Origin of the sequence: Lentzea sp. NPDC051838 (assembly GCF_040681245.1) — a bacterium.
Taxonomy (GTDB): Bacteria; Actinomycetota; Actinomycetes; order Mycobacteriales; family Pseudonocardiaceae; genus Lentzea.
This window is the reverse complement of the sequence record NZ_JBFAYI010000009.1, coordinates 110,406-225,126: the sequence shown is the minus strand read 5'-3', so window position 1 is coordinate 225,126 and position 114,721 is coordinate 110,406. Positions and strand designations below refer to the sequence as shown.

The following is a 114,721-nucleotide window of genomic DNA, read 5'->3' as shown; positions in this document are numbered from 1 at the left end:
TGGGGCACGTCGAACTGCCCAAGCCGCGCTGCGTGCTGGAGTCGTACGCTTCGTACGCGGCCGAGCAGCCAGGACCGGCGTGCGCCGCCGGCACCGGCAGGAGCGTCGCGCCTGCCGCCACGACCGCGATCATCAACTTCCGCAAGACAAAACCCCCAGGTCTTCCATTCGATTGCTCCTGAATGGAAGCGGGTCCGGCGGACGGTGCGGGGCCGAACGATGATCTTTGTCCGAAACCGGACAGAGGTCAGCCCTTGCTGGGGCGGCGCTGCGGCTTCGGTGCCGTCACGCCGTCCGCGAGCTTGCGCGTGGTCAGCAGGAACGCCGTGTGCGCGATCATCCGGTGCTCCGGCCGCACCGCGAGACCCACGACGTGCCACGGGCGGACGAGCGTCTCCCACGCGTGCGGCTCGGTCCAGCACGTCATCTCCCGCAGCGCCTCGGTGACCGTGGACAGCTGCGTGGTGGTGGCGACGTACACGACGAGCACGCCGCCGGGGATGAGGTTCTTCGCGATCGTGGGCAGCACGTCCCACGGCGAGAGCATGTCGAGGATGACGCGGTCGACCTCGCCCTCGTGGTTCTTCACGTCGTCGACCGTGATCGACCAGTTGCCGGGGCGCTCGCCGAAGAACTGCTCGACGTTGCGGATCGCGTGGACCGCGTGGTCGTCGCGCACCTCGTAGGACTGGACGCTGCCCTTCTCCCCCACCGCGCGCAGCAGTGAGCAGGACAACGCGCCAGAGCCCGCGCCGGCTTCCAGAACGCGCGCGCCCGGGAAGATGTCGCCGTACATGACGATCTGCGCGGCGTCCTTCGGGTAGATCACCTGCGCGCCACGCGGCATCGAGAGCACGTAGTCCGGCAGCAGCGGGCGCAGTGCCAGGAAGTTCGTGCCGCCGACGGACTGCACGACGGAGCCTTCCGGCTGCCCGATGAGCAGGTCGTGCGGGATGGCGCCGCGGTGGGTGTGGTACTCCTTGCCGGACTCGAGAACGACCGTGTAGTGCCGGCCCTTGGGGTCGGTCAGCTGAACCCGGTCACCCGGCTGGAACGGTCCACTTGCGCTAATCACCGCGCAATGGTGTCAAACACCCTTCTCAATGGCCGCACGCAGGTCCTCCCTGCGCAGCACACCCGCCGGACGGCCTTCCAGATCCACGACGAGGAACTGCCACGCGGCGGTGCCCTGGACCCGTTCGACGATCTCCTCGCCGGGCTCGTCGGCGAGGAGCACGGTCTCGGGCAGGATCGGCTCCGCGGCCTGTTCTGCGGGGGCGAAGGGGCTTGCTGCGGCGAGCTTGCGCGCCGCTTCCGTGTCGAGCAGTCCGGCCGCGACACCGTCCGCGCGCACCAGGACCACGCCACGCCCCGCCGAGGTGCTCAGGGCGTCCGCCACGGGGCTTTCCGCCGGTAGCTGGAGCACCGGCAGGATCAGGTCGTTGAGAGTGACACCGGCGGGCCAGGTGCGGCGGCGTTCGCTGGCCAGTTCGCTTCGAGCACCGGCGATGACAACCCACGCCGTGAGCACGCACACGCCGAAGCGCAGCCAACGGTCATCCGCGCCTTCCGCGACGCCGTACAGCGCCCACGCGACCAGTGCGATGGCCACGGCGAAACCGCCGACCACGGCGACACGCGTGCCCATCGCTCGTTGGCCGGTCGCGGCCCACACCCCTGCCCGCACGATCCTGCCGCCGTCGAGCGGCAGGCCGGGCAGGAGGTTGAAGACGGCGACGGCGACGTTGGCCGCGGCGACCTGGAAGACCAGCACCCACACGACGTCGCCGGGTTCCATCACGAACGCGCCGATGCCGAAGATGACCGCCAGTGCCACGGACACGATCGGTCCGGCGCCCGCGACCAGGCCTTCGTGGCTGGGTTTGCCGGGGGTGCGCATGATCTCGGACAAGCCGCCCAGCAGGTACAGCCGCAGTCGTCTGACCGGCAGCCCGAGTCTCAACGCCGCGACGCAGTGGCCCAGTTCGTGGGCGAGCACCGAGAGACCCAGGAAGACCGCGAAGAGCGCGGCGAGCAGGAGGCCGATGCCGGGCGGGGTGCCTGGCGCGAGGTCGTCGACCAGAGGTGCGTAGAACGCGACCACGATCGCCGACCCGATCCACCACGACGGCGCGAGCAGCACGGGGATGCCCGCCACCCGGAACAGCAGCAGGCCGCCCTCTCGCTCACTGATCCGCGCGGCCACGGGTGCACTGTAGAGCGGCGGGTGTGATCTCGCGGTGTACCACGCTCACCCGGCGTCGCAGACGGCCTCGATCTCGACCAGCAGATCGGCGCGGCACAGGTCGACGTTCAGGAACGCGAGGTCCGCGCCGTGGAACGCCTCCGAGCACATCCCGCGCACGACGTCGAGGTCGGCTTCCCGGCGCACGTACACCTTGGCGGTCCGTACCACGACGCTCGACTCGACGCCGTTGCGCGCCAGGTTCTCCCGGCTGGTGAGCACGTCCAGGTTCGACAGCGTCGTGCGGCACTGCGCCTCGACGTCGCCGGGATGCACGGTCCGGTGCCCGAGAATCGCCGCCGTGCCCGAGACGAACAACTGACCGCTGTCCGGCAGCCAGGCCGCGCGGGCGAAGGACGGCGAACGCGGACCGTACCGCCGCGGATACCGGTACGCCGGGACCTGCAGATGGTTCTCCACCGGGACGTGCCGCGCGCCGCGCCGAGCCAGCAGGTAGACCGTGACGTCGTCGCCGGGCGCGCCGACGCCTGTACCCGCGGGCAGGTCGCCGGGGAACAGGTCGAACGCCTGAGCCCGGCCCGCGCAGAAGTCCTGATAGGTCTCGAGCCCGTCGGCGTTGGGCTCGTTGATGCGGCCGATGAGGTTCCACATCCGGAAGATCGACGGATACCCTAGGTCGGTCAGCAGCTTGAACACGCGCAGGTACGCGTCCCGCACGCCAGGAGCGCATCTCTCGGTCAGAGGGACCCGCACGGCTGCGAAGGCGTACTCGCCGTCGTGTCCGCACACGACTCCTTCCGCCTGGTCCACGACGACCGGGCGGCCGGTCGTCCACACCTCGGTGAACCCGTGATCTCCGAACCGGACAGTCCCGAGTGGATGCTCGACGGGGCCACCGGGGACGCAGGTCAGCCGGCCGTCCATCCCAGCCCGTCCTTGGCCACCGGGAGCTCGCCTTCTCCCGCATCGCGCACGTTGCCGAACAACGCCTCTTCCTGGAGGTTCTTGCCCTCGCGGAACGTGTCGCCGACGACCTGCGCGTCGAACAGCGGGTTGTGCCGGTCGTCGGCGGTGGCGAGCGCGCCGACGGCTCGATCGAGGTCCACGGCGGCGCTCACCACCCCGTAGTCGCGTGACGCCAGCCCGCCGACCAGTTCGGCGAACGCGGCCGTCTCGCTCTCGTCCACGTTCGTGAGCTTCTTCGCGGTCCAGAAGTACGAGCTCTCGTCGCTGTGCATCTCGTAGAAGGAGATCAGGAAGCGGTAGAAGAGGGCGTACTCACTGCGGTAGCGGTTCTCGAACTCGCGGAAGCTGCGCTGTTCGTCCACCTCGCCGCCGAGACAGGCGTTGATCGACCGTGCGGCGAGCAGCGCGCCGTAAGTCGCCAGGTGCACGCCCGACGAGAGCACCGGGTCGACGAAGCACGCGGCGTCCCCGACGAGCACCATCCCGGGCCGGTGGAACGCCTTCTTCCAGTACGAGTAGTCCTTGCGCACCCGGACCTGGTCGTACGGCGGCTCCGTCGCGAGCGGCACGCCGTCGAGCTTCTCCGCGACCTCGGGACAGGCCGCGACCAGGTCGAGCCAGGCCGTCTTCGGGTCGCCCTGGATCAGCGCCTTGTGCTCCGGCGAGACGACCGCGCCGACGCTGGTCAGGTCGTCGCGCAACGGGATGTACCAGAGCCAGCCCGCGTCGAACGCCGCGCAGAAGATGTTGCCCGCGTTCGGTTCCGGCAGCCGCGCGCCACCGGCGAAGTACCCGAAGACGGCGAGGTTGCGGAAGAAGTCGGAGTGCACGCGTTCGCCGGTGCTGCGGTGGATGCGGCTGGTGTTGCCGGACGCGTCCACCACGTACTCCGCGAACACGGTCTGGTCCCCTGCGCCGTCCCGGTAGCGCACGCCACGCACCCGTCCGCCGCTCTCGACGACCTCGCGCACCTGGCAGCCTTCCCGCACCTCAACGCCGTTGCGGGTGGCGTTGCGCAGCAGGATCTCGTCGAACCGCTGCCGTTCCACCTGGAACGCGGTCGACATCGGCTCCGGCAGGCGAGGCGACATCGCGAAGCTGAACTGCCACGGCGCAGGGTTGCGGCCCCACCGAAACGTCCCACCCCGCTTCAGGGTGAAGCCCGCGGCCTCGACCTCGTCCGCGACACCGAGCAGGCGGCAGATGCCGTGGATGGTGGACGGCAGCAGCGACTCGCCGATCTGGTACCGCGGGAACGCCGACTGCTCCAGCAGCAGCACGCGATGGCCGCGCATCGCGACCAACGTGGCCACCGTCGAGCCCGCAGGCCCGCCACCCACCACCACAACGTCGTACGAGTCCCCGGCCATTCGCTCCCCTTCGCGCCGTCTGATCACCAATCTAGCCACGCGTTCCGGTACCTGGCCCGGTCGCTGGCAACACGGACCGAATCCGGGTAGGGATGGTTTGGTGAACATCGCGCACCTGCTGGGGGAGAACGCGAGGCTGCACGGCTCGAAGGAGGCGTTCTCCGACGATGTCCGAACGGTCACGTGGAGCGCTCTCACCGATCGGACGGCCGCGCTGGCGGCAGGACTCGGGGTCGAGCGCGGCGCACGGGTGGCGTTCCTGCTGGACGACAGCGTGGAGCTCGTGGAGAGCGTTCTCGCGGTCGCCAGGGCCGCGGCGGTCGGCGTCCTGTTCAGTCCACAGTGCACGGACGCCGAGCTCGCGCACCTGCTGGCCGACAGCGAGCCCGCTCTGCTGATCACCGACCGCCGGCACCTGCCCCAGGTGACGAAGACGAGCGCACCTCGGGTGCTCGTCGTCGGCGAGGACTTCGAAGAGCTGACTCGGGGACACGGGCGGCCACGGGACGATCTGGGTCCGGACGAGCCCGCGTGGATGATCTACACGTCCGGCACCACCGGATCGCCCAAGGCGGTGGTCTCCTCGCAGCGCGCGGCACTGTGGTCGCCGACCGAGGTCTACGGACCGTTGCTCGGGCTCACCGCGGACGACCGGCTGCTGTGGCCGTTGCCGATGTCGCACAGCTTCGCGCATTCGTTGTGCGTGCTGGGAGTGCTCGTCGCCGGCGCCAGTGCGCGCATCTGCGTGACCAGGGACCCGGTCGCGGTGACGCGGCAGGCAGAGGAGTACGCGCCGACCTTCGTCGCGGGCGTACCGACCACCTACCGCCAGCTGCTGGCGGCCGGGCTCACCCGACTGCCGTCGCTGCGCACGTGCCTCACCGCGGGCGCGCCGTGCGACGAGAAGCTGCGGTCCGATGTGGAAGATGCGCTCGGTGTCGCGCTGCTCGACTGCTACGGCAGCACCGAGACCTGCGGCATGATCGCCGTCGAACGCGCCGGCACTGCGGTGCGCGGGACGAACGGGCCTCCTGTCACCGGGGTAAGCGTCCGCGTGGTCGACCCAGGTGAGATCTGGGTGCGCAGCCCAGGACTGATGACGGGCTACTACGGCAAGCCCGCAGCGACGAACCGGGCTCTGGTGTCCGGCTGGTACCGCACCGGCGACCTCGGCCGCCTGGACGAGCACGGGAACGTCGTCGTCGCGGGCCGCGTCGACGACCTGATCATCCGGGGCGGGCACAACATCGACCCCGCCGAGGTCGAGTCCGTGCTGACCAGGCAGCCCGGTGTCGTGGACGCGGTGGTCGTCGCGCGCGAGCATCCGTTGCTGGGCGAGACACCGGTGGCGTTCGTCGTGTCCGAGACGATCGACGCCACCGCGCTGCTCACGGCTTGCGCGGCCGACCTGTCGGCGTACAAGGTGCCGGAAGAGATCGTGTTCGTGCCGTCGATCCCGCGCACCCCGTCCGGCAAACCACGACGCAACGTGCTGCGTGAACAACTGGCCTCGCCCGTCAGGGGTGTCACCGACTTCTCGCTCGACGCGCTGACAAAGCTGGTGCTCGACGAGGTCGGGGCGATCCGCGGCGAGGTGACCGATCCGCGTCTCCCGTTCGCCGGATCCGGGCTGAACTCCCTGCAGGCCACCACCCTGTGGCAACGGCTGCGGTCCCTGACCGGGCTGCCGCTGTCCCCCACCCTGGTCTGGGACCACCCGACCCCCGCGGCGATCGCGCACCACCTGGATTCGTTGCTGCGCGGGGAAACGCGCGCGGTGCAGGCCATGCCTTCCGGGGAGCACAACGACGACGTGGCGATCGTCGCGGTCGGGTGCAGGTTCCCCGGTGGGGTCCGGTCGCCGGAGGACCTGTGGCGGCTGGTGCTCGACGGAGTGGACGCGACCGGCGAGTTCCCGGTCGATCGCGGGTGGGACGTCGACGCGTTGTACGACCCCGATCCGGCTCGGGTGGGCACGACCTACGTCCGGCGGGGCGGGTTCCTGTACGACGCGGCGGACTTCGACCCCGGTGTCTTCGGCATCTCGCCCCGCGAGGCGGTCACGATGGACCCGCAGCAACGTCTGCTGCTGGAGGTCGCGTGGGAGACCGTCGAACGGGCGGGCATCGCGCCGTCGTCGTTGCGCGGCAGCGACACCGGCGTGTTCGTCGGCCACATGCACTCCGACTACGCGGACGTGCACAAGGCCGACCATCCCGACCTGAGCGCCCAGCTCGTGCTCGGCTCGGCGAGCAGCGTCACGTCCGGCCGCCTCTCCTACACCCTCGGGCTGAACGGACCATCGCTGACGATCGACACGGCGTGCTCGTCGTCGTTGGTGGCGCTGCATCTCGCCGCTCAGGCACTGCGCGCGGGTGAGTGCTCGCTGGCGCTGGCTGGTGGCGTGACGGTGATGACGACGCCGCTGTCGTTCGTCGCCTTCAGCCAGCAGCAGGCCCTGTCACCGGACGGCCGGTGCCGGTCCTACGCCGAGGGCGCGGACGGCACCGGCTGGTCGGAGGGCGTGGGTCTGCTCCTGGTCGAACGGCTGGCCGACGCCCGGCGCCTCGGTCACCCCGTGCTCGCGGTGCTGCGCGGCTCGGCGGTCAACTCCGACGGGGCGTCGAACGGGCTGACCGCGCCCAACGGTTCGGCTCAGCAGGAGGTGATCCGGCGCGCGCTGGCCGGCGCGGGGCTGGCCGCGTCCGACGTGGACGTGGTCGAAGGTCATGGCACCGCGACGAAACTGGGCGATCCGATCGAGGTCGGCGCGCTGCAGGCGGCCTACGGTCAGCGGCGCGACCGTCCGTTGCTGCTCGGGTCGGTGAAGTCGAACATCGGGCACACGCAGGCGGCCGCGGGCATCGCCGGGCTGATCAAGGTGATGTGGGCGATGCGCGACGACGTCATCCCCCGGTCGCTGCACGCGGACCAGCCGACGTCCCAAGTGGACTGGACGGCGATCCGGCTCGTCGACCGGCACACGCCGTGGCCACGCGGTGAACGTCCTAGGCGCGCTGGCGTTTCGTCGTTCGGCATCAGCGGGACCAACGCCCACGTGATCATCGAGGAGCCGCCGCCGTTCTCCGTTCCTGACGCCGAGCCCGCGCTGACATCGGCGCCGTGGCTGGTTTCCGGCGACGGTGAAGCGGGTCTGCGCGCTCACGCGGAAGCCCTCCACGCGACCTTGACCGATGAGTCCACTGTGGACATCGCGTTCTCGCTCGCCACGAGCAGGGCGACGCACGGCCATCGCGCCGCCGTGCTCAGCTCGGACCGGATGCTGGAGGGCCTGCGCGATCTCGCCGACGGCGTCGAAAACCCCGCTGTGGTCAAGGCGAGCACGCGACGAGGTGTGCGTCCGGCGTTCCTGTTCACCGGACAGGGCGCGCAACGGGCTCGCATGGGTCTTGAGCTCTCCCAGGCGTTCCCGGTGTTCGGGGAGACGTTCCTCGGGCTGTGCGCGGAGTTCGACGGACTGCTTTCGGTGATCGAGTCGGGTGAGCTGCTCGACCGCACGGACCACGCGCAGGCCGCGCTCTTCGCCTACGAGGTGGCGATGTGCGCGTTGCTCGACTCGTTCGGCGTGCGCCCCGGTCTCGTGGTGGGCCACTCGATCGGCGAACTGGCCGCCGCACACGTCGCCGGGGTGTTCTCCCGCGCCGACGCCGTCCGGCTGGTCGCGGCACGAGGGCAGGCGATGGCTTCGATGCCGCCGGGTGTGATGGTCGCCGTGCGCGCGCCCGCCCACGCGGTCACGGCAACGGACGAGGTGTCGATCGCCGCGATCAACGGCCGCCAGTCGATCGTCCTGTCGGGCGCGGAGAAGGCGGTCATGGCCGAGGTCGAGCGCATCGGGGCCGGGCACACCCGGCTGCGCGGCGACTACGCGTTCCACTCGGCGATGGTCGAGCCGTGTCTCGCACAGTTCCGCGAGGTCGCGGAGTCGGTCACCTACCAGCGTCCGGTCGTGCCGATCGTGTCGACGTTGACGGGCAGGCACGAGACGGACGCGTTCACGACAGCTGACTACTGGGTTCGGCAAGCGCGCGAGACCGTGCTCTTCAGCGACGCCGTCGAGGCTGCGGGTGAGGTCGTTTTCGCCGAGGTCGGTCCAGCGGCGACGTTGAGCGCTCTGGTTCCGGACGCTGTCCCTGTCGCGGAGCGGTTGCTGGACGCGTTGGCCGAACTGCACGTGCACGGCGTGGAAGTCGACTGGGCGGCGGTGTACGCGGGCAGCGGTGCTCGACGCCGCGACCTGCCGACGTACCCGTTCCAGCGGGAACGCTTCTGGCTGGAGCCCGCTTCGAGGTCAGCCGCACTGCTCGGGGAACCACAACCGGCGGCCGATCGTCCGGAAGTCCGCTACACCAGCGTGTTGTCCGTGGAAGGCCAGCCGTGGCTCGCGGATCACCGGATCGGCGACGACGTCGTGGTGCCCGCGACCGTGTTCGCGGAGCTGGCCTTCCAGACCACGCCGCCGGGACCAGTTCGGCTCGACGAGCTGACCGTGCACGCGCCGTTGGTCCTCACGACCGAGGCTCAGGTCCAGGTCGTGGTGACGGACGACCGCGAGGTCACCATCTGGTCGCGTTCGGGCTCGGGGACGTGGACGCAGCACGCCACCGTCGTGATCTCGGCTGCCGCGCCTGCCGTGCCCGTCGCGCCGACCTCGTGGCCACCTGTTGGCGCGCAACGGGTTCCGGTCAGCTACGGCAGGCTCGCGGTGCGCGGCTACCGCTACGGCCCGGCGTTTCGCGGCGTGGCGACGCTGTGGCGGCGCGGCGACGACCTGTTCGCCGACGTCGAGCTGCCCCGCGCCGCGCGGTCGTTGCGTCCCTGCCTGCTCGATGCCGCTCTGCACGCCTCGCTGTTCGCGGACCCCGCGGACGAGGACACCGTGCGGGTGCCCTACTCGTTCACCGGATTCACGCTGCACCAACCAGAAGCGACCGCGGCGCGGGTCCGGATCACGCGCACCGGCGAGGACTCCGTCCAGGTCGCCCTGAGCGACCCCGACGGACGTCCGGTCGCCACGATCGAGTCCTTGGTGATGCGGCGGCTCTCCGGGCAGTCCACCGCCGAAGCCGCTGCGGCACAAGCACTTCACCGCGTCGAGTGGAGGCAGGTCGAGCCTGGTGCTGCGCCGGAGCACCGGATCTTCGACACCGGACCCCCCGCTGGGACACCGCCGGAGCGTGCCCGCGCGTTGATCGGCGCGACGCTCACCCACCTGCAGAAGTGGTTCACGGAACAGCGTGACGAGCTGCTGGTCGTGGTGACGCACAACGCCACCGGCGACGATCCGGATCCCGCCGCCGCGGCGGTGTGGGGGTTGGTGAGCAGCGTGCAGGCCGAGCATCCCGGCAGCGTCGCGCTGGTCGACCTCGACGAGCACTCCGAACCAGCGGTCGTCGACCACCCTCGAATCGCTATCCGGGGCGGGCGTCTCTTCGCTCCCCAGCTGAGCGCCGCCCCCGCTCCCCAGGACGCCGCCATCGACGTTGCGGGCACGCTGTTGATCACCGGCGGTACCGGTGCTCTTGCTGCCGTGCTCGCCCGGCACCTCGTGGCCACACACGGCGCCAAGCACATCGTTCTGGCGAGCAGGAGCGGCGAACTGCCCGGCTGGGCGCACGATCTGCCCGCGGAGATCACAACGGTCGCGTGCGACGTCGGCGATCAAGCCGCGGTGCAGCGCTTGGTGGCGGACTGCTCCCCTACCGGCATCTACCACCTTGCAGGTGTGCTCGACGACGGCGTGCTGTCCTCCATGACGCCCCAGCGCGTCGACGCCGTTCTCGCGCCCAAGGCCGACGCGGCCTGGTACCTGCACGAAGCCACCCGGCACCTGGACCTGTCGGCGTTCGTGCTGTTCTCGTCCGCCGCGGGTGCGCTGGGCAGGCCGGGGCAGTCGAACTACGCGGCCGCCAACAGCTTCCTGGACGCGCTGGCTCGGCACCGCACGGCTCAGGGACTTCCCGCGCAGTCACTCGCGTGGGGCCCGTGGGAGAACGGAATGGCCGCGGGGATCTCCGGTGGCGCGCTCCCGCTCTCCGCCGACGTGGGCATGGCGGCGTTCGATCGCGCTCGTCGCACCTCGGAGCCGGTCCTGGTGCCGATTCTGCTCGAGGTCACCGAGACCACCGAGGCCCCGCGAACCCAGCCGGCCACCTGGACGGACGCGCTCGCGGCCGTTCCCGCGGCCGAACGGGAAGCGGCGCTCGGCGAGCTGATCCGCGGCGAGCTCGCGCTGGCCCTGGGTTTCACCGACGCGAACTCGTTGCCCGACAAGAGTTTCCTCGAGCTCGGCTTCGACTCGCTCAGCGCGTTGCAGCTGCGCAACCGCATCCGTGCCTTCACGGGCCTGCGGCTGAGCCCGGCGGTCGTGTTCGACCACCCGTCGTTGCCCCAGCTCACCGCCCACGTCCACGAACAGCTCACCGAAGGGGCGGCCACCGAACCGGAGCCGCTGGGGTTCGCGGCGCTGTACCACAAGCTGCTGCGCGACCAGGGCCCGTTCGAGGCCATGAAACTGCGGCTCCTCGGCTCCCACGCGCTGCCGACCTTCCGCAGCGGTCACCCGATCGTGCCGACGCAGCTGGCTCGGGGCAGCGGGCCGGTGCTGTTCTACCTGCCGAGCTACCTGACCGCGGGAGACCCGGTGCCCGCGGCGCTGGCCAGGCAGTTCGACGGCATCCACGACCTCTTCGGGCTGCGCTACCCCGGTTTCGGCGACTCGCGGGCCCTCCCCGAGGACGTGGACGTACTGCTGCGCACCCTGGCGGACGCGGTCACGGCGGACCGGCCGACCGTGCTGCTCGGGCACTGTCTCGGCGGAGTGGTCGCCCACGCGTTGGGCGCGCACCTCGCTGCCCAAGGCCGCGCTCCGGCCGGAGTGGTTCTCATCGAGACCGATGCCGGTCTCGGCGACCGCGACGATCGGGCGCTGTCACTGCTGGCGGACGAGCAGGACCTGCCGGGTGAGCTGTACGACGGGGCCGCCATGGACGGCCGGATCCTCGCGGGCGGTGGCTACCAGCGCATGTTCGGAGGCCGTCTCCTCGATCCGTCGCCGGTGCCGACCTTGCTGCTGCGCGCGGGCCCGACCCCCCGGATGCGCCGGATCGACCCGGACCGCGACTGGTCGGCGCGCTGGCCGCTGCCGCACCAGGCCGTCGACGTGCCCGGCGACCACGACACCGTGCTCACCACTCAGGCGGACACGACCGCTTCCGCGATCCGCGCGTGGGTCGCCACGCTGGCTTGACACGGGCTCGAACGGAATTGTCAGACCCCTGTCCTAAGGTTCGAAGCATGAGCACCACGTTGCGCAGGCCGGCCCTGTCCCCGTCGCGAGCCGGGGACTTCAAGCAGTGCCCGCTGCTCTACCGGTTCCGCGCGGTCGACCGGCTGCCGGAGAAGCCGACGAAGGCCCAGGTGCGCGGCACGGTGGTGCACGCCGTGCTCGAAGATCTCTTCGCCCTGCCCGCTGCGGAGCGCGTGCCGGACCGCGCCCGCTCGATGATCGTGCCCGCCTGGGAGCGCGTGAAGGCAGAGCGCCCGGAGTTCTCGACGCTGTTCGACTCCGAGGGCAGCGACGAAGAGGCGCAGTGGCTCGAGTCCGCCACCAAGCTGCTGGACGGCTACTTCGGCCTGGAGGACCCGCGCCGCCTGGAGCCGGAGTCGCGCGAGCTGCTGGTCGAGTCGGAGCTCCCGTCCGGCGTCCTGCTGCGCGGCTACATCGACCGCGTGGACGTAGCCCCGACGGGTGAGATCCGCGTCGTCGACTACAAGACGGGCGCCGCCCCGCGCGAGGTCGGCGAGGCGAAAGCCCTGTTCCAGATGAAGTTCTACGCGCTGGTCCTGTGGAAGCTGCGCGGCGTGGTCCCGCGCCAGCTGCGCCTGATGTACCTGGCCGACCGCCAGGCCCTCGCCTACACGCCGGACGAGTCCGAGCTCTCCCGCTTCGAACGCACCCTCGAAGCCATCTGGCAGGCCATCATGCGCGCGGCCCCGACGGGCGACTTCCGCCCGTCCCCGAGCCGCCTGTGCGACTACTGCGACCACAAGGCGTTCTGCCCGGCGTTCGACGGCACCCCGCCCCCGTACCCCGGCTGGCCGGAGCCGGACGACACCGAACCTCTCCAGGACCGCGACTGATGGACGCCTTCTACCTCCCCGTGTCCGACGGGGTCTACCGGTCCACACCACACACCGTCGGCCCGTGGGGCCCGGACAGCCAGCACCTGGGCCCGCCCTCCGCTCTGCTGGTGCGCTCGCTGCTCGCGTTGCGCCCGACGCTGTCCCGCGTCACGTTCGAAGTGCTCGGCCCGGTGCCGGTGGCGGACCTCTCCGTGTCCACTTCGGTCGAACGCCCAGGCCGCTCGGTGGAACTGCTAGCTGCTTCTCTTTTGTTCGAGGGCCGCGTGGTGCTGACCGCGCGCGCCTGGCACATCGTCGGCTCGGACACGACCGCGGTGGCAGGCGGCGCGGCCGCGGCGATGGCACCACCCGCCTCCGCGGTCCCGATGGAGATCCCGGACTTCTGGTCCGGCGGCTACCTCGCGGCCGTCGAGTGGCTTTCGGTGTCAGGCGGAATCTTCACGCCGGGCGACGCTCAGGTCTGGGCCCGCCCGCGTGTCGCCGTGGTGGAAGGCTTCGAGCCCACACCGCTGGAGCGCCTGTTCTCCGTCGTCGACTCGGCGAGCGGCGTCTCGTCCCGTGTGGACATTCGCAAGTGGTACGCCATCAACACCGACCTGACCGTCCACCTGCACCGCCAACCCGTCGGCGAATGGGTGGGAATGGACGCCACCACCACCATCGGCCCGGACGGCGTCGGGCTGGCGACCAGCGTGGTGCACGACGTCGAAGGCCCAGTCGGCACGACAGCGCAGGCGCTGTTCGTCCGCGAACGCTGATCTACCCCACAGGACACGACGGGAGTCGCAGCTTCCCCACCAACCTCACTGATCGCCACGCCCCGCGATCCGTTTCGCTCTCTCGGGCTCTACCGCCGCACGCGTGCGGGCAGCCAGGGTGGAACGAAGGGGTGCGGGATCACCCGATCACGGCGCAGAACCGGTTCGCGCGAACCAGCGACTGTCGGCCGGGCGGGCAGAGCAGAGGGGGACGTGATGGCGAGAAAGAACAGGCGGAAGAGAGCCACCTTCTACTTCGTGTTCGTCGGGGTGCTCGTGGTTCTCTGCATCGTCGCGATCCACCGCGAGAGCTACTGGCGCGCGGTGACATTCGCGGTCGCAGCGACTTTGTGGATCGTCGCCGCGCGATTTCCGGTCAAGTGCGCGGTCACCACCCGGCAGGGCCTGCCCTGCCGCAACCCGGCGAACGGCGTCCTGTTCGGCTGCAGTCAGTCCGGCCACACGTGGATCAAGTTCCGGGCGCATTTCGGACAGCACGAACGCGTTCGCAGCGCCGCGACAACGTCGAGAGCGCAGCCGCGAACCGTCGACGTCGCCGAGCCTCGTCGCGACACGATCCTGTTCTGGCTCACCATCGTCGCCACCTCCGCGGGCTTCATCTCGATGCTCACCGACGTCAAGGGTTTGTTCGACTGAGCTCCAGCGCCCCGACCAACGCCCGCACGCACAGGTCCCGCAGCTCGACCCGGCCAAAAGCCTGATGCGCCAACCACTCCACGCACATCGACCGCACAAACCCCTGCCACGCCACCACAGCGGCAGCCGCCAACGGCCCCGACAACCCGGCGGCCGCCAGCAACCGGTCCCGCTGCACCGCCAGTTCGCCGTGCACGACGGCCTGCACCCCGGGATCGCCCGCCAGCACCCGGTTCGCCGCGAGCACCAGGTTCCGGTTGGCGACGAAGTAGTCGATGTGCACGTCGATCCCGGCCGCGAGCTGCTCCTCCAACGTCCCGGACGTGATGGCCGCGGTGTCGGCCAGCAACTGCGCCACGGCACGTTGGTGCACGGCGGTGAACAGGTCGCGCTTGCTGGAGAAGTGCCGATACAGCAACGCCCGCGAAATCCCGGCGCGCTCGGCGACGTGCTCCATCAACACGTCGTCGTAGGGCTCGACGGCGAACAGCGCGGCGCCCACGTCGACCAGCTGCGCGTGACGGTCCTCGGGTCTGAGTCTCACAGCCACCACCTTAGTTGACACGTGTCTACTAGCGGAGTAGACACGTGTCTACCGAGGGGGTGGGATCCATGGCCACGACGCTGAGGTGGCTCGCGTGGGCGATGGGCGTGTCGTGTGTGTTGATCGGGGCGTACCACGTCTTGCTGGGCATCAGTTCGGTGCCGGGCGAGGAAACAGCCGGTACGACGGTCGACAGCCGCGAGCGCTTCTACAACGCGATCTTCCTGGGCTACGGCCTGGCGTGGATCTGGGCGGTCCGCCAGTCACCGGTTCCGGCCAATGCCATCCGGTGGCTGGCGGGTGTGTTCGCGCTCGCGGCCGTGGGACGGTTGCTGTCGATGGCGGTGCACGGTCCGCCGCACTGGTTCCAAGTAGCGCTCACCGTGCTGGAAGTCGTGCTGGCGCCGGTCTTCTTCTGGCTCGCGCCCGCGGACGAGAAGAGCAGGACAGCCGGACCACCAGGTTCCTGAACGACATCGCGGTCCGGGCGAAGCGGCTCGACGAGGTGGTCGGCAACTTCACCGCGCGACACGAGGACGCCGTCGTGCTGGAGCTGGGCGCCGGCCTCGATCACCGACTCGATCGCCGACGTCGTGAAGCACCCCGGCTTCGACGATCCGCACGAGCCCGAGCGATGGGCCTCGAAGCTCCACCTCGACCAAGAGATCTTCCTGACCCGTACACCCGAAGTGGCTCAGCTGCCGGCCGCGACCAGACTGGCCAACCGACTCATCGCGAAGAGCACATATCTCTCGCGGCGCGGCACGGTCGTGTTGCGCTACCGCTTCTGAGAAGGCGTAACGTCAAGCGGACTGTGAAGAGGTTCGCGAACCGGCAGGAGGCGGGCCGCGCACTCGCCGCGCGACTCGCGGATCACGCCTGGCACGAACCGATCGTCCTCGGTCTCCCCCGCGGCGGCGTCCCGGTGGCCAAGGAAGTGGCGACAACGCTCGACGCCGAGCTCGACGTCGTCGTGGCGCGCAAGATCGGGGCGCCGGGCCATCCCGAGTACGGCGTCGGCGCCGTCACCGCGGACAGCGAACCCATCTACGACCCGCGCGTGCTCAAAGCCCTGAACCTCACCGAGGAGCAGCTCAGCCACACCTGCGACCGGGAGCGCGAGGAAGCGGCACGCAGGACCGCTCTCTACCGCGGCGACAGGCCGTTCAACCTCAAGGACCGCGACGTCATCCTCGTCGACGACGGGCTGGCCACCGGCGTGACGGCCAGGGCAGCCCTGCACTGGGTCGCGAAACACGAGCCACGAAGCCTCACGCTGGCCGTGCCGGTCGCGGCGAAGGACTCGATCGGCACGTTCCGGACGCGGGTGGTCGCGATCCTCATCCCGAAGCACTTCGGCGCGGTCAGCCGCTGGTACGACAGGTTCGATCAGACCACGGACGACGAGGTGCTCAAGGCGCTCGAGTAGTGCTCCACCACCGGGAACGGCGAGTAGAACCTGTGCAGCAACGCCGACCACTGCGCGTACGAAGGCCCCTGGCGGAAGCCCACGACGTGCGCCTCGACCGACTCCCAGCGCACGAGCAGCAGGTAGCGGCCGGGAGTCTCGAACGAGCGCAGCAGCTCCAGGCCGAGGAAGCCCGGCGAGGCGCTGATCAACGATCGCGCCTCGCCGAACGCCCACTCGAAGTCGGTCTCCTGGCCCGCCACCACGTCCAGGACGGCGTGCTCCAGGATCACAGGCGGCAGAACCTGATGTCCGAGGCCAGCACGGCCTTGGCACCGATCGCGGCCAGCTCGTCCATCACCTGGTTCGCCTCCTTGCGCGACACCATCGCGCGCACGGCCACCCAGTTGTCGTCGGCCAGCGGCGCCACGGTCGGCGACTCGAGGCCCGGCGTCAGGCCGATGGCCTTGTCCAGGATCGAGCGCGGGCAGTCGTAGTCGAGCATCAGGTACTGCTGCGCGAACACGACACCCTGCAGACGGGCCGTGAGCTGCTTCTTGGCGGCGGAGAGGACCGAACCGGCGCGGTGCACCAGGACGGCCTCGGACTCGCAGATCGGCTCGCCGAACGGCACCAGGTCGTGCTGCCGCAGCGTCCGGCCCGAGCCCACGACGTCGGCGATCAGGTCGGCCACGCCGAGCTGGATCGAGATCTCCACGGCGCCGTCGAGCCGGATCACCTGGGCGGTGATGCCGCGGGCCTTGAGGTCGCGGCCGACCAGGCGCGGGTACGCCGTGGCGAGGCGCTTGCCCTCGAGGTCCGAGACCTGCCAGTCGGTACCGCGAGGACCGGCGTAGCGGAACGTCGACGAGCCGAAGCCCAGGGCGAGCAGCTCCTCGACGGACGAGCCGTTGTCGTCGGCGCCCGAGTCGGCGGCTAGGTCGCGGCCGGTGATGCCGAGGTCGAGGTCACCGGACGCCACGTAGATCGCGATGTCCTTGGGACGCAGGAAGAAGAACTCGACGTCGTTGTTCGGGTCGAGCACGGTGAGGTCGCGCGGCTCGTGCCGCTGCCGGTAGCCCGCTTCGGTCAGCATGGCGGAGGCGCGTTCGGCGAGCGCGCCCTTGTTCGGGACTGCTACGCGCAGCATGTGGAAGTCTCCGTCAGAGGTACTTGTAAACGTCTTCGAGGGTGAGGCCGCGGCCCAGCATGATCACCTGGAGGCGGTACAGCAGCTGCGAGATCTCTTCGGCGAGCTTCTCGTCGGACTCGTACTCGGCGGCGATCCAGACCTCGCCCGCCTCCTCCAGGACCTTCTTGCCCTGCGCATGGACGCCGGCCTCGAGCGCTGCGACGGTGCCGGATCCCTCCGGCTTGGTGGCGGCTCGTTCGGTCAGTTCGGCGAACAGGGAGTCGAAGGTCTTCACGGCTCCACATCCTCCCATCCCGCGCACCCCGGTCCACACCGCGGTCACATCTGTCCCACGACTCGGACGTGATCTGTCCTGCATGGACACCCGGTACGGTGAATTCTTGTGTCTGAGTTCGCGGAGGTTCTCGAAGCGTTGCGCCGGGTGCGCGGCATCAACCCGTTCTTCGCGCTCGACGTGGGCCGTCCGGACGAAACCTGGCTGCCCGGAACGGCACTTCTCGAAGGCCCCGCGCTCGAAAACACGATCGACGCCATCGCGACCCGGTACAAAGCGGAAGAACCACGCGTCGCGGCGAGCCTGTTCTTCCTCAGCTACACCGCACGGCTGCTGAGCCCGCTCACGGCGGCGGACATCCCGATCGACATCCGGCCGGAAAACCTTTGGTGGCAACACCATCCGACGAACGGCCTGAGCGTGCGCATCGACCAGCCGCAACGAGGGCCGAGCGCCGCGGAGGCCCTCGAACCCGTGGTGGAGGCGATCCAGCGCGTCACGCCGGTGGCGAGCGGATTGTTGTGGGGCAACGCGATGTCGAACATCGCGGGCGCGCTCAAAATGGTTGTCCGCGCACGCATGCTCACGGCCGAGGAAGCGGAACTGCGCGGCGCCCGGCTGATGAGCGCGCCGCCGTTCGAACAGGCGGGGGAATTTCTGAGCATCCCCGGCGAGCTCGGGTTCCTGCGGCGCAGCTGTTGTCTTTACTACCGGGTAGCCGCTGGTGGGAAGTGCGGCGACTGTCCACTCGTGAAGTGAGGAACGCAACAACTCTTATGGCCGGTTGTGCTTAACCGGCAACTCAACTTACGGTGCACGCGCCGCAGTGACGGGAAGCCGGTGAGAATCCGGCGCGGTCCTCGCCACTGTGACCGGGAAGTTATCCCCGCCGAGAACGTCACTGGTCCTCTCACAAGGGCTGGGAAGACGCGGGGACAGCGTTGATCCGGGAGTCAGGAGACCGGCTGCGGCGCCGCAAGGAGAGTTGACCTTCCACGAGGTATGGAGGAGCCCGTCATGACGAGCCCCGCAGCACATCTGTCCGCCGTCCGCGTGCCCAAATGGGCCTTCGCCGTTGCTCTGCTCGGCCTGATCGTCACGTACCTGGTCCTGCAGGAGAACGGTCTCGCGCTCGGCGCGGGTTCCGAGATGCTGCACGAGTTCTTCCACGACGGCCGGCACGCGCTCGGCGTCCCCTGCCACTAGATCCATCCCCCGATCCCAGGCAGGGAAAGTCATGACGACGACGTACAAGTCTCTTGCGCTGCGCGGAATCGGAGCCGGTGCCATCGCCGGCGTCGCGTCCGCGCTGGTGCAGCTGCTGGTGACCGAGATCCCGATCCGGGCCGCGCTCGCGGTCGAGGAGGCTCGGGAGCCGGCCGGTGAAGGCCACTCGCACGGCGGCGAGGAAGAGCTGGTCAGCCGCGGCGCGCAGGTGGTCGGCGGCATGCTCGGCGTGATCATCGTCGGCATCGCGGTCGGGCTCGTGTTCGCCACGGCCTACGCGCTGTCCAAGCGGTGGTTCGTCGACCGCACGCCGTTCAGCCGCAGCTTCACGTTCGGTGCCGCGGTGTTCGGTGCCGTGGCGCTGCTGCCGTGGATCAAGTACCCGGCCAACCCGCCCGCCGTCGGCGACCCGGAGACGGTGAACTACCGGACCGCGCTCTACCTCGGCGTGGTCGTGGCCGGGCTGGTGGTCGTGTGGGGTGCGAGCTGGCTGGCCGAGCAGCTCAAGGCCCAGTCGCAGCCGATCAGGGTCACCGCGGTGCTGCTCGCGGTGGTCGCGGCCGTCGCGGTGGTGCTGGTGGCGTTCCCCGCGCCGCCGGACACGATTCCCGCGGACATGCCGGTGACGGTGCTGTGGCAGTTCCGCCTCAGCTCGCTCGCCCAGCTCGCTACGCTCTACGTCGGACTCGGCGTCGTGTTCGGCCTGCTGATCGACCCGGCCGCGCGCAAGACCAAGGTCTCCGAGAAGACCGCTATCGCCTGATGGAGTGGGGTGGCCGCACCCTCGGCCACCCCGCCCAGCCGACGTTGGTACGTTCGGTGCATGCCTGACAGCGCTGAGTTGCTGGAACAGATGCGTCAGAAGCTCGAGTTCTTCGAGCAGGCCAACCGCGCGGCCGATGCCAGAGCCGCCGGTTACGAGTCGATGGGCACCGAGCTCAGAGGTGTCGAGGCGAGCGTCCAGTCCCCCGACCGTTCCGTGACGGTCGTGGCGGGTTTGTCCGGTTCCATCAAGGAAATCCGGTTCACCGACGACGCCAGGAAGCTCAGCGGCGCCCAGCTCTCCCAAGCCGTCATGGCCACGCTGCAGCAGGCCGTCGCGGCCGCCGCGCGGCAGCAGGCCGAGATCGTGCAGAGCCACGTCGGCACCGAGATCCCGATCGCCGAGCGCGTCATGAAGACGCAGCAGGAGATCTTCGGCCGGCCCGCCGAGCGTCCCGCTCGCCCGCGGCCGCCGGTGGACGACGACGAGGACACCGGCACGATCTTCCGCAAGGACGACCGCTGGTGACCGACTTCATCGTGCACCCGGACGAGCTCGCGGCGTGCGCCAGGAACGTCGGCGCGCTCAGGGAGAGCTCCACGAAGCTCAACGACGCGGCCACCACCGCGTCCGTCCCGGAGATCAGCTGGGGCTATCTCGGGCAGCTGCTCGGCATGTACCAGCAGTACGACGCGCTGCTCGGCGACCTGCACGGCCATTTCGGCAAGATGACCGAGGGCTTCGGCAAGATCGACGCCACCCTCACCGCGACCGCGCAGACCTACGCCGACAACGAAAAGGTGACCACCGACGCGTTCGGCAGAACGCTCCAGTCCAAGATGGACACCGCGAGCGCGCCCCCGATGGTGAGCGGTGGCAAGGCGACGTCGAACGCCGGCGCGGTGGTCGGCAGCTACACCGACCAGTTCTCCGGGAGCAACGTCGGCAAGCAGGCGGCGAAGTCCGTTCCGTTCGGCGGCAGCAGCTACTCGCTCATGAAGGACAGCGCGAAGCTCGCGGACGACATCAAGTCCGGCGACGGCGTGGCGATCGCCAAGGACGTGGTCACCGTCCTGTCCGACATGAACGGGTTCATGCAGGAAGGCATGAAGCTCGCCGGAGCCATCAGCGACCCGCTGAACTTCCTGATCTCCAAGGGACTCGGCTGGCTGCTGGACGTCGTCGCGCCGCTCAAGCAGGCCGTCGACCTGGTCACCGGCGACCCGGCCGCGACCAGCAAGGCCGCGGGCGCGTTCAACGACATCGCGAAGAAGACCGAGGAACTGGCGAAGACCTTCGACGGCCACCTCGACGAGGGCCTGCAGAGCTGGAAGTCCGGCGCCGGGGACAAGGCGGCGGAGAAGCTCAGCGGGTTCCGCCACGGCATCGAGGGCACCGCGGCCACGGCGGGTCACGTCGCGTCGGTGCTGCAGGCCAGCTCGATGTTCATGCAGGTGGCCGAGGACATCATCAAGGGCATCCTGAGCGACCTGATCGAGTGGCTGGTCGTCACCTGGATCGCCGCGCAGCTCGCGGCCGTGCCGACGTGCGGTGCCTCGGAAGCGGCGGCGGCAGCGGCCACCCCGGTCGAGGCGGGCATCTCGACGACGAAAGCGACCGGCGAGGTCAACAAGGTCCGTCAGATCATCCAGAAGATCATGGACGTCCTGAAGAAGATCCGGGACGTGATCGGGCGTTCCAAGATCGGCAAGGCGTTCGTCGAGGGTGCGGCGAAGAAGCCGGACTCGTTCGGCAAGGCGTTGTCGGAGGCCGGGTTCAAGGCCGGGGAGAAGGCGCTCGGACTCGACCAGAGCGGTCCGAAGGGCTCGGAGTACACCGACCCGATCAAGATCGCGAACAAGGTCGCCGGGTACGCGGACGGCATCTACAAGACCGTGACGTACGACCAGCACGGCGCCGATCAGGAAGCGTCGAAGACCGACCAGGAGCTCGACATCTGATGTGGGGCTCGAAGCCCGCCGAACGCACCGAGACGTTCGGCGGGCGCGCGTTCACCGTCCGCGTCGAGAAGGAGACGTACTCCTACGAAGGCGTGTCCGACGGCGACAACTCCTACACGTACACGTTCGAACGGCTGAGCGCGGACATCGGGCCGTGCCCGCCGCTGCGGGTCACGGCACGCGGCGAGAACAAGCTCGACGACCGCAACGACGGCGCGGTGGCGACCGGGGTGCCGTCGTTCGACGACCGGTTTCTGGTGCACTGCCAGGACATCGCGTTCGTCCGGCGCGTGACCCCCGCGCTGACGGCCGCGCCGTCCACGTTCACCGCGGTGCTCGAACTGCGCGGCGGGAAGATCAGCGTGCGGCCCGAGGGTCTGGGTCACGCGCCGAACTCCGCCGTCTACCTCAACGCCCTGATCCCGTTGCTGCCACCGGAGTTGCGCCGATGACCGACGCCCCGATCGTCGTGCCGTTGTCCGCCGAGGTGGCCGTCGTGATCACGCAGGACCGGGTGTACTTCAACCCAGTGGTGAACGGCGCCCTGGTCGACTCGCCGGTGGTCGGCGTGCCGCTCGCGGCCGTCCTGCTCGTACAGCCGGGCACGCTGCTCAAGAAGCTCAAGGTGAAGCCGAACCGGGTGACCGGCCTGCAGACCAAGATCGTGCTGCCACCGGGACCCGCGGTGTGGATCAGGGCCGCCGTCGACGTGCTCGTGCCCACTCCCGACCCGCGCGGGCTCGCGGCCGAGATCGAACGACGCCGCCGCCGGGTGGCGCGCCACGGCGGGGTGGTCGCCGCCGAGGTCTGGAAGATCAACCCGAACCTCCGCGTCGCGGGACCGCACGGCTTCGAGCCCGGTGGCGCCCACTTCGCGCCCGCCCGTCCGGACGACGCCAAGTGGGAAGCCCTCGACTCCGGCCCGGTCGGCGAACCGTCGCCCGGCACGCCGCCCTCCGCGCCCGTGGTGCCTGCTCAGCTGCCGTACCCGGAGTCGCTGCCGGTGATCACCGAGACGCTGGGCAACGGGGTGCGGCTGTCGGTGTCGGTGCGCAGGACGTTCCTGGGCTTCGAGCCGGTGCAGCCCGGCCTGGTCGCCGAAACGCTGCCGGTGTCGTCGCTGCACGTTCCGCTGGCGGCGTGGCACGTGGTGCGGGCGGGGACGGTGCGCGGTGGCCTGGCGCCGCTGCGGTGGTGCGCCGCCGACGGGCGGACCGAGATCAGGATGGACCTGTCGGACGGACCCGCGTTGTGGCTGTGGGGGCCGATGCGCGAGTGGGTGGTCGCCACGCCGCGCGCGGCAGAGCTGGCGGAGGAGATCCGGCTGCGGCAGGCGGTCGGGATGAGGTTCCCGCTGTCGAGCGATCTCGGGGCCGAGCGCAGGACGTGGCTCGACCTGCCGACGACCAAGCCGGTCGACACGCCGGAGGGCCGCGCCCTGCCCGCCGTCCCGGAATGGGCGCCGACGTCGCCGACGCTCGTGCCCCGGGAGTGCTGGACCGTCACCCCACCGGACGCAACCACGGACGGAGTTCCAGCGCCGGGCTGATCCGCGCGAACTTCTCGGCCAGCGCGGGGGTGAGCATCACCATGTCGACCTGCACGGTGTCCGAGCCGCCGCTCGCGTAGACGCCGTTCGCCGGGTCCATCATGATCGCCAGCAACGGCTCGGACACCGCGCCGTGGATGCCCTGCTGGTCTTTCAGGCTCGGTTTGCCCGCCGCGTCCACGACGCAGAGGTTGCCGCTGTAGAGCGACCTCAGCGCACGGCCCTCCGCCTCCACGTCACCCGCGACGACCTCCACGACGAGGATGTCGCCTCCTGCCTTGCCGTCCGGGGACGACACCCACGGCCGGCGGAACAGGTCGGGGTGCTCCTGGATGACGTAGCGGTCCAGTTCCTTGCCGTCCGTCTGACCGGAACGCCAGCCACCGGCCGGTGGCGCACACGGCGTGATCCAGTCGTGCGAGGGATCGGGCCGCGGCAGCGGGTCGAGGCGTTCCTTCACCTCCAGCACCCCTGCCTTCCAGACGCCGCGCAGCCGCACCTCGCCCTCCGGAGCCACGTCGAGCCCGGTGATCGGCACGCTGTGCGTGCAGGTGCCCGCGTTGATCGCCGTGGTGACCGCAGGAGCGCAGAACCGCATCGGGTTGCCGGTGACCCAACCGGTCGCCTCGACCTCGGTGCCCTCGCGCACGACCAGCGACTTCTCCTTCGTGACGCCGAACGGCAGGGGCTCCGGCGGCCTCGTCAGCGCATACACACCGCCCGCCGCGATGAGCACCACGCCCGCCGCCGCGACCAGGGGCAACCAGCGGCGGCTACGCCAGCGCGTCACGTCCGGACGCGGCGCCACCGGCTGTTCCTCACGCCAGCGCGCGCCGGCCTCGTGCAGCAGTTCGTCGACGGGATCGTTCATCCGGCCACCTCCAGCAGGACACGCAGCTTCGCGCGAGCGTCAGCCAACGTGGACTTCACCGTGCCCTCGGCACACCGCATGACGGCGGCGGTCTCCACCACCGTCAGACCGACGAAGTAGACGCAGTCCACGGCGAGACGCTGCCGCGCGGTCAGCCGCTCGAGCGCTCGTCGGAGGTCCAGCCCGTCCTCGTGGTCTTTCGACGCCGGCACGTCCGGCACCGCGGTCAGCCGCCTGCCCGTGCGCGTCCGGGCCTTGCCCGCCTGGTCGGCCGTGATCGCCAGCAGCCAGGCGGACGGCGTGCCGCGCCGCTCGTCGAACTGGTGGCGCTTGAGCCACGCCCGGACCAGCGCGTCCTGGACGACGTCGTCGCGATCGGCGTCGGGCGCCAGCCGCGCGGCCAGCCGGGCCATCGCCGTGAGATGCGGCGAGACCCAGTCGGCGAACTCCTCGCGGCCGGACACGGTGTTCATACCTGATCTACGCCAGGGGAAGGCCGTTCGGTTGGGTCGAGGGCCGAAAATTGTCAGTGCCGCCTGGGACAATTGAATCAGGGGACCCCTGGGAGGGGCCCTGCGCGAGCTTGAGCTAGAGAGCCTTGAGCACTTCGAGGTCGACGCCGACCAGCGACTCCCGGAAGATCCGCCGCTCCCCCTGCTCGACCTCGACGTCGCACGGCACCACGAGCACCCTGCACCCGGCAGCCACCGCAGCAGCCACACCAGTCGGCGAGTCCTCGATCGCCACACACTGCGCGGCGTCGACGCCCAGCAACCGCGCGGCCTTCAGGTACGGCTCGGGCAGCGGCTTGTTGAGGCCGTCGACCTCGTCACCGCACACCGTCACGTCGAAGAGGTCACGGCCGATCGTGTCCAGCGCGACCTCGGTCAGCGCGCGCTCGGTCGACGTCACCAACGCCATCGGCACGCCGGACGCACGCACCGCCCGCAGAGCGTCGGACGCTCCCGGACGCCACGGCAGGCCCGCGCGGAAGACCTCCTCGGTGCGGCGCGAGATCCACGCGGCACCGTCCACCAGGTCCTCGGCGGTGGGCTCGATGCCCACGTCGGCGAAGAGCAGGCGCATTGTCGTGGGCACGTTGGTGCCGACCATGCGCTCACGGGTCTCCAGCGAGAGCGTCCCGCCGAGCTTCTCCGCGTACTCGTAGAGCGGGATGTCCCACAGCTTCTCGGAGTCGAGCAGCGTGCCGTCCATGTCCCACAGAACGGCAGAGAGGTCAGACATTGAAGTACTTCGCCTCCGGGTGGTGCGCCACGAAGGCGTCGGTGGACTGTTCGGGGTGCAGCTGAAGCTCCTCGGACAGGGAGACACCGATGCGGGACGGCTCCAGCAGGTCGACGATGCGCTTGCGGTCTTCCATCTCCGGGCAGGCGCCGTAGCCGAACGAGTAACGCGCGCCGCGGTAGCCGAGCTTGAAGAACGCCTCGACGTCGGCGGGGTCTTCCGCGGCGACCGTGCCGCCCGAAGGCCACACGAGCTCCTCGCGCACCCGCTTGTGCCAGTACTCGGCCAGCGCTTCGGTGAGCTGGACCCCCAGTCCGTGGACTTCCAGGTACTCACGATACGCGTTCTTGCCGAACAGCTCGTTCGCGTAGTCGGCGATCGGCTGACCCATCGTCACCAGGTGGAAGGCGATGACGTCGACCTCTCCCGACTCCCGAGACCGCCAGAAGTCCGACAGGCAGAGGCGCCGATCCCTTTTCTGGCGCGGAAAAGTGAACCGGAAGCGTTCAGGCGACCCGACCGAAGGCTCTTCCAAAATGATCAGATCGTCGCCATCGGACACGCACGGGAAGTAGCCGTAGACCACGGCGGCGTGGGCAAGAACACCTTCCGTGGCAAGGCGTTCCATCCAGTAACGCAGCCGCGGACGTCCTTCGGTCTCGACCAGTTCCTCGTAGGTCGGGCCGGCGCCGCGCGAGCCCTTCAACCCCCACTGGCCCATGAACGTCGCACGCTCGTCCAAGAGCGCGCTGTAGTCCGCGACGGGGATGCCCTTCACCACGCGGCTGCCCCAGAACGGCGGCGTCGGGATCGGGTTGTCCGAGGCGACGTCGGAGCGGCCGGAGAACGGTTCCTCGACCACGGCGGCCTTGCGGGCGGCGGCGATGCGCAACGACCGTTCGCGGCGGGCCTTGCGCTCAGCGGCTTTCGCCTCCGCCTCCGGATCGACGAGCGGAGCCTCGCCGCGCTTGGCCGCCATGATCGCGTCCATCAACCGCAGGCCCTCGAAGGCATCGCGGGCATAGCGAACGTCCCCGAAGTACATCTCGGTCAAGTCGTTCTCGACATAGGCACGCGTCAACGCCGCGCCGCCCAGCAACACCGGCCACCGCGCCGCGACGCCTCGGGAGTTCATCTCCTCGAGGTTCTCCTTCATGATCACGGTCGACTTGACCAGCAGGCCGGACATGCCGATCGCGTCCGCGCGGTGGTTCTCGGCGGCTTCGAGGATCGCGTTGATCGGCTGCTTGATGCCGATGTTCACGACCTCGTAGCCGTTGTTGGACAGGATGATGTCGACGAGGTTCTTGCCGATGTCGTGGACGTCGCCCTTCACGGTGGCGAGCACGATCCGGCCCTTGCCGCCGTCGTCGGAGCGTTCCATGTGCGGTTCGAGGTGCGCGACGGCCGACTTCATGACCTCGGCGGACTGCAGCACGAACGGCAGCTGCATCTGGCCGGAGCCGAACAGCTCGCCGACGGTCTTCATGCCCGCGAGCAGCGTGTCGTTGATGATCTGCAACGCCGGGCGCTGCTCCAGAGCGGCGTCCAAATCGGACTCGAGCCCGTTGCGCTCGCCGTCGACGATCCGGCGCTCCAGCCGTTCGAACAACGGCAGAGCGGCCAGTTCTTCGGCGCGAGAAGCGGAGTTCGACTTCGTGGTGACGCCCTCGAACAGTTCCATGAGCTTCTGCAGCGGGTCGTAACCCTCGCGTCGGCGGTCGTAGACCAGGTCCAGCGCCACCGCGCGCTGCTCGTCGGGAATCCGGGCCATCGGCACGATCTTCGAGGCGTGCACGATCGCGGTGTCCAGACCGGCCTGCACGCACTCGTGCAGGAACACCGAGTTCAGCACCTGCCGCGCGGCCGGGTTCAGTCCAAAAGAGACGTTGGAGAGGCCCAGAGTCGTCTGCACGTCCGGGAAACGGCGCTTGAGCTCGCGAATCGCCTCGATCGTCTCGATGGCGTCGCGGCGCACCTCCTCCTGGCCGGTGGAGATCGGGAACGTCAGGCAGTCGACGATGATGTCCGAGCGCTGCATGCCCCAGTTGGTGGTCAGGTCCTCGATCAGCCGGACGGCGACGCGGACCTTCCACTCGGCGGTGCGAGCCTGCCCCTCCTCGTCGATGCACAGCGCCACGACCGCAGCGCCGTGCTCCGAGACGAGCCGCATGATCTTCTGGAAGCGGGAGTCGGGGCCGTCGCCGTCCTCGTAGTTCACCGAGTTGACGGCGCTGCGGCCACCAAGGCACTCCAGGCCCGCCTGCAACACGTTCGGCTCTGTCGAGTCCAGCATGATCGGCAACGTCGACGCCGTGGCCAGACGGGAGGCCAGGGCACGCATGTCCCCCTCGCCGTCGCGGCCCACGTAGTCGATGCAGAGGTCGATCAGGTGAGCACCTTCGCGCGTCTGGTCGCGCGCGATCTCGATGCAGTCCTCCCACTTCTCGGCGAGCATCGCCTCGCGGAACGCCTTGGAGCCGTTGGCGTTCGTGCGCTCGCCGATCATCAGCACCGAGGCGTCCTGTTTGAACGGGACAGCCTGGTACAAAGAGGACACACCGGGCTCCGGACGCGCCCGACGCGCAGAAGGCCCGAGCCCGCGAACAGCCTCGGCGACCTGACGCAGGTGCTCGGCCGTCGTGCCGCAACAACCGCCCACGAGCCGCGTGCCGAACTCGGTGACGAACCCCGCCAGCGCTGCGGCCAGGTCCTCCGGTGACAACGGGTACACCGCGCCGTTGGGACCGAGCTCGGGCAGGCCGGCGTTCGGCATCACCGACAACGGGATGCGGGCGTGCTTGGACAACGTCCGCAGGTGCTCGCTCATCTCGGCCGGGCCGGTGGCGCAGTTGAGTCCGATGAGGTCGATGCCCAGCGGCTCCAACGCGGTCAGCGCGGCACCGATCTCCGAGCCCAGCAGCATCGTGCCGGTCGTCTCGACGGTGACCTGGGCGATGATCGGAACCGAGCGCCCCTCAGCGGTCATCGCCCGCTTCGCACCGATGATCGACGCCTTGGTCTGCAGCAGGTCCTGCGAGGTCTCGACGATGATCGCGTCCACCCCGCCGACCAGCAGGCCCTTGCACTGCTCCTGGTAGGCATCGCGCAACGTGGCGAACGGCGCGTGCCCCAGCGTGGGCAGCTTGGTGCCGGGACCGACGCTGCCGAGCACGAAACGCGGCTGGTCAGGCGTGCTGAACTCGTCCGCGACCTCACGGGCCAGCGCGGCGCCGCGCTCGGACAGGTGGAAGATCTGGTCCGGAATGTCGTACTCGGCCAGGTTCGCGAGGTTCGCGCCGAACGTGTTCGTCTCGACCGCGTCCACGCCGACCTCGAGATAGCCGCGGTGCACGGCCTTCACGACGTCCGGGCGGGTGACGTTGAGGATCTCGTTGCAGCCCTCTAGACCGTTGAAGTCGTCAAGAGAGAGGTCAGCGGCCTGGAGCATGGTGCCCATGGCGCCGTCAGCGACTACGACCCGGTTCACCAGCGCTTCCAGGAACGGCGACTCTCCGCGATCACGCATGGGCCAAGCCTACGATGAGTTAGATAGGTGAGGCCGTAGTCTGGCGCCGTGAACGATCCGTCCCAGGAATCCCCGACCCCGTCGAACCCGCGCGTTCCGCCCACCAGTCCGATCATGGTCTGCGCTTTCGAAGGCTGGAACGACGCCGGCGACGCCGCCAGCACGGCGATCGAGCACCTGCAACTCACCTGGGACGCCACCCCGCTCGCCGAGATCGACCCGGACGACTACTACGACTTCCAGGTGACGCGACCGACCGTCCGCATGGTGGACGGCGTCACCCGAAGGGTCGACTGGCCGACGACGCGGCTCTCGGTGTGCAGGCCTCCCGGTTCCGACGTGGACGTGATCCTCGTGCACGGCATCGAGCCGAACATGCGCTGGCGCAAGTTCGCCGCCGAGCTGCTGGGCCACATCGAGGCGCTCGGGGTGACGACCGTGGTGACGCTGGGCGCGCTGCTCATGGACACGCCGCACACCCGTCCCGTGCCGGTCACCGGTACCGCCTACGACCCGGACGCCGCCGCGAAGTTCGGCCTGGAGCACTCGAAGTACGAGGGCCCGACCGGCATCGTCGGCGTGTTCCAGGACGCGTGCGTGCAGGCGGGCATCCCGGCGATCTCGTTCTGGGCCGCGGTGCCGCACTACGTCTCGCAGCCGCCGTCCCCCAAGGCGACTCTGGCGCTGCTGCACCGGGTGGAGGAGGTCCTCGACATCGAGGTCCCGCTCGGCGCGCTGCCGGAGCAGGCCGAGGAGTGGGAGCGCACGGTCTCCGAGATGGCAGACGAGGACGAGGACGTGCGCAACTACGTGCGCGCGCTGGAGGAGCGCGGTGACGCGGCCATCCAGATCACCGAGGCCTCGGGTGACGACATCGCGGCGGAGTTCGAGCGCTACCTGCGCCGCCGCGGCCGCGGACCGGGCTGGCCGTCGACCGGTCCTCGCCAGTAGGACATGACCGAAATCCCCGCGGGCACCGCCTGCGGGGATTTTTTGCGTTCCGGGTGTGACAGGTCCGTCCCAGCCGGACAGGTAGGAGGTACACGGACGAGAGGACGACATGAGCGGTAACGCCCTGGAGGAGAGGTTCCGGGACCTGCACCGGCGCACGTACCCGGACCTGCTGCGGTTCGTCGAGCGACGAGTACCGCCCGCGGAGGCCGAGGACGTCGTGTCGGTCGTCTACCTGACCGCGTGGCGACGGCTGCGCGAGGTGCCGGACGACGCGAGGCCGTGGCTGTTCGGCGTGGCGCGCAAGACGATGGCGAACCAGACCCGAGGCGTGCTGCGCAGGCAGGCACTCGACGTGCGAGTGGCCTCCGCGCTGGAACACCTCGTGCCGGACGGGTCGGCCGAGGTCGCGGCACGGATCGACCTCGTGCGCGCCTGGAAGACGTTGAGCGCCGCCGACCGCGAGGTGCTCGCGCTGGTCGCGTTCGACGGCCTGACCTCGGACCAGGCCGCCACGGTGCTCCGGTGCCGGCGCACGACCTTCGCGATGCGGCTCAAACGGGCCCGGCAACGACTCGACGCAGCCCTCGGCCCCTCTCTGACCACCGCGCCGACAGGAGTACGGACGTGAACACCATGAAGAACCTGCGCGACCTGGACCCCGCCCGCGACCGCGAGCCCAGCCACGTCGACTGGGTCAGGTCGACGGCGCACGTCGAGCGCGTCATCGCCGGCACGCACGATGTTGTCCGCCCGGTCTGGCGCCGTCCGTTGACGCTCGGTCTGGCCGGTGCCGCGCTCGCGGCCACGATGATCGCCGGGATCAGCCTGGTGCCGGGCGCGACCGACGAGGCGTTCGCCCGGTGGACGCCCACCCCTGGCCAGCCGTCGAACGAGCAGGCACTCCCCCAGGCCAACGCGTGCACCTCGGCCTGGCAGGCTCCCGCGCCGTCGCCGTCGGACATCGTGCTGGCCGAGACCCGCGGGGTGGCGTCGATCCTGGTGCTCAAAAAAGGGAACGGGCTCGCCGAGTGCATGGTCGTCGGCGACAAGGTGTTCAACTACCAGGCCCTCACGGACGGCCCGGTGCCACCGCTCCCCGACACCCAGGTCAAGACCGAGACGTGGAGCTCCAGCGGCGACGGTGACGAGGTGTACTCGCGCATGGTCGGGCGCATGGGTCCGGGCGTCACGCGCGTGGAGCTCCACCTCCGCAACGGTCAGGTGATCACCGCGGGCACCGGGTCCGGGTGGTGGACCGCGTGGTGGCCCGGTCCCGAGGGCGGGCTGGCCGACGGGAGCATGAAGGTCGTGGTGCACACGGCTGATGGCAGCACCAGCCACGACCCCGGTGACCTGAATTAAGTTAGCTCCACTAACCATCTCTGCCGCTCCCCCACTAGGGTGAGCGGCGCCGATGATTGGGGGAGGTGTCTGTGGGACGGTTGGCACGCGCCGGGTTGTACGCGGGCGCATTGATCGGGCCGTTCGGCGGCGCCATCACGACGTCGATCCTGCCCGAGATCGGCGAGAGCTTCGGCCGCACACCAGGCGACGCGGCGTCGACGCTGACGTTCTACCTCGTGCCGTTCGCGGTGCTGATGCTCGCGTCCGGCACGCTCGCGCAACGCTGGGGTCCACAACGGACGGTCCGGATCGCGTACATCGCCTACGCCGTCACCTCAGCTCTCGCCGCAAGCTCCTCGACCTTCGAGGTGCTGCTGGCCTCACGAGCACTTCAGGGTGCCGCCAACTCGTTCACCACGCCGGTGCTGCTCGCCGTGATCGCCGCCTCGACGCCGAAGGAAAAGCTCGGCCGCGCGCTGGGCCTGTTCGGGTCGATGCAGGCGGCGGGCCAGACGAGCGCCCCTCTGGTCGGCGGGCTGACCGCCGAGATCGACTGGCGGCTCGCGTTCGTGGTGATCAGCGTGGTCGCCATCGCACTCGCGATTCTCGGTGTGCCACAAACCGACGCCGAACCGGAGCGCAACGCGAGCCTGAGAAGCGCGTTCGTCCCCAGCACGCTCAGGCCCGCGTTCGTCGGGTTCATCGGCTGGGGCTGCCTGGGCGGGTTGTCGTTCCTCGTGGCGTTCCGGCTGGACGACGTGTTCGGGCTCGGCGCGGGTCAGCGCGGGGTGCTGCTCACCGGGTTCGGCATCGTCGGGTTCCTGACCGCGCGGTACGTCGGCAAGGCGATCGACAAGTTCGGCGCCACGACCACTGTTGTCATCGGCGCGACGCTCGGCGGCGGACTCGTCGCCGCCGTGGGCACGACCCCGTTCGCGGCCATCGCGGTCATCGCGTGGGCGCTCACCGGTGCGGCCGCGCAGGGTGTGCTGGTGAGCATCAACGCGATCGTGCTGCAGAGCGAGAACGCCAACAGGGGCGGCAGCGTCAGTGTCGTGCAGTCACTGCGCTTCATGGGCGCCGCCGCGGCCCCGCTGGCGTTCGTCCCGCTCTACCAGGCCCACCCGCTGCTCGGGTTCCTCGTGCCGGCAGGCCTGCTCGTCACGATTCCGGCGATCATCACGTGGTCAGGTCGCGGCGCCGGAACCCGGCGAACCCCGCAGCCAGGAGCACCGCTGCCACCAGGGTGAGCCACGCGAGCGGCCCGAAGGTGATGTCCGGGTACTTCGGGACGTGGCTGAACGGCGAGACGTCGATGACCCACTGGTCGAGCTGCAGCGCGGGGCCGAGCAGCGTGAGCACCAGGGACGCCGACACCACCGCCCAGCTCACGCCGGTGAGCTGCGGGAACAACCCGAACAGCAGCAGCGCCGCGCCCGCGATCACCCACGCGGCCGGGAGCTGGGCCAGTGCCGCGCCGAGCATCCGAGGCACGACGCCGCCGAGGTCGTCGATCTGCAGTCCGTAGACCAGGCCGAGGCCCAGACCGGACGCTGCCAGCACGACCGCGCCGCCGACCAGGGCGAACACCGCGTGCGACGCGACCCAGCCCCACCGCGACACCGGCGTGGCGAGGATCGGCTCCGCGCGGAACGAGGTCTCCTCCGAGCGCAGCCGCAGTACCGCCTGGACCAGGTAGATCGACGCGATCAGGCCCATCAGCTGGGTGACAGTCGCGAAGAACGCGTCCACCATCGCGTCGGCGCCGCCGATCTTGCTGACGAGCTGCCCGAGCGTCGGGTTGTCCTGCACCATCTGCCCGACGGCCTGCGCGACGCTGCCGTAGATCACGCCCACCCCGAACAGCGCGATGGACCAGCCGATCAGCGAGCCCTTCTGCAGCCGCCAGGCGAGCCCGAACGGGGTGCCGATCGTGCTGTGCGCCGGGCCGAGCCGTGCCGCCAGCAGGCCGAGCCCCACGTCGCGCCGGGTCACTACGTAGGCGGAGACCCCGACCAGTGCGACGGTGAAGGCCAGCGAGATGCCGAGCACCCAGAACCTGTTGTCGCCGAACGACCGCACGTGCTCGGTCCAGCCGATCGGAGACAGCCAGGTCAGCCACTCCGGACCGGACGAGCCCGCCGCGTCACCGGCCGCGCGGAACAGGTAGATGACGCCGAGGAACCCGCCCGCGATCGCGTTGGACACACGCGAGTTCTCGCTCAGCTGCGCGGTGAACGCGCCGACGCCGGTGAACACCAGGCCGACCGACGCCGTGGACAGGCCGAACGCGAACGCACCCGTCGGGTCCAGGCCCTTGCCGATCAGCACCACGGCTTGCAGCACGCCGATCAGCAGGCTCGTGCCACCCGCGACGATCACCGCGGCGGCGAGCGGTGCGTGCCGACCGACGACCGTCGCGGCGATCAGCTCCGTGCGGCCCGCTTCTTCTTCTGCGCGTGTGTGCCGGGTGACGACCAGCATGGCCATGATCGCGATGAACAGGCCCGCGAAGACTCCCCAGCGCCAGACCACCAGGCCGCCGAGCGACGACCAGTCGTGCAACGGGCCGAGCATCGCGAGGAACGCGGGGTTGGCGTTCGCGGTGGCGCCCAGCAGGTCGCGCGACTGCTGGGTGTCGTACAGCTCTTCGAGCGCGGTCGTGGTCGACAGCGTCGTGAAGACGAGGAAGAGGGTCCAGACGGGCAGCAGGATCCGGTCCCTGCGCAGTGCCAGCCGGACGAGGTGCCAGGTGCCGATCATTTCGCGTCCTCGTAGTGGCGCAGGAAGAGCTCTTCCAGCGTCGGAGGCTGCGAGGTCAGCGTGCGCACGCCCGACGACACGAGCTGCTGGAGCACCGGGTCGAGCTTGTCCGAGTCGACCTCGAACTTCACCCGGTTGCCCTCGGCGACCAGGTCGTGCACGCCGGCCATGGTCGTGAGCCCGTTCGGCGGTCCTGCGAGCTCCGCGGAGATCGACGTGCGGGTCAGGTGCCGCAGGTCGGCGAGCGTGCCGGTCTCGACGATGTGGCCGTTGCGGATGATCGAGACACGGTCGCAGAGCGCCTCGACCTCGGCCAGGATGTGGCTGGAGAGCAGCACGGTGCGGCCGCGCTCCCGTTCGTCGTTGATGCAGTCCTGGAAGACGGCCTCCATCAGCGGGTCGAGGCCCGAGGTCGGCTCGTCCAAAATCAGCAGTTCGACGTCGCTCGACAGCGCGGCGACGAGGGCGACCTTCTGCCGGTTGCCCTTGGAGTAGGTGCGGCCCTTCTTGCGCGGGTCCAGTTCGAAGCGCTCCAGGAGCTCCTCGCGGCGAGCCTTGTTGAGGCCGCCGCGGAGCCGTCCGAGCAGGTCGATGACCTCGCCACCGGTCAGGTTGGGCCAGAGGTTGACGTCGCCGGGGACGTAGGCGAGGCGGCGGTGAAGGGCTGCGGTGTCCTTCCACGGGTCGCCGCCGAGCAGCCGCGCGGTGCCGGAGTCGGCACGCAGCAGGCCGAGGAGGATCCGGATCGTCGTCGACTTGCCGGCACCGTTCGGGCCGAGGAAGCCGTGCACCTCACCGGTCTGGACGTCCAGGTTCAGGTCGTCCAGTGCACGCGTCGGGCCGAAGGTCTTGACCAGGCCCGACACGGATATCGCAGATGTCATGCCCGGTAAGCTACACTTCTTTCACAACTTCGTGAAGTACGTAAATTTTGCCCGATCGGCTGACGAAAGGGGATGATGCCGCCGTGACTAGGGCTACACAGCGTGACACGCAGGCGGTGAGCCAGTTCGTCGAACGCTTCGGCGGGATTCTGGCGGACACCGGCGTGCCCCGCATGCCGGCTCGCATTCTCGCGGCGCTGATGACGACCGACTCAGGACGGCTCACCGCGGCCGAGATCGCCGACCTGCTGCAGATCTCCCCCGCGGCGGTGTCGGGCGCGGTGCGCTACCTGACCACGGTCCAGATCGTCAGCCGCGAGCGCGAGCCGGGATCGCGCCGCGACGTCTACCGGATGCGCGACAACGTCTGGTACGAGGCGACGTTCCGCAAGGACCAGATGCTGGGGATGATCGACGAGGTGCTCGGCGAGGGCGTCGCGACGCTCGGCGCGGACACCGAGGCGGGCACGCGGCTGGACGAGACGCGCGAGTTCTTCCGGTTCTGCCACAGCGAGCTCGGCTCGATGCTCGACCGCTGGCGCACGCACCGCGAGAAATGGCTCGAACAGCGCGAGGCCTGATCCCTACGATCATCGCGTGAAGTTCGCGAGCACCCCGCACTACTTCTTCCTCTGATCGGAAGGACCGAGGGCGATGCCACCGGCGTCGCCCTCTTCGTCGTCCCTTCCCATCGGTGTCACCAGGAGTGCTCGTGTTGCTCACCCATGCCCTTGACCAGGTCGTCGACCTGCTGCGATGCCCGGCGTGCGGCGCCGGCCTGTTCCCCGTCCGCGGCCCACTCCGGTGCCCGGCGGGCCACACGTTCGACATCGGCCGCACCGGCTACGTGAGCCTGCTGTCCGGTCACCGCCCCACCAGCCAGGACTCGGCGGAGATGGTGCGAGCGCGCGACCGGTTCCTCACGTCCGGTCGCTACTCCCCGATTCTCCGGACGGTCGCGCGCCTCGCGGCCGACGCGGTCCCCGAGGGCGGCACGGTCCTGGACGTGGGCTGCGGCACCGGCTACTACCTGGCAGGGGTGCTGGACCGCCTGCCGGGAGCCCGCGGACTGGGCCTCGACACGTCGGTGCGCGCGTTGCACTCAGCGGCACGGGCGCACGCACGGGCAGCCGCCGCGAGCTGGGACCTGTTCCGGCCGTTCCCGCTGGCAGACGCGGTGGCGGACGTGGTGCTGGACGTGTTCGCGCCGCGCAACCCCGCTGAGTTCCGCCGAGTGCTCCGCGCGGACGGCAGGGTGATCGTGGTGCGCCCCACCCGGCGGCACCTGGCCGAGCTGCGCATGGCGCTCAAGGTCGACCCGATCAAGGAAGCGCGCCTCGGCGTGGCGCTGGGCCGCTACTTCGAGCCCGTGGTCACCGAGCACGTGACGTACCCGATGTGCTTGAGCGGGCAGGACGCGGAAGATCTGGTGGGCATGACGCCGAGTGCCCGGCACGTGCGCCGTGAAGCGCACGCGCCGAGCACTCAGGTCACCGTATCGGTGCTGGTCACCGCCTACCGGACGAGGTCCGTCAGCCCGTGATCAGGGTCAGGCCGTAGGTCTCCAGGATCTCGTTGACCGGCTGGAAGTAGGTCGTGCCGCCGCTGGTGCAGTCGCCGGAGCCACCCGAGGTGACGCCCTGCGCCTGCGTGCCGCTGACCCACGAGCCACCCGAGTCACCGGGCTCCGCGCACACGTTCGTGCGCGTCAGACCGCTGACCGAGCCCTCCTGGTAGTTCACCGTCTGGCTCTTGGCCTGGACCTCGCCGCAGTGCCAGCCCGTGGTCGAGCCGGAACGGCAGATCGAGGCGCCGACCGCGGACTCGGTGTGACCGGAGACGATGACGTCAGCGCCGCCGTAGTGGTTCACCTTGGCCGTGGCCGTCCAGTTCGAGTTCGCCTTGACCCAGCTGTAGTCGTTGCCGGGGAAGGACGACTTCTCGAACGTGCCGAGCGCCGTGCGGTCCACACCGTTCACCGAGTCGCCGGGCGACCCGCAGTGCCCGGCGGAGACGAACCCGCCCTGCACAGCGAAGCCGACCGAGCAACGCCCGGCGTTGTTGATGTAGTACGCGTCGCCGCCGCGGATGTCCTTCAGCAGACGAGGTGCCTCGTCCGTCTCGACGACCTTGGCGAGCGTGCCCACCTTGTCCGCGAGCACCTTCGCCGCGGCGGCCTGACCACGCTTCACCGTGATCGTGACCGCGTTGGCCTTGGTGTCCACGAACCAGCCGGTGACCTCGGCGGGAGCCTTCTCGGCGTCGAGCCGAGACTTGGCCGAGTCGAGGTCGCTGGCCTTGTGGGCAACGGTGCGGGGCTCGGCGCCGAGCCTGCGCAGCCGGTCGGTCTTGGCCGCGTCGGTCACGCCCACGACGAGCTTGCCGGTGGACGCGTCGAACCACGCGCCGCCGAAGCTCTCGCCGGCGAACCCTTCCGCGACGCGCTGCAGGACCGCGGCCGCGCTTTCCTGACGCAGCCGATCCGCCGCCTGCTGGGCGTTCAGTCCGAGGTCGCGCTGCATCGCGGCGAGCAGGTCAGCTGACGGTTCAGGCGCGGCGACGGCGGCAGGGGTGACCGTCGTCGCGAGTGCACCCGCCAGCACGGCGACTGCCGCGACAGCCATGCGCTTCATAGGCGTTTCTCCTCAGTTTTCGGTTGTGCAGGGCCGGTGTAACGCCGGACCGGGCAACCGCGATGAGGAGATCAGCTGTGCTGCAACACAGCTCGCACGACACCTTGGCAATGGCGTCCCCAGGCGGTCGAACTGCCCGATCAGTTCGTTCCTCCGTCTGGGTGACGCTATGTTGTGCTGCCTACTGGACGGTAGGGCCGATCGAGGGGTGGACCTCTCGGCGTTCGGGTTGGTATAGGGAATTCAAATGCGTTCTCTCAGCCTATTTCCGTCACTCTCGGCAACTGTCCGTCTTGACACGAAATGTCAAATCTGTCAACAGTTCGCACTCGACGGCCTATCCCTCTGACCTGCGGTTTAGGTCTAGCGTCCAGGTCACCCTGTTCCCTGCACGAGGGAGAACCCTGCCATGCGAAGAGTCTTGAGTACGGGACTCACCGCCGCCGCCGCGCTCTGTCTGGCCGCTGCCGTGATGCCCGCTGCTTCAGCTCAGGAAAACGTGGGGACGATTCTCGGCACCGAACGTGCCGATGTCGTGAAGGACAGCTACATCGTCTCGCTGAAGGCCGACACGGCGTCGAGGGCCGCCGCGCCGGGCTTGGCGAGCAAGTACGGCGGCCAGGTCGGTCAGGTCTGGCAGCACGCGCTCAACGGCTTCTCGGTGAAGATGACGGCCAAGCAGGCCGCCAAGCTCGCCGCGGACCCGAAGGTCGCGTTCGTCCAGCAGGACGCCGAGGTCCACCTGCTCGACGTCCAGCAGAACCCGCCGTCGTGGGGTCTGGACCGCGTTGACCAGCGGGATCTGCCGCTGAGCAACAGCTACCAGTACGACACCACGGCGTCCAACGTCACGGCGTACGTCATCGACACGGGTGTGCGCACCACGCACTCCACGTTCGGTGGCCGCGCCACCTGGGGCACCAACACCTCCGGTGACGGCAACAACAGCGACTGCAACGGCCACGGCACGCACGTCGGCGGCACGATCGCGGGCTCGCAGTACGGCCTCGCGAAGGCCGCCAAGGTCGTCGCCGTCAAGGTGCTGAACTGCCAGGGCTCCGGCACCACCGCCGGCGTCGTCGGCGGTATCGACTGGGTGACGGCGAACGCGGTGAAGCCCGCTGTCGCCAACATGTCCCTCGGCGGCGGCGCGGACGCCACGCTGGACGCGGCCGTGCGCCGTTCCATCGCGGCCGGCATCACCTACGCGATCGCGTCCGGCAACTCGAACACCGACGCGTGTTCGACGTCCCCGGCCCGCGTGACCGAGGCGATCACCGTCAACGCGTCGACCAACACCGACGCGCGCGCCTCGTTCTCCAACTACGGCTCCTGCACGGACATCTACGCACCGGGTCAGAACATCGTGTCGTCGTGGAACACCAACGACACCGCGACGAACAACATCTCCGGTACGTCGATGGCCACCCCGCACGTCGCGGGCGCAGCAGCCCTGTGGCTCGCCACGCACCCGAACGACAGCCCGGCCGCCGTGTGGGCGGGCCTGGACGCGGCGAACACGCCCAACAAGATCACCAACGTCGGGGCCAACACGCCGAACAAGCTGCTCTACACGCTCTTCGGTGGCGGGCAGCCCGGCAACCCGTCGGTGACGAACCCCGGTACGCAGAACTCCACGGTCGGCACGCCGGCGTCGCTGCAGCTGGCGGCCTCCGGCGGCACCGCGCCGTACACCTGGTCCGTCTCCGGTCTCCCGGCCGGTCTGTCGGCGTCCGCCTCCGGCGCGATCTCCGGCACCCCGACCACGGCGGGCACCTCCTCGGTGACCGCCACGGTGACCGACTCAGCCGGCAAGACCGGTTCCGCGACCTTCTCCTGGGTCGTGAGCGCGGTCGGCGGCGGCTGTGACGCCAAGACCAACTCCACCCCGGTCACGATCGGCGACCTGCAGACCGTGACCAGCACGATCGTCATCTCCGGCTGCGCGGGCAACGCGTCGGCCACGGCGACGATCAAGGTCGACATCAACCACACCTACAAGGGCGACCTCGTGGTCGACCTGGTCGCCCCGGACGGCACGGTCGTGAACCTCCACAACCGTTCGGGCGGCTCGGCCGACAACATCAAGGAGACCTACACCAAGAACCTCTCTGGTGAGGCCGCCAATGGAACCTGGACGCTGCGCGTGCGTGACGCGGCGTTCCTGGACTCCGGCACGCTGAACAGCTGGACGCTCGACGTCTGAGCCATTCGGTAACCGAGACCGCCCCCGACGCTTCCGCCTCGGGGGCGGTTTCCTTTCACCGCAACCTCTCCCTGGCTGCTGAGGCCGCCCGCTCGACCACCGGCGGCAGTCCCGGCACCTCGCGCGCCTGCCGTTCCGCCTCGTCGAGCACGTCGCGGGCGAGGGCGGGTTCCGCCTGTCCCGCCAGCAAGTACAACTCGTGGACGAGGTCGCGTCCCATCCCCAGTTCCTGCCAGCCGTCCTCGTTCTCGAGGGCTTTCCGGCACTCCCGCAACGCCTGCCACGCCTTGCCGTGCTCGCCGGCCTTGCGTTCGAGCTCGGCCAGGCTCTGCCACCCGGAGGCGCGGGCCCAGTCGGTCTCCGCGAACTCCAGCGCGTCCCGCTGCGCTCGGGCGGCCTCGGCGAACGCGCCCAGATCAGCGAGCTCGTAGCGCAGCTGGCTCAGCGTGCCGGCGTCCCGCGGCCGGTCCTCGGCCCACCGGTCCAGCTCTCGGCGCGCCAGTTCGTGCTCTCCCGCGAGCTTGGCGCGCTCGACCCACGTCAGCGCGTCCTCGTCGGCTTCGTCCGCGGGGAACCACTCCTGCTTTCGCCGCGCCCACTCCTCGACGTCGTCATCGTCGAGATCCGTCTCGCCGAAGTACTCCAGCAGCTCCCCGCGCAAGGGGTGATCGCCGCCGCGCACGAGCTCGAGAGTGGCGTGCACCCCGGCGGCGAACACGTATTCGCTGTCATAGCCGCAAAAGGTGTCGAAGTTGGCGCGTTTGATCGCGAACTGCCGCCACACGTCCTCGACCTGCCGGTGCAGCGCGAGCAGGAACCCGGCCAGCTCCGCCTGGTCGCCGAGGCCCTGGAACGGCGCGTGGCGGCGGCACAACGCCTCCTGCTCGGCCAGAAACCGCAGCAGCGGCAGGTCTTCTGGGCGCCGGTCGTACTGCAACGCCCACAGCACCTTCGCGCGGTGCACCTCGTTGACGTCGTAGTCGAGGTCGTCAGAACCCTTGGCGCAGTGGTGCTCGAGCTCCTGCCACGCCGCTTTCGACTCCCGCATGCGCGCCAGCTCGCGTCTGGACTCCTCCATCACCGGTCCATTGTGGCCGTACCGCATACTGCGCCGGTGAGCTCTGGCGAGAGATGGCGGGTCGTTCTGCACAACGACGACGTCAACCTGATTCCGGTGGTGCATTACCTGCTGCGGAAAATCTGCGGCCACGACTGGGAAACCGCGCGCGACCTGACCATGACGGTCCATCACACAAGTGGGGCCGCCGTCGGCGTGCACGACCGCGAGACCGCCGAGGCCATCACCGTCGAACTGCTGCGGCACGGGCTGTCGGCGGGCATCAGGAGAGCCGGATGACGCCACCGGACTTCAGCGCCCATCCGGTCGACGGCGGCGTGCGAGTCGACATGAGCAAGGCGATCGCCTGGGGCTGGGGACGGGGCCTCCGCCTGCTGTCGAAGAGCTACCGGCGCGGCAATCCGTTCTACGCGCTGCGCAGTCCTCGGTGGGTGCTGACACAGCCTTCCCTGCTGCGCCACATGTACGGCGACGTGGCGGTCTCACGGCAGGAGTCCAGGGCGTTCCGGCGACGGCACCGGAACGCGCTGGCAGACCGCGAGCTCGTCAACAGAGTGCGAGCCCGCTGGACCGGTGCCAGGCCCATCGTGCTGACGCACGCCGAGGTCGACGACTGGATCGCGGTGCTGGGGCAGCTCCGCGTCTTCTACGAGCTGGTGCCGTTCACCCGGAACGCGATCCATTGGGCGAGCCACTTCCAGCAGGTCCTGGTGATGGCAGTCGCCCCGGACACGCTCAGTGAGCCGGTGGCCGCCGAAGAAGCGGCCACCGACCAGACTGACTAGAGGTCCACGCCCAGAAGTGCGTCCACGGCCGTGCGGATCTGCGACGGTCCGTGCTTGTCCGAACCGCCGTGCGACAGCGCCTCGTCCGCCCACGCGTCGATGGCCGCCAAAGCCTTCGGCGTGTCGAGGTCGTTGCCCAGGTGGTCGCGCAGCCGCGTCACGGTGTCCGCGGCGGCCGGACCCGAGTCCAGGGCAGCCGCACGGCGCCACTTGTCCAGGCGGGCCAGCGCCTCGTCGAGCAGGGCCTGGGTCCACGGGCGGTCCGCGCGGTAGTGGCCCGCCAGCAGCGCCAGGCGGATGGCGTTGGCGTCGACCTTCTCCGCGCGCAGCTTGGAGACGAAGACCAGGTTGCCGCGCGACTTCGACATCTTCTCGCCGTCGAGGCCGATCATGCCCGCGTGCACGTAGTGGCGGGCGAACGGGTGCTGGCCGGTCTGGGCCTCGGCGTGCGCGGCCGAGTACTCGTGGTGCGGGTAGATCAGGTCGGAGCCGCCGCCCTGGACGTCGAAGCCGATGCCGAGCCGGTTGTGGGCGATGGCGCTGCACTCGATGTGCCAGCCGGGGCGGCCTTCGCCCAGCTCGGACGGCCAGGAGGGCTCGCCGGGACGCTTCATCCGCCACAGCAGCGCGTCCAACGGGTGGCGCTTGCCCGGACGTGCGGGGTCGCCGCCGCGTTCGGCGAACAACCGGAGCATCGTCTCCTCCGAGTAGTTCGACTCGTAGCCGAACCGCCCGGTGGCGTTGTGCTCGAAGTAGATGTCCGGGTACTCCGCGTCGTCCACGCGGTAGGCGTGCCCGTCGGCCACCAGCTTGGCGACGACCTCGACGATCTCCGGGATGGCCTCGACGATGCCCACGTAGTCCTGCGGCGGCAGGACGCGCAGGGCCTCCATGTCCTCGCGGAACAGGGCGGTCTCGCGCATGGCGAGCACGACCCAGTCGTCCTTGTCGCGGATGGCCCGCTCCAGCAGCGGGTCGTCGACGTCGGTGACGTTCTGGACGTAGTGCACGTTGTGGCCGTTGTCGAGCCAGACGCGGTGCACGAGGTCGAAGGCCAGGTAGGTGGCGGCGTGGCCGAGGTGCGTCGCGTCGTACGGCGTGATGCCGCAGACGTACAACCTGGCGGTGTCTCCTGGAGCCGTGGGGCGCACTTCGCCCGTAGCCGTGTCGAACAGCCGCAGCGGGCGGGGGTCCCCCGGAACCCGCGGCACAGGAATGGATGACCAGGTCTGCATACATCCGACACTAACGCTTGCCGCCGGGTGCAGTGCGGTTTCCGGCTGTTGGGACGACCACGCCGAACCCACCCGGACAGAAAGATCGGACATTCGTTGACGACGTTGTCATCGCGTCCCTAGCGTCCAAAGACATGCTTCGTGTCGTTGTGGCCACGTTGATAGCCCTGTCCCTGTCCCCCGCAACAGCCTCAGCCGACCCGCCGAACGCCCTGCAGTACCTGGAGAACCCGCGCATGACGGGCGAGAACCAGGAACCCCCGCACCCCGATCTCCAGCCGGAACGCCGCCTCAGCCTGAACGGCGACTGGCGCATCCGGATGTTCGACAAGCCCGAGGACGTCAGAGAGACGACTGAGGGCTGGCGCACGGTCCAGGTGCCGCACACGTGGCAGACGGACTTCCTCGACCACCCGATGTTCCGCAACATCCCGACCGAGATGTACCCGGACAACCCGCCGGCGATCCCGCGCGACGTCAACCCCACCGGCGTCTACGAGAAGCAGTTCGACCTGCCCGCGAACTGGGACCGCACGCTGCTCAGGTTCGAGGGCGTGACCAGCGGTTATCTGGTCTGGGTCAACGGCACGTACGTCGGCTACGACCAGGGTGGCTACACCCCGGCAGAGTTCGACGTCACCAGCAAGCTCAAAGCCGGCCGCAACACGCTGAAGGTCCAGGTCCACCGCTGGGGCTCCGGCTCCCATCTGGAGGACTACGACCAGTGGCGGTTCTCCGGCATCTTCCGCGAGGTCTGGATGTACACGACGCCGAAGACCTATCTCGCGGACGTCACCATCAAGACCGATCTGGACGCCCAGTACCGCGACGCCACGCTGACCACCGACGTCAAGATCGGCGGCCCTCAGGAGGGCCACACCGTCCGGACCAGGCTGTTCGACCCGCAAGGCCGCGAGGTCGCAGTCAAAGACGGCAAGGTCAGCGACCCGCTGAAGTGGACCGACGAGACGCCGAACGTCTACGAGTTGCGGATCGAGCTGCTCAAGGACGGCCGCGTAATCCAGACCGGCAAGCAGCCCGTCGGGTTCCGCAAGATCGAGATCATCGACAAGCAGCTCAAGATCAACGGCAAGCGCGTGCTGTTCCGCGGCACCAACAGAGCCGAGACGTCCACCCACGGCAGCCGCTACGTCACCCGCACTGACCAGGAAAAAGACGTCGAGCTGATGAAGCGGTTCAACATCAACGCCGTCCGCACCTCGCACTATCCGAGCGACCCGTACTTCTACGAGCTCGCTGACCGCAACGGCCTGATGATCGCCGACGAGGTCGACATCGAGACCCACCACCACGACGGCTGCCCGAACAACTGCCTGGCCGAGCGCCCGGAGTGGCAGGACGCGTTCCACGACCGGTTCGTCGCGATGATGCAGCGCGACAAGAACCACCCCAGCGTGATCATGTGGGACACCGGCAACGAGGCGGGGCTCGGCAAGGCGCACTACGCGATGGCCGACTACGCGCGGAAGAACGACACGCGCCCGCTCTACCACCAGCCGAACTCCCCCGACGGCGACGCGCCGTTCGCGGACGTCTGGGGCCCGCGCTACCCCTCACCGGCGGGCCTCGAAGCCAAGGCGAAGACCACCACCAAGCCGATCATCATGGGCGAGTACGCGCACGCGATGGGCAACAGTCTCGGCAACTTCAAGGAGTTCTGGGACGTCGTGCGCGCCCATCCGCAGGTGCAGGGCGGCTTCATCTGGGACTGGGCCGAGCAGAACATCGCGCTGCCGTTGTACACCACACCCGATGACGCCAACGGGATCATGACGTGGTTGAGCGGCAAACCGTCCCAGGTGGACGGACCGCACGGCAAAGCGTTGCAGCTCAGCGGACTCGACGACTTCGTGGAGGTCTACCGCGACCGCAAGCTCGACGAGGTCGGCACCGGCCTGACGCTGGACGCCCAGGTCAAGCCCGCCGCGTGGACCGGCGACTTCACGGTCATCTCGAAGGGCGACCACCAGTACGCGCTCAAGATGGCCAACCGCACGACGCTGCAGTTCTTCATCTACAGCGGCACGTGGCGCACGGTCGAAGCCCAGGTGCCGGCGGACTTCTACGACAACTGGCACCGCGTCACGGGCACCTTCGACGGCACGAAGCTCCGATTGTTGATCGACGGTCGCGAGGTCTCGGCGTTGAACTACACCGGCAAGATCGACTGGTCGCACTGGCCGGTCAACATCGGCCGCAACGCCGAGACGATGCAGGAGAACGTCCAGTCCCGCATGGCCCACGGCGCGGTCGACCAGGTCCGCGTCTACCACCGCGCGCTGACCGACGCGGAGCTCGCCCAGGACCCGAAGAAGGACGCCGTGCTGGCGTTGGACTTCGAGAAGCTGGAGGACAAGGGCCGCAAGGAGTCCTACGGCGCGGGCACGGGTGGCGTCGACGGCGTGGTGTGGGCGGATCGCCGGCCGCAACCGGAGACCGCCGAACTCGCCGCGGTCCACTCCCCCATCCGCTTCTCCTACCAGGACAACAAGCTCACGATCGTCAGCGAACGCCAGTTCACCGGTACCGACGACCTCGAACTGCGCTGGCAGGTCCAGGACAACGGCCGCACGATCGCCCAGCACCGAGGCAAACTCCAGTCGGGAACCGTGGTGCTCCCCGACTTCAAGGCGAAGACCGAACGCTGGCTGACCGTCCGTGCCACCGACCGTCGCGGCAACGACGTCGGCATCGCCCAGTTCGCCGTCGGTGGCACGCAGATCGCCGGCCTGCACGCCGCCGGAGCACCGGGCAGGCTGAGCACCACCCAGAACGACAACGAGATCGTGGTGTCCGGCCAGGACTTCCGGTACGTCGTCAGCAAGAAGTCGGGCACGTTGACGTCGATGCGAGTGCGTGGTGCCGAACTGCTGAAGACCGGTCCCGAGCTGGACGCCTGGCGTGCCCCGCTGTCCAACGAGTTCATGAGCGAGGACAGCTCCTGGTACCGCAACGGCCTCGACCGGCTCCAGACCACGCCGTCGAGCGTCACCGTCACCTCGGAAGGCCCGGACACGGTCATCACGGCTCGATCGACCGCTCAAGCCGTGGCCACGGCGTCGTTCGGCCAGACCTTCACCTACCGGATCACCGGTGACGGCGAGATCCACGTGGGCCACCGGGTCGCGGCCCGCGACAAGATGCGCGACCTGTTCTACCTGCCCGGCATCGGCTTCACGCTCAAGGTGCCGCAGGACTACCGAAAGTTCTCCTGGTACGGCCGCGGTCCCGGCGAGAACTACGACGACCGCAAGTCCGGCAACCCGGTCGGCGTCTACCAGTCCACTGTGGACAAGGAGTTCAACGACTACTACAAGCCGCAGGACTTCGGCAACCACGCGGACACGCGCTGGGCGACGCTGTCCAACGGCCGCGCGGGCCTGCTCGTCGCGGGCGACCTGGACGTGCGCGTCTCGCAGTACGACGACCTCGACCGGGCGCCGTACCCGTTCGCGCTCAAGAAGAACGACGGCTGGACCACCCTCCACGCGGCACACCGAGTGACGGGCGTCAGCGAGACGTTCCACGAGCCGTTGCCGCAGTTCCAGGTAGAGGCGGGCAACGAGTACGCGTACTCCGTGCTGCTGCGCCCGCTCACTGCCCAGGAAGCCGCCACGGGCAAACTCGGCCAGCAGGTCGCCTGTGCCCCGTCCGTGGAGCTCAAAGCCGCTGACACCGCACTGGAACCGGGCGAGCAGGTCGAGGCCGAACTGGTGGTGACCGAGCCGTGCCCCGGCACGACCACGGCCACGCTCTCGGCACCCGAGAGCTGGTCGGTCTCGCCGTCATCCGTCGACCTGACCAGCGGCTCGGCGAAGGTGACGATCAAACGCGACGGCGGCGAGACCGGCGCACGCCCGTTGCTGGTCGAGGCCCGCAACGGCAAGGCCACCACGACCGTCACCAAGGACTTCACCGCCACGCCACCCGCGCCGACCGGGGAAGCGGCGGTGTCCTCGTTGCCGTTCCTCAGCGAGCGCAACGGCTGGGGCCCGGTCGAACGCGACCGCAGCAACGGCGAGAACCAGGGCGGTGACGGCAGCCAGATCAGCATCAGGGGCGCCAAGTTCGCCCTGGGCCTCGGCACGCACGCCGACTCGGAGTTCGACATCTACGCGGGCGGCAAGTGCTCCCAGTTGACCGCCACGATCGGTGTCGACGACGAGACCGGCGGCAACGGCAGCGTCCGGTTCGAGGTGCTCAAGGACGGTCAGCAGGTCTACCGAAGCGCTGTGCTGACAGGACAGAGCGCAGCCGTCCCCATCACCGTCGACACGAGTGGAGCAACCGTGCTGACGTTCCGGATCACAGACGGAGGTGACGGCAACGCCTGGGATCACGCCGACTGGGCGAACCCGGTTCTGAGCTGCCGATAATTGTCAGACCCGAGGCGTACCGTTGGAGATCAAGGGCATTCGCCGGTGAAGGGCGGGGTCTCATGATCGTCGAAATCCTCGGGGGCCTGATCGCGCTCGGAGGCCTCGGCCTCGCCATGAGCGCCAGAGTGATCAAACAGTTCGAACAGGGACTGGTGTTCCGGTTCGGCAAGCTGCAACAGGGCGTGCGCGGGCCAGGGCTGACGATGCTGATCCCCGGCGTCGACCAACTCCGGAAGGTCAACCTGCAGATCGTCACCCTGCCCGTGCCCGCGCAGGACGGCATCACGCGCGACAACGTCACCGTGCGCGTCGACGCCGTCGTGTACTTCAAGGTCCACGACCCGGCCAAGGCCGTCATCAACGTCGAGGACTACCGCTTCGCCATGCTTCAGGTCGCCCAGACGTCCCTGCGCTCCATCATCGGCAAGAGCGAGCTGGACGACCTGCTGTCCAACCGCGAGCACCTCAACCAGGGCCTGGAACTGATGATCGACACCCCCGCGCTGGCGTGGGGCATCGACATCGACCGCGTCGAGATCAAGGACGTCGCCCTGCCGGAGAGCATGAAGCGCTCGATGTCCCGCCAGGCGGAGGCCGAACGCGAACGCCGCGCGCGCATCATCACGGCGGACGGCGAGCTGCAAGCCTCGAAGAAGCTCTCCGAGGCGGCCGGAACGATGGAACAAACACCGGCGGCGCTCCAGCTGAGGCTCCTGCAGACCATCGTGGAGGTGGCGGCGGAGAAGAACTCGACGCTCGTGCTGCCGTTCCCGGTGGAGCTGCTCCGCTTCCTTGAACGCAACACCCTCACCGACAAGGCCGTCGAGAAGGTCGCGGACATGGCCGCCGAGAAACCCGCGGTCACACCGGCGGACGAACCCGCGGGAGAACTGCCTCCGGCACCTCCGGCACCACGCGAGTCGGCCGAGCACGAGACGGAGCGCGATTCGTCCGTGTGAGTTACGGGCCGTAACACCTCCTGTCCGAGAACGACGTCCGGGCAGGGGGTAGTGAGAGATGCGGGAAAGGGTCAGGGGCAGGTTCGTAGGCATCGGCGTCGGCTCCTACGAACTGGTGCAGCCACTCCAGCACGCCGTGAGCGACGTGCGAGAACTCCACGCCCTGCTCAAGGGCTACGAGGGCGAGCCTCTCGCGGACCCGACCGAGTCCGAGATCCGCGACCACATGAAGGCCCTCCGCAGAACCCCTCAGGACGGCGGCGCCCTGGTAGCCCTGTGGAGCGGCCACGCCATCCCGGTCGCCGGCAACCTGAGACTGCTGGCCAGGGACAACGACGGCGCGGTCGACGGCATCATGCTGCACGAGTTCGCTCTCTGGTGTGCCGCGTCAGGCGCCCACCAGGTGCTCATCATCATCGACGCCTGCTACTCCGGCGCCCAGCTCGACGAGGCCGTCCGCACGGTCGCCGCCATCCAGGACGAACTCCTGGCGGGACAGGTGCACTGGGCAGGCGTGCTCGTGTCGTGCTCCAGCGTCGAAACGGCCCGGGACGGCCTCTTCGGCGGCCAGCTCAGAAAACTCCTGAGGGCAGGGCCCACCGCCGACGAGGACGCACGGCGCTGGAGCGACCGCACGGCTCTCGTGGACGGCGGCGCGGTCGGCACGGCACTGCTGAACGCGTGGGACAGCGACATCCAACGCCCCCGCTTCATGCAGTACGGCTCCGCACAGCCGATGCTGCCCAACCCTCTCTACGCCGCGAACACGGTCGCGAAGCACCTCCTGCTCGCGGCCAGAGGCGGCGACTCGACCGACAACCGGTCGTGGTTCACCGGCCGCACAGCCCAGGTCGACAAGGTCGTGAGCTGGGTGAAGTGCGGAATCCCCGGCCTGCGCGTGGTCACGGGCTCACCGGGCACGGGCAAGTCCGCGGTGCTCGGCCGGGTGGTGAGCCTGTCCAACGCGGCCGAACGCGACCTGCTGCTCACCGCCGGTCCGTCGTTCCGGCACGCCGACCCCGGCCCGGACTCGGTGGACGCGGCCGTGCACGCCAGAGCGATGGACGCCGACCGCGTGGCCGACCTGCTCAGCCGTCAGCTGGTGGGCAGGGGCCTGGTTCCCGAACCCGACGGGCCACGACGGGGTGCGGCCGAGCTGGTCGGCGTCGTCAGCACCCTCCCGGAACCGCCGGTGCTCGTGATCGACGGCCTGGACGAGGCCCGCGGTGAGTCGTTCTCGATCGCCACCTCGCTGCTGACCAAGCTCGCGAACTACGCCGTCGTGATCGTCTCGACCCGGCAGGCCCACCGGGTCGCGGGTGGCGCGCCGCTGCTGACCGAGCTGTCCGCGGTCGAGACGCTCAACCTCGACGACGCCGACAACGAGACCGATGTCCGCGAGTACGTGCTGGCACGCCTCGGCCCGAACGCCGCGCAGTCCACTGTGGACGAGCTGGCGAAGCTGCCGTTCCTGACCGCGTGGATGATCACCGACCAGGTGCTCGCCGACGGTGGCGCCGACCTGAAGCTGTCACTCGACGCCGCGTTCGACCGTGAGCTCGCGAAGGTGCCATCAGCGCGTGCGTTGCTGACGGCGCTGACGTGGAGCTACGGCGCGGGCTTCCCCGAAGCCGAATGGATCGCGGTCGCCGAGGCGTTGTCCGGTGAAGAGTTCGGACGCGACGACATCACGGCCGTGCTCACCGAACTGGGCCGTCACATCGTCCAGGACGGTGAGGAAGGCACGGCGGTCTTCAAGCTGACGCACCAGACGTTCGCCGACCACCTGCGCCCGCAGTTCGCACCGAGCAAGGACACCGTGTTCGCGCCGGGTGCGGAGAAGGTGGCGTGCGCGCTCATCAGGCTCTATCGGCAGCGCCTCGAAGCCGGTGTGCCGCCGGACGCGCCCGGCTATCTGTGGAAGTACGCGTGGCGGCACTGCGGGCACGCGGGCGCGCAGGCTCTCGACGGACTGCGCGAGCTCGCGATGCTGAACCGGATGTTGTTGCCGGACATCGCACTCGCGGCGACCACGGCGGCCGGCGAGCTGATGCACTGGGGTCGCGGCGACGAGGCCATCGCGCCTCTCGAAGAGGCGGCCGAGCACTTCCGGGCGTTGGTGCCGACGATCCGGATGTACTTGGCGGACTTGGCGTTCGTGCTGAACAAGCTGGGCAACAGGTTCCGCGAGGCCGGCCGGCTGCAACAGGCCGTCGCACCCGCCGAGGAGTCCGTCGTGCGGTACCGGGAGCTGGTCGCGTCGACGCCGACGACCGCGGAAACCCTGACGCACAAACGACTTGCGCAACGCATCGCGAAGACGACGACGCACGGCGGCGACAACCCGACCTACGCAGCACACCTCAGCGGCGCGTTGGTGGACCTGAGCGAGGTCTACGCGATGCTGGGGCGTAGGCATGAGGCCTTGTCGACGGCTCGTGACGCGGTCGCAGCTGTTGATACTGATGCACCACTCGCGCGCGCGATGACGTCGTTGGCCGCGAGGTGCAGCGAAACCGGCCAGCGCTACGAAGCCATGCAACGCTCCAAGCAAGCCGTCGAGCTCTACTACTCGCTCGCCCAGACCAACCCGGTCTTCCTCGCCGACCTGGTCAGCGCGCTCGTCGAACTGGCCCGCGACTACCTCGCACTGGGCAGGCTGTCCGAAGCCGGCCGCATCACAGGGCAGGCCGCCGAGATCAGCGGCACGCTCGGCCGCCACGCCGCGTTCCGGCCGCAGCTTGCCGACGCCGCGCTGAGCCTGAGCGTCGCCTACAGCCTGATCAACAAGAAAGCCGAGGCACTCGACGCCGCGCGCCAAGCGGCGGACCTCGCGGACGGCCTGCGCATCCACGGCCAGGCCCTGCACAACCTGATGCGCCGTCAACGAGACGCCGAGAAACCCCGCGAGGCACTGGTGACCGGGCTGCGGACCGTCGAGGTGTGCCTGGAGAACTCTGATCGGCTGTCCACGCTCGCGGCCGCGCTGTTCACGCTCGACATCGTCTGCGCCGGCCTCAAGCAGCCCGAGATCGTCGACGAGACGTGGGAGCGCGTGACGACCCGCTTCACCGGACCGCACCTCGCGACGTTGCTGATGCTGCGCGCGGCAGCCACGAAGGCCGGTGATCCCCAGGCGGCGAAGTGGTTGTGCCAGGCGCTCACGCACGTCGGCCAGTCGCGGCAGACGATCCACGACGTGCACGACATCGCCCGCCGCCACTACGACAGCGGGCCGTGGCCGTGGGACACCTCGCCGGACTGGCTGACCGTCGACCGGACACTCCTCAAAACAGCCCGCAAGTGGGTGTTCGCGCGCTCGTACGCCGACGAACGCGCCGTGCTGCTCGAACACCCGGAACTGCTGTCGACGGACGCGGACGTGGCCATCACCGAAGCGCTGTACGGGACGAGCCTGATCGAGGCCCAGGTCATCCAGTCGCGCCGGACGACCGCTCAGCAGCAGGGCGTGCAGCACGCGTACCGGCCGTGGTTGCTGGCGAGCCTCGCGGACGAGTTCGTCGACGCCACCCCGGCCCGCCGCCGCGAGCTGCTCGCCACCCGCCGGGAAGAGCTGCTGGACAAGGAAGTTCTGAAGAACGTCCGCGACAACCGGCCCGTGCACGCGTTGCTGCTGCTCGCCGACGAGGACTCGGACGTGCTCGACCTCGTGCTGGACGCGCTGGAAAGCCCAGAGCGCACAACGGAAATCCTGCGCGGGCTGGCAGCCGGTGCGACACCGCAGGCGTTGACCCAGGCTGTGACGGCGTTGGAGCCCTACGCGTTGGCCGCTCTCTACAAGGTGGTCGCGCGCGCTCGAGCCGGTGACGCACGCCTGGCACTACCGGCACCGGACCAGCGGCTCAGGTGGATCCACGAGCTGACGTTCCTGGTGCCCGCGAACCTCAAGCTGCTCACCCTCATCCGCAAGCTCGCCGAGGAGTCCTAGATGAACCACCTCGTCGTCGTCCTGCCCGGCATTCTCGGCAGCACGCTGAAGGATCGCGACGGCATCGTCTGGGAGGTGTCGGGCAAGGCCGCTCTGAAAGCCGTCCTGACGCTCGGCCGCAGCCTGAAGCGCCTCAAGCTCCCGGCGGGCATCGGCGACGAGCACCCGCAGGACGGCATCGAGCCCGTAGCGCTCATGAGCGACCTGCACGTCATCCCCGGCATCTGGACGCCGCTCAAGGGCTACGACCGGGTCACCAAGCGGCTGAACTCGCTCGGGTACACCGTCGAGAAGGGCAACCTGCTGCTGTTCGCCTACGACTGGCGGCTGTCGAACCGCTACAACGGCGCGTTGCTGGCGCGGAAGGTCGACGAGGCGCTGGACAAGCTCGGGCCGGACGCCAAGGTCAGTTTCGTGTGCCACTCGATGGGCGGGCTGGTCGCGCGGTGGTGCATCGAGCAGTGCGGGATGGCCGAGCGCACCAACAAGCTGATCACCATGGGTACGCCGTACCGAGGAGCAGCTTCGGCGTTGGAACAGCTGGTCAACGGCGTGCGCAAGGGTCTCGGACCGCTCGCGATCGACCTGACGGAGTTCGCGCGGAGCATGCCGTCGCTGCACCAGCTGCTGCCCGAGTACGCGTGCATCGAGTCGCCCAACGGCCTGGTCAAGACGACCGAGACGACGTTGCCCGAGCTCGACACGAAGATGGTCGCGGACGCGATGGCGTTCCACGGCGCGTTGACCGACTCGTTCGCTGACAAGACGTACGCGATCCTCGGCGGCAAGCAGCCGACCGCTACGACCGCTCGCCTGGCCGACGGCAAGATCACCTGCTACCGCAACTACGAGGGCGACGAGCTGTACGGCGACGGGACGGTGCCGATGGTCGGAGCGGCGCGCAAGGGGCTCGTGCTGTCGTCGAACACGCTGCACCGGGTGGTCGAGCAGCACACGTCGTTGCAGGACAACTCGACGGTCCTGGACATGGTCGAGTCGTTCCTGACCGCGAAGGAGATCGTCCCGCGCAACGTCACGGACACGGAACCGCAGGTCATCGTGCCCGACCTGGTGCTGGTGGGCGAGGACCTGGAGGTCACCGTCGAGCTGAAGGACACCACCCCGCGGGCGTTGAAGGTGGCGTTGGTCAACGAGCAGGGCAAATTGGTCGAATCGCGCAGTCCGGCGATCTCCGAGAGGATGGCGATCAAATTCGACGGATTGGCTCCCGGCGCTTACTCCGTGCAGGTCAGCGGTATCGCGACGGGTGCTCCGGTCGTCCCGGTGACGTCGGCTGTCCTCGTCATGGATTGCCCCGAGGTCTGACCGGGAGGACGATGTTTCCCTGTCGCGAGGAGGCGAGATGACCACGATCAAGCCGACGCCGGTCGTGCCACATCCGGGAGCTGCTCGCGCCCGGCCGAAGGGCTCCTACTTCCTCTCGCTGTTCAAGACCACAGATCCCAAACAGATCGGGATCATGTACCTGACCACGTCGTTCGCGTTCTTCATGATCGGCGGCGTGATGGCGCTGCTGATGCGCGGCGAGCTGGCGCGGCCGGGTCTGCAGTACCTGTCGAACGAGCAGTTCAACCAGCTGTTCACCATGCACGGCACGATCATGCTGCTGCTGTACGCGACGCCGATCCTGTTCGGGTTCGCGAACTACATCCTGCCACTGCAGATCGGCTCCCCGGACGTCGCGTTTCCGAGGTTGAACGCCTTCTCGTACTGGCTGTACCTGTTCGGCGGCATCACCGTGATCGCGGGCTTCGTGACACCGGGCGGCGCGGCGGACTTCGGCTGGTTCGCGTACACGCCGCTGTCGAACGCGGTGCACTCGCCGGGTGTCGGCGCGGACCTGTGGATCATGGGTCTGGCCGTGAGTGGTCTCGGCACGATCCTCGGCGCGGTCAACATGACCACGACGGTCGTGACGCTGCGGGCGCCGGGCATGACGATGTTCCGGATGCCGATCTTCACCTGGAACATCCTGGTGACGTCGATCCTGATCCTGCTGGCGTTCCCGATCCTCACCGCGGCTCTGATGGGTCTCGCCGCCGACCGGCACCTCGGCGCGCACGTGTTCGACCCGGCCAACGGCGGCGTGATCCTGTGGCAGCACCTGTTCTGGTTCTTCGGCCATCCCGAGGTGTACATCGTCGCCTTGCCGTTCTTCGGGATCGTGACCGAGATCTTCCCGGTGTTCAGCCGAAAACCGTTGTTCGGCTACAAGGGACTCGTGTTCGCGACGCTGGCGATCGCGATGCTGTCCGTGGCCGTGTGGGCGCACCACATGTACGCGACGGGTGCCGTGCTGCTGCCGTTCTTCTCGCTGATGACGTTCCTGATCGCGGTGCCGACCGGGATCAAGTTCTTCAACTGGATCGGCACGATGTGGCGCGGCCAGCTGTCGTTCGAGACACCGATGCTGTTCGCGGTCGGCTTCCTGGTGACGTTCCTCTTCGGTGGCCTGACGGGCATCCTGCTCGCGGCGCCGGCGGTCGACTTCCACGTGTCCGACACGTACTTCGTGGTGGCGCACTTCCACTACGTCCTGTTCGGCACGATCGTGTTCGCCACCTACGCCGGCATCTACTTCTGGTTCCCGAAGATGACCGGGCGGATGCTCAACGAGCCGCTGGGCAAGCTGCACTTCTGGACGACGTTCATCGGCTTCCACGGCACGTTCCTGGTGCAGCACTGGCTGGGCAACGAGGGCATGCCGCGCCGCTACGCCGACTACCTCGCCTCCGACGGCTTCACGACGCTGAACATGATCTCCACGATCGGCTCGTTCCTGCTCGGTCTGTCCGTGTTGCCGTTCGTGTTCAACGTGTTCCGCTCGTACCGCTACGGCGACCCGGCCCCGCAGGACGACCCGTGGGGCTACGGCAACTCGCTGGAGTGGGCCACGACCTCTCCCCCGCCACGGCACAACTTCAAGGAGCTGCCGCGGATCCGGTCGGAGCGGCCGGCGTTCGAGCTGCACTACCCGCACATGGTCGAGCGGATGCGCGAGGAGGCGCACTTCTCGTTGACGCATCCCGGAAAGCACCGCGCCGGGCCTGACGCGACGACCGAGAAGGCGCTGGCGTCAACCGAGCGGGACGGCGATCCCGAGTAGCACCCGCATGGTGTTGGTGAGGACGCGGATCGGTGGCGCGCCCTCGACGAACCGCTGCACGCCGAGGCCGATTCCCAGGCTCAGCAGGGCCCTGGCGACGTCCTCGGTGGGCAGGACGGGCTTGAGGCCCAGTTCCTCGGTCTGCTGGTCGATGAGGCCTTTCAGAGCGTCGGCGACTGCCGCGTCCCTCCGTGCGAGTTCGGCGCGCAGGTCGGGGTCCTTGCGTGCCTGCAGAGCGAACTCGACCTCGAACTGGGTGCGCGGGGCGTCGCCGATCATCGTCTCGGCGTAGGCCTCGAACGCCTGGATGCGGTCCTCGATGGTGGTGCCACTCGTGAAAACCTTCACGATCTCGGTGATGCGCTCACCGTAGAGGGCGTCGAGGACGATCAGGCAGAGCTCGTCCTTGCTGCCGAAGTTCGAGTACACCGCGCCCTTGGAGAAGCCAGCCGCGTCGGCGACCTTCTCGAGCGAGGTGGCGTGGTAGCCGTCGCGCAGGAACAACCGTTGTGCCGTCTCCGTCAGCAACGTTCTGGTGCGTGCCTGGCTCTCCGCGCGGGACAAACGTGCCATGTCCGGAAGCATACGTTGACATGCCAGCGGGATCGAAATACCGTCGGTATCTGTGGACGTACTGGTGATCGGAGCAGGACCGGCAGGTATCGGTGCGGCCATCAGGCTGCGCGAGCTCGGGTTTGACGCGCACGTCATCGAGAAGGCTTCCGCTTTGGGCGGGACGTGGCGGGACAACGTCTACCCGGGGTGTGCGTGCGACATCCCGTCCGCGTTGTACTCGTACTCGTTCGCGCCGCGGAAGTGGAGTTCGGCGTTCTCCGGTCAGCCGGAGATCTTGGAGTACCTGCAGGAGACAGCCCGTTCTTTCGGCGTTGTGCCGCAGTACGACACCGAGATGCTGGACGCGGTCTGGGACGGGTCGCGGTGGCAGGTCCAGACGTCGTCAGGCCCGTTGACGGCGCGTGCTCTCGTGTCCGCGACCGGGCCTTGGCACGAGCCGAAGATTCCGTTGGACGCCTCGGTTTTCCAGGGTGAGATCTTCCATTCCGCGCGGTGGCAGGACTTCTCCGGGCGACGGGTCGCGGTGGTGGGCACGGGTGCGTCCGCGATCCAGTTCGTGCCGCGGATCCAGCCTTCGGTTGATCAGCTGTACCTGTTCCAGCGCACGGCTCCCTGGGTGTTGCCGAAGCCGTCGGTGAAGCTGCCGCGGTCGGCGGTGTTCGGGTTGCTGGAGCTGTTCAGCTACGGGTTCCGGCACCCGTGGGTGATGAAAGTGGTGCAGCGACTGGGGTTGCTGCATCTGCGGACGATCAAGGATCCGTCGTTGCGTGCCGCGCTGACGCCCGACTTCGTGTTGGGGTGCAAGCGGTTGCTGATGTCGAACACCTACTACCCCGCCTTGGCTCAGCCGAATGTTTCCGTTGTGCCGCATGCGGTTCAGGGGTTCACGGCGGACGGGATCATCGGCGCGGACGGGGTGGAGCGGAAGGTCGACACGATCATCTTCGGCACCGGGTTCCACTTCAGCGACCCGCCGATCGCGTCACGGGTGCGAGTCGACGGGGTGTCGCTGGCCGAGCGGTGGCGTGGGAGCCCGCAGGCGTACCTGGGGACATCCGTGCACGGGTTTCCGAACCTGTTCCTGTTGCTGGGGCCCAATCTCGGCACCGGGCACTCGTCGGCGTTCACGATCATCGAGACGCAGCTGCGCTACATCGCGTCGGCGTTGACCGCGTTGCGTTCGCGGGACTGGCCGGTGGCGGACGTGCGGCCGTCCGTGCAGGCGGCGTTCAACTCGTCGGTGCAGGTGGCGTTGCAGCGCACTGTCTACAACGCCGGCGGCTGCACCTCGTACTACCTCGACGCGAACGGGCGGAACTCGACGATGTGGCCGTGGTCGACGGTCCGGATGATGCGCCGGATCCGCTCGTTCGCGCCTTCGGACTACGACATCTCCGTCAGCGACGAGCCGGCACCAGCCCGGACTCGATGACGGCCTTGCTGAGGGGCGCGGCCAGCTCCACGTAACGCTGCTTCTCCTGGTCCGACAGCACGTCGTAGGCAGGGGCGTTCATGTGGTCGGTCGCGTCCTCGATGCTCTTGCGCAGCTCGCGCCCCTGCTCCGTGAGGGCTTGCTCCTCGTTGACGAGGCCGCGGCTCTGCAGGTTCTCCGTCGTCTCGGCCCACTTCTCCTCGGGCCACCCACGCGTCTTGCGGAGCGTCTCCGCCGGGTAGTCGCCCTCGGCCGCGTGCAACACCAACGCCTCGATGCCCGTGATGTTGTGCCTCAAGAGAGCGGCGAGGTGTCCGTCGCCGCGGAACTCACGGAGGAGCGTCTGCGCGTGCCACAGCTGCAAGTGCGTCTCGTCCGGCCAGGGCAGGCTCGCGTGCGCCGCGAACAACGTCCTGCCGCTGAGCATCTCCGTGGACCGCTCGGCCGCTTTACGCGCGAGCTCGGTGATCTCCTTGAGGTCGTCGGGCAGGACTTTGCGCAGGGCCTCGTCCGCCGCTTCGAGCCTGAGCTTGAGCATGTCCTGCGGCTCGACGATGTCCCACGCCTGCGGAATGCGGGCCCTCACGAGCGCGGGGTTGAAGTTGTAGAACGTCGAGATCACGATCTCGGCGCTGGCCCTGCCCAGTGCCGCCGACCGCGACGCGAAGTACCCGCCGGGCCGGTCGAGCCCCGCCTCCGTGTACCGGCGGTCCGCCTCGGGGGCGAAGTAGATCATCGCGTGCACGGCTTCGAGGGAACGCCACAGAGACCTGATCATGTTTCCAACCTAGGCGCTGCACGGCTGTTCGTCAGTCCCCGAAAATTGTCAGACCCCTCTGCCATGCTCCCTGACGTGGACTCGAACACCTTCTGGACCCTGATCGCCGACGCCCGCGCCCAGGTCACCGACCCGTCCGACAGCGACGCGGTGGCCGCCGCCGCGTCCTCCCTGCTCGCCTCACGCCCGCCGGCGGACATCGTCGCGGCCCAGCAGGTCCTGTGGGACTTGCTGACGCGCTCCTACCAGAACCCGTTGTGGGCGGCCGCCTACCTGATCAACGGCGGCTGCTCGGACGACGGCTTCGACTACTTCCGCGGCTGGCTCCTCATGCAGGGCCAGGCGGTGTACGAGTCGGTCCTTGCCGACCCCGACTCCCTCGCTTCGCTGCCTGCCGTGATCGAGGCGGCCGAGTCCGGCATGGAGTTCGAGTGCGAGCTCACCCTGAACATCGCCTGGAACGCCCACCTCGCCGCCACCGAGATGAAGCTCCCCGAGGACGCCTTCACCATCCGCTACCCGGCGCTGGACCCGGAGTGGGACTTCGACTTCGACGACAGCGCCGAACTCCGCTCCCGCCTCCCCAGGCTCGCCGCCCTGTTCGAGGCCTGACGCGTTCGGGGAAGCCTGGTAGGACCGATCGGCAGGTGCGCCCGGCAAGGCAGACGCCCATCCGAACGGGTCGGCGAGTGCGCTTGCCCGGCCCCTAGGCGGCGCTCGCCGAGTGCACCTGCCGATGCGGCCGGCCAGCAGGACGGTCGCCCGGACCCACGACAGCAGCAGGCGACCCCCAACCACACCTCCCAACCCAGCCGCCCCGCAAGCCTGCCGTCGCATGCGCTTGCCGGGATCGGCGCCGGTGAGGACCATCGCCGCATGTGCCTTCGCCGGTTCCTGCTCGCCGCCCTCCTGAGCGGTGTCCCGTCGACTGCCCACACCCTGGCGATCGGCGACGACCCGTTGCGCGCCACCAAGGCCGCGGGATCGATGGTGGGCGGAGGTGCGGGAGCAGGCGTGGCTGTGCACCTGGCCGTGTCGGCGTGGTGGATGTTCGTGCTGCGCCGGCTCCGCGTGCGGGGTGTCGTAGCCGGGGTGGTGGCCGGGTTGCTGATCGCGGCGCTCGACCTGGAAGTGATCGGGCGCCGCAACGAGCAGATCCGGGCGTTGCCGAAGGTGCCGCAGTGGCTCGACCACGTGGCGTTCGGTGTGCTCGTGGCGGGGCGCCGCCGGACGTGACAGCACCCCACCGCGAAGGTCAGCGGCGGCGCCGGGACCTCAGGTAGTCGCTCACCACCGCCGCACCCAAGCCGTCCTCGTCCGGCGACACCACGCGCCCGCCACCTCGCCGGGCCACGATGTCGACGAACGCGGCCAGGCGCGGGTCGTCGCCCAGTTTGAACACCGAGATCGTCGCCCCGAGCTTCGCCAGCGCGTCGACCTCGTTCAGCGTCTTGGTCAGCGTGCGGGGTAGCGGCGGGTAGTTGAACTCGGCGTCGCCCTCGGGTTCCAGGTGCGCGGTGGGCTCGCCGTCGGTCACCACCAGCACGACCGGTTGGGCGTCGGGGTGGCGGCGGACGTGCCTGCCCGCGAGCAGCAGGGCGTGGTGCAGGTTCGTGCCCTGCTCCCACACGCCTTCCAACGAAGTCAGCTGGCCGATGTCGACGGCTTCCGCGTAGCGGCCGAACGTCACCAGTTGCAGGGCGTCGGTGCGGAAACGCGTGCGCACCAGGTGATGCAGCGCGAGGGCTGTGCGCTTCATGGGCACCCAGCGGCCGTCCTGCACCATCGACCACGAGGTGTCCACGCACAGCGCGACGGCCGCGCGCGTGCGGTGTTCGGTCTCGGAGACCTCGAGATCGACGACGTCCAAAGACATCGAGCCCGAACGCAGGACGGCGTTGCGCAAACTACGCGGTACGTCCCACGGCTCGGTGTCGCCGAACTGCCAAGGCCGCGTCGAGCCCATCAGCTCGCCCGCGGCACCGGCGGACACCGTGTCGCGCGAGCCCTGCGAGGAACGCAGCTTGTCGACGACGCCGCGCAGTGCGGTTTCGCCGAGGCGCCGCAACGCTTTCGGGGTCAGGCGCAACGAGCCGTCCGGCGCGCGCTCCAGGATGTTCTGCTGGCGGAGAGCCTTCTCCAGCTCGGCCAGGCGGCGTGCGTCGACGGAGGCCGACGAACCCAGCTGGCGTTCCAGCGCCTCCAGGTCGATGTCCTCCAGGCGCGCACCCGGATACGACTGGGAGAGCTGCTCGGCCAGAGCGTCCAGTTCGGCGAGGTCTGCCATCGCCTGCGCACCCTCGCCCAGGCCCAGCGGGTCCTGGCCGCGGAAGCGAGCGGACGACGTCCAGTCCTCACCGGGACGCAGCTGTTGCAGCAGCGAGTCCAGAGTGGACAGCTGCGAGCCGATGCCGCCGAAAGCCTGCTGGGACAACGCGGCCAGCTCCGCGCGCTGGGCGTCGGTCATCGAGTTCATCATGCGTTGCGCCGCGGCCGAGCGGGCGGCCAGGGCGTCGATGAGCTCGTCGACGTTGCGCGGCTTCTCCGGGAAGAAGTCGCCGTGCTTGCGCATGAAGTCGTCGAACATGCGCGGCGTGTCCGGGGAGCCCTGGGCGTGCGCCGCGAGCAACGAGTTCAGGTCGGCGAGCATGCGCTGGATGCGCTTCACGTCGTCCGAGTCCACGTTGGACAGAGCGTCCTTCATGCCCTGGAAGCGCTGGTCCAGCAGCTCGCGGCCGAGCAGGTCGCGGATCTGCTCGAACGCCTCACGAGCCTCGGAGGAACGCCAGTCGTAGGAAGAAAGCTCCTGCACCGCCGCGGCCGTGCCCTGGGGCAACGCGTCGAGCTGCGCCTCGCGGAACCGCGCGTCGTCGGACGGATCCGGGAACAGCGCCCGCCGCTCCGCCTCCAAAGCGGTGTCCAGCAGCTGGCGGACCTCGGACAACGTGCCGTCCAACCGGTGCCGCCGCTGGATCGAGGAACGCCGCTGCCACAACCGCGACGTCAGATCGTCCAGACCGCGCGTCCCGTCGACACCGCGCCGCAGCAGCTCGCGCAGCGCCGAGTTGGGCGAGGCGCCCTCCATGATCTCGCGGCCGAGCTCGTCCACGGCCGCACGCAGGTCGACCGGTGGCGCCAACGGGTCGGCGCCACCGCTCCAGCGTCCGTACCGGTACCTCATCCGTACACCGCTCGGTCGTCGTCAGAGGACTTCGCCAGATGGCGCGTCAAATAGAGCGATTCCAGGGCCAGCTCGACGGCCGAGGCGATGCGGCCGACCGGATCCTTCGGGCCCGCGCCCATCCGTGCCGCCACCTCGTGCAGGATCGGCAGCTCCGGCAGCGCGGCCAGCAGATCACCGGCGTGCACGCGGTCACCGGTCGCGACGGGGTGGCCGTCGGACACGACCTCGGCCAGCGCCCGCAGGTTCAAACCGGCCAGACGAGCACGTGCGGTGTCCGCGATCGAGCGGCGCAGCAGGTGCACGAGCACCTCCTCCTCACGTCCCTCCTCCCCCGCCTCGAACTCCAGCTTGCCGCGCAGCACGTCCGGCACCGACTCCAGGTCGATCGGGCGCGCGATCGCGGGCGACTCGCCGATCAGAGCGGACCGACGAAGTGCCGACGCCGCAACGGTTTCCGCCGCCGCGACGGCGAACCGGGCCGAGACACCCGAGCGCTGGTCGATGGACGACGACTCGCGCAGGTGGCGGACGAACCGGGCGATGATCTCCAGCAGGTGGTCACCGACCTCGGCGACCAGCGAAGCCTCCTGGCGGACCAGGTCCACCTCGGCGTCGATCTCCAACGGGTAGTGCGTCCGCACCTCGGCGCCGAAGCGGTCCTTCAGAGGCGTGATGATGCGGCCGCGGTTCGTGTAGTCCTCGGGGTTCGCGGTGGCCACGAGAAGCACGTCCAACGGCAGCCGCAGCGTGTAGCCGCGGACCTGGATGTCGCGCTCCTCCATCACGTTCAGCAACGAGACCTGGATGCGTTCGGCCAGGTCAGGCAGCTCGTTGATGGCGATGATGCCGCGGTGGGCACGCGGCAGCAGGCCGTAGTGGATCGTCTCCGGGTCGCCCAGCGAGCGCCCCTCGGCGACCTTCACCGGGTCGACGTCGCCGACCAGGTCACCGACGGACGTGTCGGGCGTCGCGAGCTTCTCGGCATAACGCTCGTCGCGGTGCCGCCAGACGACAGGCAGGTCGTCGCCGAGTTCCTCAGCACGACGACGAGATTCGGGGGTGATCGGGTCGAGCGGGTGTTCGCCCAGCTCAGACCCCTCGATGACAGGCGTCCACTCGTCGAGCAGGGACACCATGGTGCGCAACAGCCGGGTCTTGCCCTGACCGCGCTCGCCGAGCAGGACGACGTCGTGGCCTGCCAGCAGCGCGCGTTCCAGCTGCGGGAGCACCGTGCGGTCGAAGCCGACGATGCCGGGCCACGGGTTGCGCCCCTCGCGCAGAGCCGCGAGGAGGTTCTCCCTGATCTCGGTCTTGACGCCGCGCGGCAGGTGCCCGGCGGCGCGCAGTTCGCCCGCCGTGCGGGCCAGGTTCTGGGTCACGCAGACGACGCTACGCACCCGAACCTGACCCGTCGACGTGGAGCGACTCCAGCCGCTACGCCACAGCCGCGTTCACGACGTTCAGCAACAACCGCGACATCCGGGCGTCATGAGCGAGAGCCCCGTTGAAACACAAGGAACTCGCGGCGAACACCCACCCTCCGTTCGGCTTGGGCGTCACGCACATCTCCGCGCCGTGGTCCTGTTCGCCATGAGCGAAGCGGACGACGCCCGGCGCCTCGGGACCGGCCGCGGTGCGCGTGTCGACCTCCCACCCGCTCGCCGCGAAGTTGTAGCCGTCCAGGCCGAACCGGTCGCCGACCTTCAACCCGGTGCCCTCCAGGAACGGGTGATCGGCGTCCACCACGTACGGATGCATGTCCATGTAGGAGTAACTGTCGTACGCCACGCCGAGAACCTGCGACTCCGGGCGGCCCTGATCACGCCACAGCCACCGGTTGCCGTCCACGTTGCGGTGCAGCACGTACCCACCGGACGCGTTGAAGTCCACGCGCTCGTACATGCCGTTGCCGCCCGTGTAGATCACACGGCCGCCATTGGCCAAATACCCCTCCAACGCGCTGCGCATCTCCGGCGTCCAGTACTCGGGGTGCGTCGCCAGCACGAGCACCTTGTACTGCGCGAGCCACGACGGGTTGTGCAGATCGAGGTCCTGGTAGCAGTCGTACGAGACGTTGTTGTCCGAGAACCACTTCATCAGCAGCAGGTCGCCGTGGAACCGGACGTCGATGAAGCCAGGCGCCTCGATGTAGGCGTTCGCGAACGGCCGCTGCGTGGTGATGCGACGACGCGCGGCCCGTTCGTCCCAGCTGTACTGGAAGTGCCCGCCCCAGTGGTTGTAGGCGTTGTGCGTCAGATACGGCAACAACAACGCGACCTTGTGCACGGGCTGACGGGGCTTCACGACGAACGGGATGTACTGGCGCATTCCGTACGCGCCTTCGAGCTTCACGACGTGGAAGCCGGACGGCCAGTCAGCGCCCACGGGCACGGTGAAGTCCGTCTGCCAACCGACACCGTTCTCGCGGTAGCCGGACCGCAGCAGCTGCCGACGACCGGTGAACGTCTGCGGCGCCCACACCTCGTGCGCGCCACCCTGCTCAACGGGCCCGGTCAGCCGAAGCACGCTCGCCCGGTAGCTGTCGAACGTCGTCGACACCTTGACCGCCAGGTCCGAGCCTGTCGCCACCGACCAGCCTGTGTACCCCTGCAGCTGAGCGGCCCTGGTGACGGTGAAGCCGGTGCCGACGACCTTGCCGTTGCCCTCCGCCCACGTGACGTTCGAAGGGTCGATGTCCAAGTAGTTGTTGAGCTTGTACCAGGCGAGCTGGTGGTCCGGCTGCGTGTGGTCGCGGTTGACCCAGACGACGTAGACGACGCCGTTCTCCGCGAACCGCTCGACGCACCCGCCCCAGTCGAAGCCGGTGCCGATGTGGATCGGCTCGCCGCCGTGAGCCCACGCGCCGGGGCCGTTCGAGCCGTCGCCCGCGAGGTAGCGGAACCAGTGCAGCACCGCGCCGTGCCGCTGGCCGTAGATGACGCCGTGCTGGTCGGCGAAGTAGCCGTCGTAGTCGCGCTGCCCGCTCGCGATCTTCTGCCCCACGCCGCCGTGAGCCCACGCACCGGGGCCGTTCGTGCCGTCACCGGCGAGGTAGCGGAACCAGTACATGTCACCGTGCGCGTCAACGGCGTAGATGACGCCATCCCAGCCGCCGAACACGTACGAGTACTGACCGAAACCCCGGTGGATGATCGCATTCGTGTTCTGGTGCCAATAACCCTCACCGGTGGCGGCGTTCGTGAGAACCCATTTGTGCCACCAGATCGTGCCGTCGCCGCAGAAACCGAAGAGCTGGCCGTCCTGCGCGGCGAGCACGGTCGTGTGAATCTGCCAGCCGGATCCGATCTCCCGGCCGGTGCCGTCCGCCCAGTTGTAGCTGCCGTCGTTGCGCCCGTTGTGCTTGAACCACTTCAACCGGCCGTCGGCGTACCAGGCGTAGATGACGCCGTCGCCACCAGGCACGATCTGCAGCAGCCGCTGTTCCGGATCTTCCGCGGCGGCCTGCGCGGTCCCCTGGTTCACCGCCACGAGAGCGGCTCCGGCGAGCGCCGCGGCCGTGCCCTTCAGCACGGTTCTGCGCGCGATCGTCCTGTTTTCGTGATCCCCCAGATGCATGGCGTCATCGTGCAGCAGAATGCGTGTCGATGAGCAACAGTGTGGATTTCAAGTGGGCGCCGTCACCGGCGGACTGGCGGGCCAGCCTGCGGGCGATGGTGCCGATGTTCAAGTGGGCGCCGTGGTTCGCAGTTGCACTGGGTGCGTTCTCGCTCGTGCTGCTGTTCGGTTTCGACGACGAGATGTTCCCCGTCGCGGTGTTCGGCCTGGCGTGCGCGCTGGTCATCGGGTTCATGGAACCGGTGGCCGTGTGGTGGCGCTTCTCGTCCGACGAGATGATCAGCCGGACCGTGGTGGGCAGCGCGGACGACCAGTCGTTCCGGATGGCCGTCGGCACCGCGGTGCGCGAGGAGATCGTCTGGGAGGAGCTGCCTGGCTGGACCGAGACCCGGCAGGGGTTCGTGCTGGAGACGCTCGACGCGGCCTCTCTCTCGGTGCCGCACCGGGCCTTCGCGTCCGATGAGGACCTCACGTCCTTCCGCACCCTGCTCGAACAGCACATCGGTCCGGCGAACTGAGTGTCTCGGATCAGGCACACCGGGTGGGGCTGCACCGGTACGGCCACGTAATCTTTTCGCGTGTCCTGTGCGAGTGCCACGCTGGTCGTGTGGACGTCGGGATGGCTGCACGGTCTGGCCGCCTCCGACGACGTCCTCGACGCCCTGCACACGTGGGCCGAGCAGCACGAGGTGGTGGCCGACGACGACGGCACCGCCACGGCGCTCGACCTCCCCGGTCCCGACGAGGCCCCGGTGGGCCCCGCCCTGCTGCTGGCCGCCCTGCGGCGCGCGGGCGCGACCTCGGCGCGGCTGGCGTTGCCGATACCCGGCGACGTGCGCGGCCTGGGCGGCAAGGGCCCGCTCTCGACCTGCGCGCTGCGCTCCGGCGAGGCGCTGGTGATCCCGTCCGTGCACGTCGGGCTGGTGCCGAAGATCGTCGCGGACGGCGTGATGCGCTGGACGGTGTTCGACCTGCCGTCGTCCAACGGCCTGGAGCACATCCCGATCGGCGAGGCCGAGCACGGCCTGGGTGCCGCCCTGCGCGAGGCGACCGCCGCCCTGGCGTCCCTCGACGTGGCCAAGCACCGCCCGAACGTGCGCAAGGAGATCGCCGACCTGGCCGCCGCGAACTCCGCGCTCCCGTGGCCGGACGCGATGCCGCCGCGTTCTCTGCGCGTGCTGCAACGTGCCGCCGAGGTGGACGCGATCCTGTCCGTGGCGCGCTCGGACGCACCGGGTGGCGCGATGTCGGCGTCGGCGATGTCCGCGCGGACCGACGCGCTCAAGCCGGTGTCGGAAGCGGTGCGGCGGGCGCGGTGTGCCGCCGTCGACGAAGCGGTGCGGGTGCTCGCCGACAGCGGCGCGGGCCGGCACTGACGCAGCCAAATGGGCTCAAACGCCTGCGGATCCGCCGGATGGGCTGACAGGCTGCTCCGGTGGCATCACGCACTTGGGCGATCACGGCCGGAGCCGTGCTCGTCGCCGTCGTTCTGCTCGTCCTGACCGGCAACTCGCTCGAGGACAACGACTCCTACGGCAGCATCGCGGCCGCGTTGGTCGCGATCGGGACGGCATACGCCGGGATCGTGCTGTTCCTGTCCCGGGAACAACGCCCCGAGCCCGCCGAGCAGGAGGCGGACGCGCTGGCGAGCGAGCTGCTCGCTCAGTGGGAACCCGAGATCCGGCACCGCAGGCAACGCTTCGGCGACCAGCGCCTCATCCCGCTGGGCTGGACCGGCACGGACATCGGCGCGGTCCGGCTCCGGCTCGACGGACGGATGGAGGGCAACCCCGACGCCGCGGCGGCCCGGCTCGCCGACGGGTTCGACCAGCTTCCGTCGAAGCGGCTCGTGGTGATCGGCAAACCAGGCGCCGGCAAGACGTTCCTGGGCGTCATGCTGACCGTCGGCCTGCTGCACCGCCGTGCCTCCAACGCCCCGGTCCCCGTGTTCCTGTCGCTGTCGTCCTGGGACCCCGTCGAGGACAGCCTGGACGAGTGGCTCGTGCGGACTCTGGCCGGCACCTACTACAACGGCCGCCATCAAGTCGCAAAGACGCTTCTCGCACGCCGTCTGCTGCTCCCGATCCTCGACGGTCTCGACGAACTGCCCGAGCACGCCCGCCGTCGCGCCGTGAACCGCCTCAACGACGCGCTGGACGGAGACCGTCCGCTCGTCCTCACCTGCCGGGCCGCGGAGTACGACGACCTCATCGCCGCCGGGGCTCCGTCGCTGCTGCGCGCACCTGTCGTCCGCATCAACCCCGTGAGAACCGCCGATGTCACCGCCCGCCTGAGGAACTGGCCGGGCATCGCCACCCACGTCGAGCGTGCTCCGGACGGCCCTCTCGCCACAGCGCTCAGCACACCGCTGATGCTGTCCCTCTTCACCGCGGCCTACCGGGAGCGGTCACCGGACGAGTTGCTCACCGCGAGGTTCGCGAGCCGGCACGCGGTCGAGGACCACCTCGTCGACCTCCTGGTCGACACCGTCTACCCCGATCCGAAACACCGCCGCTGGCTCACCTACCTCGCCGAGGTCCTGCACCGCGAGGACGACCGCGACCTCCGGTGGTGGGAGCTCGCCCGCCGCACCCTTTCGCCGTGGACCGCGCCCGTGCTCGGCCTGCTCGTGGCCGCCGTCGTGTTCACGATCGCGGTCGCGCTGTACTGGACGCCGGGCGGAACCCGAGTCATCGTGATTCCCCCTCCTCAGCTCGCGGCGCTCTTCGGTGTCGCGGTGACGCTGCTGTGGATGGCGAGCAGTGGCCGGGCCCCAGGTCCTACCGCCGGTTCGAGACGACGCGGATTCCTCCGAGGCGTGCTGACCGGTTCAGCGCTCGTGCTCGCGCCCGGCGTGCCCCTCCTCCTGCTCATGACGAGTGCGCTCGATCCCGATCCCATGAAAGGGCCGAAGGAAGCCGTACCGATTTACGGCGGTGCGTTGCTCGCCCTGGCCGCCGTCGCCGGGATCGGTGTCGGTCTGCACGAGCTGCTCTCGACCAGGACGAGCCGGTCCGGCAGCTCGGGCCCGAAGGAGTCCCTGCGCCACGACCGCCGGTCCTCGCTCGCGTCCGCCGCGATCACCGGGCTCGCCGTGGGGACGTTGACACCCGGTGCCGCGCTTCTCGGAGGCGCGTTCGGCGCGCACCTCGGGCAACGGCTGCTGCCCGGTGAGAGCGGAGCGAGGATCGTCACCCTCGATCTGCCACCACTGCGGACGTACGTGCCGCTGCAGTTCAGCTGGGACGTCGTGCCCGCCTTCCTCGTCAACAGCCTGCTCATCGCGGTGCTGTTCGCGACGGCGGTGCTCACGACTCGCGCCTGGCCGCGGTTCGTGGTGGCGCGGACCGCGCTGGCGCTGGCCGGTCGGCTGCCGTGGAGTCTGATGCGCTTCCTTGCGGACGCGCGCGAGCACGGCCTCCTGCGCGCCGCGGACGGTGGCTACCAGTTCTGGCACGCGCGCCTGCAGGAACGTCTGGTGATGACAGCCGAGCACCGGGCCCGCACACGGCTTTCCCGCCCGCTGGTCGCGGGACTCGGCGTCGCGCCGGCGGTGATCGCACTCGTGGTGGTGTGGTCCGCCGAACCGGAGGACTGCGCCAGAACCGGATGGTCCGAAGTGGACGGACGAATGGCTCGGGTGACCTACCAGGACACGACCGGGTGCTTCGCCACCGTGGCGCACGACGGGTGGCAGGTTCTGCAGAAGCGCAAGGCGGACGGCGCATTGCTCGCGAAGATCGCGGAGGTACGGCCTGAGATCGTCCGGCGGGACTACGACCAGGTCGCGCTCGCGGGAGACTTCGGCAACATCGATCCGGTGCGGTGGCAGGAGATCCTGCGCGGCGTCGCGAGTGCGCAGGAGATCGGCGAACGGCCGTTGGTCGTGGATTTCGCTTACAGCGACACCGGAGTCCAGTCGTCCGATCGACATGCCGCCCTGCTGTGGCAGTTCTTGACGCAGACCACCGGCATACAGGGCGACGGGTCCGCCGTCAGTCTCGATGCCACCACATCGACCGTGTTCGCCGGAGTTGCGGACGGCCCCCGGCCGGTCATCGGGCTGCGTGACCCCGATCCGCGGGCGCTGGCGCCGGAGTTCGCCGGCGCGAAGATCAACCAGTTCCTCGGGCCACGACCGGTGGAAACCCCGCCGGTGAGCCCGGCCGACGGGATCTCCGACGGGGAGTGCGGGTTCCTGCGGCGCTACAGCTACGAGCCGAACACAGCGATGAACCTCGATCTGCGTGGCGTCGAACCCTCGCGCGACCTGCTCAGCCGGTTGGCCGGCTGCGGATACGTGAGGGTGGTCGTCGACGAGCAGTACGCAGGTCAGGTGCGGGCGATGTCCGGACGTCCGGCGACGGTCGACGTCCTCTTCGTCGAGTACGGGTCCGCCGGCATCACGGCCGACTGCCGGGCACGACTGAGCACACCGACCGAGGTCGCCACGTGCGTCGCTGTGCTCACGGCCGCCGAGGACGGCCGGGTGCGCCTCAAGGTGGTGGAGTGACCTAGGGAGTGCGCCTCCTCAGCGTCACGGCGCCGAGCACGAGCGCGAGGAGTCCGCACGCCGCCACGATCGCGAGGTTGCGCACGAGCTCGCCGGTGATGTCGCTCGACGTCGTCACCGCGGTGAGTGCGTCGACCGCGTAGGACAACGGCATGACGTTGGACAGCCACTCCAGCACGGGCGTCATCGACTCGCGTGGCGCGAAGAGACCGCACAGCAGCACCTGCGGCATCACGAACAACGGCATGAACTGCACCGCCTGGAACTCGGTGCGGGCGAACGCGCTCGCGAAGAGGCCCAAAGCCGTGCCCAGCAACGCGTCCAGGCCGGCGATGACGACGAGCAGCCACACCGAGCCGCCGATGGACAACCCCAGCCAGGTCAAGGAAACGCCGACCGCGACGAGGACCTGGACCAGGGCGACCACGCCGAACGCCAGGCCGTAGCCGAAGAGCAGGTCGAGCTTGCCGATCGGCATGGTCATCAGGCGTTCGAGCGTCGCCGTGGTGCGTTCGCGCAGGGTCGTGATCGACGTGACGATGAACATGATCGCGAACGGGAAGACCGCGAGCAGTGCCGGTGCGGCGCGGCTGAAGGCGGCTTCGGAGTTGAAGACGAAGCGCAGCAACGTGAGCAGCAACGTCGGCATGAACACCATCAGGCCGACGGTGCGGTGGTCGTGGCGGAACTGGTTGAGGATGCGCGCGGTCGTCGCGAGCAGGATCGAGGTGTTCACGCCGCCTCCTTCTCCCGGACCAGGTGCAGGAACGCCTGCTCCAGGTCGCCCGTGCCCGTCGCGGAGAGCAACGACGTGGGTGTGTCGTCTGCGAGCAATGAGCCGTCACGCATCAGCAGCAGACGTTCGCAGCGTGCGGCTTCGTCCATCACGTGGCTGGACACCAACAACGTGACGCCGCGCGAGGCCAACGTGCGGAAGAGCGTCCACAGTTCGTCACGCAGCAACGGATCCAACCCCACTGTCGGCTCGTCGAGCACCAACAGTTCGGGCTTGCCCAGCAACGCGACGGCCAGCGACGTCCGGGACAGCTCGCCGCCGGACAACGACGACACGAGCTGCGACTCGTGCCCACCCAGCCCGACCTCGGCGATCACGCGCTCGACGTCGGACCGGGGCGCGCGCAGGACGGCGCAGAAGTAGCGGAGGTTCTCGGCGACGGTGAGATCGGCGTACACGGACGGGCTCTGCGTCGCGTACCCGATCCGGTTGCGCAGACCGGGGCTGCCGGCCGGTGAGCCGAGCACCGTGACCGACCCACCGGACACGATCTGCACGCCCACGACCGAGCGCATCAGCGTGGTCTTGCCGCAGCCGGACGGCCCCAGCAACCCGGTGACACTGCCCTGCGGGATCGAGCAGCTCACATCCCGCAGGACCAGACGCTTGCCCCGATGCACCCGGAGCCCGGTGACCTCGACGGCCCCGGAATTCGTCGCGGAACTGGTCATGCGGACAATTCTTCGCTCGTTGAATAACGGCTGTCCAGACTCTTGACCCGTTCGCAACACAACCTGATGACATGATTCACCCGGCACTGACGTGGGGGCGTCGCTGCTGCTGGCGCGCCCCGATGAGGACGAACATCTGGGGCTGGGGGAAATGAGTCGTTTCAGACGGCGGGCGAGAGCCTGCCTCGCGAGTGTCGCGGTGCTGGCCGCCGCGGTGGGGCTGCCGGGTGCGGCGGCCGGGTTGTCCGGCGGCACTGTCGTGTCCGGCGAGCACGGGTTCCTGGCCAGGGTCGCGCACTCGGGCGCGGCGTGCAGCGGCGCGCTGGTCGACCGGTTCTGGGTGATCACGGCGGCGTCGTGCTTCCCGGCCAACCCACAGGGCGGCGTGCCCGCGGCGCCGGTGAAGGTGACGCTGGCCGCGGGCGCGACGGCCGACGTGGTGGAGCTCGTGCGCCGGGCGGACCGCGACGTGGTGCTGGCGAAGCTCGCGGCACCGGTCGTGGACGTGACACCGGTGCCGCTCGGCACCGCGGCGCCGGTCGCGGGACAGGCGTTGCAGGTCGGCGGGTTCGGGCGGACGGCCACCGAGTGGGTGCCCGACAAGCCCAGGATCGCGGCGTTCTCGGTCACGTCGGTCGACCCGCTCCGGTTCACGAGCACCGGGGCGGACGGCGTCGACACCTGCAAGGGCGACGCGGGCGGGCCGGCGTTGCGCACCAGCGGCGGCACCGTCGAGCTCGCCGGGGTGAACACCACCTCGTGGCAGCACGGGTGCCTCGCGGTCGCGGAGTCCCGGCAGGGCAGCACGCACGTGCGCACCGACGACATCGCGACCTGGGTCAGGGACACGGCCGCCACCACGGCCGCCGCGGAGCCCACCCCGGTCAGCTTCGGGCAGGACGTGCACGTCTTCGCCGTGGGCGTGGACCGGCAGCTGCACCAGAAGGTGAGCCAGGGCTGGACACCGCTCGGTGGCAACCTCGCCGGACCGGTGACGGCCTTCGTACGCGGGCAGGAGCTGCACGTGTTCGCTCCCGGCACGGACGGGAAGCTGTGGCACCGGGTCCTCACGAACGGCTCCTGGGCCGCGTGGGAGGACCTCGGCGGTTCGGCGACGGGCCGTCCGGCGGCGATCGAGTTCGAGAGCGGCCTGCACGTGTTCGTGCGCACCGCCGACGGACGACTGGCGCAGAAGAAGTTCGAGCAGGCCTGGTCGGGGTGGACCGACCTGGACGGGCGGATCTCCGGCAGTCCGGCCGCGCTGCTGTTCCAGGGCTCGCTGTACGTCTACGGCCGCGGCGAGCCGTCCGGGCACGTCTTCCAGAAGGCGTTCCACCCCGGCCGGGGCTGGCTGCCGTGGGAGGACCTCGGCGGAGTCGTGCAGGGCAGTCCCACGGCCGTCGAGTACGGCGGGGCGATCTACCTGCACGCCAAGGGCGATCCCTCGGGGCACGTGTTCCAGAAGGTCCACGTGCCAGGCAAGGGCTGGACGGGCTGGGAGGACCTCGGCGGCGTCGTGTCCGACAGCCCCGTCGTTACCACCTACGCCGGGTCGTTGCAGATCTACGCGCGCGGTGAGCCGAACGGACACGTGTTCCAGAAGGCCTACGACCCGAACCGCGGCTGGCTCGGGTGGTCGGACGTGGGCGCCGACGTGACGGGTGCGCCCGCGGTCACCGTGAACGCCGACGCCTCACTGCACGTCTACGCCCGTGACAGGTCGACCGGACACGTGGTGCTCCGGCCGTACGTGTTCGGTCAGGACTGGCAGCCGTGGTCCGACCTCGGGGCGATGCACGGCGTGGTCCTGCGCTGATCGACCGGCCCGTCCGCGTTCAGGCGCGGGCGGGCCTCTTCACGGGTTCGCAGCACAACGGCGCGCACGGAGCCCCGTTCACCGTGCAGCCGGCGGCGACGAACGACGACAGCTTCCGCGCCGGGACACCCTCGGTGTGCTCCGCGACCAGCTCCACCACGAGCTCGGCGAAGCGCGGGTCGGAGTTCGGGGTGGCGGCACGGGCGAACTCCATGCCCAGCTCGGCGCAGCGGTCGCGAGCCTCGGTGTCGAGGTCCCACACCACCTCGAGGTGGTCCGACACGAACCCGATCGGGCACACCACGACACCGGGGACACCCTTGGCGTGCAGGGCGTCGATGTGGTCGACGATGTCGGGCTCCAGCCACGGGATCTGCGGCGGGCCGGACCTCGACTGCCACACCACGTCGTACTCGGCGATGCCCAGCTTCTCGGCGACCAGCCGCGACGCCTCGACGATCTGCCGCGAGTACCGGTAACCGCCCTCTTCAGGCGGGCCGGCGGCCTTGTCCGCGGACACCGGCACCGAGTGCGCGGTGAAGACGAGCCGGTACTGGCCGTCCAGCGTCTTCGCGGCCTCGCGCACCCCGTCGGCGAACGCGTCGACGAACAGCGGGTGGTCGAAGAACTGGCGCAGCTTCACCAGTTCGGGGCCGTCCGGCACGGCCTGCAGCGCCCGCACGATGTCCTCGTCGTACTGGCGGCACGCGGAATAGCCGCCGTACGCGCTCGTCGGGAACACCAGCGCCCGGCGAATCCCGTCCGCCTTCATCTGGGCGACGACGTCCTCGACCATCGGGTGCCAGTTGCGGTTGCCGAAGTAGATCGGCAGCTCGAAACCACGAGCCTGCACGGCCTCGATGGCTTCGGTGTTCAGGCGGTTGATCGGTGACACGCCGCCGAAGTGCTGGTAATGGGCCTCGACCTCGTCCAGCCGCTCCGGCGGCACGCCACGTCCGCGAACCACGTTCTCCAGGAAGGGGCGGACGTCCTCAGGACCCTCTGGGCCGCCAAAAGACAGCCACAGCAGCGCGTCGAAACTCACCGCCCCATCAAATCACGCCCTAGAGACCGAGGAAGTGCACACCGCCGTCAACGAACACCATCGAGCCCGTGGTAGCCGGGAACCAGTCGGACAGCAGGCCGCAGACGGACTTCGCGACCGGCGTCGGGTCGTCTACGTCCCACGACAGCGGAGCCTTCTCGCCCCACATCTTCTCCAGCTCGGCGAAGCCCGGGATCGACTTCGCGGCCATGGTGCGGACCGGGCCGGCCGAGATGAGGTTGACGCGGATGCCGTCCGGTCCGAGCTCGCGCGCCATGTAGCGGTTGATCGACTCGAACGCCGCCTTCGCCGCGCCCATCCAGTTGTAGGCGGGCCACGCCTGACGGGCGTCGAAGTCGAGGCCGACGACCGACGAGCCGTGCGTGAGCATCGGGCGGACGGCCTGCACCAGGGCCTTGTACGAGTACGCCGAGACGTGCATCGCGACGGAGACGTCCTCCCACGGCGCGTCCATGAACGGCGCGCCGAGGCAGCTCTGCGGGGCGAAGCCGATGGCGTGTACGACGCCGTCGAGGCCGTCGACGTGCTCACCGACGCGCTCGGCCAGCGTGTCGAGGTGCTCCTGGTTCTGCACGTCGAGCTCGACCACGGGCGCGGGCTTGGGCAGGCGCTGGGCGATGCGCTGCACGAGGCTCATCCGGCCGAACCCGGTCAGCACGACCTCGGCGCCCTGCTCCTGGGCGACGCGTGCGACGTGGAAGGCGATCGACGCGTCGGTGATCACACCGGTGATCAGCAGTCGCTTGCCTTCGAGCAGTCCGGTCACTTGATCCAACCCTTTCGCAGTACTGGAAACTTCAGTGGCCCATGCCGAGGCCGCCGTCGACCGGCAGCACGGCACCGTTGATGTAGCCGGCCTCGTTGGCGGCGAGGAACGTGACGGCGCGCGCGATCTCCTCGGCCGCACCGTAACGACCGGCCGGGATCTGCTTCAGCGCGGCCTCGCGGACGGCCTCGGGCAGCTCGGCCGTCATGTCCGTGGTGATGAAGCCGGGCGTGATGACGTTCGCGGTGATGTTGCGCGAGCCCAGCTCCAGCGCGATCGAGCGCGCCATGCCGACCATGCCCGCCTTGGACGCCGCGTAGTTGACCTGGCCGGCGCCGCCGGTGAGGCCGACGACGGACGAGATGAAGACGATGCGGCCGAACTTCTTGCGCAGCATGCCGCGGGAGGCGCGCTGGGCGAACCGGAACGCGCCGGTCAGGTTCGCGTCGACGACCTGCGTGAACTGCTCCTCGCTCATGCGCAGCAGCAGCGTGTCCTGCGTCATGCCCGCGTTGCAGACGAGCACCTCGACGGGACCGTGCGCGGCCTCGACCTCGGTGAACGCGGCGTCGATCTCCTCCGAGTTCGTGACGTCGCACTTCACGCCCAGCAGGCCTTCGGGAGCCCCGGACCCGCGGTGCGTCACCGCGACCTTGTCGCCCTGCGCCGCGAACGCCTGCGCGATGGCGAGGCCGATACCGCGGTTGCCTCCGGTGACCAGAACGGACCGACTCACTTGCTCTCCCGAGAATCGCTGCTGGTTGACCGGGTGAGGCTATCGGCTACTCGCAGGTAGACCGGCATTGGCGGAGCCATGTCACATCCAGCCAGGCATGATCGGGTGATGCGGGCCTTTCTCGATCAACTCCGCCGTCACGTGGACGGCGACGTCCTCGACGACCCGGCGAGCCGGGCCCTGTACTCGGCGGACGCGTCGAACTACCGCCACGTGCCACGAGTGATCATCCGCCCGCGCACCCCGGACGCGGTAGTGGCCGCTGTGGGGCTGGCCGCCGAGCACCGCGTGCCGATCACCAGCCGGGGCGCCGGGACGTCCATCGCGGGCAACGCGTGCGGCACCGGACTGGTGATCGACTTCAGCCGGTACCTGAACTCGATCGAGGTCGCCGGTGACCGCGCGTTCGTGCAACCCGGCGCGGTGCTCGACCGCGTGAACTCGTTGGCCGGGGACTACATCTTCGGGCCGGACCCGTCCACACACTCGCGCTGCACCATCGGCGGGATGATCGGCAACAACGCGTGCGGCGCCCACTCGGTGAAGTGGGGCAAGACCAGCGAGAACGTCTCGAACCTGTCCGTGCTGACGGTCGACGGCCGCACGTTCGACACGACCGCTCCCCCGCAACTCTCCCTGCCGGACTACGACCCGGCATGGTTTCCGCAGCTCAGCCGCCGGGTCAGCGGATACGCCCTGGACGCGCCCACGTTGACCCAGCAGCTCGTCGGCACCGAGGGCACGTGTGTCGTGCTTTTGGGCGCCGAACTGAAGCTCGTGCGTCGCCCCGAACGACGCATCCTGGTCGTGCTCGGCTTCGCGGACACCTACGACGCCGCCGACCAGGTCACCCAGATCGAGGACGCGCTGGCGATCGAAGGACTGAACGAAGCGCTCGTGCACAGCGTGCGCACCCGTCCCGACCTGCCGGACGGCCGCAGCTGGCTGTTCGTCGAGGTCGAGGACCACCCCGAACGCGTCGCGAAGATCACCAAGAACTCGATGATCATCCACGACCCCGCGCACCAGCGGGCGTTGTGGCGCATCCGCGAGGACGGCGCGGGTCTCGCCACCCGCATGGCCGACGGCAGCGAGGCGTGGTCCGGCTGGGAGGACTCAGCTGTCCCGCCCGAGCGTCTCGGGACCTACCTGCGCGAGTTCGACCAGTTGCTCACCAGGTACGGCAGGCGAGGCATCAGCTACGGCCACTACGGAGAGGGCTGCATCCACGTCCGCATCGACTTCGACTTCGCGCACGGCTACCGGGAGTTCCTGGAAGAAGCCGCTGACCTGGTCGTGAGCCACGGCGGTTCGCTCTCCGGCGAGCACGGTGACGGCCAGGCGCGGTCCGAGCTGCTCAGCCGGATGTACCCACCTGAGGCGCTGGAGGCGTTCCGGCAGTTCAAGCACGCGTTCGACCCGCACAACCTGCTGAACCCCGGCCGGATCGTGGAACCTCGCAAGCTCGACGAAGATCTGCGGATTCTCGTTGCGCCACCACGGATTCCGACGCGGGCGGAGTTCGCGAGCGACACCCGCCGGTGCGTCGGCGTCGGCAAGTGCCTGAACACCAAGGGCGGCGTGATGTGCCCGAGCTACCGGGTCACGCGCGAGGAGAAGCACTCGACGCGCGGCCGGGCGCACCTGCTGTTCGAGATGCTCAACGGCGACGTGATCAAGGACGGCTGGCGGTCGCGGGAGGTCGCCGAAGCCTTGGACCTGTGCCTGGGCTGCAAGGGGTGCAAGCGCGACTGCCCGGTCGACGTCGACATGGCGAGCTACAAGGCGGAGTTCCTGCACGAGCACTACAAGGGACGGCCGCGGCCGCGTTCGCACTACGCCATGGGCTGGCTGCCGACGTGGCTGAAGTACGGGCTGGTGAACAGGTTCACCGCGAAGTTCGGCCGGTTCGCGGGCATCACGCCGGAACGTTCGCTGCCCATCCCGACCACTCCCCTGGTGCGGCAGCTGCACCCGCTCGGCAAGGGTGATCCGGTGCTGCTGTTCCCGGACACGTTCACGAACTTCTTCGAGCCCGGCATCGGCATCGACGCGGCGAACGTGCTGGCACACCTGGGACACCGCGTCGAGATCCCGTCGGCGAACGTCTGCTGTGGACTGACGTGGCACTCGACCGGCCAGATTCCCAAGGCCCGCCGCGTCGTCGAACGCACCGCACGCGCGCTGCTGCCGTGGACCAGCAAGGGCGTGCCGGTGATCGGGCTGGAACCGAGCTGCACGGCGTTCCTCAAGACCGAGGCGCCGAAGCTGTCGGCGGACCCGGCCGTCGAGGCGCTGGCCGAGGCCACTCGGACGTTCGCCTCGTACGTGGCGCCGAAGCTGCCCGCGCTGGAAGGCACGCGGGAAGCCGTCGTGCAGACCCACTGCCACCAGTACGCGGAACTGGGCTTCGACGCCGACCGCGAGGCCATGACCAAGGCGGGCATCGCGCCGAAGGTCGTCGAGGGCTGCTGCGGCCTGGCCGGCAACTTCGGCTTCGAGCAGGGCCACTACGAGGTGTCGATCGCGTGCGCCGAGCAGGACCTGCTGCCCGCGCTGCGAGCGAACGAGAACGCGCTGGTCATCGCGGACGGCTTCAGCTGCCGCACGCAGATCCGCCACACCACGGACCGCCGCCCGGTCCACCTGGCCACCGCGCTCGCGACCCTGATCGGTGTGATTAACCGCTGACTAACCGGTCCCGTTCAGTCTCGCAGGCATGCAGAAGAAAGTCGGTGCCGTCCTGCTGGCGGCCGCGGCGCTAGCGCTGACCTTCACGGGGCAGGCGCAGGCCGAGACGAACCCGTCGTGCCCCAGCGGGGTCACGCAGATCGGCGCCACCAAGTACCTCAAGCACGGCAGCACGACCATGGCCTCGGTCAAGCAGTTCAAGGGCTGCAACAAGAACTGGGGCTACGTCTACGTGTGGGACTCGTGGCGCGCCAACCACCGCACCTACCGGCTCTACGCCGGCGTCCAGGTCCGCGGCGCCGAGTTCCCGAGCGGCTACAACAGCGTCGAGAACAAGCAGGAACTGTGGTCGTACGGCACGGACACCCTGGACAAGTGCACGAAGGGCTACGGCTCCATCGTGTCGTCCTCCTACAGCGACGGCGTCGAGACCGAGGAGCGCTGCTGATGATGCGCAAGCTGAGCGCGGTTGTTCTCGCGGCCGCCACCATCGGGATGACCTTCACCGGTGCGGCCCACGCCGAGACGAACCCCAAGTGCCCCACCGGGGTCACGCAGATCGGCTCCACCAAGTACCTCAAGAGCGGCAGCGCGACCGTCGCCTCGATCAAGCAGTTCAAGGGGTGCGGCAAGAACTGGGCCTACGTCTACGTCTGGGACTCGTGGAAGTCCGGCCACCCCAACTTCGAGGCGTCCGCCGCCATCACCAGGGGTGACGGCGACATCGACATCAACAACGGCCGGCGCGGTCAGCAGGAGGTGTGGTCGGACGGCGCGAACACGCTGCAGTTCTGCACCATGGCGCACGGCATCGTCGACCGGCTCCAGGGCTTCACGAACGAGGTCTGCTGATGAAAAAGCTGAGCGCCGCCGTTCTCGCGGCCACCGCCATCGCCATGACCTTCACCGGGTCCGCGCACGCCGAGACGAACCCCAAGTGTCCCAGCGGGGTCACGCAGATCGGCTCGACGAAGTACCTGAAGAACGGCTCCGAGACCGTGGCGTCGCTCAAGCAGTTCAAGGGCTGCAACAGGAACTGGGCGTACGTCTACGTCTGGGACTCGTGGCGCGCCAAGCACAAGGACTTCTACCTGCGCGCGGCCATCTGGACCACCACCGGCCCCGAGGCCATCGACTACAACGGCGGCGACCGCGGCCAGCAGGAAGTGTGGTCGAACGGCGCCAAGACCCTGAGCGACTGCACCTACGCCGCGGGCGACGTCCTCTGGCAGTCCGGACCGGACTTCCACGGCAGCACGGACGTGCGATGCTGAAGGTGAGCGCGGCCGTGCTGGCGGCAGCCGCCCTGGCCATGTCCTTCACGGGCACGGCGCAGGCGGAGTACAACCCGAAGTGCGCGAGCGGCGTCACCCAGATCGGGGCGACGACGGTTCTCCAGTGGCGCGGCGAGAACGTCGCTTCGGTGAAGCAGTTCAAGGGCTGCAACAAGAACTGGGCGTACATCTACGTGTGGGACTCGTGGCGCGCGAACCACAAGGTGTCGTACTGGCTGAGCGCGGGCATCAGGACGCGCATCAGCGAGAGCTCGGTCGACTACGTGAAGGCCGAGAACAGGAAAGAACTCTGGTCCTCGGGAGCGGACACGCTGAGCGAGTGCACCCAGGCAGGCGGCGCGATCTGGAACGACACCACGATCACCGTCGGCAACTGGACCGAAGAACGCTGTTAGACGGGAGCGGAGGGCGGCCGCCGCATGGCCGCCCTCCGCGGGTCTTCATGTCCGGTCCAGCACCGAGTCTTTCGACGTCTCGCGCATGAACCCGTACACCAGCAACGAGATCAGCACGCACCCGGCGACGTAGTAGAAGAACACCGACTCCATCCCGGCCTGCTTGAACCACAGCGCCACGTACTCCGCCGTGCCGCCGAAGATCGCGACGGTCAGCGCGTACGGCAGACCCACGCCGAGCGCGCGGATGTTCGTCGGGAACAGCTCGGCCTTCACGATCGCGTTGATCGACGTGTACCCGGTGACGATCACCAGGCCGCCGAGCATCAGCAGGAACGCCGGGAACGCCTCAGAGGTCTTGGCCAGCGCGGTCAGCAGCGGAACGGTCGCCAGCGTGCCCAGCACACCGAACCCGAGCAGCAGCGGACGACGGCCGATCCGGTCGGACAGCGCGCCCGCGATCGGCTGCAGCACCACGAACACCAGCAGTGCCGCGAAGTTGATCCAGCTGACCGTGGCCGCGTCGATCTTGCTGGTGTTCACCATGAACTTCTGCAGGTAGGTCGTGTAGGTGTAGAACGCGACCGTGCCGCCCAGCGTCAGGCCCACGACGAGCAGGCATTCCTTGGGGTGCTTCAAGAGCGCCTTGAAGGTGCCCTTCTCGGGGTTTTCCTTCTGCTTCTCGAAGTTCTCCGACTCGTCCATGCCGCGCCGCAGCCACATCACGATGATCGCGCCGGTCGCCCCGATCACGAACGCGATCCGCCAGCCCCACTCCGACATCTCGGGCTTGGACAGGAACTGCTGCAACACGATCTGCACGCCCAGCGCCACCAGCTGCCCGGCCGTCAGCGTCACGTACTGGAAGCTGGAGTAGAAACCGCGCTTCGCCGGAGAGGCCACTTCGGACAGATAGGTCGCCGAGGTCGCGTACTCACCGCCGACCGACAACCCCTGCAACAACCGCGCGAGCACGAGCAGGATCGGCGCCGCGACACCGATCGTGGCGTACGACGGCGTCAGCGCGATGATCAGCGAGCCGAAGGCCATCAGCGTGACGGACAACGTCAACGCGGCACGACGTCCGTGCCGGTCGGCGTAGCGGCCGAGCAGCCAGCCGCCCAGCGGCCGCATGAGGAAGCCGACCGCGAACACGGCCGCGGTGTTGAGCAGCTGCGCGGTCTGGTCGCCCTTGGGGAAGAACGCGGCCGCGAAGTAGATGCTGAACGCGGTGTAGGCGTACCAGTCGTACCACTCGATCAAGTTTCCGACTGACCCGCGCAGCACGTTCGCCACCACTCGGCGTTCGCTGCTCTTCTCCTGAACGACTGTCATGCCGGACACCATCCCGACGCGCGGACACCCCTCACAACCTGGGCAGACTCTTCTTTACACTCGCTTAGGCGCGTCGACACACACCGGAAACGACCTTATGGGGCGATACTTCTCAAATGCGGGTGCTGTTGGTCGAAGACGACGACGGTGTCGCCGACGCCCTCGTGGAGGCGCTGCGGGCGAACGGCCACCGGCCTGCCCGCGTGCGCAGAGGTGCCGACGCGTTGATCGCCCACCGCGACGCCGACGTGGTGCTGCTCGACCTCGGCCTGCCCGACCAGGACGGCCTCGAGGTGCTGCGCAAGCTCCGCAAGATCGACCCGGTGCCGGTGCTCGTGCTGACCGCGCGCGGCGACGAGCGGACGGTCGTGCGCGGGCTGCGGCTCGGCGCGGACGACTACCTGGTCAAGCCGGTGCGGCTGGCCGAGCTGCTGGCGCGCATCGACGCGGTGGCCCGGCGCAGCGCCGCCCGGTCGCAGGAGCCGGACGACGTCGTGCGGGTGTCCGATGTGGAGATCGACCTGCAGAGCCGTCAGGTCGTGGTCGGCGGGCGCGAGATCTCGTTGACCACCAAGGAGTTCGACGTGCTGGCGGTGCTGGCGCGCCGGCCGGGCACCGCGGTCAGCCGCCAGCAGCTCATGGACGAGGTGTGGGGCAACGCCTTCGTGGCGGTGTCGCGGACCCTCGACGTGCACCTGACGCAGCTGCGAGCCAAGCTCGACCGGCCGGGCCTGCTGCACACGATCCGCGGTTTCGGCTACCGGCTCGGTGAATAGATGCGGCAACGGCTTCTGTTGGTGCTGCTGCTGTTCTCGCTCTCGGCCGTCACCGCGTTCGCCGTCCCGCTGCTGATGAGCACGGCTTCCGAACGCACCCAGCAGTTCGTGATCAGCCGCACCGCCGACCTCGACCGCTTCGCCACCCTGCCCGCCGACGTCGTGGTGTCCGAAGCGTTGCGGTACAACGAGATCTACGGCGAGGAGGTAGTGGTCGTCAACGCGGCCGGTGAACCCGTCGTCGAGGCGGGCATGTCGGTCGACGACGTCTCCGCCCAGATCGACGCCGCCCTGCGCAACCAGCCCGCCGCGCCCGTGCGCACGGTCATGCCCTGGAGCGGCGGCGACGTCCTGTTCGCCCGTCCCGTCGGCACCGGCACGAAGGTCGCGGGAGCTGTGGTCCTGCGGGCCTCGACCTCTGTGGCCGCTTTGGACGTCGCCCGGCGGTGGGCGATCGTGCTCGCGGGAGCGTTGCTGGCGGCCTGCGCGTGCGTCCTGCTGGCGTTGGTGGTCGCCCGCTGGCTGCTGCGACCTTTGAAGGAACTCGATCGGGGCGTCCGTGCAGTCGCGGAGGGGCAACGGCGCACGCACGTCGCCGACACCGCAGGACCGGCCGAGCTGCGGGCGTTGTCCGAGTCGTTCAACCGCATGTCCGACGCCGTCGCCGAGGCCGCCGACCAGCAACGACGCCTCATCGCCGACGCCTCGCACCAGCTGCGCAACCCGATGGCTGCGTTGCGTTTGCGCGTCGACATGTTGCCGTCCAACGGTTCGCTGCTGACCGAGGTCGAGCGGCTGGAGTCGTTGCTGGACGGACTGCTCGCGCTGGCCTCGGCCGAGAGCACCGCCACCGAACGCGCGGCAGGCGGCGTCGAACCCGAGCTCGCCGACCTGCAGGTGGTGGCGCACGACCGGGTCGACGCCTGGCGAGCCGCGGCTCAGGCAGAAGGCGCGACGATCACCGTCGAGGATCGCGCGCCAGGACTGGTGCGGTGCGCGGTGTCGGACCTGGCGCAGGTGCTGGACGTGTTGCTGGACAACGCGATCAAGTACGGCGGCTCCGACATCACGGTGATCTGCGATCGTGCCACGCTGACCGTGCGGGACAACGGGCCCGGCTTGTCCAAAAAGGACATCAAGCACGCGACCGAACGGTTCTGGCGCGGCGACGACTCACAGCGAGGAACCGGCTTGGGCCTGGCCATCGCGGAGAAGATCGTGACGGCTCACGACGGAACCCTGAAGCTGCACACGGACGGCGGCCTGGTGGTCACGGTGGAACTGCCGAAGGAGCCGCTGCTGTGAAGAATCCAGCTCCACCGCCCGCCAACCTCGCCCAGCCAGGCCTCGCCGGGCTCCTCCCCCGCACCCCCGGCCTTCCCCGCGTCCTGAAGCGCCGCACCTTCCTCCTCGGCACCCTCGCGCTCGCGGCCTGCGGCACCAGCGAGCCGAGCGGCACCATCCGGATCGCGGGCGGCGAGCCCGGCGGCTTCTACAACGACTTCGCCGCCCTGCTCTCCCGCCTCTCCCCCAGCCCGCTGACCATCACGCCACTCCAGACCGGCGGCAGCGCGGACAACCTCAAACACCTCCGCGAAGGCACCGCGGATCTCGGCCTGACGCTCAGCGACAGCGCCCACATGGAACAAGGCCTGGTCGCCCTCGGCCGCGTCTACGAGAACTATTTACAGCTCGTGGTGCTGGAGAACTCGCCCTACCGAACGCCGGCCGACCTCGTGGGCAAGCCGGTGTCCCTGGGCGCCACCGGATCCGGCGCCGCCCTGCAAGGCGAGCGGCTGGCGTTGGGAGTCAGGGAGCAGCACTACCCGTTGCGCAACGCCATCGACGCGCTCAAGGCAGGTGAGATAGCGGCGTTGCTGTGGTCCGGCGGCGTCCCGACCCCGGAGCTCAACAAGGCGAGCGGCATCAGGCTGCTCCCGCTCGACACCTTCCTGCCCAGGCTGCGGCAGGACTACGGCAAGGTCTACGAACGCGTCGACGTCCGCATGGGCGTGTACGGCTCGCCGACGGACATCCCCACGATCGGCACCCCGAACCTGCTGGTGTGCCGACCGGACCTGAGCGACGAGTACGCGAGCGCTGTCGTGCGACTGCTGGTCGAGAAGGCGGCCGAGCTGGTGCCGGAGCAGGCTCTCGGCACCCAGTACCTCGACGTGCGCAGTCTCATCGACACCGGCAAGGTTCCGCTGCATCCGGGAGCCGCGGCGGAGTACCGCAGGCTCCACGGATGAGTCACGGAAGTCTTTGCCCCAGCACCAAAGCAGCCGCAGCCGCGAACATCGCCGTCATCGTGCCGAGCAACAGCCACGGCTTCGACGCGTCCGCCTGCTTCTTCTCGTAGCCGATCTGCTCGCCGAGCGTGTCGTACACCCGGCGCAGTTCCTCGGCCGACGCCGCCTTGAAGAACTCGCCGCCGGAGAGCTTCGCGATCTCCTTCATCGAGTCGTCGTCGACCGGCACGGACTGCTGCCGGCCCTCGATGTCGACCACGCCGTCCTCGGTGCCGAACGAGATCGTGGAGATCGGGATCCCGGCCTTCTTCGCGTCCTCGGCCGCGTCGAAAGCCTTGCGGGTGCCCACTGTCTCCTTGCCGTCCGTCATCAGCACGATGCGGGCGGGCGGCGGACCCTCGGCGCCACCGACGACCTTGCCGAACGAGTCGATCGACGCCATCGCGGCCACCAGCGCGTCACCGGTCGCGGTCGACTGGGCGAGCTTGAGCCCGTCGATCGACTGCGAGACGGCCGCGCGGTCCGTCGTCGGCGCCACCAGCACCGTCGCGGAGCCGGCGAACGAGATCAGGCCCAGGTTGATGCCGGGTGTGAGGCCTTCGGTGAACGACTTGGCGGCCACCTGCGCGGCCTCCAGCCGTGACGGCTTGATGTCCGTGGCCTTCATCGACAGCGACACGTCGACCACGAGCATCACGGTCGCGCGGTTGCGCGGCACCCGCTGCTCGGCCGTCGGCCCGGCCAGCGCCACCGTCAGCAACGCGAGCGCGGCCAGCAGGAACGCCGCCGGGACGTGCCGCGACCAGCGTTCCCGCTTGGGCGCGACCTTCTCCAGCAGCTCCAGGTTCGTGAACCGCAGCACCCTCTTGCGGCGGATCCGTTGCGCCACCACGTATCCGGCGGTCAGCAGCGCGACGCCGATCAGCAGCAGGAACCACCACGGGGCGACGAAGTTGGAAAAGCTCACGCGACACCCCCAGACCAGCGGCGCTTGCGCGCCACCACGAAACGAACCGTGTCCGCGATCCAGTCGGAGTCGGTTCGCAGCACCAGATGCCCCGCGCCTGCCCGCCGCAACCCCGCCGCCACCTCGGCGCGGTGCTCGGCGGCCGCCGCGTTGAACTCCTTGCGCAGCAACGCCGACGCCGTGACCTCGCGCTGCCGCCCGCTCTCCGGGTCGGACAGCACGACCGTGCCGACCTCGGGCAGGTCGACGTCACGCGGGTCGACGATCTCGATGGCGACGATGTCGTGCCGCGCGGACAACGCGCGCAGCGGACGTTGCCATTCCGTGCCACCGAGGAAGTCCGAGATCACCACGATCAGTCCGCGCCGCCGTGGCGGGCGACGCAGCTGCTCCAGCAACGCCGCCAGGTCGCCGCGCGTGCCCTCTTCGGCGCGCGGCAGCTCGGCGATCTTGCGGATCATGCCTCGTGCGTGGGCCAGACCGCCGCGAGCCGGGACGCGGAGGTTGTCCGCGCCCGTCGAGACCGCCGCGCCGATCCGGTTGCCGCCGCCGCGCGTCAGGTGCGCGACCGCTGCCATCGCGGCGATGGCCAGGTCGCGCTTCTCGCAGACCGCCGTGCCGAAGTCGAGCGACGGCGACAGGTCCACCGCCACCCACGTCTCCAGCTCGCGGTCCGCGACCGTCTCGCGGATGTGCGGGACCGTCGTGCGCGCGGTGACCGCCCAGTCCATCCGGCGCACGTCGTCGCCGGGCTGGTAGGTGCGGGCCTCACCCGGTTCGGTACCCGGCCCCGGCACGAGGCCGAGGTGGTTGCCCTGCAGCAGGCCGTCGAGGCGGCGCCGGACGTCGAGCTCCAGCATGCGCAGCGCGGCCTCCATGCGGACGCCTCGCAACACCGGGGGCGCCCAGGAGGGACGCTCCTTCTCGGCCTTGTCGCGGGTCACTGCCTACCAGCCGGAACCGGCTGCTGCGGACGGGCCGACACCTGCGGCAACGGCACGATCTGCAGCACGCGCGTGATGATGTGGTCGATCGGCACGCCGTCGGCCAACGCGTCGTACGACAGCACGAGACGGTGGCGCAGCACGTCCGGAACGACGTCCACGACGTCCTGCGGCAGCACGTAGTCACGACCGCGCACGAGGGCGAGGCCACGCGCGGCGGCGATGATGCCGAGCGACGCACGCGGCGACGCACCGTAGGCGACCCAGCCGGCGACGTCGGTGAGGCCGTGCTCACCGGGCGCGCGGGTCGCGATCACCAGGCGCACCACGTAGTCGACGAGCGCGTGGTGCACGAAGACGCGCGACGCCACGCCCTGCAGGCGCACCAGCTCCTCGGGCGAGAGGACCTGGTTCGGCACCGGCGCCTCGACGCCCATGCGGTAGACGATCTCGCGCTCTTCCTCGGCGGTCGGGTACTCGACCTGGATCTTGAACAGGAACCTGTCGCGCTGCGCCTCCGGCAGCGGGTACACGCCCTCGTTCTCGATCGGGTTCTGGGTCGCCAGCACCAGGAACGGGTTCGGCATCGGGAACGTCCGGCCACCGATCGAGACGTGGCGCTCGGCCATCACCTCGAGCATCGCCGACTGCACCTTGGCGGGCGCGCGGTTGATCTCGTCGGCGAGCACGAAGTTCGCGACGACCGGCCCGAGCTCGACGTCGAACGCCTCGCTGGACTGGCGGTAGATGCGGGTGCCGAGGATGTCGGCGGGCACCAGGTCGGGCGTGAACTGCACGCGGCTGAACGAGCCGCCGACCACGCGGGCGAACGTCTCGACGGCGAGCGTCTTCGCGACACCCGGCACACCTTCGAGCAGCAGATGGCCCTTGGCCAGCAGACCCACGAGCATCCGCTCGACGAGCCGGTCCTGGCCGACGATGACCCGCTTCACCTCGAACACGGTGCGTTCGAGCAGCTGGGCGTCACGAGCCGGGGTGACGGGCGCCGATGCGTTCGGCGTTGCCTCGGCGGCGGGCTCGGTCACGTGCGGGCCTCCATGCAGAACAGGGTTAACCGATCGTTCAACAGTCTTACTCCTCGCCTGTTCAACCGCTGTGAAGGGTGTCCAGGTCATCCGGTGTGTCGACGTCTCGCGCCTCACCGGGCAAAGCGGACACTTCCACGGGGTCGAGCCGCAGCAGAGTCTTGCGCAGCGGCTGGTTCCGCGGATCTTCGGGGAGGGCTCCCCGCAGCTCGGCGGCGTTCCAGAAACCGATCAGCCACTGCGTGCGGTCGTCCTTGAGCACGGCGTTGGTCTTCGCGTTCCTGAGCCTGGCGATCGTGTCCCTGGTGATGCCCGGCTGGTCGACGGCGAGAACCGCGACCCAGTCCTGCGTGATCTTCTCCAGCCCCGCCGCCAGTCCGGCGAGCGGTCCGCCACCCGGTGGATCCTCGCGTGCCCAAAGGACGTTCGGAAGATCCTTCTCCGGCCCCACGACGACGATCTCGCTCGCATCGTCCACAACGGACAGCACGTGGTCGAGCAGCGTGGCGTCCCGATAGGACAGTGCGGCCTTGTCGACGCCGCCGAGCCGCACACCCTTGCCGCCGGTGAGGATGATCGCCGCATACGTCATGTTCTGCCTCCGATGTGGGCCGCGACGCCTTCGAGGAACAGGTGCAGGCCGAAGTCGAACCGCGCCGCCAGACCGTCCTCGTAGCCCGGGGTCAGCGATCGGGCCTCGCCGTGCACGTACGTCATCAGGGTCAGCACCACGCCCGCCTTCTCGTCCGGCTCCAGCGGCGTGCCGTCGAGCGCGCCGAGTCCCTTGTCGAACCAGGCGAGGCTGTGCGGGCCGACGGGCGGGCTGATCGGGACCTGCGGGAACCACGGGTGCCTGCCGATGCCCGCGAGCACGGCTTTCGCCCAGAACCGCAGGCGTTCGCGCCAGTCGCCCTCCGGCAGGTCGGGCGGGTCCTCCATCGCCGAGTCGCTCATCAGGGCGAGCAGCTCGTCCTTGCTCTTCACGTGCCGGTAGAGCGCCATCGTGGCGTTGCCGAGCTCTTGCGCGACGCGTGCCATCGAGACGGCCGCGAGCCCTTCGGCATCCGCGACCGCGATGGCGGCCCGCGTGATGTCGGCGGCGTCGATCGCCGGCTTGCGCCCCCTCTTCACGCCTCCAGTCAAACAGATGCGTACGTCATACGCTCATTCGAGTTTTGCGTATGTGGTACGCATAAAGGGGGACCAGTAAGACGACCACGATCCGCATTCTGAGCACGCTGACCAGGCCCGACGGGGGCAGCGCGCAGATCGCGGGCGCCGTTTCTCCCGGTCAGCCGCACGACGATGTGGGACGCGATCGGCGGTGCTCGTGCCGGTGTCGACGATGCCGTCCTGGCTGCGCGTGGTCAGCGAGCACCAGCCGATCACACCGGTCATCGAGACCGTGCGTGCTCTCCTCACCGGTGCGCCCGTGACGTCGGGCTGGCTCGCTCTGACGTGGTCGGGCGGATCAGCCGCCGTTGAGGTGCAGGGCGTCGAGGCGGGTGAGCTCCTCGGGGGTCAGTTCGAGGTCGCCCGCCTCGATGTTCTGCCGCAGGTGGGCCGGGTCGCCGGTGCCGGGGATGACCAGCACGTGCGGTCCTCGCGCGAGTGTCCACGCCAGCCTGACCTGCGCCGGTGAAGCGTTGTGGTGGTGGGCGATCTCCGTGACCTCGTCGTCCTCGGCGGACGTGCCGGCCTCCTTGTTCGCCCCCGCGAGCGCGAAGAACGGCACGTACGCGACACCGCGCTCACCGCAGAGGCCGAGGAAGTCGTCCTGCTCGGGGTGGTGGCCGAGACCGAACGAGTTCTGCACGCACACGACCGCGGCGATCCGCTGCGCCTGGTCGAGGTGGTGCGGCTTGACGTTCGACAGCCCGAGGTGCCGGATCATGCCCTCCTGCTGGAGCTTCGCGAGCTCCTCGAAGTGCGCGCTGATGTCGTCGAGCCCGCTGGTGCGCAGGTTCACCACGTCGAGGCGGTCCTTGCCGAGCTGCCGCAGGTTCTCCTCGACCTGGCCCCGCAGCTGCCGCGGGGTGGCGAGCGGCAGCCACTCCCCCTGCGGCGTCCGGCTCGGCCCGACCTTGGTGACGATCACCAGGTCCTCCGGGTACGGCGAGAGCGCGCTGTTGATCAGCTCGTTGGCCGACCTCGTGGCGGAGAAGTAGAAGGCGGCCGTGTCGACGTGGTTGACGCCCAGCTCGACCGCGGTCCTCAGGACCTCCATCGCCTGCTCGCGTTGGCGCGGCGTGGCTTTCGGGTCGAGCGCGGCCCCCACCTGCGGCAGTCGCATCGCGCCGAACCCGATCCGCCCCACGGTGAAGTCACCCAGTCGCCACGTCATTCCGCACACTGTGCCAGCCTTGGTGTCGTGGGACTGTTCACGCTCGCCGAAGCCCAGGCCGAACTCGGGCAACTGCTGCCGATCTTGGACGAGATCGTCCGCCTGCGCGCCGACGCCGCCGAGCTGGCCGCGGGCTCGTCGTCGCTCGGCGGCCTGCCGGAGTTCAAGGCCGCGCAGGCCCGTCTGGACGAGTTGCTGGAGTCCGTCCAGAAGACCGGGGCCGAGCTGAAGGGCTTCGCGCCGCTGCTGGTCGACTTCCCGTCCGAGATGGACGGTGTGCCGGTGCTGCTGTGCTGGCTGGAGGGTGATCGGTCGTTGAGCTGGTACCACCGCACCGATCTGGGGTTCGCGGGCCGCCGCCCGCTCTAAGGCGCGAGCAACCCGGCGATCAGCAGAACGCCGATCAGCCCCGCGATGAGTCCGAACGCCTTGAGGAAGTTCATCGCTGTCGCACGTCCCGGCAGGCGCGGCAGGATGACCCCCGCCGCCAGCACCAGAACACCGGCGATCGGTGCGAGTGCACGCCACGCGGTGTCCCAGGTGAACGGCAGGTAGTCGTCGGCGCCGTAGAGCGACAGGATCAGCGCGGGCAGACCGAGACCGGCGGCGGCAGCGGCGGCGAGCGTGTTGAACCGTTGCTGCGTCTCGCCTTCCTGGGCGACGGCGAACGTCGACACGCTGCTCAGCAACGACTGCAGCCGGGTGATCTCCTCCCCCAGCTCGACGTCCATCGCCTCGCAGTGCCGCACCACTCCCGGCGTCCTGACCTCGCGGAGCGTGTCGCGCGCCTGGTCGCGGGCGCGGCTGAGCGCGATCGACAGTTCGATCAGCTGGGCCATCACCAGGCGCAGCGCCGTGTTCCTCCGCTGTGCCAACAGATCCGCGACCTGCCGCTCCATCTCGTAGCGCAGCCCCCGCAGCTCGGAGACCGTGTTCCGGGAGCCTTCGGCGATGGCCTTCGAGATGACGCCTTTCTGCTGACCGTCCGGAATCAGGTGGGCGGGGTGCTTCAGCAGCTCGGACACGTCGCCGCCGCGCCAGTGCTCGCGGTGCCAGCCGCCGTTCTCGCTCCACATCGCGCGGATCGCCACGTCGATCCGGTCGCCGTCCGTGCGCGCCTGTCCCACCAGGATCGTGCGCACCTCGCCCTTCGTGACGCGCACGAACGGCACGGCCTCCCCGCCGAGGTTCTCGCTGCCCACCGTCACCGTCAGCTGAGCACCCAGGGCGGGGTCCACGGGATCGCCTGCCAGCACGCGTAAGTCCACGTCTCGATCTTCGCACGGTGACCGGATCCGTCCGGTGTGCGGCCTGGTCGTGCCTGTCCTCCCTCGTTCGCGAGCACGAGGCTTGTGCTCATGAAGCGAGCATTGATCGTCATCGACGTCCAGGAGTCGTTCCGCCAGCGCGCCAACTGGGCCGAGACCTCCAACCCGGACATCGTCGGCAAGGTGAACCAGCTGGTGGACCTGTCCCGCGACGCCGGCGACCTCGTCGTGTGGGTGCTGCACTCCGAACCCGGCTCCGGCGACGTGTTCGACCCCGCGCTCGGGCACGTCCGGTTGATCGACGGGCTCAAGCCGCTCGACGACGAGCCGGTCCTGACCAAGACGTCGCACAACGCGTTCACCACGACGAACCTGCAGCAGCAGCTCACCCTGCACGGTGTGCGGGAGCTGCTGATCAGCGGCATCCGGACCGAGCAGTGCTGCGAGACGACCACGCGGGTCGGGTCCGATCTCGGGTTCGACATGACGTTCGTGACGGACGCGACCGCCACCACACCGCTGCCGCACTGGCGGACCGGGAAGGTGCTCGGGGTCGAGGAGATCATCGAGCGGACCGAGTACGTGCTGGCCGGTCGGTTCGCGCGGATCTCGGATGTCGCTACGCTGACCGGATCGTGACCAGAGTCGTCTTTCTGCTCGTGCCGGGAGTACACCTGCTCGACCTCGCGGGGCCGGCGCAGGTGTTCTCCAGCGCGGCCGACCTCGTGGGCCGCTACGAGCTCACGTACGTCGGCGACTCGGAGTCCGTGCTCAGCCATCAGGGCGTGCCGTTGGGAGCACAGACCGAGTTGCCCTCTCTCGACGTGCACGATCTCGTGTTCGTGCCGGGGTGGCGGTCGCCGAAGATCGCCGGCACCGGACCGTTGAGCACGCGCGCGCTGGCGTGGCTGCGACAGCATCACGAGAGCGGCGGCACGGTCGCAAGTGTGTGTGCCGGAGCCGATGTGCTCGGACGTGCCGGTCTGCTCGACGGCCGCCGTTGCACCACACACCACGAACTGCAGGACGAGCTCGAACGCCGCTACCCGCGCGCACGCGTCGTGCGGGACGTTCTGTTCGTTGAGGACGATCGGGTCGTGACGTCCGCAGGCATCGCGAGCGGCATCGACCTCGCGCTGAACCTCGTCGCGGTCAGGCACGGACCGGCTGTCGCCGCGGCCATCGCACGCACGATGGTCGTCTACGCGCGCAGGAACGGTGACGACCTGCAAGCGAGCGTGCTGCTGCGACACCGGTCGCACGTCAACGAGACCGTGCACCGCATTCAGGACGTCATCGAGTCACGGCTCGCCGACCGGCTGTCGTTGGCGGAACTGGCGATCGCCGCCGGGTGCAGCGAACGCACCGTGACGCGGCTGTTCGGCAAAGCGACGGGCATGACGCCGTTGAGGTACCAGCAGGCGCTGAGAGTCGAACGGGCCGAACACCTCATCGGCCAGGGCGCCACGGTCGAGACCGCGGCCCGCAACGTCGGCTTCGAGGACGCCCGCATGCTGCGCCGTCTGCGTTCTCGCTGAAATTGTCAGACCCGAGGCATAGTGTGGCCCGCGTGACGACTCTGGCGAACCGCCCCAACACCGCTTTGCTCGTGATCGACGTGCAGAACGGCGTGGTGAACCACGCCCACAACCGCGACGAGGTCGTGGCCAACGTCGCCGCGCTCGTCGACAAGGCCCGCGCGGCAGGCGTCGACGTCGTGTGGGTTCAGCACAGCAACGCCAAGTACATGCCGAAGGAGTCCGACGGCTGGCAGTTCGTCTCCGAGCTGAAGGTCGCGGACGGCGAACCGGTGGTGCACAAGACCTACGCCGACTCCTTCGAGGCCACCGACCTCGAGGAAGTGCTGGCGGGCAAGGGAATCGGCAGCCTCGTGGTGTCCGGCGCGCAGACCGACGAGTGCATCCGCTCGACCCTGCACGGCGCCATCGCCCGCGGCTACGACGCCCTGCTGGTCAGCGACGCGCACACCACGGAGGACCAGTCCGAGTGGGGCGCGCCCACCCCGGACAAGGTCATCGTGCACACCAACCTCTACTGGGAGAACCACACGGCGCCGGGCCGTTCGGCGGGCGTGGTCAAGACCGAGGACGCGTTCAAGCCCGCGTGAGCAGGTGCCGGCTCGGGCTGTAGTCGATCTTCCAGTCCTCGTACACGCCGCTCAGGCCGCACGCGAGGCACCGCAGCCCGACCGTCACCCAGCGCACCTCGCCGTCCTCGCGGCAGGACAGTCCGAGTGCGGCGGCGAACTCCTCGCCGCCGCACGTGCACGCGCACTCCTCGGCGTCATCGTCGTCCCAGTGCTCGTCGGAGTCGGCGATGAACTCCGCGAGTCCACAACCGAGGCACGTCCGGCGCATCGCCTGGTCCTCGGTGACCTGCACCCCGAACGTCCTGCCGCCACAACCACCGCACACGGACTCGACGACGTGCGTGACCGCGTAGCCGTCCTCCTGGTACTCGCGGATGGCCTCGTCCAGCGTCATCGCGCCAGCCGGTTGATCTCGTCGCTGCGCAGCACCCGCACCGTCGGCTGAGCACCCTTGGCCAACGCGACCATCGCGCGTCCGAGCTCGTCGGTGCTGGTCACGAACTTCGGCGCCAGCCGCCTCAGCACGGGGATCAGCCATCCGGTCCACGAGTAGAGGTAGCGGTAGATCCGGGTCCGCGACGTGATCCCGTGCCGCGGCTGGATGAACCCCGGCCGCACCACGAACGCCGGCCGGTCGAGCGCCAGCAGCTCGTTCTCCGTCCGGCCCTTCACGCGCGCCCACATGGTGTTGCTCGACGCGTCCGCACCCTCGCCCGACACGTACACGAACGTGCCACCGACGACACGCGCGGCCTCCACCGCGTAGTCGTGCGTCACCGGCATGTACTCGGCCTCGGTCAGACCCGCCGACGTCACGCCCATGCAGAAGAAGCAGGCGTCGGCATCGGCCACCTCGGCGGCGATCGGCGACAGGTCACCGAAGTCGGCGTGGACGACGTGCCGCTGCTTCGGAGAGGTGACCGGCATGGCCGACCGTGCCACCGTCACCACGGAATCGACCGCCGGATCGAGCAGCGCCTCCCGCAACGCTCCCTGGCCCACCATGCCGGTCGGACCGAACACCACGATCTTCACGACACAACGCTAGTCCCACCCCACACTGGGCGCATGAACAGGACCTTGTACCGCCGCGAACCCGGCCCGTTACCCGAACTGGCGCACCAGACCACGAGACCCGTCCACGACGAGGACGACGCCGCTCTCGCAGCGCTCATGGAACGCGCCTATGCCGGCACCATCGACGAACAGCTCGGCGGAAACAGCGACGGCGCAATAGAAATCGCGAACTGGCGACCGCACGCCGTGCCGGACGCGAGCTTCGTGATCCACCAGGACGGCCTCGTCGCCGCGTCGCTGATCTCCCGGCACGGCAACGACTTCTGGCTCGGCTACGTGATCACGCACCCGGACTGGAAGGGCCGCGGCCTCGGCACGGCGGTCGTGGCCGCGTCACTCCAAGCCCTCGACGCCCCGGTACTCGCCGCGGTCACCGACGGCAACACACCGTCGGAACGGCTCCTCGCCACCCTCGGCTTCACGCTAGTGCCGCGCTGACCCGCTCAAGATCCCCGGTCGCCAGCAGATCCAGCAACGCACCCCGCAGCAACGCCAGCTGCCGCGTGCGCTCGGCCAGCCCGGCAGGTGTGTCACGCACGTCCACGGGCTGAGCAGCCGACAACACTTCCAGCCAGTCGTCCACGGTCGCGCGCGCGAAGCCCGCCCACGGCCCGTCGGGCTCCACGAGAGAACGCGCGTACGCCTCCAGCCACAACGTCAGCAACGGCCGGTGCGCGGGCGCGGACAGCCACTCCCACAGCCGTGCGACGACGTCAGGCCCGGACCCGATGTCCGCGAGCAGCGCCAGCTCGTCCGCGCGAGCACGCGCCAGCAACGCCCTGACCAGGCCTTCCTTGCTGCCGAACAGGTAGAGCAGCACCCGCGTGCTCGACCCGATGGCCGCGGCCAACGGCCGCAGCGACACGTCCGCCAGGCCGTGGGTGAGCACGTACCGGTAGGCGGCTTCGAGCAGTTCGGTCTCCCGCGCGGAGGGCATGGGTACTATTCTCGCATTACTGAAACAGTCGTGTCAGTGGAGGGAACCCATGCAGATCCGCCCGCTCGGCAAGCCCGGTGACCTGGGCTGGGTGGTCCAGGCGCACGGCGAGCTGTACGCGTCCGAGTTCGACTGGGACGCGTCGTTCGAGGCCATGGTCGCCAAGATCGTCGGCGACTACGCGACGGACCACGACGAGACCAGGGAAGCCGCCTGGATCGCCGAACTGGACGGCGAGCGCGTCGGCTGCGTGTTCTGCGTGCGAGAGGACGACACGACCGCGAAGTTGCGCGTGCTGCTCGTACACCCCAACGCGCGCGGGCACGGCGCGGGCAGCAAGCTCGTCGACGCGTGCATTGAGTTCGCCAAAAACGCCGGATACGAGCGCATGGTGCTGTGGACGGTCGACGGGCTGACGTCGGCGCGGAAGATCTACGAGGCACACGGGTTCGAACTCGTGGAGAAGACCCCGCAGCACAGCTTCGGTCACGACGTCGTCGGCCAGCTCTGGACCCGAAACCTGCTCTGACCTGCGGATCACATCGATTCCACATAGTCGCGCAACAGCGCGTTGACAACGTTCCCCCCAGCAACACCGATTCAACTCAGAGGGGAACAAGGCATGAAGCACACCGCTCGTGCGATCGTCGGCCTCACCGCCGCCGGGCTCGCAGCCATGTTGGGCATGGGCAGCGCCTCGGCCGCAGCCGGCAACTACGAGATCTCCAGCCGGACCTGCGACGTCGAGGACGCCGGCACGGACTCCCGCGTCGAGGTGCGTCTGAACGGCACCACCACGTCGACGGGCTGGATCGTGCTCGACAACCCCGGCGACGACCGCGAGCGCGGCCACACGGATGTCTACGCCAAGACGCTGCCCGACGTCGGCTTCGTCACCTCGGTGGACATCTACTTCGCGAACAACGACGACAGCCCGCACTGGTGCCTCGAGGAGTTCACCGTTCGCACCCCGAACGGCGTGACCTCGATCCACCCGTTCCACAACTGGCTGACCCGCGTGTACTCGAAGAACGCCCCGCTCCGCCTCAACAGGGCCTGAGCGAGTCCCCCGGTGGCCCGTCCTTCCGACGGGCCACCGGCCCCCAATCCGGAGGGTGACCAAGCATGAAGCTCGTAGCTCGTGCGATCGTCGGCATCTTGGCCGCGGCACTCGCCACCACCGTGGCGACGACGCCCGCCCAGGCCGTGCCGGGGTCGTACCACGTCCAACTGCTCACCTGCGACGTCGAGGACTCGGGCACCGATGACCGAATCGAGGCGCGCCTGAACGGCACCATCTCCAGCCCCTGGCTGCTCCTCGACGAGGATGCCCACGAATCCGACTTGAGGCACAGCTACTCGGCCAGCGTCACCATGCCGTACCTCGGCCCGATCAAGTCCGTCGACCTCTCGGTCGACTACCACGGCGACCACATCTGCGTCGAAGCGGTCATCGTGCGCGGCCCTGACGGCGTGACCGTGCACCCGCACCACAACTGGGTGCGCTGGAGGTACTCGAAGGCGTTCCCGCTCAGGCTGCAGGCTGCCTGACGAGTCTCCCCGGTGGCCCGTCCGTCGGGCGGGTCACCGGGTTTCAGCGCGATGTCATGCTGTGCACCATGCCGGACGACCGCGCGCACAACACCGTTCCCGGAACCGTGCACGGCCCGGTGAACCAGATCGGCACGGTGCACGGCGATGTGCACATCCACCCGACGCCCGCCGGACCGTCCGCCGCCCTGGCGCTGCGGATCGCGAACTCGATCACCGACCCCCAGCGGAAGGCGAGAGTTCTGCCCGACGTCGCGGCGGCTCTCCTCGAGACCGATCCCGAACTCGGCGACCAGGTCGTCGCTCAGATCCAGGACCCCGCCGCTCGTGCCCGGTTCGCCCTCAGGATCGAGCCGCGGCACCCGGAGCGCGCCACCCGGCTGGTCGAGCCCTTCCTGGACGAGCACACCGACGTGGACCTCCGGCTGACGGCGACGATCGTCTGTTTGAAGACCAGCACCGATCCCGATCGCACCGCGCAGTTCGTGCGCGAGGCCGAACGCATCGCTCTGGGCATCATCGACCAGAACGACCGAGACACCGCCCTGCGCCGAGTCTCGATCGCGGTGGCCGCGGCAGACCCCGGCAGAGCCGTGGATCTCCTTCGGAGGATCTCTCCCGGCAGATGGGCGGCGGACCACGTCTGGCACTACAACTTCAAGCAGGCCGCTGCCGCGGATCGCGACTACGCGCTCGCGTTGTTCGATCATTACTTTCGCGCGCTCCGAGACGGCGACGACACCCTGGACCTCCGGCGCAGGTATCTCGCGATCAGCGTCGTCGGTGTCGATCCGTATCGCGCGACGGCCGTCACGGGCACGATCCACACCACCGGTCACCGGGTCGAGGCGATCACCGGAATGATCGGGGAGATCGCCACCGCGGATCGCGACCAGGCCATCCTGTGGCTCAGGGACGCGAAGGAGATCGCGCTCACCGCACATGCCGACCGCACCAAGCTGCTGGGGCTGGTCGCCGCCGCAGCGGTGAACCTCGATCCGGCGCTCAGCCGGCAGCTCACCTTGCTGATCACCGCTGCGCGCTCGGCCCACGATCTCTACGCCTTCGCCGAGGATCTGGCGGCAACCGACCCGGCACAGGCGGAGCGCCTCGTCGAGCAGGCGTGCGCGATGGATCACGATCACCTGACCGCCCAGCGACTCTTCCTGCTCATCGCCAAGGCGTTCGCCGAGTTCGATCCACCGAGCGCGTTGCGGACGCTGGATCGCATCGAGGTCAGGCAGGACACCGACTTCGAGCGCTCCGTCATCGTCGACGTCCTGATCCGGATCGCCACCATCATGTCGGCTTGGGATGCCGCTGACGCCAAACCCGTGCTCAGCAGGGCGCTGCAGGAACTCCGCGCTGTCCGCACGCCTTCCCCGCCCCTCAGCACGGCGTGGGGGAACCTTGCGGAGGCACTGGTCCGGATCGCCCCGGACGTCGTCGAAAGGCTTGCGGCGCAGATGGCCGGCCGTGACGACGTGCTGGCCGCGATGGCTACTGGAGTCGCTAGAGCATGCGCGTCACGTACGGCATGATCCCGCCGTACCGCACGGGCGAGATCCGCACCACCGCACCGGAATGCGGCGCCTCGACCATCATCCCGCCGCCCAGGTACAACGCCACGTGCGTGCCGCCGCCCGGACCCCAGAAGATCATGTCGCCGGGCGCCATCTGCGAGAGCGGCACCTTGCGGCCCGAGTTGTACTGGTAACCGCTGTAGTGCGGCAGGTAGACGCCGACGCCCGCGAACGCGTACATCATGAGGCCCGAGCAGTCGAAGCCGATCTTGCGGTAGTCGCCGTACGAGTCCGCGACGCCGCCATCGCGCACGCCATAAGTGGGGCCGTTGTAGTTGCCGCCGCCCCACGCGTAGATGACACCGCGTTGCGCCAACGCGCGGTTGATGACCGTCTGCACGCCGCCACCTGACGGTGCGGCGACTATCGGACGTTGAGGAGCAGGTGCAGGGGCTGCCGCTGCGGCCGCGGCCGCGGCGGCGCGCCGGGCGTTCTCCTCGTCCTCGCGCTTCTTCGCCTCGACCCACTGGTCGTACTGCTGTCGTTGTGCCTCAAGGCCGTTGACCTCACCGCGCGCCGCGGCCAGCTCACGTTCGACGGCGTCCTTGTTGGACTGCAGCTCCGACGTCGCGGCGGCCTGGGCGTTGTGGGCGTCGACAGCGACCTGCTGCGCCTGTTCCGCGGCCTTCTTCGCCTCGTCGGCGGCGGCCTGCTTCGACTCGGCCTTCTGCAGCGCGGCACGGGCGGCGGCGTCGAGGTTCGCGGCGGTGCCCTGGTCGCGGGTGACCTGGTCCAGCCGGTTCAGGCTCGACGCCGACACGGCCTCCAGCATCTGGGCGCGCGCCAACAGGTCCTCAGGAGACTTGGCGCCGATGTAGGCGGAGAACGAGCCGACGGTGGTGCCCTGGGCGTACGAGGCGGCAGCGAACTCGTCCAGCTCACGACGACTCTGCTCAACGGCAGCGGAAGCCGCGTCAGCCTGCACGCGCGCGGCGGAAGCCTCTCGACGCGCGGCCTCGGCCTCGGAGATCGCGGTCTCCAGGTCGACGCGGGCCTTGTTCGCCTGCTCGCGTTTGAAGGAGACGTCGTCGAACAGCTCCTGCAGCCGCGACTCGGCCTGCGTGAGCCGACCGGTCAGCTCGCCCACGCGGGCGGCCTTCGCGTCGGCCTCCGCCCTCGACGCCGAGATCTCCGAGTCGCTCGGATTCGGCGGAGGCGGCGGCACAGCGTGAGCCGTCCCGGTCAAGCCGGCCAACATCAACACCAACACGGCGGAGAGTCGTGTCAACACCGGACATCACCTCCGACCGCATTAGACCAATCAGACTCATTCGGCGCACCTGGAACTAACGCACCGTCAACCACACGTGTCACAGTGGAACACGGGCGGTGGTCCTTTTGGGACGATCGGAGTCCGGCGTGTCGCCGGAGTGGCCCAGTGCCGCGACCGTCAACCTTCGCCGCGTCTTCGCCGTTCAGCAGGGCGCCTCACGGCACCGGCCCCGCGCCCACAGCCAACCAGGATGAGGACGCGGGGCCGGCACCGCGATGCACCCGTCTGAACGGCGAACACGGGGCAAAGGTTGACGGCCACGGCACTAGCGAATCAGGTCGAGGAAGACCGGCGCCAGCAGATCGGTCGACGTCCTGGCCCGCGCCTCCACGACGCTGACCAGGCTGGAGCGCTGCTCGTAGCCGTCGGTGTCCGTCCACGGGGCGTCCGGTCCACCGTCGCGCTCGGTCGCGGTGCCGTGGAAGACGACCTGCAGCAGGTCAGGATAGGGGCCGGGGTCGTCCGGACGTCGCGGGGCGAGATGTTCCAGGTGCAGCCAGCCCAGCCACCGGACGGTGGTGCGGTCGAGCAACCACCCGGTCTCCTCGTGCACCTCCCGTACGGCGGTGTCCACGAAGGACTCGCCCGGCTCTCTCCTGCCGCCGGGCAGCGGATGCGCGCCATCGGCGTTCTCGCAGAAGACGACCCGGTCGCCGACCTGCACCACGCACCGCACCGAGGTGACGAGCTCGTGGGGCAGGTCGGCCGGGACCGGGTAGGCACCGACCCGCATCGGCATCGCGCCGTCCATCCAGCACAGCTCACCGGAGGCGGCCGGCTCGTGACAGCTCAGAAACCTGGCCAGGTCCGGGTGGCGCACTAGTTCACGCCGCGGTCTCGCCCGGCCCAGTACGGCTCGCGGAGCTTGAACTTCTGGATCTTGCCGGTCGCCGTGCGCGGGATCGAGTCGCGGAACTCCACCGACGTCGGCGCCTTGTACCCGGCGAGCCGCTCCTTGCAGTGCGCGATCAGGTCGGCCTCGGTGGCCTCCCCGGACAGCACGACCAACGCCTTGATCGTTTCACCCCACTTCTCGTGAGGCACGCCGATCACCGCGACCTCGGCGACGGCCGGGTGCGAGAACAGGCAGTCCTCGACCTCGATCGACGACACGTTCTCGCCGCCGGTGATGATCACGTCCTTCTTGCGGTCCGAGATCGTCAGGTAGCCCTCGTCGTCGAAGTAGCCGCCGTCACCGGTGCGGAACCACCCGTCCTCGATGGCGTCCGAAGTGGCCGACGGGTTCTCCCAGTAGCCCTCCATGACCACGTTCGACCGCGCGAGCACCTCGCCGTCCGGGGAGATCCGCAGCTGGGCGCCCAACGCCGGAGCGCCCGCGCGCGACTGCTTCTTCGCCTTCTCCTCGCCGATTGGACCCGGCTGGGCGCGGTTGAAGGTGAGCAGCGGCGCCGTCTCGGTCAGGCCGTAGATCTGCAGGAACTCCCAGCCGAGCTCCTCCGTCACGCGCTGGATCGTGCGCGAAGGCGGCGGTGCACCGGCGCACACGATCCGTACGCGGTCACGGCCGGGAATCTCACCGTCCCAGGACCCAGCCGCGTCCAGCACGGCGTTCCACACAGCCGGTGCGCCGCACATCAACGTCACTCCGTGGTCGCGCACACGACGCAGGATCTCGGCGCCGTCGACCTTGCGCAGCACCACCTGCGGCACGCCGAGACCCGCGAGCCCGAACGGCATTCCCCAGCCGTTGCAGTGGAACATCGGCAGCACGTGCATGTACACGTCGCCCTCCCACGCCCGCGTGTGCATCGCGAACGTGACGGCGTTCAGCCAGATGTTGCGGTGCGTGAGCTGCACGCCCTTGGGCCGCGCGGTCGTGCCGGACGTGTAGTTGATCGTGGCGGTCGCGTCCTCCGAGGGCTCGTTCCACGTCCGTGGCTCCGCGTCGAACCGCAGCAGCGACTCCGACTCCTCGCCGAACGTGAACCGGTGCCGCGCCACCACGTCGTCCAGCTGCAGCTCGGGGTCGACGAACAACGCCGAGGCACCGCTGTGCTCGACGATGTACTTCACCTCATCGGGTCGCAGGCGGAAGTTCACCGGCACGCAGATCCGCCCGCTGCCGGGTACCGCGTGCAGCAGTTCCAGCAGCCGCGCCGAGTTGTGGCTGACGACGGCGATCCGCTCGCCCTCGCCGATGCCCAGTGCGTCGAACCCGGCCTGCCAAGCACGTACGCGAACAGCCATCTCCGCGTACGTCGTCGTCTCGACCGGCTTGGCGGGCTGGTCGGGTTCGTCGATGGTCGCGGTCGTCGCTCCGAACGCGAACGACGCCCGGTCCAGGAAGTCCGTGGTGATCAGCGGTACGCGCATGGATCGACCCTACGGCCAGGTGCTCGGATCTCCCCAGGACGAGAATCGCGCTCCCCCGGATGGAGGAACCGAACTGAGATCGGGCAGCACCTCGCCGACCGGTTCGTGCAGGACAACGGCCGCGAGAGCGTCGTACGGCGTCGGTTCGGCGTTGCAGATGATCACCTGGGCGCCGGCGCGGACGGCCAGCGGCACGAGCCCGGCCGCGGGTTGCACCGACAGCGACGTTCCGGCCACCAGCAGTACATCGCAGTCCAGCACGGCGAGCCGGGCGCGGCGCAGCACCTCGCCGTCGAGCTCCTGCCCGAACGAGATGGTGGCGGACTTGAGGATTCCTCCGCACCGCAGGCAGTCCGGCTCTTCTTCTCCCTCGGCGACGCGCTTCAACGCGTCGCGCATCGGCCCTGTGGCACCACATCCGAGGCACACGGTGGCGTGCAACGTGCCGTGCAGCTCCAGCACGCGATGCGGGTCGGAGCCCGCTTTCTGGTGCAGGCCGTCGATGTTCTGCGTGATGACGGTGCGCAGCCGCCCCGACCGTTCGAGCTCCACCAACGCCTTGTGCGCCGCGTTGGGCTTGGCCGTCCACACGGGACTGTCGAGTCGCAGCCGCCAGGCGAGCCTGCGCACCTCGGGGTCGGAAAGATAGGTCTCCAACGAGGATGCGCGTCCCGCGTCGGCGTCGCGCGTCCACAACCCGTCCGGCCCGCGGAAGTCCGGGATGCCCGAATCGGTGGAGACCCCGGCGCCTGTCAGCACGGTGATCCGGTGCGCGGACGCGACCAGCTCCCGTGCCGCTGTGCACGCGTCGGAGGCCATCGGGTCACACTAGTCGGGTGCGCAGCGCAGTGGGAGCCGCCATCGCGGCAGGGGTCATGACAGTGGGCCTGGTCACTTCCATCACCGGAACCTTCTTGCCGTGGCTGAAGTCCGGAATGACCACGAGGGACAGTTACGAAGTGCTTTCGCTGCGTGATCTGGCCGGGTTGGACGGGGTGGCGGGCACTGTCGTCACGTCCGTCTGGATCGGTCTCACGCCTCTCGCCATGATCGCGGCCGTCCTGTACGTGGTCCGATTTCGTCGAATTGCCGCGTGCATCGGACTCGTCTTTGGCACGATCAGTGGAACCGTGGCCCTACTAGCCGCGGTCCAAGGGGATAGCAAGGGTGCATTGGTCGGAATCAGCATCGCCGGACCAGCCGTCACTCTTGCCGGTGCCGTACTGACGATCGTGGGGGCGATCACGGTGCTCACCTCCAACAGGCGCAGCGCAGTGATTACTTCGGGAGGGAATCCGTGAGCTACCCAGGTGGTGGCGGCGGCCAGTGGCAGCCGCAGAACAACCCGCAGCAGGGCGGCTATCCACAGCAGGGCGGCTACCCCCAGCAGGGTGGTTACCCGCAGCAGCCCCAGCAGCCGGGTGGGTACCCGCAGCAGGGCGGCTACCAGCAGGGTCCGCCCCAGACCGGCCCCCAGGGTTTCCCGCAGCAGGGCTACCCGCAGCAGGGCTACCCCCAGACCGGACCGCAGGGCTTTCCGCAGCAGGGCTTCGAACAGCAGCCGTACGGCTACGCCCCGATGGGTGGCGAGCCGCCGAAGAAGAAGCGCACGGGTCTCGTCATCACGGCCGTCGTCGCCGTGCTGCTGCTCGTGGGCGGCGCGGTCACGTTCTTCGCGCTGAAGAAGTCCGACCCGGCGGCGAACGCGGGCCAGGACACCCCGGCCGTCGCGGCGAAGAACCTCATCGAGCAGCTCGGCAGCGGTGACGTCGTCGGCATCACGGCGTCGCTGGCACCGGCCGAGGCCGCGTTGTCGAAGGACTACCTGGACTCGATGACGAAGGAGATGAAGCGTCTCGAGATCCTGAAGCCCGACGCCGACCCGAACAAGATGTCGGGCGTCGAGTTCAAGAGCGAGGGCATCAAGTTCGACGAGGCCAAGGCCGAGAAGATCAACGACCACCTCACCATCAACAAGCTGGTCGAGGGCAAGATCACGGTGACCTCGGACGTCACCAAGATCCCGCTGACCGACAAGCTCATGAAGGCGATCGGCGACGAGGCCGACCTGAAGAGCGAGACGAAGACCTGGGACATCACCGCCGAGGTCCAGAAGCGCGGCACGCCGATCGGCATCGCGACGATCAAGGTCGGCGACGAGTGGTACCCGAGCGCCTTCTACACCATCGCCAACGTGGCGCTGGAGGAGGAGAAGCTCAAGTGGCCGGCCCAGGGCTTCGCGCCGCAGGGTGCGGGTTCGGCGCAGGACGCGGCCAAGCAGCTCGTCACCGCCGCGATGGACGGCGACCTGAAGCAGGTCATCTCGCTGCTGCCGCCGGACGAGGCCGGTGTGCTGCAGGACCTCGGCCCGTTGCTGCTGGAGCAGGCGGGCAAGATGGGCCCGACCGGCGCCAAGCTCAACGAGCTGGAGACCGACGTCAAGGACGTGACGGGCGGCAAGCAGGTCACCATCAAGAAGCTGTCGGTGACGGTCGAGGGCGAGACCGTGTCGATCGCGCGTGACGGCGACTGCTATGCGGCCACCGTGCCCGGCCAGGGCTCGCAGAAGCTGTGTGCCGACGAGATCACGCAGCTGATGAACCAGCAGGGCGGCGGCAAGATCCCGTCCGCGGCGGTCGAGGTCATCGGCCGTGTCGCCGCGTCGGTCATGAAGACCGGTGTCGGCGTGGTCGCGACGCAGGTCGACGGCAAGTGGTACGTGAGCCCGATCCGCTCGTACTACGAGCTGGCGCTGACGGTGTTCCGCGGCTTCGAGCCCAAGGACGTCGACGCGCTGATCGAGCTGCTCAAGAAGTAAGTTCTCGCAGGTCCGACGGCCCTGTCACGGCGCAACAGCGCGGTGACAGGGCCGTGGCAGTTCGTGGGTCGAATGTTGGCGCCATGGACACTCAGGTTCTGATCATCGGCGCCGGCCCGACCGGCCTCACCCTCGCTCTCGACCTCTCCCGCCGCGGCGTCCCGTTCCGCATCGTCGACGCCTCGCCCGCGCCGTTCGCCGGCTCGCGCGGCAAGGGGCTGCAGCCGCGGTCGATGGAGGTCTTCCACGACCTGGGCGTCATCGAGCCGATCCTCGCGTCCGGCCGGTTCGACATGAAGATGCGCACGTACGACGGCCGCGAGGTGCTGCGTGAGTGGGACGTGCACGAGGGCAGGTATCCCACGGCTGAGCGCCCGTACGCGAGGACGATGCTCATCCCGCAGTTCCGCGTCGAGCAGATCCTGCGCGAGGCGTTGCCGCAGCCCGTCGAGTACGACTCGCCACTGACCTCGTTCTTCCAGGACGACGACGGGATCACGGCGGTTGTCGGCTCGGAAACCGTGCGCGCCAAGTACCTCGTCGGCTGCGACGGCGGGAAGTCGTTCGTGCGCAAGCGTCTCGGCGTGGAGTTCGTCGGTGAGACCCGGGACGACCTCAAGATGCTCGTCGGCGACATCCGCGTCTCCGGGCTCGACCGCGACTACTGGCACTCGTGGGGCGGGGGCGTGGACAAGTGGCTCGCCCTGTGCCCGTTGCCCGGCACCGATCTCTTCCAGTTCCAGGCCACCGGGACAGGCGAGCCGTCACTGGAGCTGTACCGCGAGATCGTCCGCGAACGCACCGGCCTGGACGACGTCGTGGTGCACGACGCGACGTGGGTGTCGTTGTACCGCACCAACATCCGGATGGTGGACCGCTTCCGCGTCGGCCGGGTGTTCCTCGCGGGCGACGCCGCGCACGTGCATTCCCCCGCCGGGGCGCAGGGCATGAACACCGGCATCCAGGACGCGTACAACCTGGGCTGGAAGCTCGGGATGGAGACCCTGCTCGACACCTACGAGTCCGAACGCAAGCCCGTCGCCGAGTGGCTGCTGGGCATGACGACCGCGATCATGACGTCCGGTGACCCGTTCTCGAAGCGCGACGACCAGACGTTGCAGCTCTCGTTGTCGTACCGGACCTCGGACGGCCCCGGACTGCAGCCGGGCGACCGCATGCCTGACGGTGAAATCGCTCAGGGCCGGATCTTCGATCTGCTGCGCGGCCCGGACTTCGTGACGCTGGAGCTCGCCGACGGCCCGGTGCTCGTCCGCCCAGACGGCTACGTCGCCGCCATCGGCCGGTCAGCGATCGACGCCTACTTCGGCGCGAACCCGGTCACGCAGCTGCACCACCGCCGGGTCGCTGCTGGGGCCGCCGCGTAGCTTCTCCGCCTTGTCCAGGGCCTCCCCCGCACTCCGGGGGTCGCCCTGGGCGAGCAGCCAGTCCGCGTACCACTCCAGGATCATCGCGTGGGCAGGCCCGTCCGCACTCTCCTTGACCGCCTCGAGCGCCTCCCGGTGCTCCTGGCCGGCCTCCTCGAGGTGCCCGAGCCGCGTGAGCGCCAGCCCGAGTCCGGCGTGGACGGTCGCCCGGAACTGCCCGGCCCTCGAACCGACCGTGGTGTCCAGCGCCTGACGGAAGAGCGTCACGGCCTGCCGGAAGTCGCCGTCGAAGTACGCCAGCTCACCGTTGACTTGCAGCACCCGCCCCCGGTCGAGGTCGAGGGACGAGGCCCGCACCCGGCCCAGTTCCTCCCGCGCCCCGTCGAGGTCGCCCATCCGGATCTTGAGCCGAGCCGTCTGCACCAGCACCGACATCGGCACCAGCACGGACTCCGGCTCCCCGAGCTCCTCTGCCACCCTGCGCGCCTCGGACACGGCCTGGAACCCCTCGGCGTACGCACCGCGGTTGATCAGCACCATGACCAGGCACGACAGCCCGAACACGACGGCCCACCGATCCCCCACCGCCCGGAACCTCTCCAGCGCCTTCCGGTACCCGGCCTCGGCCTCCGGCGCCGACCCGTCGCTGAACTCGCCGGCCACGATCCCGCGGAGGAGCGCCGAGAACGCCCGCATCCACTCGTCGTCCGACCGCTCCAGCCGATCCGCCAGCGCCGTCAGCCGGGTGCCGAGCTCCGCCTCACCCCACATCTGCCCGCTGGTCAACATCAACGCGCACAACGCCGTGGGCATGTCCGCGTCCCACAACCGCTCCGCCGCCGCGACGGCCTGCGGCGTGCCGAGCGAGATGAGCACGTCCGACAGCGGATCGTCCGGTGTGAGCGGCGCCCACCGCCGAATCTCCTCGAACCGCTTGGTCATCACCAGCAGGTGCCACGTCCGCGCGGCCATCATCCGACGCGCGATCACCGCGTCGTGCTGCACCGCCCACGTCTGCGCGGCGTCGAGGTTCGCGCGTTCGACGTCGAAGATCTTGAGCGCTTCGAGCTGACGCGGCCCGCGCAGCAACGGCTCGTTCTGCTCGGCCAGCGCCACGTAATAGGCGGCGTGCTGAGCCGGATCCGCCTCGCCCTGCTCCAACGCGTACTCGCGCACGGTCTCCAGCAGCCGGTACCGCTCCCCCGACCTGACCACCAGCGACTTCTCGACCAACGCCGCCAGCAGGTCCTCGGTTTCCCAAAGATCTTGTCGGGGGTCCTGAGTACGTTGAGATGTAGGGGATCCCAGCGAGGGGGTACCCCTGCGCAAGCCTGCCCCGCACACCGCGTGCACCGCCGCTGCCGTCGCCCCACCCACGAAAACCCCGAGCCGCGCCAGCAACAACCGCTCGGCGTCCGACAGCAGCTCCCAGCTCCAGTCGATCACCGCCCGCAACGTCCGATGCCGCAACGGCCCGGTCCGCGGCCCCCGATCCAGCAACCGCAACCGGCTGTCCACCCGCGCCTCGAGCTGCGCGGACGACAACGACCGAGCCCGCGCCGCCGCCAGCTCCAACGCCAGCGGAATCCCGTCCAACGCAGCACAAAGCCGCCGCACGTCCAGATCCAGCGCGACCCCGACCCGCGCGGTGAACAACCGAACCGCATGGTCGAGATCCAACGGCGACACCAGATGCACGACCTCCCCGGGAACCCCCAACGGCTCCCGCGACGTCGCCAGCACCCGAACGTCAGGGCAAGAAGCCAAAAGCTCACCGCACAACGCAGCCGCCGCGTCCACGACGTGCTCGCAGTTGTCCAGCACCACCAACGAAGAACCGAGCCGCGAGAACACCGGCGTCGCCAACGGATTCGGCCCCAGCGCAGCATCCAGAGCGGCCAGCGGTTCCGCCGAGGAATCCAGCTCGACGAACCAGGCCGTGGACACCGAGGCCGCATGAGTCAACGCCAGCCGCGTCTTCCCCACCCCACCGAACCCGGTCAAAGTCACCAACCGGTTGTCCCGCAACAACGTCGCCAACGAAGCCAGATCGGAGTCCCGTCCCACGAACGACCCAACGGCAGCAGGCAGGTTGCCCCGAACAGACCGCTCCTGCAACACCGTCACATGCGCGGAAGCCAGCACCTCGGACGGCGACACCCCGAGCTCCTCCGCCAACGCGGCACGAACCCGAGCGAACACCTCCAACGCGTCCGACCGCCGCCCAGCCGCGTGCAGCGCCAGCATCAACCGCGCCTGCACGTCCTCCCGCAACGGATGCTCAACCGCAAGAGCCTCCAGCCCAGGCAAATCCTCCCGCAACAACGACAGCTCGACCGCCGAGTCCACCGCGAACGGCGCGTCCTCGAAAGCCGCCCCGCGCCACAACGCCGCCGACCGGGTCCGCAGGAACTCCTCGACGTCGGTCGACGCCTCCAGCCGATACCCCGACGCGTGCGACGACACCGCCGAAGCACCCACAGCCCGCCGCAACCGCGACACCAACGACTGCAACGCCGCCGGCCCGTCGCCCGGCGACTCATCAGCCCACAGATCCGCGATCAGCCGATCCGCGGAAACAACCCGCCCGGGTTCCATGGCCAACCGCAGCAGCAACCAGCGCAGCCGACGACCCCGCACCTCGACCGGAGCGCCATCGACGAGGACCTGCAGCGGCCCGAGAACGTTGACCCGCATCAAGCCCGCCGCACACCGACGGCAACGGCACCCGCCACCAGAAGAGCCCCGACCACCCCGGCCCACAGCACGGACAGCGTGACCTGGTTGTCCCCCAACGCGTCCAGCACCCACCCCAATGGCGTCCAGCGCCCCAACGGATACGTGAACACCACAACGGCGAACACGAACAACACAGTCCGCCCGATCGCGTCGAACACCGGCCGCGCGAACAACAACCCGACCCCGACCCCGAGCAACGCGCACACCCCGTGCGCGCCAAGCCCGGCAGCGAACTCCCCGAACGTGTATGGACGCGGACTGGCGACCACCGCCCACACCGTCGCCACCAAAGCGAACGTCAGCCCGAAGAGCACCGTGGTCGCGGCCACCGCCGTCAACACCCGAGGCCACCCACCACCGGACACGACGGTGATCTCGCGCCGCACCACGTCCTCGGACGTCGCCACCACCACGGCCAGCCACGCGCAGATCGGGTAGATCAACGCCGACGAGCCCGAGTAGGCCGACACCTGCGGACCGGGGTCGTACGCGAACAACATGCCCAGCACGCCGAAGAACACCAGCATCGGCGCGAGAAACCGTTGCCCCCGCAGCACATCCGCCGCGAGGTACCGCACCAGGGAGATCACCGCACGCTCCGCACCGAACATCCGAGCCGCAACGCCTCGGCCAGCACGTGGTCACTGCGATCGGGCGCGACCACCACCCGCGCCGACGACCCCCGCGACAGCACCGACCGCACGCCGTCCAACGCCTCCAACGCATCGAGCCCCACCACGCGGCTGAGCTCGATCGTCACGTGCCCGCCCGCGAGGTCCACCCGCGTCGCCGACGCCAGGTGCCCCTCGTGGTCGGACACCAGCGCCGTCCGCCCCTCCAGCATGGAGACCAGTTCCGCGGCGGCCGACGGGTCGAGACCGGTCCACGGCTCGTCGAGCACGAGCACGTCCGACGCCAGGAACGCCTGCGCCAGCGCGACCTTCTGCGTGTTGCCCTTCGACAGTTCCGCCATCGGCGCCGTCAGCGACCCGACGAACCCCAGTCGTTCCAACACGTCGTTGGCCGCTGCCCCGCGCACGCGCCCCATGTGCGCCAGGTACGACGAAGCGGACATCTTGACGTCAGAAGGAAAACGCTCCGGCACGTAGCCGACCGACGCGGGCCGGACCACGCGTCCGGACGACGGCTTGAGCACCCCTGCCGCGATCTTGAGCAACGTCGACTTGCCGGTGCCGTTCGCGCCGGTCAGCACCGTCAGGCCGGAGACTTCCAGGGTGAGGTCGCGCAGCACCCAGGGCCCGCGCCCGTACCGCTTGGAGACCTGATCGAGGAGCACCTCGCCAAGATAACCGTTCACGGGACCCGCACGCCGGGAGATCAGGTCATCGCGCCACGCCGGTTAACCGCACAAAACTCTCCGTAGAGCCAAATGTATCCACAATAGATATAGCCGATTTACTTTTCACTCGATCGAGTGAAGTGTGGCGACAAACCGTCACCTCGGCAACAAAGATGAACAACCTGGAAGCGCGAAGGCCAGTTCTACGAAATGCGGGTGACAACGCTGAGAAGCGGTACGCAGTTCTCCTTCGACCTGCTCGCAGGCGCATTGACCGCACGTGAGGCCTCGCGCGCCACCGGAACGCTGCACATCACCGGAGATCCCGGCGGACGAATTCACCTGAGAAACGGCTGGGTCGTCTCCGTCGAAAGCTCCGGAGCGCCAGGACCGGAAACGTTGTTGTTGCGTTCCGGGCGAATCAGCGAATCGGCACAGCCCCGCGACAACGTCGGCACGACCTCGTTGCACGTCATCGCGATGATGGCGACGCACGACGCCACGTTCTCCGCTGTCGCCGGCGTGATCGAGGACTGCGCGCTCACCGGCGACCTGTTCGACGTCGTGGTCCCGATGAACTCCGGCATCGAGCCCGTCCGCCTGCTGCAGGAGACCTCACGCCGGTTGACCTCGCTGTACACGCTGCCGTACCCGCTCTCACCGCACCGCGAGAACATCGCGCCCACACTCGAGGCCGAGCTGCACGAGCACAGCCAGGTCCGCGCCGAGATCCTCACCCACGCGACCGGCCGGCACTGCGCGCGCGACATCGCGTTCATCTGCGGTCGCAGCGTCTACACCGTGACGATCGAGATCTGCCGAATGATCGGCGAAGGTCTTTTGACGGTCACCTCCAATCCACCGGAAGAAGTCGACGACGAACCGCTGCCCCGGTCGTTGCGCCGCCAGTTGTTGCCGAAACTGTTCAAGCCGCCTGAGAAGAACCCGAAATGACGAGGCCGACGATGACCAACAGTTCCTTGTCCGACCAGATGACATCAATGATCAGACACCTCAGGCAGGAGGTGCCCGGCTGTGTGGCCGCCGGCGTCGTCGACATGGCCACCGGAATGCTGTTGTCGTTCGAAACGACCGAGAGTCACCCGTCAGAGGTGCTCGACCTGCTGGCCGGCGCGACGCTGGACCTGTTCCAGGGCCGCACGGTGACGATGATCGAGGACGTTTTCAAGGAACGGCGCGGCATCTCGAGCACCGAGCACTACTTCCAGGAGATCCTCGTCAACAGCAGCAACCTCACCCACCTGTTCGTCCGCAGCAACCGCCACGAGGACGTCGTCGCCGTCGTCGTGTGCCCGAAGTCGGTCAACATCGGCATGCTCTTCGCCGCGACCCGCAGGGTCGTCAAGGACCACGGCGGCGCGTAGCCACGCCGCCCTGCCGCGGGTAGCCCGGCGCACTTCCTCCGGCCCCGGCCGGGCTACCCCAGGGTGATCAGCTCCGCCAGTTCTGCAGGCCGCGCCAGGAACGGCGAGTGCGACCCCGGCAACGTGACCACGTTGCCCGCCCGCAGCCGATCCGCGAACACCGGCGGGAAGATGACGTCCTCGGAGCACACGATCGACAACGTCGGCACGGTCTTCCACGCCGCCGCCGTCACCACGTCGTCGAACACCCGCGCGCTCTGCGGCTTCAACCGCGAGACCGCCCACGCCGCCAACTCGTCCGGCACGTCCGCGAACAGCAGGTCCCGCGAGCCCTCCGGCACGTCCAGCAGCTTCGTGCCCGGCTCGAACCACGTCCCGCCCAGCACGTCCGCGACGCACTCACCCGGCTCCAGCATGTGCGCGGCGAGGTAGACGAGCCGGTCGGCCGAACCCGCGGCCTCCCCGACCGGGATTCCGGCGTACGAATGAGCCAGCACCATCACCGGCCCGTCCAGACCGGCCAGCGCCTCCCGCACGGCCTCGGCGTCCTCGGCGACTCCCGCCGACGGAGACCCGGACGTGCTCGGCAGGTCGATCACCGACGGCGTCCACCCGCGCGCCTCCAGTTCGGGAACCAGCAGCTCCCAGCACCACGACCCGTGCCAGGCGCCGTGCACGAGCAGAACGTTCCCGCGGTCCATCGAATCTCCCTCGTCAGCCGTTTGGCCGTACGCTAACCAGACAAGATCAGCAGCGACACCGTCGAGAGTCCGCCGTCCTGTCGGGAGAGTCCGAGCCTCGTGAACCCGCTCGAGCACGTCCTGTCGACGTTGGGCGTGAACTGGGTGGTCGCGACGCCCCTGCACGCGGGCGGGCATTGGGCGCTGCACTTCGTCGGACGGCTGGACCTGCGCGTCGAGGTCGTCGTCCAGGGCCGCGTGCACATCACGGTGGGCGACGAGAGCTTCTGGGCCGAGCAGGGCGACTGCTACGTGATCGCCGGCAAGCGCCCGTACCGCATCGCGAGCGACCCGGACACGCCGTCGGTGTTCGCGGCCCCGGTCTACGACCACGCCGACGGCACGCCCCGCGACGTCGGACGCATCGGCCAGGGCCACGACACCACGTTGCTCGGCGCCGGTTTCGTGTGCGAACCCGATGCCGGCGGGCTGCTCCGGATCCTGCCGCCGTTTCTCCACGTCCAGGCGGGCACCAGCACCGCGCAGGCCACCATCGCGCTGATCAGGGCCGAGATCGACGGCAGCAGGATGATCCTCGACCGGCTCTTCCAGGTGCTGCTGCTCCAGGTCCTGCGCGACCGGAGCCACAGCGCCGAGCTGCACCCGCAGCTGGGACCGGCGCTCAAGGCACTCCACGAGGACATCGCGCACCCGTGGACGGTCAACGAGCTCGCGGCCAAAGCCGCCATGTCCCGGTCGACGTTCTTCGTGCACTTCAAGGAGACCGTCGGCCTGACCCCGCTCGACTACCTCCTGCAGCTCAGGATGCACACGGCCGCCAAAGCGCTCAGGGACACCAAGGACACGGTCGCGGTGATCGCCTCTACCGTCGGCTATCGCACCGAAAGCGCGTTCAGCGCGGCGTTCAAGCGGTTCACGGGCAGATCGCCGGGCGAGTACCGCGCTAACCCTTAGTGCCGCCCGACGCCACGCCCGCGACCACAAGCCGTTGCGACACCAGGAAGACACCCAGCGGCGGAATCATCGCCACGGTCGCGAACGCCATCGCCCCGCCCCAGTCCGACGTCGTGGCGCCGAAGAACCCCCACAGCCCTGTCGTCACGGGTCGCATCTCATCGTCGGTGGCCAGCGTCAACGCGAACACCAGATCGCCCCAGCCCCACAGGAACGCAAGCACCGCAACGGTTGCCACGCCCGGCAGCACCAACGGCAGGATCACCCGCCAGAACACGCCGAACTGCGAACACCCGTCGATCACCGCCGCCTCGCCGAACTCACGCGGCACCGCAGCGAAAGCCGGTCGCAGCAACACGATCGCGTAAGGCAGCGCCAGCGTCGTGTCAGCGAGGATCAGGCCCAGGTACGTGTCGGTCAGCCCCAGCCGCGAGAACACCACGAACAACGGCGTCGCCAGCATGATCGCCGGGAACATCAGCGACGACAGCATCAGCAGCATGAGCACCGGCTTGCCCCGCAACGGCAAGCGCGCCAACGCATACGCGGCGGGAACAGCCAGCAGCAACGTCAGTGCGCACGTCCCGGACGCGACCACGACGCTGTTGAGCACGTACCGGAAGACCCGTTCGTCGCCGAGGATCCGTTCCGTCCACGCGTCGTTGTCGGGATACGCGACCATCACGCCGACCGGCAGCAGGTACACCGCGACCAGCACGAACCCGACGACGGTCCTCACCGCGCCTCCCGCCGTTGCGCGCGGAGATACAGCAGCGACAACACGAACAGAGCCGCGAACACGACGTTGAGCACCGCCGCGCCCTTCCCGAACAGGAAACTCCCGAACACCAGCCGGTACGCCAGCGTCGGCAGGATCTCCGACGCGTTCGCCGGGCCACCCTGCGTCGCGATCCACACCAGGTCGAACGACTTGAGCGTGAAGATCGCCGACAACACCGCCGTCGCCAGCAGGGTCGGCCGCAGCAACGGCCACGTGACCGCCCGGAACCGTTGCCACGCACCGGCTCCGTCGATCATCGCGGCCTCGTGCAGCACCCTCGGCACGGCGGTCAGCCCGGCCAGCAGCGACACCATCACGAACGGCACGCCGAGCCAGCACTGGATGCCAACCAGCGCGGGCAACACCAATGAGGTGTCCACGAGCCAGCCCGGCCCCGAGAACAGCCACCGGAACAGCTCCGCCGACACCACCACCGGAATCGCGTACGCCACCATGAACAACGACCGGAACACCCGCGCACCAGGGAAAACCTGCGCGTAGAACAACGCCAGCGCCAGCCCGAGGAGAAGCTGCACCGTCACCGACGCACCCGCGAACACCGCCGAGTGCCACGCCGCCGTCACGAACAGCTCGTCCGCGAACGCCGCGCGGTAGTTCTCGACGCCCACCCAGTCCGAGCCTGTCAGCATCGTGGCCGCCGTGACGTCCTGGAACGACATCACGACGTTGAGCACAACGGGATACACCAGCAGTGCCGCGAGGAACAGCACTGCTGGTGCGACGAACAGGTATCCGGCTCTCATCAACTGGTGGGCAGCAACGGCCTGATCTTGGCCGCCGCCTCGCTGGCCGCGGACTGAGGTTTCTTCTCGCCCTTCACGACCTGGTGCGTCATCGTCCACACGGCCTCGGACACCTTGGAGTACTGGGGCCCGTAGTTGCTGCGCGAGCGCGTGGACAGCATCTCGCTGATGTACGCGCCGACGCCCGGTCCCCACTTCCACACGGGGTCGTTGAGGGTGTCGTTGCGGTTCGGGATCGCGCCGAGGCCGCCGCCGAGCTCCTTGGCGCTGTTGCGGGACTCGGCGAGCCACTGCAGGACGTCCCACGCCACGTCGGCGTTGGGGCTGCGGCTGCCGATCACCCAGGCTTCCCCGCCCAGCGGCGAGAACACGCCCTTCTCGCCGGACGGCAGCGGCGCGGTGCCCCACTGGAACGGCTGCTTGGCGACCGACGGCAGCACCCACGGCCCGTTGATCATCATGGCGCACTTGCCCTGCTCAAAGGCTTTCTGCGCGTCGGAGTGGCTCCACTTGAGAGCTTCCTTCGGCACGCTCTGGTCCTTGTTGAAGAACGTGTCGAGCAGCGCGAGCGCGTCCACACCGGGCTTCTCCGCGATCGTCGAGACGTCGCCGCCCGCCTGCCACAGCAGCGGCAGGAAGTTGAACGTCAGCGTCTCGTCGGCCGCCGCGCCGAAGCACAGCCCGTGCCTGCCGTCCCTGGTGAGCGTCTTCGCGTTCGCCCGCATCTGGTCCCAGGTCGTGGGTGGGTTCTGCAGGTTCGCCTGGGCGAACAGATCCTTGTTGTAGATCAGCGCGGTGGTGTTGCTGCGCAGCGGGACGCCGAAGAGGTTGTCCTGGTGCGT

Annotated in this window: 108 protein-coding genes and 1 riboswitch (2 of these 109 only partly in view); of the genes, 58 read left to right on the top strand and 50 right to left on the bottom strand. The window is 69.1% G+C overall.

Annotation, left to right across the window (positions count from 1 at the left end):
• From AB0M24_RS22570 to AB0M24_RS22550, 5 genes are all read right to left on the bottom strand, one after another.
• On the bottom strand, positions 1–145 hold the start of the coding sequence (locus AB0M24_RS22570) for a hypothetical protein (RefSeq protein WP_363770915.1). 152 nt of this gene lie to the left of the window's left edge; only the first 145 of its 297 coding nucleotides appear in the window; it begins with the start codon at positions 143–145; the stop codon falls past the left edge of the window.
• A 102-nt stretch (positions 146–247) separates the two neighbouring features.
• Positions 248–1,072 carry a tRNA (adenine-N1)-methyltransferase gene (locus AB0M24_RS22565; RefSeq protein ID WP_363770988.1) on the bottom strand — a complete coding sequence of 275 codons (825 nt, stop codon included), beginning with the start codon at positions 1,070–1,072 and terminating at the stop codon, positions 248–250.
• A 15-nt stretch (positions 1,073–1,087) separates the two neighbouring features.
• The gene (locus tag AB0M24_RS22560) at positions 1,088–2,206 is read right to left on the bottom strand and encodes a site-2 protease family protein (protein WP_363770912.1); all 1,119 of its coding nucleotides are present in this window, start codon (positions 2,204–2,206) and stop codon (positions 1,088–1,090) included.
• 45 nt (positions 2,207–2,251) lie between these two features.
• A complete protein-coding gene (locus tag AB0M24_RS22555) occupies positions 2,252–3,130 on the bottom strand; it encodes an FkbO/Hyg5 family chorismatase (RefSeq protein ID WP_363770909.1) in 879 nt (292 codons plus the stop codon).
• On the bottom strand, positions 3,115–4,542 hold the full coding sequence (locus tag AB0M24_RS22550) for a tryptophan 7-halogenase (protein WP_363770906.1): 1,428 nt from the start codon (positions 4,540–4,542) through the stop codon (positions 3,115–3,117). Before AB0M24_RS22550 ends, AB0M24_RS22555 begins: the two co-directional genes overlap by 16 nt.
• 100 nt (positions 4,543–4,642) lie before the next feature.
• Between AB0M24_RS22550 and AB0M24_RS22545 the strand changes: the two genes are divergently transcribed.
• From AB0M24_RS22545 to AB0M24_RS22530, 4 genes are all read left to right on the top strand, one after another.
• Positions 4,643–11,812, top strand: coding sequence for a type I polyketide synthase (locus AB0M24_RS22545; RefSeq protein ID WP_363770903.1), 7,170 nt, complete (start codon positions 4,643–4,645; stop codon positions 11,810–11,812).
• Between the two features lie 47 nt (positions 11,813–11,859).
• Positions 11,860–12,705, top strand: coding sequence for a PD-(D/E)XK nuclease family protein (locus AB0M24_RS22540; protein WP_363770900.1), 846 nt, complete (start codon positions 11,860–11,862; stop codon positions 12,703–12,705).
• A complete protein-coding gene (locus AB0M24_RS22535) occupies positions 12,702–13,466 on the top strand; it encodes a thioesterase family protein (RefSeq protein ID WP_363770985.1) in 765 nt (254 codons plus the stop codon). Before AB0M24_RS22540 ends, AB0M24_RS22535 begins: the two co-directional genes overlap by 4 nt.
• A 216-nt stretch (positions 13,467–13,682) precedes the next feature.
• Positions 13,683–14,123, top strand: a complete 441-nt coding sequence (locus AB0M24_RS22530) for a hypothetical protein (protein ID WP_363770897.1) — start codon at positions 13,683–13,685, stop codon at positions 14,121–14,123.
• Here AB0M24_RS22530 and AB0M24_RS22525 read toward each other — a convergent pair.
• The gene (locus AB0M24_RS22525; RefSeq protein ID WP_363770894.1) at positions 14,104–14,667 is read right to left on the bottom strand and encodes a helix-turn-helix domain-containing protein; all 564 of its coding nucleotides are present in this window, start codon (positions 14,665–14,667) and stop codon (positions 14,104–14,106) included. The genes AB0M24_RS22530 and AB0M24_RS22525 overlap by 20 nt on opposite strands.
• Before the next feature lie 68 nt (positions 14,668–14,735).
• On the opposite strand from AB0M24_RS22525, the gene AB0M24_RS22520 reads away from it, so the two are divergent.
• From AB0M24_RS22520 to AB0M24_RS22510, 3 genes are all read left to right on the top strand, one after another.
• The gene (locus AB0M24_RS22520) at positions 14,736–15,137 is read left to right on the top strand and encodes a DUF4345 domain-containing protein (RefSeq protein ID WP_363770891.1); all 402 of its coding nucleotides are present in this window, start codon (positions 14,736–14,738) and stop codon (positions 15,135–15,137) included.
• A gap of 123 nt (positions 15,138–15,260) precedes the next feature.
• Positions 15,261–15,458 carry a hypothetical protein gene (locus AB0M24_RS22515; protein ID WP_363770889.1) on the top strand — a complete coding sequence of 66 codons (198 nt, stop codon included), beginning with the start codon at positions 15,261–15,263 and terminating at the stop codon, positions 15,456–15,458.
• Positions 15,459–15,481: 23 nt separating this feature from the next.
• Complete coding sequence (locus AB0M24_RS22510) at positions 15,482–16,096, top strand: phosphoribosyltransferase family protein (protein ID WP_363770886.1); 615 nt, start codon at positions 15,482–15,484, stop codon at positions 16,094–16,096.
• Here the strand turns inward: AB0M24_RS22510 and AB0M24_RS22505 are convergent.
• Genes AB0M24_RS22505 through AB0M24_RS22495 form a run of 3 tightly spaced genes read right to left on the bottom strand, consistent with a single transcriptional unit; the run spans position 16,057 to position 17,502 of the window.
• Positions 16,057–16,368: an antibiotic biosynthesis monooxygenase gene (locus tag AB0M24_RS22505; protein ID WP_363770883.1), complete on the bottom strand. Its 312-nt coding sequence runs from the start codon at positions 16,366–16,368 to the stop codon at positions 16,057–16,059. The genes AB0M24_RS22510 and AB0M24_RS22505 overlap by 40 nt on opposite strands.
• Positions 16,365–17,225, bottom strand: coding sequence for an ATP phosphoribosyltransferase (gene hisG / locus AB0M24_RS22500; RefSeq protein WP_363770880.1), 861 nt, complete (start codon positions 17,223–17,225; stop codon positions 16,365–16,367). Before hisG ends, AB0M24_RS22505 begins: the two co-directional genes overlap by 4 nt.
• A 13-nt stretch (positions 17,226–17,238) precedes the next feature.
• Positions 17,239–17,502, bottom strand: coding sequence for a phosphoribosyl-ATP diphosphatase (locus tag AB0M24_RS22495; protein ID WP_189254156.1), 264 nt, complete (start codon positions 17,500–17,502; stop codon positions 17,239–17,241).
• A 108-nt stretch (positions 17,503–17,610) separates the two neighbouring features.
• Between AB0M24_RS22495 and AB0M24_RS22490 the strand changes: the two genes are divergently transcribed.
• The 7 genes from AB0M24_RS22490 to AB0M24_RS22460 all read left to right on the top strand — a co-directional run bounded on the left by AB0M24_RS22490 (position 17,611) and on the right by AB0M24_RS22460 (position 23,002).
• Positions 17,611–18,261 carry a (2Fe-2S)-binding protein gene (locus tag AB0M24_RS22490; protein ID WP_363770877.1) on the top strand — a complete coding sequence of 217 codons (651 nt, stop codon included), beginning with the start codon at positions 17,611–17,613 and terminating at the stop codon, positions 18,259–18,261.
• Between the two features lie 34 nt (positions 18,262–18,295).
• A riboswitch (cobalamin riboswitch) is annotated at positions 18,296–18,487 on the top strand.
• Positions 18,488–18,519: 32 nt separating this feature from the next.
• Positions 18,520–18,708 (top strand): CbtB-domain containing protein, encoded by a 189-nt coding sequence (locus tag AB0M24_RS22485; protein ID WP_363770874.1) that lies wholly within the window; start codon positions 18,520–18,522, stop codon positions 18,706–18,708.
• Positions 18,709–18,739: 31 nt separating this feature from the next.
• On the top strand, positions 18,740–19,492 hold the full coding sequence (locus tag AB0M24_RS22480) for a CbtA family protein (RefSeq protein WP_363770872.1): 753 nt from the start codon (positions 18,740–18,742) through the stop codon (positions 19,490–19,492).
• Between the two features lie 60 nt (positions 19,493–19,552).
• Positions 19,553–20,020 (top strand): YbaB/EbfC family nucleoid-associated protein, encoded by a 468-nt coding sequence (locus AB0M24_RS22475; RefSeq protein WP_363770869.1) that lies wholly within the window; start codon positions 19,553–19,555, stop codon positions 20,018–20,020.
• Positions 20,017–21,453: a hypothetical protein gene (locus AB0M24_RS22470; RefSeq protein WP_363770866.1), complete on the top strand. Its 1,437-nt coding sequence runs from the start codon at positions 20,017–20,019 to the stop codon at positions 21,451–21,453. Before AB0M24_RS22475 ends, AB0M24_RS22470 begins: the two co-directional genes overlap by 4 nt.
• Positions 21,453–21,905: a hypothetical protein gene (locus AB0M24_RS22465; RefSeq protein WP_363770863.1), complete on the top strand. Its 453-nt coding sequence runs from the start codon at positions 21,453–21,455 to the stop codon at positions 21,903–21,905. The genes AB0M24_RS22470 and AB0M24_RS22465 overlap by 1 nt, the downstream gene beginning before the upstream one ends.
• Positions 21,902–23,002 (top strand): hypothetical protein, encoded by a 1,101-nt coding sequence (locus AB0M24_RS22460; RefSeq protein ID WP_363770861.1) that lies wholly within the window; start codon positions 21,902–21,904, stop codon positions 23,000–23,002. The genes AB0M24_RS22465 and AB0M24_RS22460 overlap by 4 nt, the downstream gene beginning before the upstream one ends.
• Here AB0M24_RS22460 and AB0M24_RS22455 read toward each other — a convergent pair.
• The 4 genes from AB0M24_RS22455 to metH all read right to left on the bottom strand — a co-directional run bounded on the left by AB0M24_RS22455 (position 22,956) and on the right by metH (position 28,647).
• Positions 22,956–23,873, bottom strand: a complete 918-nt coding sequence (locus AB0M24_RS22455; RefSeq protein ID WP_363770858.1) for a hypothetical protein — start codon at positions 23,871–23,873, stop codon at positions 22,956–22,958. The two genes, AB0M24_RS22460 and AB0M24_RS22455, sit on opposite strands and share 47 nt — an antisense overlap.
• The gene (locus AB0M24_RS22450) at positions 23,870–24,346 is read right to left on the bottom strand and encodes an RNA polymerase sigma factor (protein WP_363770856.1); all 477 of its coding nucleotides are present in this window, start codon (positions 24,344–24,346) and stop codon (positions 23,870–23,872) included. Before AB0M24_RS22450 ends, AB0M24_RS22455 begins: the two co-directional genes overlap by 4 nt.
• Positions 24,347–24,461: 115 nt before the next feature.
• Entirely contained in the window at positions 24,462–25,118 is a 657-nt protein-coding gene (locus tag AB0M24_RS22445) for an HAD family phosphatase (RefSeq protein WP_363770853.1), read from the bottom strand.
• Positions 25,111–28,647 carry a methionine synthase gene (metH, locus tag AB0M24_RS22440; RefSeq protein WP_363770850.1) on the bottom strand — a complete coding sequence of 1,179 codons (3,537 nt, stop codon included), beginning with the start codon at positions 28,645–28,647 and terminating at the stop codon, positions 25,111–25,113. The genes AB0M24_RS22445 and metH overlap by 8 nt, the downstream gene beginning before the upstream one ends.
• A 48-nt stretch (positions 28,648–28,695) precedes the next feature.
• Between metH and AB0M24_RS22435 the strand changes: the two genes are divergently transcribed.
• The 4 genes from AB0M24_RS22435 (at position 28,696) to AB0M24_RS22420 (ending at position 32,195) form a co-directional block, all read left to right on the top strand.
• Positions 28,696–29,598 carry a PAC2 family protein gene (locus AB0M24_RS22435; RefSeq protein ID WP_363770847.1) on the top strand — a complete coding sequence of 301 codons (903 nt, stop codon included), beginning with the start codon at positions 28,696–28,698 and terminating at the stop codon, positions 29,596–29,598.
• A 109-nt stretch (positions 29,599–29,707) separates the two neighbouring features.
• Entirely contained in the window at positions 29,708–30,229 is a 522-nt protein-coding gene (locus tag AB0M24_RS22430) for a sigma-70 family RNA polymerase sigma factor (RefSeq protein ID WP_363770844.1), read from the top strand.
• Positions 30,226–30,963, top strand: a complete 738-nt coding sequence (locus AB0M24_RS22425) for a hypothetical protein (protein ID WP_363770841.1) — start codon at positions 30,226–30,228, stop codon at positions 30,961–30,963. The genes AB0M24_RS22430 and AB0M24_RS22425 overlap by 4 nt, the downstream gene beginning before the upstream one ends.
• Before the next feature lie 71 nt (positions 30,964–31,034).
• On the top strand, positions 31,035–32,195 hold the full coding sequence (locus tag AB0M24_RS22420) for an MFS transporter (protein ID WP_363770838.1): 1,161 nt from the start codon (positions 31,035–31,037) through the stop codon (positions 32,193–32,195).
• On the opposite strand, the gene AB0M24_RS22415 is transcribed toward AB0M24_RS22420, so the two are convergent.
• The gene (locus AB0M24_RS22415; RefSeq protein ID WP_363770835.1) at positions 32,125–33,708 is read right to left on the bottom strand and encodes an ABC transporter permease; all 1,584 of its coding nucleotides are present in this window, start codon (positions 33,706–33,708) and stop codon (positions 32,125–32,127) included. The two genes, AB0M24_RS22420 and AB0M24_RS22415, sit on opposite strands and share 71 nt — an antisense overlap.
• Positions 33,705–34,592, bottom strand: coding sequence for an ABC transporter ATP-binding protein (locus AB0M24_RS22410; RefSeq protein WP_363770832.1), 888 nt, complete (start codon positions 34,590–34,592; stop codon positions 33,705–33,707). The genes AB0M24_RS22415 and AB0M24_RS22410 overlap by 4 nt, the downstream gene beginning before the upstream one ends.
• Before the next feature lie 83 nt (positions 34,593–34,675).
• On the opposite strand from AB0M24_RS22410, the gene AB0M24_RS22405 reads away from it, so the two are divergent.
• Positions 34,676–35,173 carry a MarR family transcriptional regulator gene (locus AB0M24_RS22405; protein ID WP_363770829.1) on the top strand — a complete coding sequence of 166 codons (498 nt, stop codon included), beginning with the start codon at positions 34,676–34,678 and terminating at the stop codon, positions 35,171–35,173.
• 131 nt (positions 35,174–35,304) lie between these two features.
• A complete protein-coding gene (locus tag AB0M24_RS22400) occupies positions 35,305–36,135 on the top strand; it encodes a putative RNA methyltransferase (RefSeq protein ID WP_363770826.1) in 831 nt (276 codons plus the stop codon).
• Here AB0M24_RS22400 and AB0M24_RS22395 read toward each other — a convergent pair.
• Positions 36,125–37,225, bottom strand: coding sequence for a S1 family peptidase (locus AB0M24_RS22395; RefSeq protein WP_363770823.1), 1,101 nt, complete (start codon positions 37,223–37,225; stop codon positions 36,125–36,127). The genes AB0M24_RS22400 and AB0M24_RS22395 overlap by 11 nt on opposite strands.
• A 409-nt stretch (positions 37,226–37,634) precedes the next feature.
• On the opposite strand from AB0M24_RS22395, the gene AB0M24_RS22390 reads away from it, so the two are divergent.
• Positions 37,635–39,431, top strand: a complete 1,797-nt coding sequence (locus AB0M24_RS22390) for a S8 family serine peptidase (protein WP_363770820.1) — start codon at positions 37,635–37,637, stop codon at positions 39,429–39,431.
• 55 nt (positions 39,432–39,486) lie between these two features.
• Here the strand turns inward: AB0M24_RS22390 and AB0M24_RS22385 are convergent, their stop codons facing one another.
• Positions 39,487–40,509 carry a hypothetical protein gene (locus AB0M24_RS22385; protein ID WP_363770817.1) on the bottom strand — a complete coding sequence of 341 codons (1,023 nt, stop codon included), beginning with the start codon at positions 40,507–40,509 and terminating at the stop codon, positions 39,487–39,489.
• Positions 40,510–40,545: 36 nt separating this feature from the next.
• On the opposite strand from AB0M24_RS22385, the gene AB0M24_RS22380 reads away from it, so the two are divergent.
• Entirely contained in the window at positions 40,546–40,788 is a 243-nt protein-coding gene (locus tag AB0M24_RS22380; protein WP_363770814.1) for an ATP-dependent Clp protease adaptor ClpS, read from the top strand.
• Positions 40,785–41,294 (top strand): hypothetical protein, encoded by a 510-nt coding sequence (locus AB0M24_RS22375; RefSeq protein ID WP_363770811.1) that lies wholly within the window; start codon positions 40,785–40,787, stop codon positions 41,292–41,294. Before AB0M24_RS22380 ends, AB0M24_RS22375 begins: the two co-directional genes overlap by 4 nt.
• On the opposite strand, the gene mshC is transcribed toward AB0M24_RS22375, so the two are convergent.
• Positions 41,291–42,529: a cysteine--1-D-myo-inosityl 2-amino-2-deoxy-alpha-D-glucopyranoside ligase gene (mshC, locus tag AB0M24_RS22370; RefSeq protein ID WP_363770808.1), complete on the bottom strand. Its 1,239-nt coding sequence runs from the start codon at positions 42,527–42,529 to the stop codon at positions 41,291–41,293. The genes AB0M24_RS22375 and mshC overlap by 4 nt on opposite strands.
• Positions 42,530–42,663: 134 nt before the next feature.
• On the opposite strand from mshC, the gene AB0M24_RS22365 reads away from it, so the two are divergent.
• From AB0M24_RS22365 to ctaD, 5 genes are all read left to right on the top strand, one after another.
• Positions 42,664–46,926 (top strand): glycoside hydrolase family 2 TIM barrel-domain containing protein, encoded by a 4,263-nt coding sequence (locus AB0M24_RS22365; protein WP_363770805.1) that lies wholly within the window; start codon positions 42,664–42,666, stop codon positions 46,924–46,926.
• A gap of 62 nt (positions 46,927–46,988) precedes the next feature.
• The gene (locus tag AB0M24_RS22360; protein ID WP_363770802.1) at positions 46,989–47,888 is read left to right on the top strand and encodes a slipin family protein; all 900 of its coding nucleotides are present in this window, start codon (positions 46,989–46,991) and stop codon (positions 47,886–47,888) included.
• Positions 47,889–47,946: 58 nt separating this feature from the next.
• The gene (locus AB0M24_RS22355) at positions 47,947–51,837 is read left to right on the top strand and encodes a caspase family protein (RefSeq protein ID WP_363770799.1); all 3,891 of its coding nucleotides are present in this window, start codon (positions 47,947–47,949) and stop codon (positions 51,835–51,837) included.
• Positions 51,838–53,163 (top strand): hypothetical protein, encoded by a 1,326-nt coding sequence (locus tag AB0M24_RS22350; RefSeq protein WP_363770796.1) that lies wholly within the window; start codon positions 51,838–51,840, stop codon positions 53,161–53,163.
• A gap of 37 nt (positions 53,164–53,200) precedes the next feature.
• Positions 53,201–54,964: a cytochrome c oxidase subunit I gene (gene ctaD, locus AB0M24_RS22345; RefSeq protein WP_363770793.1), complete on the top strand. Its 1,764-nt coding sequence runs from the start codon at positions 53,201–53,203 to the stop codon at positions 54,962–54,964.
• On the opposite strand, the gene AB0M24_RS22340 is transcribed toward ctaD, so the two are convergent.
• Positions 54,935–55,537 (bottom strand): TetR/AcrR family transcriptional regulator, encoded by a 603-nt coding sequence (locus AB0M24_RS22340; RefSeq protein ID WP_363770790.1) that lies wholly within the window; start codon positions 55,535–55,537, stop codon positions 54,935–54,937. The two genes, ctaD and AB0M24_RS22340, sit on opposite strands and share 30 nt — an antisense overlap.
• 52 nt (positions 55,538–55,589) lie before the next feature.
• Here AB0M24_RS22340 and AB0M24_RS22335 point away from each other — a divergent pair, with 52 nt between their 5' ends.
• Entirely contained in the window at positions 55,590–56,972 is a 1,383-nt protein-coding gene (locus AB0M24_RS22335; protein WP_363770787.1) for an NAD(P)/FAD-dependent oxidoreductase, read from the top strand.
• Here AB0M24_RS22335 and AB0M24_RS22330 read toward each other — a convergent pair.
• Positions 56,938–57,750: a hypothetical protein gene (locus AB0M24_RS22330; protein ID WP_363770784.1), complete on the bottom strand. Its 813-nt coding sequence runs from the start codon at positions 57,748–57,750 to the stop codon at positions 56,938–56,940. The genes AB0M24_RS22335 and AB0M24_RS22330 overlap by 35 nt on opposite strands.
• Before the next feature lie 75 nt (positions 57,751–57,825).
• Here AB0M24_RS22330 and AB0M24_RS22325 point away from each other — a divergent pair, with 75 nt between their 5' ends.
• Both AB0M24_RS22325 and AB0M24_RS22320 read left to right on the top strand, forming a co-directional pair.
• Positions 57,826–58,362, top strand: a complete 537-nt coding sequence (locus AB0M24_RS22325; RefSeq protein ID WP_363770781.1) for a DUF4240 domain-containing protein — start codon at positions 57,826–57,828, stop codon at positions 58,360–58,362.
• Between the two features lie 264 nt (positions 58,363–58,626).
• A complete protein-coding gene (locus AB0M24_RS22320) occupies positions 58,627–58,986 on the top strand; it encodes a hypothetical protein (protein ID WP_363770778.1) in 360 nt (119 codons plus the stop codon).
• 19 nt (positions 58,987–59,005) lie between these two features.
• Here the strand turns inward: AB0M24_RS22320 and AB0M24_RS22315 are convergent, their stop codons facing one another.
• Genes AB0M24_RS22315 through AB0M24_RS22305 form a run of 3 tightly spaced genes read right to left on the bottom strand, consistent with a single transcriptional unit; the run spans position 59,006 to position 64,510 of the window.
• Entirely contained in the window at positions 59,006–60,931 is a 1,926-nt protein-coding gene (locus AB0M24_RS22315) for a VWA domain-containing protein (protein ID WP_363770775.1), read from the bottom strand.
• Positions 60,928–62,313, bottom strand: a complete 1,386-nt coding sequence (locus AB0M24_RS22310) for a sigma 54-interacting transcriptional regulator (protein ID WP_363770772.1) — start codon at positions 62,311–62,313, stop codon at positions 60,928–60,930. The genes AB0M24_RS22315 and AB0M24_RS22310 overlap by 4 nt, the downstream gene beginning before the upstream one ends.
• A gap of 55 nt (positions 62,314–62,368) precedes the next feature.
• A complete protein-coding gene (locus tag AB0M24_RS22305) occupies positions 62,369–64,510 on the bottom strand; it encodes a N,N-dimethylformamidase beta subunit family domain-containing protein (protein ID WP_363770769.1) in 2,142 nt (713 codons plus the stop codon).
• 29 nt (positions 64,511–64,539) lie between these two features.
• On the opposite strand from AB0M24_RS22305, the gene AB0M24_RS22300 reads away from it, so the two are divergent.
• From AB0M24_RS22300 to AB0M24_RS22290, 3 genes are read left to right on the top strand one after another with little or no spacing between them, the layout of a single operon-like run.
• The gene (locus tag AB0M24_RS22300; RefSeq protein WP_363770766.1) at positions 64,540–65,028 is read left to right on the top strand and encodes a YcxB family protein; all 489 of its coding nucleotides are present in this window, start codon (positions 64,540–64,542) and stop codon (positions 65,026–65,028) included.
• Positions 65,029–65,088: 60 nt separating this feature from the next.
• On the top strand, positions 65,089–65,886 hold the full coding sequence (locus AB0M24_RS22295; RefSeq protein ID WP_363770763.1) for a hypothetical protein: 798 nt from the start codon (positions 65,089–65,091) through the stop codon (positions 65,884–65,886).
• 59 nt (positions 65,887–65,945) lie between these two features.
• Positions 65,946–69,023 (top strand): NACHT domain-containing protein, encoded by a 3,078-nt coding sequence (locus tag AB0M24_RS22290; protein ID WP_363770760.1) that lies wholly within the window; start codon positions 65,946–65,948, stop codon positions 69,021–69,023.
• 1 nt (position 69,024) lies between these two features.
• Here the strand turns inward: AB0M24_RS22290 and AB0M24_RS22285 are convergent, their stop codons facing one another.
• Both AB0M24_RS22285 and AB0M24_RS22280 read right to left on the bottom strand, forming a co-directional pair.
• Positions 69,025–69,759 carry an ABC transporter permease gene (locus AB0M24_RS22285; RefSeq protein ID WP_363770757.1) on the bottom strand — a complete coding sequence of 245 codons (735 nt, stop codon included), beginning with the start codon at positions 69,757–69,759 and terminating at the stop codon, positions 69,025–69,027.
• Complete coding sequence (locus AB0M24_RS22280; protein ID WP_363770754.1) at positions 69,756–70,490, bottom strand: ABC transporter ATP-binding protein; 735 nt, start codon at positions 70,488–70,490, stop codon at positions 69,756–69,758. Before AB0M24_RS22280 ends, AB0M24_RS22285 begins: the two co-directional genes overlap by 4 nt.
• A 151-nt stretch (positions 70,491–70,641) precedes the next feature.
• On the opposite strand from AB0M24_RS22280, the gene AB0M24_RS22275 reads away from it, so the two are divergent.
• Positions 70,642–72,306, top strand: coding sequence for a trypsin-like serine protease (locus tag AB0M24_RS22275; RefSeq protein WP_363770751.1), 1,665 nt, complete (start codon positions 70,642–70,644; stop codon positions 72,304–72,306).
• 19 nt (positions 72,307–72,325) lie between these two features.
• Here AB0M24_RS22275 and AB0M24_RS22270 read toward each other — a convergent pair whose 3' ends face one another.
• Genes AB0M24_RS22270 through AB0M24_RS22260 form a run of 3 tightly spaced genes read right to left on the bottom strand, consistent with a single transcriptional unit; the run spans position 72,326 to position 74,874 of the window.
• A complete protein-coding gene (locus tag AB0M24_RS22270; RefSeq protein WP_363770748.1) occupies positions 72,326–73,351 on the bottom strand; it encodes a ferrochelatase in 1,026 nt (341 codons plus the stop codon).
• 19 nt (positions 73,352–73,370) lie between these two features.
• Positions 73,371–74,138: an enoyl-ACP reductase FabI gene (fabI, locus tag AB0M24_RS22265; protein ID WP_363770745.1), complete on the bottom strand. Its 768-nt coding sequence runs from the start codon at positions 74,136–74,138 to the stop codon at positions 73,371–73,373.
• A gap of 31 nt (positions 74,139–74,169) precedes the next feature.
• A complete protein-coding gene (locus tag AB0M24_RS22260; protein ID WP_045312294.1) occupies positions 74,170–74,874 on the bottom strand; it encodes a beta-ketoacyl-ACP reductase in 705 nt (234 codons plus the stop codon).
• A 108-nt stretch (positions 74,875–74,982) separates the two neighbouring features.
• On the opposite strand from AB0M24_RS22260, the gene AB0M24_RS22255 reads away from it, so the two are divergent.
• The 5 genes from AB0M24_RS22255 to AB0M24_RS22235 are packed head-to-tail and all read left to right on the top strand — an operon-like array spanning position 74,983 to position 79,255.
• A complete protein-coding gene (locus AB0M24_RS22255) occupies positions 74,983–77,565 on the top strand; it encodes an FAD-binding and (Fe-S)-binding domain-containing protein (protein ID WP_363770741.1) in 2,583 nt (860 codons plus the stop codon).
• A 28-nt stretch (positions 77,566–77,593) separates the two neighbouring features.
• Entirely contained in the window at positions 77,594–78,013 is a 420-nt protein-coding gene (locus tag AB0M24_RS22250; protein ID WP_363770738.1) for a hypothetical protein, read from the top strand.
• The gene (locus AB0M24_RS22245; RefSeq protein ID WP_363770735.1) at positions 78,013–78,417 is read left to right on the top strand and encodes a hypothetical protein; all 405 of its coding nucleotides are present in this window, start codon (positions 78,013–78,015) and stop codon (positions 78,415–78,417) included. The genes AB0M24_RS22250 and AB0M24_RS22245 overlap by 1 nt, the downstream gene beginning before the upstream one ends.
• Complete coding sequence (locus AB0M24_RS22240) at positions 78,417–78,839, top strand: hypothetical protein (RefSeq protein WP_363770732.1); 423 nt, start codon at positions 78,417–78,419, stop codon at positions 78,837–78,839. The genes AB0M24_RS22245 and AB0M24_RS22240 overlap by 1 nt, the downstream gene beginning before the upstream one ends.
• Positions 78,833–79,255 (top strand): hypothetical protein, encoded by a 423-nt coding sequence (locus AB0M24_RS22235; protein ID WP_363770729.1) that lies wholly within the window; start codon positions 78,833–78,835, stop codon positions 79,253–79,255. Before AB0M24_RS22240 ends, AB0M24_RS22235 begins: the two co-directional genes overlap by 7 nt.
• Positions 79,256–79,300: 45 nt before the next feature.
• Here AB0M24_RS22235 and AB0M24_RS22230 read toward each other — a convergent pair whose 3' ends face one another.
• Positions 79,301–80,590, bottom strand: coding sequence for an MFS transporter (locus AB0M24_RS22230; RefSeq protein WP_363770726.1), 1,290 nt, complete (start codon positions 80,588–80,590; stop codon positions 79,301–79,303).
• A gap of 116 nt (positions 80,591–80,706) precedes the next feature.
• Between AB0M24_RS22230 and AB0M24_RS22225 the strand changes: the two genes are divergently transcribed.
• The 3 genes from AB0M24_RS22225 to AB0M24_RS22215 are packed head-to-tail and all read left to right on the top strand — an operon-like array spanning position 80,707 to position 83,618.
• A complete protein-coding gene (locus tag AB0M24_RS22225) occupies positions 80,707–81,366 on the top strand; it encodes a response regulator transcription factor (RefSeq protein WP_167980068.1) in 660 nt (219 codons plus the stop codon).
• A complete protein-coding gene (locus AB0M24_RS22220; protein ID WP_363770721.1) occupies positions 81,367–82,671 on the top strand; it encodes a HAMP domain-containing sensor histidine kinase in 1,305 nt (434 codons plus the stop codon).
• Positions 82,668–83,618, top strand: coding sequence for a TAXI family TRAP transporter solute-binding subunit (locus AB0M24_RS22215; RefSeq protein ID WP_363770719.1), 951 nt, complete (start codon positions 82,668–82,670; stop codon positions 83,616–83,618). The genes AB0M24_RS22220 and AB0M24_RS22215 overlap by 4 nt, the downstream gene beginning before the upstream one ends.
• 1 nt (position 83,619) lies before the next feature.
• Here the strand turns inward: AB0M24_RS22215 and AB0M24_RS22210 are convergent, their stop codons facing one another.
• From AB0M24_RS22210 to AB0M24_RS22185, 6 genes are all read right to left on the bottom strand, one after another.
• Positions 83,620–84,585 carry a VWA domain-containing protein gene (locus tag AB0M24_RS22210; protein ID WP_363770716.1) on the bottom strand — a complete coding sequence of 322 codons (966 nt, stop codon included), beginning with the start codon at positions 84,583–84,585 and terminating at the stop codon, positions 83,620–83,622.
• Complete coding sequence (locus tag AB0M24_RS22205; RefSeq protein WP_363770982.1) at positions 84,582–85,463, bottom strand: DUF58 domain-containing protein; 882 nt, start codon at positions 85,461–85,463, stop codon at positions 84,582–84,584. Before AB0M24_RS22205 ends, AB0M24_RS22210 begins: the two co-directional genes overlap by 4 nt.
• Positions 85,464–85,525: 62 nt before the next feature.
• Entirely contained in the window at positions 85,526–86,575 is a 1,050-nt protein-coding gene (locus tag AB0M24_RS22200; protein WP_045312279.1) for a MoxR family ATPase, read from the bottom strand.
• Positions 86,576–86,636: 61 nt separating this feature from the next.
• On the bottom strand, positions 86,637–87,167 hold the full coding sequence (locus AB0M24_RS22195; protein ID WP_363770712.1) for a molybdenum cofactor guanylyltransferase: 531 nt from the start codon (positions 87,165–87,167) through the stop codon (positions 86,637–86,639).
• Complete coding sequence (locus AB0M24_RS22190; protein ID WP_363770709.1) at positions 87,164–87,706, bottom strand: TetR/AcrR family transcriptional regulator; 543 nt, start codon at positions 87,704–87,706, stop codon at positions 87,164–87,166. The genes AB0M24_RS22195 and AB0M24_RS22190 overlap by 4 nt, the downstream gene beginning before the upstream one ends.
• Positions 87,707–88,046: 340 nt before the next feature.
• Complete coding sequence (locus AB0M24_RS22185) at positions 88,047–88,919, bottom strand: aldo/keto reductase (RefSeq protein ID WP_363770706.1); 873 nt, start codon at positions 88,917–88,919, stop codon at positions 88,047–88,049.
• Positions 88,920–88,946: 27 nt separating this feature from the next.
• Between AB0M24_RS22185 and AB0M24_RS22180 the strand changes: the two genes are divergently transcribed.
• A complete protein-coding gene (locus AB0M24_RS22180; protein WP_363770703.1) occupies positions 88,947–89,288 on the top strand; it encodes a DUF2203 domain-containing protein in 342 nt (113 codons plus the stop codon).
• On the opposite strand, the gene AB0M24_RS22175 is transcribed toward AB0M24_RS22180, so the two are convergent.
• Positions 89,285–90,187 (bottom strand): hypothetical protein, encoded by a 903-nt coding sequence (locus AB0M24_RS22175; protein WP_363770700.1) that lies wholly within the window; start codon positions 90,185–90,187, stop codon positions 89,285–89,287. The genes AB0M24_RS22180 and AB0M24_RS22175 overlap by 4 nt on opposite strands.
• A gap of 90 nt (positions 90,188–90,277) precedes the next feature.
• Here AB0M24_RS22175 and AB0M24_RS22170 point away from each other — a divergent pair, with 90 nt between their 5' ends.
• From AB0M24_RS22170 to AB0M24_RS22160, 3 genes are read left to right on the top strand one after another with little or no spacing between them, the layout of a single operon-like run.
• Entirely contained in the window at positions 90,278–90,826 is a 549-nt protein-coding gene (locus AB0M24_RS22170) for an isochorismatase family protein (protein ID WP_363770697.1), read from the top strand.
• Complete coding sequence (locus AB0M24_RS22165; RefSeq protein WP_363770694.1) at positions 90,823–91,725, top strand: DJ-1/PfpI family protein; 903 nt, start codon at positions 90,823–90,825, stop codon at positions 91,723–91,725. Before AB0M24_RS22170 ends, AB0M24_RS22165 begins: the two co-directional genes overlap by 4 nt.
• 32 nt (positions 91,726–91,757) lie before the next feature.
• Positions 91,758–92,315, top strand: coding sequence for an isochorismatase family protein (locus AB0M24_RS22160; RefSeq protein WP_363770691.1), 558 nt, complete (start codon positions 91,758–91,760; stop codon positions 92,313–92,315).
• Here the strand turns inward: AB0M24_RS22160 and AB0M24_RS22155 are convergent.
• Both AB0M24_RS22155 and AB0M24_RS22150 read right to left on the bottom strand, forming a co-directional pair.
• A complete protein-coding gene (locus AB0M24_RS22155) occupies positions 92,302–92,691 on the bottom strand; it encodes a hypothetical protein (RefSeq protein ID WP_363770688.1) in 390 nt (129 codons plus the stop codon). The two genes, AB0M24_RS22160 and AB0M24_RS22155, sit on opposite strands and share 14 nt — an antisense overlap.
• Entirely contained in the window at positions 92,688–93,332 is a 645-nt protein-coding gene (locus tag AB0M24_RS22150; RefSeq protein ID WP_363770685.1) for an epimerase, read from the bottom strand. Before AB0M24_RS22150 ends, AB0M24_RS22155 begins: the two co-directional genes overlap by 4 nt.
• Positions 93,333–93,365: 33 nt before the next feature.
• Here AB0M24_RS22150 and AB0M24_RS22145 point away from each other — a divergent pair, with 33 nt between their 5' ends.
• Positions 93,366–93,812: a GNAT family N-acetyltransferase gene (locus AB0M24_RS22145; RefSeq protein WP_363770682.1), complete on the top strand. Its 447-nt coding sequence runs from the start codon at positions 93,366–93,368 to the stop codon at positions 93,810–93,812.
• On the opposite strand, the gene AB0M24_RS22140 is transcribed toward AB0M24_RS22145, so the two are convergent.
• Complete coding sequence (locus AB0M24_RS22140; RefSeq protein ID WP_363770679.1) at positions 93,793–94,311, bottom strand: TetR/AcrR family transcriptional regulator; 519 nt, start codon at positions 94,309–94,311, stop codon at positions 93,793–93,795. The two genes, AB0M24_RS22145 and AB0M24_RS22140, sit on opposite strands and share 20 nt — an antisense overlap.
• 49 nt (positions 94,312–94,360) lie before the next feature.
• Here AB0M24_RS22140 and AB0M24_RS22135 point away from each other — a divergent pair, with 49 nt between their 5' ends.
• From AB0M24_RS22135 to AB0M24_RS22120, 4 genes are all read left to right on the top strand, one after another.
• The gene (locus tag AB0M24_RS22135) at positions 94,361–94,840 is read left to right on the top strand and encodes a GNAT family N-acetyltransferase (RefSeq protein WP_363770676.1); all 480 of its coding nucleotides are present in this window, start codon (positions 94,361–94,363) and stop codon (positions 94,838–94,840) included.
• A gap of 93 nt (positions 94,841–94,933) precedes the next feature.
• On the top strand, positions 94,934–95,371 hold the full coding sequence (locus AB0M24_RS22130; protein ID WP_363770673.1) for a PLAT/LH2 domain-containing protein: 438 nt from the start codon (positions 94,934–94,936) through the stop codon (positions 95,369–95,371).
• Positions 95,372–95,436: 65 nt separating this feature from the next.
• Complete coding sequence (locus tag AB0M24_RS22125; RefSeq protein ID WP_363770670.1) at positions 95,437–95,862, top strand: hypothetical protein; 426 nt, start codon at positions 95,437–95,439, stop codon at positions 95,860–95,862.
• 68 nt (positions 95,863–95,930) lie between these two features.
• Positions 95,931–97,403 (top strand): hypothetical protein, encoded by a 1,473-nt coding sequence (locus AB0M24_RS22120; RefSeq protein ID WP_363770667.1) that lies wholly within the window; start codon positions 95,931–95,933, stop codon positions 97,401–97,403.
• On the opposite strand, the gene AB0M24_RS22115 is transcribed toward AB0M24_RS22120, so the two are convergent.
• The 4 genes from AB0M24_RS22115 to AB0M24_RS22100 form a co-directional block, all read right to left on the bottom strand.
• Entirely contained in the window at positions 97,375–98,676 is a 1,302-nt protein-coding gene (locus tag AB0M24_RS22115; protein ID WP_363770664.1) for an NlpC/P60 family protein, read from the bottom strand. The two genes, AB0M24_RS22120 and AB0M24_RS22115, sit on opposite strands and share 29 nt — an antisense overlap.
• 307 nt (positions 98,677–98,983) lie before the next feature.
• Positions 98,984–99,538: an NUDIX domain-containing protein gene (locus AB0M24_RS22110; protein ID WP_363770661.1), complete on the bottom strand. Its 555-nt coding sequence runs from the start codon at positions 99,536–99,538 to the stop codon at positions 98,984–98,986.
• Entirely contained in the window at positions 99,538–101,052 is a 1,515-nt protein-coding gene (locus AB0M24_RS22105; protein ID WP_363770658.1) for an AMP-binding protein, read from the bottom strand. The genes AB0M24_RS22110 and AB0M24_RS22105 overlap by 1 nt, the downstream gene beginning before the upstream one ends.
• Positions 101,053–101,061: 9 nt before the next feature.
• Complete coding sequence (locus tag AB0M24_RS22100; protein ID WP_363770655.1) at positions 101,062–101,871, bottom strand: Sir2 family NAD-dependent protein deacetylase; 810 nt, start codon at positions 101,869–101,871, stop codon at positions 101,062–101,064.
• A 17-nt stretch (positions 101,872–101,888) separates the two neighbouring features.
• On the opposite strand from AB0M24_RS22100, the gene AB0M24_RS22095 reads away from it, so the two are divergent.
• The 3 genes from AB0M24_RS22095 (at position 101,889) to AB0M24_RS22085 (ending at position 105,255) form a co-directional block, all read left to right on the top strand.
• On the top strand, positions 101,889–102,353 hold the full coding sequence (locus tag AB0M24_RS22095) for a hypothetical protein (RefSeq protein WP_363770652.1): 465 nt from the start codon (positions 101,889–101,891) through the stop codon (positions 102,351–102,353).
• Complete coding sequence (locus AB0M24_RS22090; protein WP_363770649.1) at positions 102,350–103,870, top strand: flagellar basal body protein FliL; 1,521 nt, start codon at positions 102,350–102,352, stop codon at positions 103,868–103,870. The genes AB0M24_RS22095 and AB0M24_RS22090 overlap by 4 nt, the downstream gene beginning before the upstream one ends.
• Before the next feature lie 83 nt (positions 103,871–103,953).
• Positions 103,954–105,255 carry an FAD-dependent monooxygenase gene (locus AB0M24_RS22085; RefSeq protein ID WP_363770646.1) on the top strand — a complete coding sequence of 434 codons (1,302 nt, stop codon included), beginning with the start codon at positions 103,954–103,956 and terminating at the stop codon, positions 105,253–105,255.
• Here AB0M24_RS22085 and AB0M24_RS22080 read toward each other — a convergent pair.
• The 3 genes from AB0M24_RS22080 to AB0M24_RS22070 are packed head-to-tail and all read right to left on the bottom strand — an operon-like array spanning position 105,175 to position 109,291.
• Positions 105,175–107,952: a BTAD domain-containing putative transcriptional regulator gene (locus AB0M24_RS22080; protein WP_363770643.1), complete on the bottom strand. Its 2,778-nt coding sequence runs from the start codon at positions 107,950–107,952 to the stop codon at positions 105,175–105,177. The two genes, AB0M24_RS22085 and AB0M24_RS22080, sit on opposite strands and share 81 nt — an antisense overlap.
• A complete protein-coding gene (locus AB0M24_RS22075) occupies positions 107,952–108,584 on the bottom strand; it encodes a hypothetical protein (RefSeq protein ID WP_363770640.1) in 633 nt (210 codons plus the stop codon). Before AB0M24_RS22075 ends, AB0M24_RS22080 begins: the two co-directional genes overlap by 1 nt.
• Positions 108,581–109,291, bottom strand: a complete 711-nt coding sequence (locus AB0M24_RS22070; protein WP_363770637.1) for an ATP-binding cassette domain-containing protein — start codon at positions 109,289–109,291, stop codon at positions 108,581–108,583. The genes AB0M24_RS22075 and AB0M24_RS22070 overlap by 4 nt, the downstream gene beginning before the upstream one ends.
• A 219-nt stretch (positions 109,292–109,510) precedes the next feature.
• On the opposite strand from AB0M24_RS22070, the gene AB0M24_RS22065 reads away from it, so the two are divergent.
• Together AB0M24_RS22065 and AB0M24_RS22060 are read left to right on the top strand one after the other, a co-directional pair.
• Positions 109,511–110,248 (top strand): hypothetical protein, encoded by a 738-nt coding sequence (locus AB0M24_RS22065; protein ID WP_363770635.1) that lies wholly within the window; start codon positions 109,511–109,513, stop codon positions 110,246–110,248.
• Positions 110,249–110,295: 47 nt separating this feature from the next.
• Positions 110,296–110,679 carry a hypothetical protein gene (locus AB0M24_RS22060; RefSeq protein WP_363770632.1) on the top strand — a complete coding sequence of 128 codons (384 nt, stop codon included), beginning with the start codon at positions 110,296–110,298 and terminating at the stop codon, positions 110,677–110,679.
• Between the two features lie 53 nt (positions 110,680–110,732).
• On the opposite strand, the gene AB0M24_RS22055 is transcribed toward AB0M24_RS22060, so the two are convergent.
• Positions 110,733–111,380 carry an alpha/beta fold hydrolase gene (locus AB0M24_RS22055; protein ID WP_363770629.1) on the bottom strand — a complete coding sequence of 216 codons (648 nt, stop codon included), beginning with the start codon at positions 111,378–111,380 and terminating at the stop codon, positions 110,733–110,735.
• 99 nt (positions 111,381–111,479) lie between these two features.
• On the opposite strand from AB0M24_RS22055, the gene AB0M24_RS22050 reads away from it, so the two are divergent.
• Positions 111,480–112,334 carry an AraC family transcriptional regulator gene (locus AB0M24_RS22050; protein WP_363770627.1) on the top strand — a complete coding sequence of 285 codons (855 nt, stop codon included), beginning with the start codon at positions 111,480–111,482 and terminating at the stop codon, positions 112,332–112,334.
• Here the strand turns inward: AB0M24_RS22050 and AB0M24_RS22045 are convergent.
• The 3 genes in view from AB0M24_RS22045 to AB0M24_RS22035 are tightly spaced (each overlapping or abutting the next) and all read right to left on the bottom strand, a layout consistent with a single transcriptional unit that may run on beyond the window.
• Positions 112,324–113,073: a carbohydrate ABC transporter permease gene (locus AB0M24_RS22045; protein ID WP_363770624.1), complete on the bottom strand. Its 750-nt coding sequence runs from the start codon at positions 113,071–113,073 to the stop codon at positions 112,324–112,326. The two genes, AB0M24_RS22050 and AB0M24_RS22045, sit on opposite strands and share 11 nt — an antisense overlap.
• Entirely contained in the window at positions 113,070–113,879 is an 810-nt protein-coding gene (locus AB0M24_RS22040) for a sugar ABC transporter permease (RefSeq protein WP_363770621.1), read from the bottom strand. Before AB0M24_RS22040 ends, AB0M24_RS22045 begins: the two co-directional genes overlap by 4 nt.
• Positions 113,879–114,721: the 3' portion of a sugar ABC transporter substrate-binding protein gene (locus AB0M24_RS22035; protein ID WP_363770618.1), read on the bottom strand. 363 nt of this gene lie beyond the right edge of the window; 843 of the gene's 1,206 nt are visible here — the last part of the coding sequence; its start codon lies beyond the right edge, outside the window — the gene reads right to left on this strand; the stop codon is at positions 113,879–113,881. Before AB0M24_RS22035 ends, AB0M24_RS22040 begins: the two co-directional genes overlap by 1 nt.

Coding starts and splice junctions, on each gene's coding strand:
- AB0M24_RS22555 (WP_363770909.1), bottom strand. CDS start 3,130: ATGGACGGCCGGCTGACCTGCGTCCCCGGTGGCCCCGTCGAGCATCCA.
- AB0M24_RS22550 (WP_363770906.1), bottom strand. CDS start 4,542: ATGGCCGGGGACTCGTACGACGTTGTGGTGGTGGGTGGCGGGCCTGCG.
- AB0M24_RS22540 (WP_363770900.1), top strand. CDS start 11,860: ATGAGCACCACGTTGCGCAGGCCGGCCCTGTCCCCGTCGCGAGCCGGG.
- AB0M24_RS22530 (WP_363770897.1), top strand. CDS start 13,683: ATGGCGAGAAAGAACAGGCGGAAGAGAGCCACCTTCTACTTCGTGTTC.
- AB0M24_RS22520 (WP_363770891.1), top strand. CDS start 14,736: ATGGCCACGACGCTGAGGTGGCTCGCGTGGGCGATGGGCGTGTCGTGT.
- hisG (WP_363770880.1), bottom strand. CDS start 17,225: ATGCTGCGCGTAGCAGTCCCGAACAAGGGCGCGCTCGCCGAACGCGCC.
- AB0M24_RS22485 (WP_363770874.1), top strand. CDS start 18,520: ATGACGAGCCCCGCAGCACATCTGTCCGCCGTCCGCGTGCCCAAATGG.
- AB0M24_RS22480 (WP_363770872.1), top strand. CDS start 18,740: ATGACGACGACGTACAAGTCTCTTGCGCTGCGCGGAATCGGAGCCGGT.
- AB0M24_RS22475 (WP_363770869.1), top strand. CDS start 19,553: ATGCCTGACAGCGCTGAGTTGCTGGAACAGATGCGTCAGAAGCTCGAG.
- AB0M24_RS22465 (WP_363770863.1), top strand. CDS start 21,453: ATGTGGGGCTCGAAGCCCGCCGAACGCACCGAGACGTTCGGCGGGCGC.
- AB0M24_RS22460 (WP_363770861.1), top strand. CDS start 21,902: ATGACCGACGCCCCGATCGTCGTGCCGTTGTCCGCCGAGGTGGCCGTC.
- AB0M24_RS22455 (WP_363770858.1), bottom strand. CDS start 23,873: ATGAACGATCCCGTCGACGAACTGCTGCACGAGGCCGGCGCGCGCTGG.
- AB0M24_RS22450 (WP_363770856.1), bottom strand. CDS start 24,346: ATGAACACCGTGTCCGGCCGCGAGGAGTTCGCCGACTGGGTCTCGCCG.
- AB0M24_RS22445 (WP_363770853.1), bottom strand. CDS start 25,118: ATGTCTGACCTCTCTGCCGTTCTGTGGGACATGGACGGCACGCTGCTC.
- metH (WP_363770850.1), bottom strand. CDS start 28,647: ATGCGTGATCGCGGAGAGTCGCCGTTCCTGGAAGCGCTGGTGAACCGG.
- AB0M24_RS22430 (WP_363770844.1), top strand. CDS start 29,708: ATGAGCGGTAACGCCCTGGAGGAGAGGTTCCGGGACCTGCACCGGCGC.
- AB0M24_RS22415 (WP_363770835.1), bottom strand. CDS start 33,708: ATGATCGGCACCTGGCACCTCGTCCGGCTGGCACTGCGCAGGGACCGG.
- AB0M24_RS22410 (WP_363770832.1), bottom strand. CDS start 34,592: ATGACATCTGCGATATCCGTGTCGGGCCTGGTCAAGACCTTCGGCCCG.
- AB0M24_RS22395 (WP_363770823.1), bottom strand. CDS start 37,225: ATGAAGCGCATGGCTGTCGCGGCAGTCGCCGTGCTGGCGGGTGCACTC.
- AB0M24_RS22390 (WP_363770820.1), top strand. CDS start 37,635: ATGCGAAGAGTCTTGAGTACGGGACTCACCGCCGCCGCCGCGCTCTGT.
- AB0M24_RS22385 (WP_363770817.1), bottom strand. CDS start 40,509: ATGGAGGAGTCCAGACGCGAGCTGGCGCGCATGCGGGAGTCGAAAGCG.
- AB0M24_RS22375 (WP_363770811.1), top strand. CDS start 40,785: ATGACGCCACCGGACTTCAGCGCCCATCCGGTCGACGGCGGCGTGCGA.
- mshC (WP_363770808.1), bottom strand. CDS start 42,529: ATGCAGACCTGGTCATCCATTCCTGTGCCGCGGGTTCCGGGGGACCCC.
- AB0M24_RS22365 (WP_363770805.1), top strand. CDS start 42,664: ATGCTTCGTGTCGTTGTGGCCACGTTGATAGCCCTGTCCCTGTCCCCC.
- AB0M24_RS22360 (WP_363770802.1), top strand. CDS start 46,989: ATGATCGTCGAAATCCTCGGGGGCCTGATCGCGCTCGGAGGCCTCGGC.
- AB0M24_RS22355 (WP_363770799.1), top strand. CDS start 47,947: ATGCGGGAAAGGGTCAGGGGCAGGTTCGTAGGCATCGGCGTCGGCTCC.
- AB0M24_RS22350 (WP_363770796.1), top strand. CDS start 51,838: ATGAACCACCTCGTCGTCGTCCTGCCCGGCATTCTCGGCAGCACGCTG.
- ctaD (WP_363770793.1), top strand. CDS start 53,201: ATGACCACGATCAAGCCGACGCCGGTCGTGCCACATCCGGGAGCTGCT.
- AB0M24_RS22340 (WP_363770790.1), bottom strand. CDS start 55,537: ATGGCACGTTTGTCCCGCGCGGAGAGCCAGGCACGCACCAGAACGTTG.
- AB0M24_RS22330 (WP_363770784.1), bottom strand. CDS start 57,750: ATGATCAGGTCTCTGTGGCGTTCCCTCGAAGCCGTGCACGCGATGATC.
- AB0M24_RS22320 (WP_363770778.1), top strand. CDS start 58,627: ATGTGCCTTCGCCGGTTCCTGCTCGCCGCCCTCCTGAGCGGTGTCCCG.
- AB0M24_RS22315 (WP_363770775.1), bottom strand. CDS start 60,931: ATGAGGTACCGGTACGGACGCTGGAGCGGTGGCGCCGACCCGTTGGCG.
- AB0M24_RS22305 (WP_363770769.1), bottom strand. CDS start 64,510: ATGCATCTGGGGGATCACGAAAACAGGACGATCGCGCGCAGAACCGTG.
- AB0M24_RS22300 (WP_363770766.1), top strand. CDS start 64,540: ATGAGCAACAGTGTGGATTTCAAGTGGGCGCCGTCACCGGCGGACTGG.
- AB0M24_RS22280 (WP_363770754.1), bottom strand. CDS start 70,490: ATGACCAGTTCCGCGACGAATTCCGGGGCCGTCGAGGTCACCGGGCTC.
- AB0M24_RS22275 (WP_363770751.1), top strand. CDS start 70,642: ATGAGTCGTTTCAGACGGCGGGCGAGAGCCTGCCTCGCGAGTGTCGCG.
- AB0M24_RS22255 (WP_363770741.1), top strand. CDS start 74,983: ATGCGGGCCTTTCTCGATCAACTCCGCCGTCACGTGGACGGCGACGTC.
- AB0M24_RS22250 (WP_363770738.1), top strand. CDS start 77,594: ATGCAGAAGAAAGTCGGTGCCGTCCTGCTGGCGGCCGCGGCGCTAGCG.
- AB0M24_RS22245 (WP_363770735.1), top strand. CDS start 78,013: ATGATGCGCAAGCTGAGCGCGGTTGTTCTCGCGGCCGCCACCATCGGG.
- AB0M24_RS22240 (WP_363770732.1), top strand. CDS start 78,417: ATGAAAAAGCTGAGCGCCGCCGTTCTCGCGGCCACCGCCATCGCCATG.
- AB0M24_RS22235 (WP_363770729.1), top strand. CDS start 78,833: ATGCTGAAGGTGAGCGCGGCCGTGCTGGCGGCAGCCGCCCTGGCCATG.
- AB0M24_RS22230 (WP_363770726.1), bottom strand. CDS start 80,590: ATGACAGTCGTTCAGGAGAAGAGCAGCGAACGCCGAGTGGTGGCGAAC.
- AB0M24_RS22225 (WP_167980068.1), top strand. CDS start 80,707: ATGCGGGTGCTGTTGGTCGAAGACGACGACGGTGTCGCCGACGCCCTC.
- AB0M24_RS22220 (WP_363770721.1), top strand. CDS start 81,367: ATGCGGCAACGGCTTCTGTTGGTGCTGCTGCTGTTCTCGCTCTCGGCC.
- AB0M24_RS22205 (WP_363770982.1), bottom strand. CDS start 85,463: ATGGAGGCCGCGCTGCGCATGCTGGAGCTCGACGTCCGGCGCCGCCTC.
- AB0M24_RS22195 (WP_363770712.1), bottom strand. CDS start 87,167: ATGACGTATGCGGCGATCATCCTCACCGGCGGCAAGGGTGTGCGGCTC.
- AB0M24_RS22185 (WP_363770706.1), bottom strand. CDS start 88,919: ATGACGTGGCGACTGGGTGACTTCACCGTGGGGCGGATCGGGTTCGGC.
- AB0M24_RS22170 (WP_363770697.1), top strand. CDS start 90,278: ATGAAGCGAGCATTGATCGTCATCGACGTCCAGGAGTCGTTCCGCCAG.
- AB0M24_RS22155 (WP_363770688.1), bottom strand. CDS start 92,691: ATGACGCTGGACGAGGCCATCCGCGAGTACCAGGAGGACGGCTACGCG.
- AB0M24_RS22145 (WP_363770682.1), top strand. CDS start 93,366: ATGAACAGGACCTTGTACCGCCGCGAACCCGGCCCGTTACCCGAACTG.
- AB0M24_RS22140 (WP_363770679.1), bottom strand. CDS start 94,311: ATGCCCTCCGCGCGGGAGACCGAACTGCTCGAAGCCGCCTACCGGTAC.
- AB0M24_RS22135 (WP_363770676.1), top strand. CDS start 94,361: ATGCAGATCCGCCCGCTCGGCAAGCCCGGTGACCTGGGCTGGGTGGTC.
- AB0M24_RS22130 (WP_363770673.1), top strand. CDS start 94,934: ATGAAGCACACCGCTCGTGCGATCGTCGGCCTCACCGCCGCCGGGCTC.
- AB0M24_RS22125 (WP_363770670.1), top strand. CDS start 95,437: ATGAAGCTCGTAGCTCGTGCGATCGTCGGCATCTTGGCCGCGGCACTC.
- AB0M24_RS22120 (WP_363770667.1), top strand. CDS start 95,931: ATGCCGGACGACCGCGCGCACAACACCGTTCCCGGAACCGTGCACGGC.
- AB0M24_RS22105 (WP_363770658.1), bottom strand. CDS start 101,052: ATGCGCGTACCGCTGATCACCACGGACTTCCTGGACCGGGCGTCGTTC.
- AB0M24_RS22100 (WP_363770655.1), bottom strand. CDS start 101,871: ATGGCCTCCGACGCGTGCACAGCGGCACGGGAGCTGGTCGCGTCCGCG.
- AB0M24_RS22085 (WP_363770646.1), top strand. CDS start 103,954: ATGGACACTCAGGTTCTGATCATCGGCGCCGGCCCGACCGGCCTCACC.
- AB0M24_RS22080 (WP_363770643.1), bottom strand. CDS start 107,952: ATGCGGGTCAACGTTCTCGGGCCGCTGCAGGTCCTCGTCGATGGCGCT.
- AB0M24_RS22060 (WP_363770632.1), top strand. CDS start 110,296: ATGATCAGACACCTCAGGCAGGAGGTGCCCGGCTGTGTGGCCGCCGGC.
- AB0M24_RS22055 (WP_363770629.1), bottom strand. CDS start 111,380: ATGGACCGCGGGAACGTTCTGCTCGTGCACGGCGCCTGGCACGGGTCG.
- AB0M24_RS22040 (WP_363770621.1), bottom strand. CDS start 113,879: ATGAGAGCCGGATACCTGTTCGTCGCACCAGCAGTGCTGTTCCTCGCG.